General features: G+C 72.1%; 133 protein-coding genes and 4 tRNA genes (2 of these 137 only partly in view). 88 read left to right on the top strand and 49 right to left on the bottom strand.

Annotation, left to right across the window (positions count from 1 at the left end; translation table 11 throughout):
* From MRBLML1_RS12985 to thrS, 8 genes are all read right to left on the bottom strand, one after another.
* Positions 1-613, bottom strand: partial view of a hypothetical protein gene (locus MRBLML1_RS12985; protein WP_364516454.1) — the 5' portion only. It extends 68 nt beyond the left edge of the window; only the first 613 of its 681 coding nucleotides appear in the window; its start codon is at positions 611-613; its stop codon lies beyond the left edge, outside the window.
* A 7-nt stretch (positions 614-620) separates the two neighbouring features.
* A complete protein-coding gene (locus tag MRBLML1_RS12980; RefSeq protein WP_364516452.1) occupies positions 621-1,301 on the bottom strand; it encodes a hypothetical protein in 681 nt (226 codons plus the stop codon).
* Positions 1,302-1,344: 43 nt separating this feature from the next.
* On the bottom strand, positions 1,345-2,238 hold the full coding sequence (gene pdxS / locus MRBLML1_RS12975) for a pyridoxal 5'-phosphate synthase lyase subunit PdxS (RefSeq protein WP_364516450.1): 894 nt from the start codon (positions 2,236-2,238) through the stop codon (positions 1,345-1,347).
* Between the two features lie 31 nt (positions 2,239-2,269).
* Positions 2,270-2,932: a phosphatidylinositol phosphate synthase gene (gene pgsA, locus MRBLML1_RS12970; RefSeq protein WP_364516448.1), complete on the bottom strand. Its 663-nt coding sequence runs from the start codon at positions 2,930-2,932 to the stop codon at positions 2,270-2,272.
* A gap of 14 nt (positions 2,933-2,946) precedes the next feature.
* The gene (locus tag MRBLML1_RS12965) at positions 2,947-3,429 is read right to left on the bottom strand and encodes an HIT family protein (protein WP_364517299.1); all 483 of its coding nucleotides are present in this window, start codon (positions 3,427-3,429) and stop codon (positions 2,947-2,949) included.
* 62 nt (positions 3,430-3,491) lie between these two features.
* A complete protein-coding gene (locus MRBLML1_RS12960; protein ID WP_364516445.1) occupies positions 3,492-4,220 on the bottom strand; it encodes a TetR/AcrR family transcriptional regulator in 729 nt (242 codons plus the stop codon).
* 12 nt (positions 4,221-4,232) lie between these two features.
* Entirely contained in the window at positions 4,233-5,216 is a 984-nt protein-coding gene (locus MRBLML1_RS12955) for a hypothetical protein (RefSeq protein ID WP_364516443.1), read from the bottom strand.
* 3 nt (positions 5,217-5,219) lie between these two features.
* Complete coding sequence (thrS, locus tag MRBLML1_RS12950; RefSeq protein WP_414691245.1) at positions 5,220-7,202, bottom strand: threonine--tRNA ligase; 1,983 nt, start codon at positions 7,200-7,202, stop codon at positions 5,220-5,222.
* 104 nt (positions 7,203-7,306) lie between these two features.
* Here thrS and MRBLML1_RS12945 point away from each other — a divergent pair, with 104 nt between their 5' ends.
* Positions 7,307-7,858, top strand: a complete 552-nt coding sequence (locus MRBLML1_RS12945; RefSeq protein ID WP_364516441.1) for a Dps family protein — start codon at positions 7,307-7,309, stop codon at positions 7,856-7,858.
* A 66-nt stretch (positions 7,859-7,924) separates the two neighbouring features.
* Here MRBLML1_RS12945 and MRBLML1_RS12940 read toward each other — a convergent pair whose 3' ends face one another.
* From MRBLML1_RS12940 to MRBLML1_RS12930, 3 genes are all read right to left on the bottom strand, one after another.
* Positions 7,925-8,467, bottom strand: coding sequence for a hypothetical protein (locus MRBLML1_RS12940; RefSeq protein ID WP_364516439.1), 543 nt, complete (start codon positions 8,465-8,467; stop codon positions 7,925-7,927).
* A 138-nt stretch (positions 8,468-8,605) separates the two neighbouring features.
* Positions 8,606-8,677 (bottom strand) — tRNA-Val (locus tag MRBLML1_RS12935).
* Positions 8,678-8,757: 80 nt separating this feature from the next.
* Complete coding sequence (locus MRBLML1_RS12930; protein WP_364516437.1) at positions 8,758-10,614, bottom strand: NAD(P)/FAD-dependent oxidoreductase; 1,857 nt, start codon at positions 10,612-10,614, stop codon at positions 8,758-8,760.
* 92 nt (positions 10,615-10,706) lie between these two features.
* Between MRBLML1_RS12930 and MRBLML1_RS12925 the strand changes: the two genes are divergently transcribed.
* Positions 10,707-11,876, top strand: a complete 1,170-nt coding sequence (locus MRBLML1_RS12925) for a GAF domain-containing protein (RefSeq protein ID WP_364516435.1) — start codon at positions 10,707-10,709, stop codon at positions 11,874-11,876.
* On the opposite strand, the gene MRBLML1_RS12920 is transcribed toward MRBLML1_RS12925, so the two are convergent.
* Entirely contained in the window at positions 11,866-12,693 is an 828-nt protein-coding gene (locus MRBLML1_RS12920) for an aminotransferase class IV (protein WP_364516433.1), read from the bottom strand. The genes MRBLML1_RS12925 and MRBLML1_RS12920 overlap by 11 nt on opposite strands.
* Positions 12,694-12,838: 145 nt before the next feature.
* On the opposite strand from MRBLML1_RS12920, the gene MRBLML1_RS12915 reads away from it, so the two are divergent.
* The 3 genes from MRBLML1_RS12915 (at position 12,839) to MRBLML1_RS12905 (ending at position 13,137) form a co-directional block, all read left to right on the top strand.
* Positions 12,839-12,911: transfer RNA gene (locus tag MRBLML1_RS12915), tRNA-Gly, on the top strand.
* A gap of 64 nt (positions 12,912-12,975) precedes the next feature.
* Positions 12,976-13,049: transfer RNA gene (locus tag MRBLML1_RS12910), tRNA-Cys, on the top strand.
* Positions 13,050-13,062: 13 nt separating this feature from the next.
* Positions 13,063-13,137, top strand: a tRNA-Val gene (locus MRBLML1_RS12905).
* Positions 13,138-13,241: 104 nt separating this feature from the next.
* Here MRBLML1_RS12905 and MRBLML1_RS12900 read toward each other — a convergent pair.
* Genes MRBLML1_RS12900 through MRBLML1_RS12885 form a run of 4 tightly spaced genes read right to left on the bottom strand, consistent with a single transcriptional unit; the run spans position 13,242 to position 16,673 of the window.
* Positions 13,242-14,447: a tyrosine-type recombinase/integrase gene (locus MRBLML1_RS12900; protein WP_364516431.1), complete on the bottom strand. Its 1,206-nt coding sequence runs from the start codon at positions 14,445-14,447 to the stop codon at positions 13,242-13,244.
* Positions 14,448-14,449: 2 nt separating this feature from the next.
* Entirely contained in the window at positions 14,450-15,079 is a 630-nt protein-coding gene (locus MRBLML1_RS12895; RefSeq protein ID WP_364516429.1) for a hypothetical protein, read from the bottom strand.
* 42 nt (positions 15,080-15,121) lie between these two features.
* A complete protein-coding gene (locus MRBLML1_RS12890; protein WP_364516427.1) occupies positions 15,122-15,949 on the bottom strand; it encodes a hypothetical protein in 828 nt (275 codons plus the stop codon).
* 16 nt (positions 15,950-15,965) lie between these two features.
* Complete coding sequence (locus MRBLML1_RS12885; RefSeq protein WP_364516425.1) at positions 15,966-16,673, bottom strand: hypothetical protein; 708 nt, start codon at positions 16,671-16,673, stop codon at positions 15,966-15,968.
* Positions 16,674-16,871: 198 nt separating this feature from the next.
* Here MRBLML1_RS12885 and MRBLML1_RS12880 point away from each other — a divergent pair, with 198 nt between their 5' ends.
* From MRBLML1_RS12880 to terL, 40 genes are all read left to right on the top strand, one after another.
* Positions 16,872-17,189: a hypothetical protein gene (locus MRBLML1_RS12880; protein WP_364516423.1), complete on the top strand. Its 318-nt coding sequence runs from the start codon at positions 16,872-16,874 to the stop codon at positions 17,187-17,189.
* The gene (locus MRBLML1_RS12875; RefSeq protein ID WP_364516421.1) at positions 17,186-17,401 is read left to right on the top strand and encodes a helix-turn-helix domain-containing protein; all 216 of its coding nucleotides are present in this window, start codon (positions 17,186-17,188) and stop codon (positions 17,399-17,401) included. Before MRBLML1_RS12880 ends, MRBLML1_RS12875 begins: the two co-directional genes overlap by 4 nt.
* Before the next feature lie 86 nt (positions 17,402-17,487).
* Positions 17,488-17,856 (top strand): hypothetical protein, encoded by a 369-nt coding sequence (locus MRBLML1_RS12870; RefSeq protein ID WP_364516419.1) that lies wholly within the window; start codon positions 17,488-17,490, stop codon positions 17,854-17,856.
* Entirely contained in the window at positions 17,853-18,122 is a 270-nt protein-coding gene (locus tag MRBLML1_RS12865; protein ID WP_364516417.1) for a hypothetical protein, read from the top strand. The genes MRBLML1_RS12870 and MRBLML1_RS12865 overlap by 4 nt, the downstream gene beginning before the upstream one ends.
* Positions 18,122-18,535 carry a hypothetical protein gene (locus MRBLML1_RS12860; protein ID WP_364516415.1) on the top strand — a complete coding sequence of 138 codons (414 nt, stop codon included), beginning with the start codon at positions 18,122-18,124 and terminating at the stop codon, positions 18,533-18,535. Before MRBLML1_RS12865 ends, MRBLML1_RS12860 begins: the two co-directional genes overlap by 1 nt.
* Positions 18,532-18,729 (top strand): hypothetical protein, encoded by a 198-nt coding sequence (locus MRBLML1_RS12855; RefSeq protein ID WP_364516413.1) that lies wholly within the window; start codon positions 18,532-18,534, stop codon positions 18,727-18,729. Before MRBLML1_RS12860 ends, MRBLML1_RS12855 begins: the two co-directional genes overlap by 4 nt.
* Positions 18,726-19,754, top strand: a complete 1,029-nt coding sequence (locus MRBLML1_RS12850) for a hypothetical protein (RefSeq protein WP_364516411.1) — start codon at positions 18,726-18,728, stop codon at positions 19,752-19,754. Before MRBLML1_RS12855 ends, MRBLML1_RS12850 begins: the two co-directional genes overlap by 4 nt.
* The gene (locus tag MRBLML1_RS12845) at positions 19,754-19,906 is read left to right on the top strand and encodes a hypothetical protein (protein WP_364516410.1); all 153 of its coding nucleotides are present in this window, start codon (positions 19,754-19,756) and stop codon (positions 19,904-19,906) included. Before MRBLML1_RS12850 ends, MRBLML1_RS12845 begins: the two co-directional genes overlap by 1 nt.
* Positions 19,907-19,908: 2 nt before the next feature.
* A complete protein-coding gene (locus MRBLML1_RS12840) occupies positions 19,909-21,135 on the top strand; it encodes a hypothetical protein (protein ID WP_364516408.1) in 1,227 nt (408 codons plus the stop codon).
* Positions 21,132-22,334 (top strand): AAA family ATPase, encoded by a 1,203-nt coding sequence (locus MRBLML1_RS12835; protein ID WP_364516406.1) that lies wholly within the window; start codon positions 21,132-21,134, stop codon positions 22,332-22,334. Before MRBLML1_RS12840 ends, MRBLML1_RS12835 begins: the two co-directional genes overlap by 4 nt.
* Positions 22,331-22,654 carry a hypothetical protein gene (locus tag MRBLML1_RS12830; RefSeq protein ID WP_364516404.1) on the top strand — a complete coding sequence of 108 codons (324 nt, stop codon included), beginning with the start codon at positions 22,331-22,333 and terminating at the stop codon, positions 22,652-22,654. Before MRBLML1_RS12835 ends, MRBLML1_RS12830 begins: the two co-directional genes overlap by 4 nt.
* Positions 22,651-23,487: a hypothetical protein gene (locus tag MRBLML1_RS12825; RefSeq protein ID WP_364516402.1), complete on the top strand. Its 837-nt coding sequence runs from the start codon at positions 22,651-22,653 to the stop codon at positions 23,485-23,487. The genes MRBLML1_RS12830 and MRBLML1_RS12825 overlap by 4 nt, the downstream gene beginning before the upstream one ends.
* Positions 23,484-23,756 (top strand): hypothetical protein, encoded by a 273-nt coding sequence (locus MRBLML1_RS12820; RefSeq protein WP_364516400.1) that lies wholly within the window; start codon positions 23,484-23,486, stop codon positions 23,754-23,756. Before MRBLML1_RS12825 ends, MRBLML1_RS12820 begins: the two co-directional genes overlap by 4 nt.
* Positions 23,753-24,406 (top strand): hypothetical protein, encoded by a 654-nt coding sequence (locus tag MRBLML1_RS12815; RefSeq protein ID WP_364516398.1) that lies wholly within the window; start codon positions 23,753-23,755, stop codon positions 24,404-24,406. Before MRBLML1_RS12820 ends, MRBLML1_RS12815 begins: the two co-directional genes overlap by 4 nt.
* Entirely contained in the window at positions 24,403-24,663 is a 261-nt protein-coding gene (locus MRBLML1_RS12810) for a hypothetical protein (RefSeq protein WP_364516396.1), read from the top strand. The genes MRBLML1_RS12815 and MRBLML1_RS12810 overlap by 4 nt, the downstream gene beginning before the upstream one ends.
* Complete coding sequence (locus tag MRBLML1_RS12805; protein WP_364516394.1) at positions 24,660-25,130, top strand: hypothetical protein; 471 nt, start codon at positions 24,660-24,662, stop codon at positions 25,128-25,130. Before MRBLML1_RS12810 ends, MRBLML1_RS12805 begins: the two co-directional genes overlap by 4 nt.
* Positions 25,127-26,602: a DNA-methyltransferase gene (locus MRBLML1_RS12800; RefSeq protein WP_364516392.1), complete on the top strand. Its 1,476-nt coding sequence runs from the start codon at positions 25,127-25,129 to the stop codon at positions 26,600-26,602. Before MRBLML1_RS12805 ends, MRBLML1_RS12800 begins: the two co-directional genes overlap by 4 nt.
* On the top strand, positions 26,602-26,946 hold the full coding sequence (locus tag MRBLML1_RS12795; RefSeq protein ID WP_364516390.1) for a hypothetical protein: 345 nt from the start codon (positions 26,602-26,604) through the stop codon (positions 26,944-26,946). The genes MRBLML1_RS12800 and MRBLML1_RS12795 overlap by 1 nt, the downstream gene beginning before the upstream one ends.
* The gene (locus MRBLML1_RS12790) at positions 26,939-27,076 is read left to right on the top strand and encodes a hypothetical protein (protein ID WP_364516388.1); all 138 of its coding nucleotides are present in this window, start codon (positions 26,939-26,941) and stop codon (positions 27,074-27,076) included. Before MRBLML1_RS12795 ends, MRBLML1_RS12790 begins: the two co-directional genes overlap by 8 nt.
* A 97-nt stretch (positions 27,077-27,173) precedes the next feature.
* Positions 27,174-27,698, top strand: a complete 525-nt coding sequence (locus MRBLML1_RS12785) for a RusA family crossover junction endodeoxyribonuclease (RefSeq protein ID WP_364516386.1) — start codon at positions 27,174-27,176, stop codon at positions 27,696-27,698.
* Positions 27,698-28,855 (top strand): hypothetical protein, encoded by a 1,158-nt coding sequence (locus MRBLML1_RS12780; RefSeq protein WP_364516384.1) that lies wholly within the window; start codon positions 27,698-27,700, stop codon positions 28,853-28,855. Before MRBLML1_RS12785 ends, MRBLML1_RS12780 begins: the two co-directional genes overlap by 1 nt.
* A gap of 329 nt (positions 28,856-29,184) precedes the next feature.
* Positions 29,185-29,556 carry a hypothetical protein gene (locus MRBLML1_RS12775; protein WP_364516382.1) on the top strand — a complete coding sequence of 124 codons (372 nt, stop codon included), beginning with the start codon at positions 29,185-29,187 and terminating at the stop codon, positions 29,554-29,556.
* Positions 29,553-30,116: a hypothetical protein gene (locus MRBLML1_RS12770; protein ID WP_364516380.1), complete on the top strand. Its 564-nt coding sequence runs from the start codon at positions 29,553-29,555 to the stop codon at positions 30,114-30,116. Before MRBLML1_RS12775 ends, MRBLML1_RS12770 begins: the two co-directional genes overlap by 4 nt.
* Positions 30,113-30,388, top strand: coding sequence for a hypothetical protein (locus tag MRBLML1_RS12765; protein ID WP_364516378.1), 276 nt, complete (start codon positions 30,113-30,115; stop codon positions 30,386-30,388). The genes MRBLML1_RS12770 and MRBLML1_RS12765 overlap by 4 nt, the downstream gene beginning before the upstream one ends.
* Positions 30,389-30,552: 164 nt before the next feature.
* Complete coding sequence (locus tag MRBLML1_RS12760; RefSeq protein ID WP_364516376.1) at positions 30,553-32,163, top strand: DnaB-like helicase N-terminal domain-containing protein; 1,611 nt, start codon at positions 30,553-30,555, stop codon at positions 32,161-32,163.
* 283 nt (positions 32,164-32,446) lie between these two features.
* The gene (locus tag MRBLML1_RS12755; RefSeq protein ID WP_364516374.1) at positions 32,447-32,740 is read left to right on the top strand and encodes a hypothetical protein; all 294 of its coding nucleotides are present in this window, start codon (positions 32,447-32,449) and stop codon (positions 32,738-32,740) included.
* A 2-nt stretch (positions 32,741-32,742) separates the two neighbouring features.
* Positions 32,743-33,054, top strand: coding sequence for a hypothetical protein (locus MRBLML1_RS12750; protein WP_364516372.1), 312 nt, complete (start codon positions 32,743-32,745; stop codon positions 33,052-33,054).
* 31 nt (positions 33,055-33,085) lie between these two features.
* Complete coding sequence (locus MRBLML1_RS12745) at positions 33,086-33,502, top strand: hypothetical protein (RefSeq protein WP_364516370.1); 417 nt, start codon at positions 33,086-33,088, stop codon at positions 33,500-33,502.
* Positions 33,499-34,029: a hypothetical protein gene (locus MRBLML1_RS12740; RefSeq protein ID WP_364516368.1), complete on the top strand. Its 531-nt coding sequence runs from the start codon at positions 33,499-33,501 to the stop codon at positions 34,027-34,029. The genes MRBLML1_RS12745 and MRBLML1_RS12740 overlap by 4 nt, the downstream gene beginning before the upstream one ends.
* Positions 34,026-35,399 (top strand): hypothetical protein, encoded by a 1,374-nt coding sequence (locus MRBLML1_RS12735; RefSeq protein WP_364516366.1) that lies wholly within the window; start codon positions 34,026-34,028, stop codon positions 35,397-35,399. Before MRBLML1_RS12740 ends, MRBLML1_RS12735 begins: the two co-directional genes overlap by 4 nt.
* The gene (locus tag MRBLML1_RS12730; protein WP_364516364.1) at positions 35,389-35,625 is read left to right on the top strand and encodes a hypothetical protein; all 237 of its coding nucleotides are present in this window, start codon (positions 35,389-35,391) and stop codon (positions 35,623-35,625) included. Before MRBLML1_RS12735 ends, MRBLML1_RS12730 begins: the two co-directional genes overlap by 11 nt.
* On the top strand, positions 35,618-35,890 hold the full coding sequence (locus tag MRBLML1_RS12725) for a hypothetical protein (protein WP_364516362.1): 273 nt from the start codon (positions 35,618-35,620) through the stop codon (positions 35,888-35,890). The genes MRBLML1_RS12730 and MRBLML1_RS12725 overlap by 8 nt, the downstream gene beginning before the upstream one ends.
* Positions 35,887-36,204: a hypothetical protein gene (locus tag MRBLML1_RS12720; protein ID WP_364516360.1), complete on the top strand. Its 318-nt coding sequence runs from the start codon at positions 35,887-35,889 to the stop codon at positions 36,202-36,204. The genes MRBLML1_RS12725 and MRBLML1_RS12720 overlap by 4 nt, the downstream gene beginning before the upstream one ends.
* Entirely contained in the window at positions 36,194-36,445 is a 252-nt protein-coding gene (locus MRBLML1_RS12715) for a hypothetical protein (RefSeq protein WP_364516358.1), read from the top strand. The genes MRBLML1_RS12720 and MRBLML1_RS12715 overlap by 11 nt, the downstream gene beginning before the upstream one ends.
* Positions 36,442-37,086 carry a hypothetical protein gene (locus MRBLML1_RS12710; RefSeq protein ID WP_364516356.1) on the top strand — a complete coding sequence of 215 codons (645 nt, stop codon included), beginning with the start codon at positions 36,442-36,444 and terminating at the stop codon, positions 37,084-37,086. The genes MRBLML1_RS12715 and MRBLML1_RS12710 overlap by 4 nt, the downstream gene beginning before the upstream one ends.
* Positions 37,086-37,442 carry a hypothetical protein gene (locus MRBLML1_RS12705; protein WP_364516354.1) on the top strand — a complete coding sequence of 119 codons (357 nt, stop codon included), beginning with the start codon at positions 37,086-37,088 and terminating at the stop codon, positions 37,440-37,442. The genes MRBLML1_RS12710 and MRBLML1_RS12705 overlap by 1 nt, the downstream gene beginning before the upstream one ends.
* Before the next feature lie 13 nt (positions 37,443-37,455).
* Positions 37,456-38,235 (top strand): DUF7341 domain-containing protein, encoded by a 780-nt coding sequence (locus tag MRBLML1_RS12700; protein WP_364516352.1) that lies wholly within the window; start codon positions 37,456-37,458, stop codon positions 38,233-38,235.
* Entirely contained in the window at positions 38,232-38,540 is a 309-nt protein-coding gene (locus MRBLML1_RS12695) for a DUF6221 family protein (RefSeq protein WP_364516350.1), read from the top strand. Before MRBLML1_RS12700 ends, MRBLML1_RS12695 begins: the two co-directional genes overlap by 4 nt.
* A gap of 85 nt (positions 38,541-38,625) precedes the next feature.
* Complete coding sequence (locus tag MRBLML1_RS12690; RefSeq protein WP_364516348.1) at positions 38,626-39,300, top strand: hypothetical protein; 675 nt, start codon at positions 38,626-38,628, stop codon at positions 39,298-39,300.
* A gap of 47 nt (positions 39,301-39,347) precedes the next feature.
* Positions 39,348-40,820 carry a phage terminase large subunit gene (terL, locus tag MRBLML1_RS12685; RefSeq protein WP_364516346.1) on the top strand — a complete coding sequence of 491 codons (1,473 nt, stop codon included), beginning with the start codon at positions 39,348-39,350 and terminating at the stop codon, positions 40,818-40,820.
* Here the strand turns inward: terL and MRBLML1_RS12680 are convergent.
* A complete protein-coding gene (locus tag MRBLML1_RS12680; protein WP_364516344.1) occupies positions 40,814-41,002 on the bottom strand; it encodes a hypothetical protein in 189 nt (62 codons plus the stop codon). The genes terL and MRBLML1_RS12680 overlap by 7 nt on opposite strands.
* Positions 41,003-41,106: 104 nt before the next feature.
* Here MRBLML1_RS12680 and MRBLML1_RS12675 point away from each other — a divergent pair, with 104 nt between their 5' ends.
* From MRBLML1_RS12675 to MRBLML1_RS12665, 3 genes are read left to right on the top strand one after another with little or no spacing between them, the layout of a single operon-like run.
* Complete coding sequence (locus tag MRBLML1_RS12675) at positions 41,107-42,687, top strand: hypothetical protein (RefSeq protein ID WP_364516342.1); 1,581 nt, start codon at positions 41,107-41,109, stop codon at positions 42,685-42,687.
* Entirely contained in the window at positions 42,684-42,887 is a 204-nt protein-coding gene (locus MRBLML1_RS12670; RefSeq protein ID WP_364516340.1) for a hypothetical protein, read from the top strand. Before MRBLML1_RS12675 ends, MRBLML1_RS12670 begins: the two co-directional genes overlap by 4 nt.
* Before the next feature lies 1 nt (position 42,888).
* Positions 42,889-44,469 (top strand): phage minor head protein, encoded by a 1,581-nt coding sequence (locus MRBLML1_RS12665; protein ID WP_364516338.1) that lies wholly within the window; start codon positions 42,889-42,891, stop codon positions 44,467-44,469.
* A gap of 79 nt (positions 44,470-44,548) precedes the next feature.
* Here MRBLML1_RS12665 and MRBLML1_RS12660 read toward each other — a convergent pair whose 3' ends face one another.
* Positions 44,549-44,740 (bottom strand): hypothetical protein, encoded by a 192-nt coding sequence (locus MRBLML1_RS12660; RefSeq protein WP_364516336.1) that lies wholly within the window; start codon positions 44,738-44,740, stop codon positions 44,549-44,551.
* Positions 44,741-44,785: 45 nt separating this feature from the next.
* Between MRBLML1_RS12660 and MRBLML1_RS12655 the strand changes: the two genes are divergently transcribed.
* The 23 genes from MRBLML1_RS12655 (at position 44,786) to MRBLML1_RS12545 (ending at position 63,206) form a co-directional block, all read left to right on the top strand.
* Positions 44,786-45,718 (top strand): hypothetical protein, encoded by a 933-nt coding sequence (locus tag MRBLML1_RS12655; RefSeq protein WP_364516334.1) that lies wholly within the window; start codon positions 44,786-44,788, stop codon positions 45,716-45,718.
* Positions 45,625-46,068 carry a hypothetical protein gene (locus tag MRBLML1_RS12650; RefSeq protein ID WP_364516332.1) on the top strand — a complete coding sequence of 148 codons (444 nt, stop codon included), beginning with the start codon at positions 45,625-45,627 and terminating at the stop codon, positions 46,066-46,068. Before MRBLML1_RS12655 ends, MRBLML1_RS12650 begins: the two co-directional genes overlap by 94 nt.
* Before the next feature lie 2 nt (positions 46,069-46,070).
* The gene (locus MRBLML1_RS12645; RefSeq protein WP_364516330.1) at positions 46,071-46,478 is read left to right on the top strand and encodes a DUF2190 family protein; all 408 of its coding nucleotides are present in this window, start codon (positions 46,071-46,073) and stop codon (positions 46,476-46,478) included.
* A gap of 16 nt (positions 46,479-46,494) precedes the next feature.
* On the top strand, positions 46,495-47,646 hold the full coding sequence (locus MRBLML1_RS12640) for a hypothetical protein (protein WP_364516327.1): 1,152 nt from the start codon (positions 46,495-46,497) through the stop codon (positions 47,644-47,646).
* A gap of 81 nt (positions 47,647-47,727) precedes the next feature.
* Complete coding sequence (locus MRBLML1_RS12635) at positions 47,728-48,102, top strand: hypothetical protein (protein ID WP_364516325.1); 375 nt, start codon at positions 47,728-47,730, stop codon at positions 48,100-48,102.
* Between the two features lie 2 nt (positions 48,103-48,104).
* Positions 48,105-48,545: a DUF6093 family protein gene (locus MRBLML1_RS12630; RefSeq protein WP_364516323.1), complete on the top strand. Its 441-nt coding sequence runs from the start codon at positions 48,105-48,107 to the stop codon at positions 48,543-48,545.
* Between the two features lie 23 nt (positions 48,546-48,568).
* Complete coding sequence (locus MRBLML1_RS12625) at positions 48,569-48,973, top strand: HK97-gp10 family putative phage morphogenesis protein (protein ID WP_364516321.1); 405 nt, start codon at positions 48,569-48,571, stop codon at positions 48,971-48,973.
* Positions 48,970-49,449 (top strand): hypothetical protein, encoded by a 480-nt coding sequence (locus MRBLML1_RS12620; RefSeq protein WP_364516319.1) that lies wholly within the window; start codon positions 48,970-48,972, stop codon positions 49,447-49,449. The genes MRBLML1_RS12625 and MRBLML1_RS12620 overlap by 4 nt, the downstream gene beginning before the upstream one ends.
* A gap of 102 nt (positions 49,450-49,551) precedes the next feature.
* Complete coding sequence (locus MRBLML1_RS12615; RefSeq protein ID WP_364516317.1) at positions 49,552-49,932, top strand: hypothetical protein; 381 nt, start codon at positions 49,552-49,554, stop codon at positions 49,930-49,932.
* A gap of 4 nt (positions 49,933-49,936) precedes the next feature.
* Positions 49,937-50,452, top strand: coding sequence for a hypothetical protein (locus MRBLML1_RS12610; RefSeq protein ID WP_364516315.1), 516 nt, complete (start codon positions 49,937-49,939; stop codon positions 50,450-50,452).
* A gap of 115 nt (positions 50,453-50,567) precedes the next feature.
* Complete coding sequence (locus MRBLML1_RS12605; protein ID WP_364516313.1) at positions 50,568-51,188, top strand: hypothetical protein; 621 nt, start codon at positions 50,568-50,570, stop codon at positions 51,186-51,188.
* A 65-nt stretch (positions 51,189-51,253) separates the two neighbouring features.
* Entirely contained in the window at positions 51,254-51,595 is a 342-nt protein-coding gene (locus MRBLML1_RS12600; protein WP_364516311.1) for a hypothetical protein, read from the top strand.
* 78 nt (positions 51,596-51,673) lie between these two features.
* On the top strand, positions 51,674-55,126 hold the full coding sequence (locus MRBLML1_RS12595) for a hypothetical protein (protein WP_364516309.1): 3,453 nt from the start codon (positions 51,674-51,676) through the stop codon (positions 55,124-55,126).
* Complete coding sequence (locus MRBLML1_RS12590; RefSeq protein WP_364516307.1) at positions 55,123-56,994, top strand: hypothetical protein; 1,872 nt, start codon at positions 55,123-55,125, stop codon at positions 56,992-56,994. The genes MRBLML1_RS12595 and MRBLML1_RS12590 overlap by 4 nt, the downstream gene beginning before the upstream one ends.
* Positions 56,991-58,052 (top strand): hypothetical protein, encoded by a 1,062-nt coding sequence (locus MRBLML1_RS12585; RefSeq protein ID WP_364516305.1) that lies wholly within the window; start codon positions 56,991-56,993, stop codon positions 58,050-58,052. Before MRBLML1_RS12590 ends, MRBLML1_RS12585 begins: the two co-directional genes overlap by 4 nt.
* 8 nt (positions 58,053-58,060) lie before the next feature.
* Positions 58,061-58,480 carry a hypothetical protein gene (locus tag MRBLML1_RS12580; protein ID WP_364516303.1) on the top strand — a complete coding sequence of 140 codons (420 nt, stop codon included), beginning with the start codon at positions 58,061-58,063 and terminating at the stop codon, positions 58,478-58,480.
* A gap of 3 nt (positions 58,481-58,483) precedes the next feature.
* Positions 58,484-60,136 carry a hypothetical protein gene (locus MRBLML1_RS12575; RefSeq protein ID WP_364516301.1) on the top strand — a complete coding sequence of 551 codons (1,653 nt, stop codon included), beginning with the start codon at positions 58,484-58,486 and terminating at the stop codon, positions 60,134-60,136.
* Between the two features lie 5 nt (positions 60,137-60,141).
* On the top strand, positions 60,142-60,567 hold the full coding sequence (locus tag MRBLML1_RS12570; RefSeq protein WP_364516299.1) for a hypothetical protein: 426 nt from the start codon (positions 60,142-60,144) through the stop codon (positions 60,565-60,567).
* On the top strand, positions 60,557-60,931 hold the full coding sequence (locus MRBLML1_RS12565; protein ID WP_364516297.1) for a hypothetical protein: 375 nt from the start codon (positions 60,557-60,559) through the stop codon (positions 60,929-60,931). Before MRBLML1_RS12570 ends, MRBLML1_RS12565 begins: the two co-directional genes overlap by 11 nt.
* Positions 60,928-61,584, top strand: coding sequence for a hypothetical protein (locus MRBLML1_RS12560; protein ID WP_364516295.1), 657 nt, complete (start codon positions 60,928-60,930; stop codon positions 61,582-61,584). Before MRBLML1_RS12565 ends, MRBLML1_RS12560 begins: the two co-directional genes overlap by 4 nt.
* Positions 61,581-62,189: a hypothetical protein gene (locus MRBLML1_RS12555; protein WP_364516293.1), complete on the top strand. Its 609-nt coding sequence runs from the start codon at positions 61,581-61,583 to the stop codon at positions 62,187-62,189. Before MRBLML1_RS12560 ends, MRBLML1_RS12555 begins: the two co-directional genes overlap by 4 nt.
* The gene (locus MRBLML1_RS12550; protein ID WP_364516291.1) at positions 62,186-62,923 is read left to right on the top strand and encodes a hypothetical protein; all 738 of its coding nucleotides are present in this window, start codon (positions 62,186-62,188) and stop codon (positions 62,921-62,923) included. The genes MRBLML1_RS12555 and MRBLML1_RS12550 overlap by 4 nt, the downstream gene beginning before the upstream one ends.
* A gap of 10 nt (positions 62,924-62,933) precedes the next feature.
* The gene (locus tag MRBLML1_RS12545; RefSeq protein WP_364516289.1) at positions 62,934-63,206 is read left to right on the top strand and encodes a hypothetical protein; all 273 of its coding nucleotides are present in this window, start codon (positions 62,934-62,936) and stop codon (positions 63,204-63,206) included.
* A 95-nt stretch (positions 63,207-63,301) separates the two neighbouring features.
* Here MRBLML1_RS12545 and MRBLML1_RS12540 read toward each other — a convergent pair whose 3' ends face one another.
* The 3 genes from MRBLML1_RS12540 to MRBLML1_RS12530 form a co-directional block, all read right to left on the bottom strand.
* A complete protein-coding gene (locus MRBLML1_RS12540) occupies positions 63,302-63,532 on the bottom strand; it encodes a hypothetical protein (protein ID WP_364516287.1) in 231 nt (76 codons plus the stop codon).
* On the bottom strand, positions 63,529-63,789 hold the full coding sequence (locus MRBLML1_RS12535; protein ID WP_364516285.1) for a DUF3263 domain-containing protein: 261 nt from the start codon (positions 63,787-63,789) through the stop codon (positions 63,529-63,531). The genes MRBLML1_RS12540 and MRBLML1_RS12535 overlap by 4 nt, the downstream gene beginning before the upstream one ends.
* A 260-nt stretch (positions 63,790-64,049) precedes the next feature.
* Complete coding sequence (locus MRBLML1_RS12530; RefSeq protein WP_364516283.1) at positions 64,050-64,244, bottom strand: hypothetical protein; 195 nt, start codon at positions 64,242-64,244, stop codon at positions 64,050-64,052.
* 204 nt (positions 64,245-64,448) lie between these two features.
* On the opposite strand from MRBLML1_RS12530, the gene MRBLML1_RS12525 reads away from it, so the two are divergent.
* Positions 64,449-65,114, top strand: coding sequence for an HNH endonuclease family protein (locus tag MRBLML1_RS12525; protein ID WP_364516281.1), 666 nt, complete (start codon positions 64,449-64,451; stop codon positions 65,112-65,114).
* Positions 65,115-65,304: 190 nt separating this feature from the next.
* On the opposite strand, the gene MRBLML1_RS12520 is transcribed toward MRBLML1_RS12525, so the two are convergent.
* From MRBLML1_RS12520 to MRBLML1_RS12495, 6 genes are all read right to left on the bottom strand, one after another.
* The gene (locus tag MRBLML1_RS12520) at positions 65,305-65,514 is read right to left on the bottom strand and encodes a hypothetical protein (RefSeq protein WP_364516279.1); all 210 of its coding nucleotides are present in this window, start codon (positions 65,512-65,514) and stop codon (positions 65,305-65,307) included.
* A gap of 69 nt (positions 65,515-65,583) precedes the next feature.
* Positions 65,584-66,066, bottom strand: a complete 483-nt coding sequence (locus MRBLML1_RS12515; RefSeq protein WP_364516277.1) for a hypothetical protein — start codon at positions 66,064-66,066, stop codon at positions 65,584-65,586.
* A 95-nt stretch (positions 66,067-66,161) separates the two neighbouring features.
* Complete coding sequence (locus MRBLML1_RS12510; RefSeq protein ID WP_364516275.1) at positions 66,162-66,332, bottom strand: hypothetical protein; 171 nt, start codon at positions 66,330-66,332, stop codon at positions 66,162-66,164.
* A 124-nt stretch (positions 66,333-66,456) separates the two neighbouring features.
* Positions 66,457-67,572 (bottom strand): potassium channel family protein, encoded by a 1,116-nt coding sequence (locus tag MRBLML1_RS12505; protein WP_364516273.1) that lies wholly within the window; start codon positions 67,570-67,572, stop codon positions 66,457-66,459.
* Between the two features lie 10 nt (positions 67,573-67,582).
* Positions 67,583-68,539, bottom strand: coding sequence for a YihY/virulence factor BrkB family protein (locus MRBLML1_RS12500; RefSeq protein WP_364516271.1), 957 nt, complete (start codon positions 68,537-68,539; stop codon positions 67,583-67,585).
* Between the two features lie 181 nt (positions 68,540-68,720).
* Positions 68,721-70,076, bottom strand: a complete 1,356-nt coding sequence (locus MRBLML1_RS12495; RefSeq protein ID WP_364516269.1) for a cation:dicarboxylate symporter family transporter — start codon at positions 70,074-70,076, stop codon at positions 68,721-68,723.
* Between the two features lie 151 nt (positions 70,077-70,227).
* On the opposite strand from MRBLML1_RS12495, the gene MRBLML1_RS12490 reads away from it, so the two are divergent.
* A complete protein-coding gene (locus MRBLML1_RS12490; protein ID WP_364516267.1) occupies positions 70,228-71,814 on the top strand; it encodes a sensor histidine kinase in 1,587 nt (528 codons plus the stop codon).
* Positions 71,811-72,506, top strand: coding sequence for a response regulator (locus MRBLML1_RS12485; RefSeq protein ID WP_364516265.1), 696 nt, complete (start codon positions 71,811-71,813; stop codon positions 72,504-72,506). Before MRBLML1_RS12490 ends, MRBLML1_RS12485 begins: the two co-directional genes overlap by 4 nt.
* Position 72,507: 1 nt before the next feature.
* On the opposite strand, the gene MRBLML1_RS12480 is transcribed toward MRBLML1_RS12485, so the two are convergent.
* Positions 72,508-73,959 carry a glycine hydroxymethyltransferase gene (locus MRBLML1_RS12480; RefSeq protein ID WP_364516263.1) on the bottom strand — a complete coding sequence of 484 codons (1,452 nt, stop codon included), beginning with the start codon at positions 73,957-73,959 and terminating at the stop codon, positions 72,508-72,510.
* Positions 73,960-74,343: 384 nt separating this feature from the next.
* Here MRBLML1_RS12480 and MRBLML1_RS12475 point away from each other — a divergent pair, with 384 nt between their 5' ends.
* The 3 genes from MRBLML1_RS12475 to MRBLML1_RS12465 all read left to right on the top strand — a co-directional run bounded on the left by MRBLML1_RS12475 (position 74,344) and on the right by MRBLML1_RS12465 (position 77,780).
* A complete protein-coding gene (locus MRBLML1_RS12475; protein ID WP_364516261.1) occupies positions 74,344-76,062 on the top strand; it encodes a nitrite/sulfite reductase in 1,719 nt (572 codons plus the stop codon).
* Positions 76,063-76,240: 178 nt separating this feature from the next.
* A complete protein-coding gene (locus tag MRBLML1_RS12470; RefSeq protein WP_364516259.1) occupies positions 76,241-76,987 on the top strand; it encodes a phosphoadenylyl-sulfate reductase in 747 nt (248 codons plus the stop codon).
* 49 nt (positions 76,988-77,036) lie between these two features.
* Complete coding sequence (locus tag MRBLML1_RS12465; RefSeq protein WP_364516257.1) at positions 77,037-77,780, top strand: sirohydrochlorin chelatase; 744 nt, start codon at positions 77,037-77,039, stop codon at positions 77,778-77,780.
* A gap of 87 nt (positions 77,781-77,867) precedes the next feature.
* On the opposite strand, the gene MRBLML1_RS12460 is transcribed toward MRBLML1_RS12465, so the two are convergent.
* The 17 genes from MRBLML1_RS12460 to hutH all read right to left on the bottom strand — a co-directional run bounded on the left by MRBLML1_RS12460 (position 77,868) and on the right by hutH (position 94,020).
* The gene (locus tag MRBLML1_RS12460; protein WP_364516255.1) at positions 77,868-78,278 is read right to left on the bottom strand and encodes a DUF3037 domain-containing protein; all 411 of its coding nucleotides are present in this window, start codon (positions 78,276-78,278) and stop codon (positions 77,868-77,870) included.
* A complete protein-coding gene (locus MRBLML1_RS12455) occupies positions 78,275-79,054 on the bottom strand; it encodes a HipA family kinase (protein ID WP_364516253.1) in 780 nt (259 codons plus the stop codon). The genes MRBLML1_RS12460 and MRBLML1_RS12455 overlap by 4 nt, the downstream gene beginning before the upstream one ends.
* A gap of 7 nt (positions 79,055-79,061) precedes the next feature.
* A complete protein-coding gene (locus MRBLML1_RS12450) occupies positions 79,062-79,925 on the bottom strand; it encodes a polyphosphate kinase 2 family protein (protein ID WP_364516251.1) in 864 nt (287 codons plus the stop codon).
* A gap of 9 nt (positions 79,926-79,934) precedes the next feature.
* Positions 79,935-80,453 carry a phosphoribosyltransferase gene (locus MRBLML1_RS12445; protein ID WP_364516249.1) on the bottom strand — a complete coding sequence of 173 codons (519 nt, stop codon included), beginning with the start codon at positions 80,451-80,453 and terminating at the stop codon, positions 79,935-79,937.
* 31 nt (positions 80,454-80,484) lie between these two features.
* Positions 80,485-81,018 (bottom strand): regulatory protein RecX, encoded by a 534-nt coding sequence (locus MRBLML1_RS12440; RefSeq protein ID WP_364516247.1) that lies wholly within the window; start codon positions 81,016-81,018, stop codon positions 80,485-80,487.
* 823 nt (positions 81,019-81,841) lie between these two features.
* Complete coding sequence (gene recA, locus MRBLML1_RS12435) at positions 81,842-82,894, bottom strand: recombinase RecA (RefSeq protein ID WP_364516245.1); 1,053 nt, start codon at positions 82,892-82,894, stop codon at positions 81,842-81,844.
* A gap of 175 nt (positions 82,895-83,069) precedes the next feature.
* Entirely contained in the window at positions 83,070-84,329 is a 1,260-nt protein-coding gene (locus tag MRBLML1_RS12430; RefSeq protein ID WP_364516243.1) for an MFS transporter, read from the bottom strand.
* The gene (locus tag MRBLML1_RS12425; protein ID WP_364516241.1) at positions 84,326-84,520 is read right to left on the bottom strand and encodes a DUF3046 domain-containing protein; all 195 of its coding nucleotides are present in this window, start codon (positions 84,518-84,520) and stop codon (positions 84,326-84,328) included. Before MRBLML1_RS12425 ends, MRBLML1_RS12430 begins: the two co-directional genes overlap by 4 nt.
* Positions 84,517-85,062 carry a DinB family protein gene (locus tag MRBLML1_RS12420; RefSeq protein WP_364516239.1) on the bottom strand — a complete coding sequence of 182 codons (546 nt, stop codon included), beginning with the start codon at positions 85,060-85,062 and terminating at the stop codon, positions 84,517-84,519. Before MRBLML1_RS12420 ends, MRBLML1_RS12425 begins: the two co-directional genes overlap by 4 nt.
* Before the next feature lie 83 nt (positions 85,063-85,145).
* Positions 85,146-86,111 (bottom strand): DUF389 domain-containing protein, encoded by a 966-nt coding sequence (locus tag MRBLML1_RS12415; RefSeq protein WP_364516237.1) that lies wholly within the window; start codon positions 86,109-86,111, stop codon positions 85,146-85,148.
* Positions 86,112-86,114: 3 nt separating this feature from the next.
* On the bottom strand, positions 86,115-86,645 hold the full coding sequence (locus MRBLML1_RS12410) for a hypothetical protein (RefSeq protein WP_364516235.1): 531 nt from the start codon (positions 86,643-86,645) through the stop codon (positions 86,115-86,117).
* Between the two features lie 30 nt (positions 86,646-86,675).
* Positions 86,676-87,218, bottom strand: a complete 543-nt coding sequence (locus MRBLML1_RS12405) for a DM13 domain-containing protein (protein WP_364516233.1) — start codon at positions 87,216-87,218, stop codon at positions 86,676-86,678.
* Between the two features lie 9 nt (positions 87,219-87,227).
* On the bottom strand, positions 87,228-88,364 hold the full coding sequence (hutI, locus tag MRBLML1_RS12400; RefSeq protein WP_364516231.1) for an imidazolonepropionase: 1,137 nt from the start codon (positions 88,362-88,364) through the stop codon (positions 87,228-87,230).
* Complete coding sequence (locus MRBLML1_RS12395; protein WP_364516228.1) at positions 88,361-89,614, bottom strand: formimidoylglutamate deiminase; 1,254 nt, start codon at positions 89,612-89,614, stop codon at positions 88,361-88,363. Before MRBLML1_RS12395 ends, hutI begins: the two co-directional genes overlap by 4 nt.
* A complete protein-coding gene (locus MRBLML1_RS12390) occupies positions 89,611-90,780 on the bottom strand; it encodes an allantoate amidohydrolase (RefSeq protein WP_364516226.1) in 1,170 nt (389 codons plus the stop codon). Before MRBLML1_RS12390 ends, MRBLML1_RS12395 begins: the two co-directional genes overlap by 4 nt.
* Positions 90,773-92,461: a urocanate hydratase gene (gene hutU / locus MRBLML1_RS12385; RefSeq protein ID WP_364516224.1), complete on the bottom strand. Its 1,689-nt coding sequence runs from the start codon at positions 92,459-92,461 to the stop codon at positions 90,773-90,775. The genes MRBLML1_RS12390 and hutU overlap by 8 nt, the downstream gene beginning before the upstream one ends.
* Positions 92,458-94,020 carry a histidine ammonia-lyase gene (hutH, locus tag MRBLML1_RS12380; RefSeq protein WP_364516222.1) on the bottom strand — a complete coding sequence of 521 codons (1,563 nt, stop codon included), beginning with the start codon at positions 94,018-94,020 and terminating at the stop codon, positions 92,458-92,460. Before hutH ends, hutU begins: the two co-directional genes overlap by 4 nt.
* Before the next feature lie 84 nt (positions 94,021-94,104).
* Between hutH and MRBLML1_RS12375 the strand changes: the two genes are divergently transcribed.
* Together MRBLML1_RS12375 and MRBLML1_RS12370 are read left to right on the top strand one after the other, a co-directional pair.
* Positions 94,105-94,857: an IclR family transcriptional regulator gene (locus tag MRBLML1_RS12375; RefSeq protein ID WP_364516219.1), complete on the top strand. Its 753-nt coding sequence runs from the start codon at positions 94,105-94,107 to the stop codon at positions 94,855-94,857.
* Between the two features lie 112 nt (positions 94,858-94,969).
* Entirely contained in the window at positions 94,970-95,728 is a 759-nt protein-coding gene (locus tag MRBLML1_RS12370; RefSeq protein WP_364516217.1) for a hypothetical protein, read from the top strand.
* Positions 95,729-95,739: 11 nt separating this feature from the next.
* Here the strand turns inward: MRBLML1_RS12370 and MRBLML1_RS12365 are convergent, their stop codons facing one another.
* On the bottom strand, positions 95,740-97,164 hold the full coding sequence (locus MRBLML1_RS12365; protein WP_364516215.1) for an HsdM family class I SAM-dependent methyltransferase: 1,425 nt from the start codon (positions 97,162-97,164) through the stop codon (positions 95,740-95,742).
* A 59-nt stretch (positions 97,165-97,223) separates the two neighbouring features.
* Between MRBLML1_RS12365 and MRBLML1_RS12360 the strand changes: the two genes are divergently transcribed.
* The 6 genes from MRBLML1_RS12360 (at position 97,224) to MRBLML1_RS12335 (ending at position 101,405) form a co-directional block, all read left to right on the top strand.
* Entirely contained in the window at positions 97,224-98,528 is a 1,305-nt protein-coding gene (locus MRBLML1_RS12360; RefSeq protein ID WP_364516213.1) for a nicotinate phosphoribosyltransferase, read from the top strand.
* A complete protein-coding gene (locus MRBLML1_RS12355) occupies positions 98,525-99,115 on the top strand; it encodes an isochorismatase family protein (protein WP_364516211.1) in 591 nt (196 codons plus the stop codon). Before MRBLML1_RS12360 ends, MRBLML1_RS12355 begins: the two co-directional genes overlap by 4 nt.
* Positions 99,112-99,813 (top strand): NUDIX hydrolase, encoded by a 702-nt coding sequence (locus tag MRBLML1_RS12350; protein ID WP_364516209.1) that lies wholly within the window; start codon positions 99,112-99,114, stop codon positions 99,811-99,813. The genes MRBLML1_RS12355 and MRBLML1_RS12350 overlap by 4 nt, the downstream gene beginning before the upstream one ends.
* Before the next feature lie 148 nt (positions 99,814-99,961).
* The gene (locus MRBLML1_RS12345) at positions 99,962-100,345 is read left to right on the top strand and encodes an ArsR/SmtB family transcription factor (protein ID WP_364516207.1); all 384 of its coding nucleotides are present in this window, start codon (positions 99,962-99,964) and stop codon (positions 100,343-100,345) included.
* Positions 100,342-100,845: an SRPBCC family protein gene (locus MRBLML1_RS12340; protein WP_364516205.1), complete on the top strand. Its 504-nt coding sequence runs from the start codon at positions 100,342-100,344 to the stop codon at positions 100,843-100,845. Before MRBLML1_RS12345 ends, MRBLML1_RS12340 begins: the two co-directional genes overlap by 4 nt.
* Positions 100,842-101,405, top strand: coding sequence for a TIGR03086 family metal-binding protein (locus MRBLML1_RS12335; RefSeq protein ID WP_364516203.1), 564 nt, complete (start codon positions 100,842-100,844; stop codon positions 101,403-101,405). The genes MRBLML1_RS12340 and MRBLML1_RS12335 overlap by 4 nt, the downstream gene beginning before the upstream one ends.
* A 3-nt stretch (positions 101,406-101,408) precedes the next feature.
* Here MRBLML1_RS12335 and MRBLML1_RS12330 read toward each other — a convergent pair whose 3' ends face one another.
* The gene (locus MRBLML1_RS12330) at positions 101,409-102,389 is read right to left on the bottom strand and encodes a hypothetical protein (RefSeq protein ID WP_364516201.1); all 981 of its coding nucleotides are present in this window, start codon (positions 102,387-102,389) and stop codon (positions 101,409-101,411) included.
* A gap of 96 nt (positions 102,390-102,485) precedes the next feature.
* Here MRBLML1_RS12330 and MRBLML1_RS12325 point away from each other — a divergent pair, with 96 nt between their 5' ends.
* Both MRBLML1_RS12325 and MRBLML1_RS12320 read left to right on the top strand, forming a co-directional pair.
* Positions 102,486-102,833: a TfoX/Sxy family protein gene (locus tag MRBLML1_RS12325; RefSeq protein ID WP_364516199.1), complete on the top strand. Its 348-nt coding sequence runs from the start codon at positions 102,486-102,488 to the stop codon at positions 102,831-102,833.
* Positions 102,830-104,098, top strand: coding sequence for an MFS transporter (locus MRBLML1_RS12320; RefSeq protein WP_364516197.1), 1,269 nt, complete (start codon positions 102,830-102,832; stop codon positions 104,096-104,098). Before MRBLML1_RS12325 ends, MRBLML1_RS12320 begins: the two co-directional genes overlap by 4 nt.
* Here MRBLML1_RS12320 and MRBLML1_RS12315 read toward each other — a convergent pair.
* Complete coding sequence (locus tag MRBLML1_RS12315) at positions 104,095-104,643, bottom strand: hypothetical protein (protein WP_364516195.1); 549 nt, start codon at positions 104,641-104,643, stop codon at positions 104,095-104,097. The genes MRBLML1_RS12320 and MRBLML1_RS12315 overlap by 4 nt on opposite strands.
* Positions 104,644-104,672: 29 nt before the next feature.
* Positions 104,673-105,314 (bottom strand): class F sortase, encoded by a 642-nt coding sequence (locus tag MRBLML1_RS12310; protein ID WP_364516193.1) that lies wholly within the window; start codon positions 105,312-105,314, stop codon positions 104,673-104,675.
* Between the two features lie 58 nt (positions 105,315-105,372).
* Between MRBLML1_RS12310 and MRBLML1_RS12305 the strand changes: the two genes are divergently transcribed.
* On the top strand, positions 105,373-107,405 hold the 5' end (the start) of the coding sequence (locus MRBLML1_RS12305) for an ATP-dependent helicase (protein WP_364516187.1). 2,500 nt of this gene lie beyond the right edge of the window; the window shows 2,033 of its 4,533 coding nt (coding positions 1-2,033); it begins with the start codon at positions 105,373-105,375; its stop codon lies beyond the right edge, outside the window.

The following is a 107,405-nucleotide window of genomic DNA, read 5'->3' as shown; positions in this document are numbered from 1 at the left end:
CGTTGAGGGCGACGGTGAACCGGCAGGTCCACTGCGCGCCGGCGTTGAGCTCGCTGCCGGTGGCGGTGTGCGCCTTCGTCGCCGTCGGCGGCACGCCGGCCGCGTAGGCCAGGTCGCCCCACACCGAGCCCGCCGCGTACGACGCCCCGGGCGAGCAGCCCACGGCCACCGTGAGCTCGCCGGGGGCCGTGCAGAGGTTGGTCGCGGCCGGTGTCCCCGAGCCCGCGGTGGGGCTCTGCGAGCAGGCGCCCGGCGCGAGCGCGAAGGTCGCGCCGTTGGCCGCGCCCAGGTTGGTGAAGGTGACGTCGACGGTGCGGGAGCCGCCGGGCATCAGCGGGCTGGCGGTGCCGCCGTACTTGTTGATGGTGGCGCAGGTCGCGACGTTGCTGACCTGGTCGCTGGAGCGGCAGGTGCTGGTGCCGTCGGTCTCCGCGAGGACGACCGCCTTGCCGGTCGCGACGGTGTCGGTGTCGTTGCCGAGGACCGCGCTGGTCCACGAGGCGAGCGTGCCCGACGTACCGAGCACCAGGACGACGGCCGCGGCCGCGCCCGCCACGGCGAGGACGGTCCCGCTCCCCCGCTTCTCGCGCCCCGCGCGGTGCTGTCCGGCCATCGCGGGCTCACACGCTGATCTGCCAGGTCAGGTCCTGCTCGGCCGTCTGGCCGGAGAACCGCGCCCCACTGCCAGAGGCCAGGGCCACGGTGAACGTGCAGTCCACCGCGTCGCCGCTCGCCAGGCCGCCGGTGATCGACCGCGCCCCCGCGAACGACGCCAGCGCCACCGGGGCCACGGACAGCACGCTCGACGCGCCGGCGACGCACTCTGCGCCCACGGTGAGCTGGGTGCACAGGTCGTCAGCCGGCAGCGGCGCCTGGCCCTGCCGGAAGCCCGAGTGGTACGTCGCCGCGCACGCGCCGGGCGTCAGGGTGAACGTCGCCGCGTCCGAGGGCCCGGTGTTGGCCAGCGTCACCGTGGTGGACACGCTGTCGCCGGGCTGGAGCGCGGTGGCCCCGGTCGCGGCGGCCCCGTCGTCGCCGTACTTGTTGATGCTGGAGCAGGTCGCGGTGTTGGTCGCGCTGGACGCGGTCGTGCAGGTCACCCCGCCCGGCCCGGTCTCCTCCAGCACGACGGCGCCCGCGCTGTCCGCGGTGTTGTCGTCGTTGCCGATGATCGCCGAGGTCCACGACGACAGCGTCCCGGTGACGGCGAGCGTCAGCAGCACCGCGGCCAGGGCACCACTGAGCGCCAGCAAGCCGGCGCGGCGCCGGGTCGCGGATCGTTCCTCTGTGGTGCTCGTCACACCCCTCTCGTCGGCCCCGCGGGGGCCGACCTGAGGCCTTCGACTACCAGCCGCGCTCGGCGAGCCGGTGCGGCTGCGGCAGCTCGTCGACGTTGATGCCGACCATCGCCTCGCCCAGCCCGCGCGACACCTTGGCGACCACGTCCGGGTCGTCGAAGAAGGTGGTGGCCTTCACGATCGCCTCGGCGCGCTGCGCCGGGTTGCCGGACTTGAAGATGCCGGAGCCGACGAAGACGCCCTCGGCTCCGAGCTGCATCATCATCGCGGCGTCGGCCGGGGTGGCGATGCCGCCGGCGGTGAAGAGCACGACGGGCAGCTTGCCCGTGCGCGCCACCTCCGCCACCAGCTCGTACGGCGCCTGGAGCTCCTTGGCCGCGACGTACAGCTCGTCGTCGGACAGCACGGTGAGCCGGCGCAGCTCGGCGCGGATCGTGCGCATGTGGGTGACCGCGTTGGAGACGTCACCGGTGCCGGCCTCGCCCTTGGAGCGGATCATCGCCGCACCCTCGGTGATCCGGCGCAGCGCCTCACCGAGGTTGGTCGCACCGCACACGAACGGCACCGTGAAGGCCCACTTGTCGATGTGGTTGGCGTAGTCGGCCGGGGTGAGCACCTCGGACTCGTCGATGTAGTCGACACCGAGCGACTGGAGCACCTGGGCCTCGGCGAAGTGCCCGATCCGGGCCTTGGCCATCACCGGGATGGAGACCGCCTCGATGATCCCGTCGATCATGTCGGGGTCGCTCATCCGGGACACGCCGCCCTGGGCGCGGATGTCGGCGGGCACCCGCTCGAGCGCCATGACGGCCACCGCGCCGGCGTCCTCGGCGATCTTGGCCTGCTCGGGCGTGACGACGTCCATGATGACGCCACCCTTGAGCATCTCGGCCATGCCGCGCTTGACCCGGGTGGTGCCGTGCTCCTGCTGCTCGCTCATGGGGAAGATCCTACGACCTCATGAACGGTGTTCAGGACGGGGTGTCCGTGCCGGCCTCGGCGGCCGCGGCGGCATCGAGGGCGAGCGCCTGGCGGCGCACCTTCAGCACCCGGAAGACGACGGTGTAGGTGCTGGCGAAGGCCAGCGCCCAGAGGGTGACCTCCATCAGGATCGGCAGGTCGAAGAGGGCACCCAGCCCGGTCATCACGAGGATCGAGACGAGGCGGTCGGCCCGCTCGGCGATGCCGCCCTTGGCGTCCATGCCGAGCGACTCCGCCCGGGCCCGCGCGTACGACGTGACCGAGCCCATCACCAGGCACCACAGCGTCACGCAGAGGTAGAGGTAGCTGTCGCCCTGGTCCTTGCCGGTGCCGGCGAAGTAGAGCGCCAGGCCGCCGAAGATCGCGCCGTCGCCGATCCGGTCCAGGGTGGAGTCCCAGAACGCGCCGAACTTCGAGCTGCGGCCCAGCTCGCGCGCCATCCGCCCGTCGATGAGGTCGCTGAAGACGAAGGCGGTGATGAACAGCACCCCGATCAGCAGCTCCCCCTGCGGGAAGAAGATCAGCGCGCCGGCGGCGACGCCGAGCGTGCCGACGAGGGTCACCGCGTCCGGGCTGATGCCCAGCCGGATGAACAGCCGCACGAAGGGGTGCAGCACGGTCCCGGCCCAGAACTCCTTGAAGCGATCCAACACGGAGCGAGAACCTACTACCGCCAGGCGTCCGCGAGCAGATCCCGGGTGTCGCCGAGCAGCTGCGGAAGGGTCTTCGTGCCGCCGATCACGGTCATGAAGTTCGCGTCCCCCGACCAGCGCGGTACGACGTGCTGGTGCAGGTGGCCCGACAGGGAGCCGCCCGCCGCTCCCCCGAGGTTGAGCCCGACGTTGAACGCGTGCGGCTGCGAGACCGACCGGATCGTGCGCAGCGCCGACTTGGTCAGCGCGGTCACCTCGGCGGTCTCGTCGTCGTCGAGGTCGGTGTAGTCGGCGACGTGGCGGTAGGGCAGCACCATCAGGTGACCGGGGTTGTAGGGGTAGAGGTTGAGCACGGCGTACGCCGTCTCCCCCCGGACCACGACCAGGTCGTCGTCCGTCGAGGTCGCCGGGTCACGGGTGATCCGGCAGAACGGGCAGGACGGGCGCGGCTCGGCGTGTGCCGGCTCGGCGCCCTCCTCGCCACGGACGTAGGACATGCGGTGCGGCGTCCACAGCCGCTCCAGCCCGTCAGGGTCGGACACAGGTCTCCTCGCTCGTCTCAGTCGTCGTCGGCAGCCGCGGGACCGAGCGCCTGCAGCAGGTCGGAGATCGGCAGGTCGGGCAGGTTGAGGCCCCGCGACAGCGCCATCCCGTTGATCTGCAACCAGATCGACTCCGACAGGATCGCGATGAAGGCCTGCGTGGACGGCTCGCGGTCGGCCCGCTCCAGCCAGCGGCGAACGGCAGCGAAGACCGCGCCGATCAGGCCGAAGACCCAGGGGTCGAGCGCCGCGCGGTCGTCGTCGGTCAGCTCCACGCCGAGCGCCGCGACGACGATCGACATGATCCCCTCGATGCCCTCGGCGACCTGCTGCACCGCCTGGCCGAGCGGGCTGGGCTCCCAGCCGGCGAGGTCGCGCTCGGCGAACCAGTAGAGCGTGGGGTGCTCGGTCGACCAGGTGACGAAGCTGCTCACGATGCCGTGGATGATCTGGTCCGGCGTCCCGTCCAGGGACAGCGCGGGCAGCAGCTCGTTGCCGACGTTCTCGCAGATCTGGCGCTGCACGGCGCGGTCGAGGTCGGCCCGGTCCACGAAGTGGCGGTAGATCACCGTGCGGCTCATCTTCGCCTCGTCGGCGACCGCCTGCACCTGGAACTCCTCACCGGGCGCCTGGCGCTCCAGCACCGCGATGGTGGCGTCGATGATGACCTGACGCCGGACCTGGTTGTGCTCCTGCCACCGGCGACGGCGCCCGTCCTGAACGTCGCCGACGTCCTGCGTGGTCATTGCCGAACCCTCTCACGTGAACCGGTGGAACCACTGACCGAGGTCGACCGCGATCCCCGGACAGGTGACGTTGAGGTCGCGCTGCTGCTCGACCCACTGCCCCAGCACGGCCGTGCCGCCCTGGATCGACCAGTCCGCACCGCACCGGTTGAGAGCCTCGGCCCGCGAGGTCTGCCCCGCGGCGCGCCACTCCGGGACGCCGCCGAGGTCGAAGTCGCCCACGACCCGGGCGTAGAGGCTGGGCGTGGAGTAGACCCCGATCCGGAAGCCCGCGTCGACGTAGCCGCGGGCGACGCCCTCGATCACCGCGGCGTTGGCCTTGAGGTTGCCGCTCCACTCGAAGACCGGCACCGGCTCCACGTCGATCCAGATGATCGGGCTGAGCAGGCCGACCTCGGCCATCGTGCCGATGTTGAAGCGAGCCTGGGCGTAGCCGACGTTCTTGAGCTGGCCGAGCGTGGTGGAGGCGTCGTAGGGACCGTCGGCGCCGTGGTCCTTGACGGTGGCGGCGTCGGGATAGCTGGACACGGCGTAGACCGCGACCAGCTTGTCGTTGTCCTTGACCCACTTCACCTGCGAGGCCAGGCAGGGGTTGGGCGTGAAGCCGGGGCCGTTGGTGAGCCCGAGGACGACGTACTCCGCGCTGGGCAGCGGCATCGGCAGCCCTTGGCCCTGCTTCTGCGGGATGCCCATCCCCTTCGGGCACTGCGGCCAGCTGATGTCGCCGCCCAGGACGTCACCGTCACGCGGCGCGATGTCGCCGGTGGGCTGCTCGGTGGCCCGGGCGAGGTCCTCGGCCGCCTTGGCCAGGTCGCTGGCGTCGTCGCCGGGGTCGCCCGCGTCCCCGCCGGGCTTGCCCTCGTCGGTCGGGCTCGCCGTGCCCACGCTCGACGACGGGGGCCGGGCCGGCGCGCCGGAGGGGCCGTCGGAGCCGCCGCAGGCCGCCAGGGCAGGCAGCAGCAGCCCCAGCGCGACGCACCCGACCGCCCGGCGCACGGCTCAGACCTGCTCGTGCGCGGCGACCGCGGCCACCACCCGCTCGACGGCCTCCGCGACCGGTACGCCGTTGTCCTGGCGCCCGTCGCGGTAGCGGAAGCTGACCGCGCCCTTCTCCACGTCCTCGCCGCCGGCGATGAGCATGAACGGGACCTTCTGCAGCTGGGCGTTGCGGATCTTCTTCTGGAACCGGTCGTCGGACTCGTCGACCTCCACCCGGATGCCGCGCGCCTTGAGCTGCCGCGCGACGTCGTAGAGGTAGTCGGTGAAGGTGTCGGCCACCGGGATGCCGACGACCTGCACCGGCGCGAGCCACGGGGGGAAGGCCCCGGCGTAGTGCTCGACGAGGACACCGAGGAAGCGCTCGATCGAGCCGAACTTCGCGGAGTGGATCATCACCGGCCGCTGCTTGGTGCCGTCCGGCGCGGTGTACTCCAGGCCGAAGCCCGCCGGCTGGTTGAAGTCGTACTGCACGGTGCCCATCTGCCAGGTGCGGCCGATCGCGTCCTTGGCCTGGACCGAGATCTTGGGCCCGTAGAACGCCGCGCCGCCCGGGTCCGGGACCAGCTCGAGGCCGGTCTCCGCGGCGACGTCCTCCAGCACCTTGGTGGCGGTGGCCCAGTCCGCGTCGCTGCCCACGAACTTGTCCAACTTGTCGTCGTCGCGGGTCGACAGCTCCAGGTAGAAGTCGTCGAGGCCGAAGTCGCGCAGCACGCTGAGCATGAAGCCCAGCAGGTGCTTGACCTCCGCCGGCGCCTGCTCCGGGGTGCAGTAGGAGTGCGAGTCGTCCTGGGCGAAGCCGCGGACCCGGGTGAGGCCGTGGATGACGCCGGACTTCTCGTAGCGGTAGACGCTGCCGAACTCGAACAGCCGCAGCGGCAGCTCGCGGTAGGAGCGCCCGCGGCTGCTGAAGATCAGGTTGTGCATCGGGCAGTTCATCGCCTTCAGCTGGTAGTTCGCGCCCTCGAACTCCATCGGCGGGAACATCGTGTCGGCGTAGTACGGCAGGTGCCCCGAGGTGTGGAACAGCCCGTCCTTGGTGATGTGCGGCGTGCCGACGTAGGAGAAGCCCTCCTCGATGTGGCGCTGGCGGACGTAGTCCTCCATCTCCCGCTTGATCACGCCGCCCTTGGGGTGGAAGACCGGCAGGCCGGAGCCGATCTCGTCGGGGAACGAGAACAGGTCCAGCTCGCGGCCCAGCTTGCGGTGGTCGCGGCGCTCGGCCTCCTCCAGCCGGTGGAGGTGGTCGTCGAGCTCCTCCTTGCTCGGCCAGGCGGTGCCGTAGATGCGCTGGAGCTGCTTGTTCTTCTCGTCGCCGCGCCAGTACGCCGCCGCGCTGCGCATCAGCTTGAACGCCGGGATCCGCTTGGTGGTGGGCAGGTGCGGCCCGCGGCAGAGGTCCTTCCACGCCACCTCGCCCTTGCGGTTGAGGTTGTCGTAGATGGTCAGCTCGCCGGCGCCGACCTCGGCGCCGGCACCCTCGGCGGCGTCGGCGGCGTTGCCCTTGAGGCCGATCAGCTCGACCTTGTAGGGCTCGTCGGCGAGCTCGACCAGGGCGTCCTCGTCGGTGGTGACCCGGCGCTCGAAGCGCTGGTTCTCCTTGATGATCTTGCGCATCGCGGTCTCGAGCTTCGCCAGGTCCTCGGGCACGAAGGGCACCGGCACGTCGAAGTCGTAGTAGAAGCCGTCCTGGATCGGCGGGCCGATGCCGAGCTTGGCCTCCGGGTAGAGCTGCTGCACGGCCTGGGCGAGCACGTGCGCGGTCGAGTGCCGCAGGATGTCGAGGCCGTCGGGGCTGCCGATGGTCACGCCCTCGACCTCGTCGCCGTCGGCCAGCGGGTAGGACAGGTCCTTCAGCTCGCCACCGACCCGCGCGGCGATCACGTCGGCGTCGTCGCGGAACAGCTCCCAGGCCTTCGTGCCCTCCGTCACCGTCGACTCCTGACGAGCATCAGGGGTGAGTACGGCGACCTTGATGTCGGACACGGAAGAGCTCCCTCGGGCTGGACCAGTCGGTTGCGTGCACCGGACGGCGCACCGGGTGCCGATGCTACCGGTGTGAACCGCCGCCGAACGCGTACTACCTGAGCATGACTGCGAACCAGCCTCTGCACTTCACCGCGCCCGGACTCGACGAGGACGCTGCCCAGCGCATCGTCACCCTCCTCCAGAGCCGGCTCGACGCCTGCAACGACCTGCACCTGACCCTCAAGCACGTGCACTGGAACGTCGTGGGCCCGCACTTCATCGCCGTCCACGAGATGATCGACCCGCAGGTCGACGCCGTCCGTGGCTTCGCCGACGACCTCGCCGAGCGGATCGCCACCCTCGGCGGCTCCCCGCAGGGCACGCCGGGCTCCCTGGTCCAGCGCCGCTCCTGGGACGACTACTCGATCGGCCGGGCGACCACCCAGCAGCACCTGGCCGCGCTCGACCTCGTCTACCAGGGCGTCATCACGACGTACCGCGACGGGATCAAGGAGCTCGACGACCTCGACCTGGTCACCCAGGACATGTTCATCGCGCAGACCGAGCAGCTGGAGCTCTTCCACTGGTTCGTCCGCGCCCACCTGGAGGACACCGGCGGCAACCTGAAGACCGCGGGCGACACGTCCGAGAAGGCCGCCGCGGGCGACGCCTGAGGCATCTCACGATGACGAGGGCCGCACCCGATCGGGTGCGGCCCTCGTGACGTCCGAGAAGAAGGTCTACGGAGACATCGACGCGAGATTGGAGGTCGCACGCTCGATCGCAGTGCTTGCCGCTGCCCATTTCTTCTGAACTCGCTTGTTGACCTCACCTTCGCCGAAGGTGCAGGAGTAATCATCGATGCATTCGGCCCACAGGTCTTTGACCTCGCGGTATCGGTTGAGCGCGACCTCAAGCTTGGCGCCGACTCCGGTCAGGCACTCAGTTGGTGTCGCGAGAATCGCATCGATCGAGTCGTCGTAGGCAACCTGAACGTCGCCCACTCGCTCTCCGTAGTCCGCGAAGGACAGGCCGACACTCAGGCGGGAGTTCAACTGCTGGGCGGCCGCCAGAAGTGTGGCCGTGGCTTCGGTGCACTTGTTGAACTGCGCCTCAGCCACCGCCGACTGCGATGCTGCCACTGCTGCGGCGCTCGCCGCCGAGGCGCTTGCGGCGGCCGACGCCTTCTCTTCGGCGGTCGGACCTTTGTCCTCAGTCCCGCCGCACCCGCTCGCGCACAGCATGGTCAGGGCGGCACCTACGAACGCGACTCTGCTTGCCATGGCCGCAGCCTAGAAGGACACGGCGAGACAATTCTCGAATATGAGGAACTAAAAAGGCGTCCAACGCGGACTGCAACCACGCACTGGACAGCCGCGACCCCCATCCTGCTGTCTCGCAGGCCGGGGCCGACTTCCGGGTGGGCGATACTGGGTTCGAACCAGTGACCTCTTCGGTGTGAACGAAGCGCGCTACCACTGCGCCAATCGCCCGGAGCGGAACCCGAAGGAACCGCGGTCGGAGACTCTAACGCATCCTCCGACCGCGGCTCACATCGGCCCCGTCCCACCGGTCACGCGAGGTGGTGGACCTCCTGCAGGCCGCGCACCGGCGTGGGGATCCCGGCGTGGCGGGCCTTGAGCTGCAGCGCCAGGTAGAGCGAGTAGTGCCGCGACTGGTGCAGGTTGCCGCCGTGGAACCAGAGGTTCTCCTGCTGGGTGGGCTTCCACATGTTGCGCTGCTCGCCCTCCCACGGTCCCGGGTCCTTGGTCGTGTCGGAGCCCAGGCCCCACACCTTGCCGACCTTGTCGGCGACCTCCTGGCTGATCAGGTCGGCCGCCCAGCCGTTCATCGAGCCGTAGCCGGTGGCGTAGACGACGAGGTCGGCGGGCAGCACGCTCCCGTCGGCCAGTACGACGGCGTCCTCGGTCAGGCGGTCGACCTGACCCTTGGCGAGCTTCACCTCGCCGTCCGCGACCAGCTCGGCGGCGCCGACGTCGATGTAGTAGCCCGAGCCGCGGCGCAGGTACTTCAGGAACAGCCCCGACCCGTCGTCGCCCCAGTCGAGGTCGAAGCCGGCGGCCTCCAGCCGGTCGTAGAACTCCTGGTCACGCTCGCGCATCCGGTCGTAGAGCGGGATCTGGAACTCGTGCATGATCCGGTACGGCAGCGAGGCGAAGATCAGGTCGGCCTTCTCCGTGGTGACACCGGCGGCCAGCGCGCGCTCGGAGTAGAGGTCGCCGAGGCCGATGTCCATCAGGGTGTCGCTCTTGACGATGTGCGTGGAGGAGCGCTGCACCATCGTCACGTCGGCGCCGGTCTCCCACAGCGCGCCGCAGATGTCGAAGGCGGAGTTGTTGCTGCCGATCACGACGACCCGCTTGCCGGCGTACGCGTCCGGGCCGGGGTGCTGCGAGGAGTGGTGCTGCTCGCCGCGGAAGACGTCCTGGCCGGGCAGGTCCGGGACGTTCGGCTTGCCGGACATCCCGGTCGCCATGACGAGGTGTGTCGGCTCCAGCACCAGCGGCAGCCCCTCGCGCTCGACCTGGACGCTCCACCGGCCGGTCGCCTCGTCGTACGACGCGCCGGTGGCGATCGTGCTCGACCAGTACGGCACCTCCATCACCCGGGTGTAGAACTCCAGCCAGTCGCCGACCTTGTCCTTGGGCGCGAAGACCGGCCAGTTGTCGGGGAACTTGAGGTAGGGCAGGTGGTCGTACCAGACCGGGTCGTGCAGGCACAGCGACTTGTAGCGGTTGCGCCACTGGTCGCCGGGACGCGGGTGCTTGTCGATCACCAGCGCCGGTACGCCGAGCTGGCGCAGTCGCGCGCCGAGGGCGATCCCACCCTGCCCGCCGCCGACGACGAGCACGTAGGGCTGGGCGGTGACGCCCAGCGCCTCGTCCTCGGCGGCACGGCGCTCGGCCCAGGTCACCCGCTCCTTGGTGGCACCGTGCTCGGCACCCATCGGGCGCCGGGTGCCGCGCGGCTCCTCGTGCCCCTTCAGCTCGTGCAGCGTGGTGAGGAAGGTCCACGCCTTCGGGCCGTCCTCCTCGACCAGGCGGGCCAGGCCGCGCCCGCGGCCGACCGCGGTCTCGAACGCGAACCAGGCGGTCGTCACCCCGTCCTCGGTCGTGGCCGGCTCGGTGAGGTGGAAGCCGCGCGGGTCGACCTGGTCGAGGGTGTCGGCGAGCAGGGCGGCGACGCCGTCGGGGTCCTCGACGGTGGTGATGTTCCAGGTGAAGGCGATCAGGTCGCGCCAGAAGCTGGTGGCGGCGAAGAGGCCGGCGGCCCGGTCCACGTCGCGGGCGGCGAGGGCGTCCTCGAAGGCGGCGAGCCAGGCGCCGGCCGGATCGGTGGCGGTATCGGTCGCGGGATCGGTGGCGGGATCGGTGGCGGCCACAGCGGGCCGTTCGTCGAGCTGGGTCATGCCGAGCAGTCGACCGCCGGGGCCCGCCGGGCCGGAACCGTTGCACGATGTTGCATGTGGCCCCGGTCACATGTTCGTCCTACGGTGGGACCATGGCCCCGCACGACCTCGCCACGCGGGCCCGCGACCTGGTCCGGATCCACGACGCGGTGCTCGCCGGCAGCGCTCCCCCGCAGCGTCCGCGCGCCCTCGTCGCCCGTTCGTGGGCCCGGGTCATCGACCTCGGGATGGACCCCGACGCCCGGACCGGACGCGACCCGCTCGGCCCCGGCGACGTCGAGGAGCGGCGTCGTACGTCGCGACTGGCGCTGGTCGTCGACGAGATCCGCGAGCTGCTGCTCTCCGCCGCGGACGCCTCCAGCTATCTCGTCGTGATCACCGACGCCGACGGCATCGTGCTGTGGCGCAGCGGCTCGCCGCGGGTCCGCCGCCAGGCCGACGGCCTCGGGTTCGCCGAGGGTGCGCTGTGGACCGAGGGCGCGGTCGGCACCAACGCGATCGGCACCGCGCTCGAGGAGGGCGCGCCGGTGCAGCTGTTCTCCGCCGAGCACTTCGAGACCGCCCAGGTGCCCTGGTACTGCACGGCCTCCCCCATCCACGACCCGATCGACGGCTCCCTGCTCGGCATCGTCGACGTCAGCGGCCCCGCGCTCACCCTGCATCCGGCCATCGAGGCACTGGTGACGGCGTCGGTCCGGCTCGCCGAGGCGCGGCTGTGGCGCCACCACGAGGAGCGCCTGGAGCAGCTGCGCCGCTCGGCCGAGCCGCTGCTGTCCGGCGCCAACGGCCCGCTCCTCGTCGTCGACGACCACGGCTGGGTGGCCGCGCACCAGGGGGTCGCGGTCCGCGACCGGGTGGAGGCGCCGCGCGCGGACCGGGCGGTCGCCGTACCGGGGCTGGGGGTGTGCCTGCCCGAGCGGCTGCGCGGCGGCTGGCTGATCCGGCCCTCGTCCGGCGCGACGCTCCTGCGCGCGACCCTCGACCTGTCCAGCACGCCCGCGATGCTGGAGGTGCGCGGCGGCGAGGCGCCGTGGCGGGTCGCCCTCTCGCCACGCCATGCCGACGTGCTGGCGCTGCTCGCCGCCGCCGGCCGGGGCGGGCTGACCGCCGGGGTCCTCAGCCACCGGCTCTACGGCGACGGCGAGCACCAGGTGACGGTGCGTGCCGAGATCTCGCGGATGCGCCGCGCGCTCGGGGCGCTCCTCGCCACCAACCCCTACCGGCTCGGCGACGGCGTCGAGCTGAGCGTCGTCAGCGGTTGAAGCCCAACAGGGACGGCTCGTTGGCGGCCCACGCCTCCGCCGCCCGCTGGGTGACCGGGCCGGGCGCGGGCAGCGTCCGGTCGTCCCAGCGGTGCACGCCCTGGACGTCACGCGTCGTCGAGACCAGGAAGATCTCCTCGGCCCCCGCGGCCACCTCGATCGGCTCGTCGACCTCCGTCGCGCCGAACCACTCGATGAGCAGCGCCCGGGTCACCCCCGCCAGGCAGCCGCTCGCCAACGTGGGCGTGCGCACCTCGCCGTCGACCACGTAGAAGACGTTCGTGCCGGTGCCCTCGCACAGGTGGCCCGCCAGGTTGGCGAAGATCGCCTCGCTCGCACCGGCCTCCTGCGCCCGGGCGAGGGCCAGCACGTTCTCGCCGTACGACGTGGTCTTCAGCCCCGCCAGCGCTCCGCGCTCGTTGCGCGGCCACGGGACGGTGACCACCGCCGTCGTCTCCGCCGCGGGGTCCATCGGGCTCGCCACCACGATCACCGTCACCGGGTCGCTGCCTCGCCCACTGCCCAGCGGCGCGTTGCCGCCGGTCACGGTGATCCGCAGCCGGCCCAGCGGCATCGGCTCGCCCTCCAGCACGGCGTGCACGCCGCGTCGTACCTGCTCGGGGTCGAGGCCGACCAGGCCCAGGCCCGCCGCCGAGCGCTCCAGCCGGTCGAGGTGGCGCTGCAGCGCGAACGGCTGGCCGTCGACCACCTTGACCGCCTCGAAGACGGCGTCCCCGACGGTGAGGCCATGGTCGGTCACCGGCACCGCCGGCGCCGTCGGGTCGGACAGCAGGTTCCCGTTGATCCACACGCGCATGGGGCCAGCCTAGGAGGCTCCTGGAGAGGTCCGCCGAGCCCGTCGACATGCCGAGGGGGACCCCCCGTTTTGGCGCCGTTCACCGGATCGGCTAATGTTCTCAACCGCACCACAGAGCGGGTTTCGACCGGCGAAGCGGTGTGATGCGGACATAGCTCAGTTGGTAGAGCGCAACCTTGCCAAGGTTGAGGTCGCGAGTTCGAGTCTCGTTGTCCGCTCGGAGAGGTCAGGCCCACTGGCTGACCAGGTCAGTCCAGAGTCAGATTTTGGGAAGGCCTTCGCGGTGGGTTGGCCGAGAGGCGAGGCAACGGACTGCAAATCCGTGTACACGGGTTCAAATCCCGTACCCACCTCCACACAACTCCACAAGGGCGATTGGCGCAGCGGTAGCGCGCTTCCTTGACACGGAAGAGGTCACTGGTTCAAACCCAGTATCGCCCACCACCACAGAACTAGCCCCTGACCTGCGGAAACGCAGATCGGGGGCTTCTTCGTTTCCCGACAGTCCGACCGCCCGTGAGGACGTGGTGAGGACGGACCGTGCAGCGCTACTCGTCCCAGGCGTTCAGGATCTCGTCGAACGCCCCCGGCCGGAGGTGGGCGTAGCGCAGCGTCGTGGAGTACTTCTCGTGCCCCAGCAGCTCCTGGACTCGCTTCAGGTCGACGCCCCGCTGGACCAGGCGAGACGCCGCGGTGTGGCGCATGTCGTACGGCGTCCCGGCCCGCACGCCGGCCCGCTCGAGCGCTGGCGTGAAGACCCTCGTCGCGAAGTTCCGGTCGTTCCACACTCCCCCGCCCGGTGCCGGGAACACGAGGTCCCCAGGAACCAGGCCGGCGCAGTGCTCGGCGAACCGCTCGCGCAGCCGCCGCGGGATCGGGGCGGCACGGTGGGACTTCTGGCTCTTCGCGTAGGGCCGCCACCCGTTGCGGGTCGCGACACCGTGGACGTTGATCTGCCAGATGTTGAGGTCGACGTAGTCGATGAGGAGCCCGAACAGCTCACCGGGGCGCAGCCCGACGAGCATGTTGTAGTCCACGGCCAGCTGGTGGCCGTCCTGCAGTTCGTCGACGATCTTGTCGATCTCGGCGTCGTGCCAGAAGAAGGGCGGCTTCGGTCGGGCCGGTGGGAGGTCGAGCCGGACGGCGGGGTTGACCGGGATGAAGCCGTCGTCGACCGCGGCGGTCAGCAGGCCAGAGACGTGCGCGACGATCCCCTGGATCGTCCAGGCGCCGAGGCCGGCCTCGATCCCGCTGCCGGAGCACCGCCGGGTCGTCGGCTCGCCGGTGCGTTGGGCCTTGAGCAGCGCGGCGCCGGCGAGCTTCGTGGTGTGCGTGCGGAGCATCCCGTGGCGGTCGACGCCGGGCTTGCCGTAGCAGCGGCGGCACTGCTCGGTCGCCATGGTCTTCACCCACGCCTTGAGGTCCGGGCGGGTGATCAGGCCGAGGGGGTGGCCGGCCCAGACGGGCTCGATGTGGGTGCGCCAGTGCGAGTCGGTCTTGTCGATCGAGACGGCGTCGGCGATCTTCGTCTTCCGCCACCGCTCGCGGTACTCCCCCAGCGTGGTGTCGGCGTCGGTGGGGTCGATCCACGTGCCCGCGGCGATCGCCGCTTCCTGGCGGCGCGCCCACTCGGCGACGACGCTCTTGAGGGGGTCGGAGTTGGTGATGCGCTTGCGGCGGCCGCTGGGCAGCTTGATCGGGGTGACGACGGTCGCGCGCCATCGCCCGGAGGGTAGCTTGTCGAACTGGGCCATGGTCAGGGCACCTCCTCGTAGGGGTAGTCGTCGTGGGGCTGGTCGTCGTAGGGGTGGTCGTCGTACGGGGGCTCGTCGTCTGGGGGCTCTTGGATCGGCGGGTAGTCACCCGGAGCGAGGTCGGCCGCCGCCGCGTCGGCTGGCTCGGCTGGGTAGCCCTGCCAGTCGAAGCCAGCCTCCGACCACGCCACGTCGTCGTAGATCTCGTCGGGGAACCGGGCCTCGGCCTCATCGAGCCGGCGCTGCACCTCTCGGCCCTCGGCCTCGGTGAGGTCCTGCAGCCGGGTCACGAGGGTCGGCACGTCGACCCACAACACGCCGGCGAGCTCCTCGTTGTCGTAGGCCCACAGCATCCCCTCAACGAGGTCGTCGAGGGTGATCAGCCGGCGGGCGGCGATGCGGTCCACGATCCGCTCCTCCCACTCCTCCCAGCCGACCACGGTCGCGCCGCGCTCGATGTGCACGACCTCGTGAGCACCAGTGCAACGCTCCTGGGGGCCGTCCTGGTCGGGGTCGAGGTACGTCGTGCTGGACTCCCAGTGGGTCCAGCCGAGGCGGCCGGGCAGCCGGCGCCACCGGATCCGCCACCCGGCGAGCCGGTGCGCCTCGAGATCCACCCACGGGTCGTACATGCCACGGACCCTAGGTAGGGGGTCCGACGGAAAGCCGCTGGGCTACTTCAGGGGGATCCTGACCTCAGCTGACTGGGACCCGCCGGACTCTACGAAGAGCTGCAGGTTCAACTCTCCGCCCACCTCGGCCGCGGCGAAGGCCAGAGCAATGTGGGCCATCGAGTCAGCCTGGACCGAGGTCGGGCCGGATTGCCCGGCGAGCTGGACCTGCCGGCCTTCTGGGGTCCTGTAGGCGGTTCGGGACTCCACCGCGACCGCCGCCCCGGAGGTGGTGTTGCGGAGGTCGAGTGCAACATAGAGGTCACCGTTGACGCTCTGGTACGCCGTGACCAACCTGATCTCCGCGAGGTCCCCGGCCTTGAATCGCTTCTTGCCGCCGGCCAGCAGCCGATTCCGCAGGTCCTTGCCGTTGACGGTGAACGAGGAGATCTTGTCGCCGTCGGACTGGATATCGCCGTAGGTCGAGCAGCTCTTCTTCTCGTCCTTCTTGTCCGCGGTCGAGCAGCTCTCGAACCCATCACCCTTCTTCGTCAACCGCTCAGGGTCATAGGCCTCCGACCCGCCGTCGCGGAGCGCAACAGAGAGCGCCGTCTGGTGCTCGAGGTAGAGCGCTGCCACCGAGCCGGGGGCAGCCAGCGACCTCACGTCCTCCATCTGCGTCACGTCGCTTGAGGCCAGCGCCTCGAAGAAGGCCCGCACGTCTTCGCCACTGGGCCCGCTGGAGTCGCCTGTGGTCTCGCCATCGTCAGCCGACCCGGCTGTGCGCCCGTCGGCGCCACCTGGTGACGTGTCCGGATCGTCTGAGCACGCGGTCACGCCTGCGGTCACCGCAGCGAGCACAGTCGCTGTGGCGAGCAGCCTCTTCAGCATCGTCTTCTCCGTTCGCTCAGGCGCCGTGCTCGGGACCATCGGGGTCGGGGGCTTCCCCAGCGACGTCCTGGCCACCCCGAAGGCCGCGCAGCCGTGGCTCTCCCCGTCGGGCCGCCGCTGCGAGAACCACGGATTCCGACGCGCCCACGATCGCCTGCGCGTCGAGGAGTAGGTCGCAGACGAGCGGGTCGGTGTCCGGGTCGTCGAGCGCCATGTCGGCTGCCTGGCTCACGTCCCCGTCGGAGAAGGACAGGAACCGGTCGAGCTCGGGGCGCAGCTCGGTGATGCGAGCCCGCCGAGCTCGGATGAAGTCGAACTCGAACTCCGCGGCGTACCGTGTCACCGAGATCCCAAGGGCGGCTGCCTCGCCCTCGACGCGCGCTGTGAATAGCGAGCCGCCTTCGAGCGCGACCATAGATCGAATGACCTCGTCGACAGCCTTCCGCTGGCGGGCGTTCAGCCGGTCGGACTCCGGCGGTGGCTCGTAGGGGTCGCTCTCCCCCGCCGGGCTCCCTGCGAGCTCGCGCAGACGTTCGAGGGACAGGCTCGGGAAGACATCAGCGAAGGCCGACAGCACCTCGTCACCGGGCGTGGCTGCGTGGCGGCCGCGCATGAAGTTCGCGACGGTCGCGTGATGGATACGTCCGCCGGCTCGCCGGGAGATCTCTCTCGACGACCAGTCGTGCTCGTTGGCCTTGTTCAGGGCTTCTGACAGTGCGCTCACGGGCTGGACAGTTCTCCTGTAGTCACTCTCGCGCAACCCGGTGCGTAGTCACTGGCGGCGCGCTCTGGCTACAAACTACAGCGCAGTAACCCGTTCCTGCGCCTACATCGCCCCTTGCGCGTGTAGGCGGTCGGTGACTACATTGCGTGTCGCGTGTTGTTGACAGCACGCGACAGTGCCTACAAGATGGAGACCCACGTGAAGAAGCCCGACCCATGGAGGTTGATCGTGCGACTCAAGTCGCGACGCGTCCTCAACGAGTACATCGAGTTCCACAAGATCTCTGGCCGCGAGCTCGCTCGGCGGGCGAACCAGATCGCCAAGAAGGCCGACCCCAACGACAGCGTCGGCCCGGCGATCGTCAACCACCTGCGTTCCGGGTTCCGCGACACCTGCAACCTGGTCACCGCCCGGGCCATCGAGGAGGCACTTCAGTGCCCTCCCGGCTTTCTTTTCGAGCAGTCGGTGTCGCGTGTCGCCGACAGCACCCGCCAGACGCGCAAGGTGCCGGCATGACCGCCACCCGCCCCGAGAGCGAGCGGGCCCAGCTGCTCGCGGTCAGCAGTGCGGCCAGCCGTCTCGACTGCTCGCGCGGCCACGTCTACCACCTGATCGCGGCCGGGAAGCTCCGCGCCGTCGACATCAAGGCGACCGGCAGCCGGCCCAAGACCCGGGTCTACGAGAAGGACCTCGACGACTACATCGCGCAGAACACCCGCACGGCCTGAAGCACCCCATCCAAGCCGAGAACCCCCAGCGCTCGCCGTCGGAAGCCGCGCCAGGGGTCTCGAACTACTCGAAAGGCATCGTACCGATGAACCACCCCACCACCAGCGCCACGCCGGCCAGCTCCACGCTGAGCACGACGCAGCGCGCCGAGCTCGTCGCCCACGCGCTCCACGCGCTGGCCGATCACATCGACCGCTACCACCTCCCCGAGCCCGGCAGCATCGAGCTGGAGGAGCACCACCTCCAGTTCGCCATCCGGGGTGACGACGCCGCGGTCTGGCAGGCGTCGCTCCTCGACGGTGTCGACGAGGTCCGCAAGGTCGCCGCCCCCGACAGCGTGCTGGAGAGCTGCATCGTCACCGGCCGGCTGCCCGACACCGGCGTGCGGGTCGTCATCGAGTGGGTCCAGCTCAAGGACTCGGCCGTCGACTACCTCCAGGCGGTGACCCGATGAGCACCCCGGACCTCAGCAACGCCTTTCCGACGGACCAGACCTCCCTCGTGGTCGTCGGTCGGTACACGCCCAACGAGCCGGTGCGCGAACTCGGCCCGGTCACGCCGCCGCTTTCCGCTCTCCAGTGGGTCGAGTTCTACGAGGGCAAGCGGGCGATGTACCGCGACCAGCAGCCGATGAAGCCGGGGTACATCGACGTCCGGATCGCCCTGCGCACGTCGACCTGGGACGCCCCGCCGGCTCCGTCGCGATCGGGGGACGAGTGATGAGCACCGCCCAGCAGCCCGAGCGGGACGACCTCATGGCGATCGCCGACGCCGTCGGCATCACCCAGCCCACCCACCTCGACGGCCAGCACCCCGACTTCGCCGTCCGGTTCCTCCCACACCCCTCTCACGCGCGCGAGTTCACCAACCTCGCGCTGGAGGTCCTTATGGCCCGGTGGACCGTCGAGGCCGGCGACGCCCTGTGGGATGACCTCGCCGAGGTCCCGATCGCGCTGATCCCCACCGACCACGACGTCTGCCGCGGCTGCGCCGACATCCTGTGCGGCTGCGAGACCCAGTGCGGCGGGATCGACCGCGACGTCTGCTCCCACGACGGCAAGCCCTACTGCCCGACCTGCGCACCGCACCACTGCCGGTACTGCGCCGACGAGAAGGCCAGGTGGGACCGATGACCCGCCTGCTGTCCGTCGTGCCGGACGACGACCGCCCGACGCGCGGCGAGCTGACCGCCGGCGACGTCGACCTGTTCCGCCACGACCAGGCGAAGCCGGCCCACGACGCCGCGACGTGCACGGTCGCGGACTGCTGGTCGTGCGCGTGGGAGACCAAGCCGGCCCCGACCCGGCCGACGGGAGGTGCGGCATGAGCGACCCCAGCGACATCCCCGACGAGGGCCCGCTGCGGCTCGACTCCCCCGGCGTGCCGGAGGTCACCGGACGGCCGATGGACCACAAGGCTCAGCCGAGGCAGTCCAAGAAGGAGAAGATCCCCGCCCGGCAGGCGAACGGCTACTACGCCGACCACGTCACTGGCGACCGGCTCCGTTCGGTCACCACGATCCTCGGCGGTGGTGTGCCGAAGCCTGCGCTGATGTTCTGGTCGGCCAAGACGTGCACGGACTGTGCGATCGAGCACCTCCCCGCGCTGGTTGCGGCGTCGCGGCATCCCGAGCAGCTCGCCGAGCTCCGGTCGTGGATCCTGCGGGCGCACACCCGGAAGAAGGAGGAGCGGGCCGAGGTCGGGTCGCTGGTCCACCAGGTCATCGAGTCCCGTCTCCTCGGCACCCCGCTGCCGCAGACGATCACGGTCGGGGAGACCACGTGGGAGGTCGACGGGCCGGAGCTCGCGCCGTTCCTGGAGCACTTCCTGGCGTTCGAGCAGGAGTGGGCGCCGCGGTGGACGGCCTCGGAGATGGTCGTCGCGAACGCCGACGACGGGTGGGCCGGGACGCTGGACTACACGATCGGCGCGGACGGGCGGATCGGTGACGCTCTCCGCGCGGCCGGGTACGACGTCGACCCCGGCATCGACCTGATGGGCGACACCAAGACCGGTGGCGACTGGGACCGCATCACCTCGGCCGGCCACGTGCACGGGGTCTACCCGGAGGCCGGGTTGCAGATGTCGGCGTACCGGCGGGCGAAGGTCGCCTGGCTGCGCGACGGGTCCCGGGTTCCGATGCCGCCGACCGCTCAGGTCGGTGTCGTGCTGCACCTGCGTCCGGAGGGCTACCGGCTGTACCCGGTGCGGTGCGGTGACACGGAGTACCGGTACTTCCGGCACGCGCAGATGGTCGACGAGTGGTCGTCGCGGATCGCTTCGGCGCAGGCGTCGGACCCGGTGATCGGACGGCCGCTCGTCCCGGTCGCGCCTGCTGAGGCGGTGGCCTGATGCCCACCGATCTCACCTGCCCGCTCTGCCACTCCCCGGCCTACGTCTGCAACGCCGAGCACACCGACGGCCCCGGCCCGCGGCTGCACTGCCGGGCCGCCTCTCTCCACAACTTCCCGGTCCCCACGACCGACGACCAGAAGGACTCCTGATCATGCCCATCATCACCACCCAGCGCCGCATGGCCGAGCACGGCCGGATCCGCCTCGGCCAGAAGGTCACCGGCGTCTCCAAGGCCGGCCGCGAGTACACCCGGCCCGCCAAGCTCGACCGGTTCCGCTTCACATCCGCCTCCCAGCGTCAGATCGACGCGATCGCCGCCAAGTACGGCGGCGAGGCCCGCCCCTGGGACAACGCCGGCAAGGGCGAGTTCGAGGTCGTTACCGACGCGACCGCCATCCCCGTCATCGTCGTCAAGGGCGGCTTCTCCCAGTGGCACGAGCACTGGACCAAGGCCGGCCTCCAGCACCGCTGCGACGGCGAGAAGGACGTGGCCGGCACCTTCTGTGACCCGCAGGACCCTGACCACATCGCCGCGATCGAGAAGCCCACGACGCGGCTATCGGTGATGCTCTCCGAGATCGAGTCCCTCGGTGTCTGGCGGATGGAGACCAAGGGCTGGAACGCCGCGGCCGAGCTCCCCTCGGTGACCGAGCTCGCGATGCACGTGGGTGACCTCGTGCCCGCGACCCTCGGGCTCGCGGAGCGGTCGTCGATCATCCAGACCGACAAGGGCCCGCAGACCTCCCGATTCGTGGTCCCGTTCCTCGACCTGCACGTCACGAAGCAGCGGCTCGTCGAGATCGTCGGCGGTCCGGGCGGGGCGCCGGCGATCGGAGGAGCCGGCGACGCCGCCCCTGCCATCGGTCAGCAGCACGCGGCACTCCCCGCCGGCGAGCAGCGCGAGGAGCAGCAGGGCCAGGAGGACCTCTACGCGCCGTACGCCGACCGGATGGCCAACTGCGCCGACCTCGACGCGCTGCAGGCCGTCTGGACCGACATCGTCAACGCGCGGCTGGTCGGCACCCAGGCGCCCTCCAACCCACAGGCCGACCCCGCGAAGGTCGCGGAGATCACGGCAGCCTTCAAGGCCCGCGCCGACCAGATCAAGGCGAGCCAGGAGCAGGGCGCGTCGCCCGCGGCGGACGAGCCGGTCGAGGCCGAGCTCGTCCCCGAGGAGGCGACGCACACCGCCGACCCGGGCCTGGACGCCGACGCCATCTGGCAGCAGATCGTCACCGAGGCCGGCCGCCAGGGCATGACATCCGCGGACGTCCAGGACCACTTCGCCCAGGTGATGCAGGGCCTCACCGCGGACTCCGCGTCCGCCGCCGAGCTGGCCCACTACCTGACCCAGCTCCAGACGGGACACGCGGCATGAAGATCATCAAGCTCACCGCGGAGAACGTGAAGCGGCTCAAGGCCGTCGAGATAACCCCCGACGGGACCATGCAGGTCATCTCCGGGCGCAACGCCCAGGGCAAGACCTCGGTGCTCGACGCGATGTGGCTCGCCCTCGGCGGCGGCACCGCCGCCCGCACGACCCCGCGCCCGATCCGCGACGGTGAGGAACAGGCGTCGGTCACCCTCGACCTCGGCGACCTCACCGTCACCCGGGTCTGGAAGGCGGGGAAGAGCAGCGCGCTGACAGTGACCGCGGCCGACGGGGCGAAGTACTCCAGCCCGCAGGGTGTCCTCGACGCGCTGGTCGGGCAGCTGTCCTTCGATCCGCTGGCGTTCACGCGGCTCTCGGCCCGGGAGCAGCGCGACGCGCTGCTCGAGCTGGTCGACCTCGACGTCGACCTCGAGGACATCGCCGCTCAGCGTCGCCGCGTGTTCGATCACCGCACCGACGTCGGACGACAGCGCAAGGCGCTCGGGGAGATCCCGCCGGTCGACCCGGACCTGCCGTCGGAGGAGGTGTCGGCCTCCGACCTGATCGACCAGATCACCCACCTCAACGAGCAGGAGGCCCAGCAAGAGCGCGAGCGCGCCGAGGAGCAGGCCGCGGCCACGATGGTCGACCAGCTGGAGGAGCAGCTGGTGGCCGCCCGCCGTCGGCTCCAGGGTGCGCGGCAGGCCGTCGCGTTCCACCAGCCGGTCGCCGAGCGCATCGAGACGCTGCGTGCCGAGCTGGCCGACGTCGAGCAGACCAACGCCCGGATCCGGGACAACGCCACGCTCCGGCAGCGCGCTGCCGAGCGGGACGAGCTGACCGACGACTACGACGCGCTCACCCAGGAGCTCGCGCAGCTCGACCAGGTGAAGGCGGACGCGCTCGCGAAGGCGACGTTCCCCGTCGACGGGCTCGGGTTCGACGACGACGGCGTGACGTACCGCGGCGTGCCGTTCGCTCAGGCCTCGTCGGCCGAGCAGATCCGGGTGTCGCTGGCGATGGCGATGTCGCTGAACCCGCAGCTGCGGGTCATCCGGATCCTCGACGGGTCGCTGCTCGACGCGGAGTCGATGGGCCTGATCTACGAGATGGCGGCCGCCCGGGACTACCAGGTGTGGGTGGAGCGGGTGGCCGACGGCACGGGAGTCGGCGTGCTGATCGAAGACGGCGAGGTCGCGTCGTGAACGGCCCGGAGCACTACCGGCTCGCCGAAGACCTTGCGCACGACGCTCGCCTCATCCTGGAGCGCCAGACGCCGAGCACGGCGAATGAGGCCAACATCGGCGCGGCCGCGCTCGCAGCCGTGGCGCAGGTGCACGCGACGCTCGCGCTGGCCGCCGCCATGGCCCACACGGCGTGCGGCATGACCGCTGACGGCAATACCTCCGCCGCGTGGCGCACCGCGATCATCGATCGCACTCGCGGCCTCGACCGCTGCACGGACAGCACCGACTGCGCGTCGGACGTCCACATCATCGGCTGCCCCAGCAAGGCGAACCGATGAGCGCCGCGCCGAAGTGGCACCAGGCCCCGATGGTCGGACTCGACACCGAGACCACCGGCACCGACCCCCGCACCGAGCGCGTCGTCACCGCCGCGATCGTGCACACCGCGCCGGCGTCGCGCCCGATCACGATGCAGTGGCTCATCCACCCCGGCACCGAGATCCCCGACGAGGCCGCGGCCGTGCACGGTTGGACCCTCGACCGGCTCGAGCAGCGGCTCCGCGGCTTCGGCGCCCTGCGGATCGCGCACGGCGTCGAGACCCCGTTCTCCCGCGAGGTCGCGCTCCAGCAGATCGCCGGGCAGGTCGCGGCGACCATGAGGCGCGAGTGCGCGCTCGTGGTGTGCAACGCGTCGTACGACCTCACCCTCCTCGAGGCTGAGCTCGGCCGCGCCGACCTGCCGACCGTGACCGAGCAGACCGGCGGGATCACCGGTGTCGTCGACCCGATGGTGCTGGAGAAGGCATGGGACCCCTACCGCAAGGTCAAGGGTGGCTGCCGGGGCGGGAAGCACACGTGCGGCGGCTGTGGTGTCGAGGACAAGACCCTCGGCTCGCTGTGCCAGCACTACGGGATCTTCCACGCCGGTGCGCACGACGCGGCCGCGGACACCCTCGCCGCGATGCGGCTCGCCGTGCGGATCACCACCCTGTGGCCCGACGTCGCCCGGCTCAAGCTGTCGACCCTGTTCGAGAAGCAGGTCGGGTGGCGCCGGCAGCAGGCCGACGGGCTGCGGAAGTACTTCGACAGGCACGAGATCGAGCACGACGGTGTCGATCCCGGGTGGCCGCTGCACACCGACCTGACCAACGCCCAGGCGGTGCTGGCATGAGCACCCTGGCCCGGACCACCAGCACGCGGCGTCCGCTGGTCGTCGTGCCGGTCGACACGACCGAGACCGACGACCCGCACGTGCAGGTCGTCATCGATGCCCAGCGGGCCATCGGTTGCCGGACGGCCGTCGCCTTCCTGGTCGCCGGGAACCGCGGCAAGGCGCACATGGAGCTCGTCCGGTCCGTGCGCCGGCAGTGGCTCCTCGCCTTCGACGGCGAGATGCCGCTGGAGCCGTCCCGCCTGCCCCACGAGAGGAGCACTCGATGAAGTACACCGTCCGTCCGCTCTCGGACCGCACCTGGCTCCGGCCGGCCAGCGCCCGCCAGGCCACCCGCTTCTCGGCGAAGTGGGGTGACACGGAGTCGCTGCTGCTCACCGAGGTGCAGTACCTCCAGGGCCGCAACCTCGTGATCGAGGTCGACGTCCGCGAGCAGGACCTCCGCCTCGACGGCACGATCCGCGCGAACGCACGTGAGGCCACCACGCCGGCCGTCGTGGTCGCGTTCGACTCCAAGCACGGACCGATGCTGAGGCGCTGCGACACCTTCTACGCGCCGTACTCCGGGCAGGGCCCGGACTGGCAGCACAACGTCCGCGCGATCGCCATGACTCTCCAGGCGCTCCGGGCCGTCGACCGGTACGGCGCCTTCGAGACTGGCGAACAGTACGCCGGCTTCAAGGCGATCGGCGGCGGCACCCCGATGCCGGCGGGGTCGTCGAAGATGGGGCAGGACGAGGCGCTGCGGGTGATCCGCGAGCTGACCGGGTTCCGCCTCGAAGGCGACCCGAGGGCCGAGACCACGCAGAAGGCGTGGCGGCACGCGCGTGCCGCGGTGCACCCTGACCGGCACGACGGGGACCACACCTACTGGAACCTCGTCGAGCAGGCCGGCCGCGTGCTGGGGGTGACCCGATGAGGCCCGGGCAGTGGCTCGCCCGCCGCCGGGCCGAGCGCATCCAGCCCGACCTGGACCGCGCCGTGCCCGAGATCGAGGACCTGCATGTCACCGCGGTCGACCGACCGGCGTACCGGCAGGGCGCCGAGGACATGCGGACCGAGATCCTCCGGATCCTCACCCGCGAGCCCGAGGTCACCGCCGACGGCTGCCACCCGGTCTACCACGAGCTCGGCACCCACGCCCCGATCGGCAACGCCCGGACGGTGACCCCGTGACGCGCCTGATGTCGGTGGCGTACACCGAGCAGCAGGTCCGCGACCGGGTCAAGGACGTCACCCGTCGCCTCAACTGGTGGGAGGACCGCCGCGGCCGCCGGCTCCTCCGCCCGGGCGACCGGCTCACGCTGGTCCGGAAGGTGATGGGCCGCAAGGCCGGCGAGCCGATCGTGCACGTCGACGACGTCGTGGTGCTCGACGTGCGCCGCGAGCCGCTGTCCTGGCTCACCGACCCCGACCGGCCGGCGCTCGACCCGGTCACCGGCCGCTGGTCGACGTACGGGCGCGTCGAGGTCGCCCGCGAGGGCTTCCCTGGCATGGACCCGGCCGAGTTCGTCGACCGGTACTTCGTGCGCGCGCAGGGCATCCCTGTGGACGCGGTGGTGACGCGGATCCAGTGGCGGTACCTCGAGCCGACCGACGAGCAGCTCGCGCTGTACGTGGACCACCCGGCGGTGGCCGGATGACCGTCCACTTCGCCGACGACAGCATCACCCTCCACCACGGCGACTGCCTCGACGTGCTCCGCGAGCTCCCCGACGCGTCGGTCGACGCCGTAGTCACCGACCCGCCCTACGGCCTCGGCTTCATGGGCAAGGAGTGGGATTCGCTGCCGCCCGGCGAGGAGTGGGCGCGCGAGTGCCTGCGGGTCCTCAAGCCTGGCGGCCATCTGCTCGCGTTCGGCGGCTCCCGCACCTGGCACCGGCTCGCGGTGGCGATCGAGGTCGGCGGCTTCGAGATCCGCGACTCCATCGCTTGGCTCTACGGCTCCGGCTTCCCGAAGTCGCTCGACGTCTCCAAGGCGATCGACAAACGACCCGGGTTCCTGCGACACAAGGAGTTCGCCGAAGAGATGTACGGCCGCCGCTTGCTTCTCGGTCTGTCGCTGGCCGACGTGCAACGCGAGGTCGTGGGCAGTCAGACCGGAGCCGTCTGGAACTGGGAGCATCACCAGTTTCCGTCCGCCAAGTGGTGGCCGAAGCTCAAGGCCACCCTGCACATGGACGACAAGTGGGATGAGGTCATCGCCGAGGCCGAACGAGAGAAGGTCGGCGAGCGAACCACCGGACGCGGAGCGGGCAAGGGCTCAACCCCGATCGTCGGCGACAGCGAGAATCGGGACATCACAGCGCCGTCGACCGACGCTGCGCGGTCGTGGCAGGGCTGGGGCACCGCGCTCAAGCCCGCGTTCGAGCCGATCGTCGTCGCTCGCAAGCCCCTCGCCGGCACCGTCGCCGCCAACGTCCTCGCCCACGGCACCGGCGCGCTGAACATCGACGGCTGCCGGATCGAGACCACGGACGACCTGAACGGCGGCGCCTACGCCGAGGTCGGCGGGCGATCGGAGTCGGCGTCCCTGCGCGCCGGGTCGGGGATGAACGTCCCCGGCAAGACGGTCGGCAAGGACTTCACCCAGCCGTCCGGCCGCTGGCCGGCGAACGTCGTGCTCGACGAGCACCAGGCCGCCGAGCTCGACGAGCAGAGCGGGACGCTCACGTCGGGCTACATGCGCCCCGACGTCGACCGCACCACCCGCCAGGGCGACGCCTACGGCACGTTCTCCGCCCGCACCGCCACCGAGACCTACGGCGACACCGGCGGCGCGTCCCGCTTCTTCTACGTCGCCAAGGCCAGCTCCGAGGAGCGTCCCCGCGTGGACGGCGTCGCACACCCCACCGTGAAGCCGTTGGAGCTGATGCGCTGGCTCGTCCGGCTCATCACCCCGCCCGGCGGTGTCGTCCTCGAGCCGTTCGCCGGGTCGGGCACCACCGTGGAGGCCGCGGTCATCGAGGGGTTCCGCTGCGTCGCGATCGAGCGCGAGGCCGAGTACCTCCCACTCATCGAGGCTCGCATCGCGCGCCGTCGTGACCCTGTCCGCGCCGTGCAGCTCGCCGGAGACGACGCCGGCCTGTTCGGCCTGTTCGAGGCAGGTGCCTGATGCCCTACCTCGCCCCTGAGAAGCGCGCTGCCGGCACCTGGGCACCCCACCCCAACGACCTCCCGCCGCTCCCCCGCCCCGATCAGACCCGCTACGGCCCCAAGCCGGCCCCCGACTCGGAGACCACCGGCATCGCGACCACCCACGAAGGCGGCGGCACCGTCACCACCTGCCGCGTCTGCGGCTGGCTCCGGTTCCACGAGACCGACCAGGACGCCCAGCGGATCTCCGCCGAGCACACCTGCCGCCGCGGCGACCGCTGCCTCGCCTGCGGCCCTCCGTACCGCCTCGGCAAGGACGGCTGCCCCCACCTCACCCCCGCGAAGGAGCCTGCCGGTGTGTGACCACCACCTCGCCGACGACCCCACCGGTCTCCCTTGCCCCCGTCTCGACGACCACGCTCCCGGCCGCGGCTGCACCTACGTCTCCACCAGCGCGACCGACGACCGGCACACCGACGGCGGACACGGATGACCGCCCTTCTCCTCGCCGCCGGCTGCTTCCTCGCCGTCTTCGCCACCGCCCTGATCAACCGCCACCTCGACCGCACCACCAGAAAGGACCGCCGCTGATGCTCACGATCAACGTCACCGGGATCCCCGCCCCGCAAGGCTCCAAGCGCGGCTTCTACAACCCCGGCCTCGGCCGCGTCCAGATGGTCGAGTCCTCGAAGAAGGTCAAGCCCTGGCGCCAGGACGTCCAGGCCGGCGTCGCTGACACCCTCGCGCTCCTCGCCGACGGCACCATCACCAGCACCGCCAACATCCCGCTCACCGGGCCGCTCATCATCGCGATCACCTTCTACCTCCCCCGGCCCGGCTACCACTACGGGACCGGCAAGAACGCCGGCAACCTCAAGGCCAACGCCCCGTCGTACGTCGACAAGAAACCCGACGTCGACAAGCTCGTCCGCTCCACCCTCGACGGCCTCAAGGAGGCCGGCCTCTACCGCGACGACGCGCAGGTCGCGCAGATCACCGCCGTGAAGCGCTACGCCGACGCCGCGACCGGCGCACGCATCGCCGTCGCGCCCCTCACCGATGCCCCGGCGCCCGCTCCGTCCGCCGCCCCGGGCACCGAGGCGGTGCTCTTCTGATGGTCCAGGTCCTCGGCAACGCCACCACCGGCACCGTCTACAACGACGACACCACGAAGGTCGACCTCCCCCGTGACACCGCGACCACCCGACCGGCCCACCGCCGCTGGTGCGCCGACTGCAAGCGAACCGGCCGCGACCTCAACGACGACGACCGGTGCGAGCAGTGCGCTCGAGCCGCCATCACCCGCGCCGAGGGCGCTGCCCGCCGTGCCGCCGCCGAGCTGGCAGCCGCAGAGGCGAAGAAGGCCGCGAGGGCCACCACGAAGAAGCCGCCCGCGGAGGGTAACCAGGGCGAGCCCACGACGCGGAGTAGCGCACCGCGGGCGACATCGACCAGCAGCACCTCCCGCGGAGCACGGGATGCTGGTTCCTCCACACACCGGGAGAAGGACCTGCCGGCGGCACGGGAGACGCGCCCCGTCGCCGCCGGCAGCCCGCCCCGGCCTACCGCCGCGCAGAACCTCGACGCCCAGGTCGAGCACGCCGCCGGGCTCCTTCGCGCGACCGCCGACCACCCCCACCCCGGCGTCGGCGCAGCGCGGACGGTCGTGGTCGCCGCGCTCGAGGCGCTCCACCTCCTCAACGAGCTCACCCCGCGCGACCAGCCGGCAGCCGAGGCCCCGAAGCCTGCCCGCGCACCGCGAGCACCCAGGCGAGGTGGCGGCCCTCGCCGAATGGTGCTCCCCACGGACGACGTCATCGCCGCCTACCGCGCCGGGAAGACGCTGAGCGAGATCGCCGCCACCCACGGGTGCAGCTCCCCGACCATCGCCCGGCTGCTCGAGGAGCACGGCGTCGCCCGCCGCGGCGCCAAGGTCGCGCACACCACCGAGCTCATCGAGAAGGTGCGCCACCTCTACAACGACCAGCACTACACCCAGGTCGAGATCGCCACCCTCATCGGCCGATCGCCGAAGGTTGTGCAGAACCTGATGCAGAGCGCCGGCATCGAGCGTCGTGCGCCGAAGGCCCGGCAGGGCCGCGACAACGCGCTCGGCCTGAAGCAGCGCATCGCCGACCTCGGCGCCACACCCGCGGACGTCAAGCAGTGGGCCCTCACCGCCGGGCTCGTCGACCGGGTCCACCGCGGCCTTCCTGCCCGCGCGCTCGTCGAGCAGTACGCGGTCGCCCACCGGAAGGACGCCGTCGCGTGAGCCCCACCGACCCCCGACACGGCACCTACGCAGGTGGCCGAATCCACCGCGCCGACGACGAACCCGTCTGCACCCCCTGCCGCCGAGCAGAGGCACGCTACGAGCAGGAGCGACTCCTCGACGCCCTCGCGGGCCGGCCCCGTCGCCTCCACGCCATCGGCACCCAGCGACGCCTCCAGGCCCTCGTCGCCCTCGGGCACACCTTCACCCGCATCGCCGAAGCGCTCGACATGTCCCCCTCCGGGGCTCACCGGCTGGCTACCCGCCCCCGGTCCTACGTTCGCGCCACCACCGCCGCCAAGGTCGACGCGCTGTATGAGGCCTGGTCCATGTCTCTCCCCCCGAGCAACACCTCCACCGAGCGCAAGGCCGCGGCGTACGCCCGCGGCATCGCCCAGAAGCACTCGTGGCCGCCGCCGCTCGCGTGGGAGGGCATCGACATCGACGACCCCAACGCCGTCCCAGACCCCGGCGGCGTCGACGACGACATCGACCCCGTCGTCGTCCAGCGCATCCTCGCCGGCGACCCCACCCCCGCCCACGCTGCAACCCCCGCCGAACGACACCTCGTCGTCACCGCCTGGGAGACCACCGGCCGCCCCCTGCGCGCCCTCATCGACCTCACCGGCTGGAAGCCCGAGCGCTACCGCACACCCAGCAGCACCCACACCACCAACACCGAGGAGAACACAGCAGCATGACCACCACCGCCAAGATCGCCGCCAAGGGCACCAACAACACCGGCTTCACCGAGGACCTCGCCAAGCGCTGCCACGACTCCCTCGGCAAGAAGGTCCTCGCCGTCGTCGAGCTTGTCGCCGAGTCCCGCTCCGACAGCCGGAGCGGTGACGGAGGCGTCACCCTGTCCATCCTCACCCTCGAGCCCGCCCCCGACACCATGACCGAGAAGCACCTCCGCGAGCTCGCCCGCTCCTTCCACTACGAGCGCCAGCTCGCCAACGGCGAGCAGCCCACCCTGCCGCTCGCCGGCGAGAGCACCGAGCCCAACCTCGTCAACGTCCTCCGCGCCGGCGCCCAGCACGAGCCCCACCCGTTCATCTCCGCCGGCCTCGCCGTCAACGACAACCCGGTCTGCGACGTCTGCGGCAAGCACGAGGGCGCCGCCGTGCACGCCGACCGCACCGCGCTGAAGGACCCCTTCGCCGCGGCCGAGCCCGACGAGGACGAGCAGCACGACGAGGGCGACGACGAGGACCACGAGGCCGGGGACGACGAGCCGGACGAGGACGACGCAGCGTGAAGATCGAGATCCACCTCGAGCGCACCAACCCGGCCGCCGCGCGCGTCCACCTCGACGGCGTCGACATCACCAAGCACGTCCTCGCCGACGGCTTCGGCGTCACCCTCGCCCAGCCGGGCGACCAGGCCTGCGTCGCGATGAAGCTCCGGCCCAGCATCCTCGAGATCACCGAGCTGCTCCCCGACGGCGCTGAGTTCATCGTGCAGGCCCAGCCCGGCGACACGGCCCTGCCCCGGCCCGACGGCGACACCCCGCCGGCACCACCCGGCTGACAGACCACCTGGCCTGGGGTCAACGGGCGACACCGCGACCCGCGCCCGAAGGACGACCCACGACCCGGCGCCTTTCCCGGAGAGGCGTACCTGCCCCAGGCCAGGCACCACCCCCAGCACCACCCACCACGTCCACCCCGCAACCGGCAGGGAGCACCCAGCACGTGACCACCGACGGACCCACCCCCCGTCCGCCCCACCTCCACGCCGTCGCGCCCCACCAGCCCGACGAGCCGCCGTACGACCCTGCCTACGACAACCCCCGCGACACCCGCACCCCAGTCCAGAACAACGCCGCCGAACAAGCCCTCCTCGGCGCCCTCCTCACCGCCGGCACCCTCGCCCCCGACCTCCGCCCCCACCTCGCCGCCAACGACTTCTGGCGCCCCCACCACGGCACCATCTGGGACGCCATCCACACCGTCCACGACACCGGCACCACCCCCGACATGATCACCGTCGGCCAACACCTCCTCGCCACCGGCGAACTCCAGCGCATCGGCGGCCCCGGCTACCTCCAAGACCTCATGGCCGCCTGCCCCCACCCCGGCCAGGCCACCACCTACGCCGCCGCCGTCCGCAACGCCTCCCGACTCCGCGAAGTCCAGACCCTCGGCACCCGGTTCCACCAGCTCGCCACCACCGCCGCCGACGAGACCACCCTCACCCGCAACATCGAACAGGCCTACGAAGACCTCGAGCACGTCGTCACCCGCTGGGGACCCACCACCCCCGGCACCGCCACCGGCTTCGTCGACCTCACCTGGCTCAACGGCGGCACCCCACCCGTCATCGACCCACCCACCATCTGCCGCCACGCCGACGGCCACGGCCTCTTCTACCCCGGCAAGGTCAACGGCATCTTCGGCGACCCCGAGGGCGGCAAAACATGGCTCGCCCAAGCCGCGATCGTCGAACAGCTCGCCGCCGACGGGACCGCAGCCATCCTCGACGTCGACCACAACGGAGCCGACGCCACCGCCGCCCGCCTACTCCTCCTCGGCGCCCGCCTCGACGTCCTCGCGGACCCCACCCGATTCCGCTACTACCAACCCGACGACCCCGCCGAGCTCCGCGCCGCCATCGACGACATCGTCAGCCACACCCCCACCGTCGTACTCATCGACTCCATCGGCGAAGCGATCCCGATGTACGGCGCCAACACCAACGACGGCGACGAGATCACCAACGCCATGCGGTTCCTCTGCACCCGCCCCGCCGACGCCGGCTCCTGCGTCATCACCATCGACCACCTCCCCAAGTCCGCCGAGGCCCGCACCACCGGGTACGCCATCGGCTCCATCGCCAAGAAGCGGATGATCCGCGGCTCGTACCTCCGCGCCGAAGCCCGCGTCCAACCCGCCCCCGGACAGATCGGCTACGTCACCCTCCGCATCGAGAAAGACACCGCCGGCCAGCTCCGCCGCGCCGCCGGCGGCGGGTACGCCGGCACCCTCATCCTCGACTCCACCGAGTCCGAGACCCACGGCATCACCCGATGGGCCGTCGAGACCCAGCAGGCACCCAAGAACGACGACGGGACCTTCCGCCCCACCCGGCAGATGGAAGCGATCTCCCGCTACGTCGAGGACAACGACCAGTGCACCCAGCGCGACATCGAGACCGACGTCGCCGGCAAGTCCTCGATCATCCGGGCCGCGCTCAAGCTCCTCGTCCACGAGGGCTTCATCTCCACCCTCCCCGGGCCCCGCGGCGCCCGACTCCACCACTCCATCGCCCTGTACCGAGAGGCCGAAGATGACCACGCCCAGTAACCCCACCAACACCCCCGACAACACCACCCACGACTGCGTCCCCGACTGCGTCCCCGACTGCGTCCCGGACACCGCCAGGGCACCCGCGAGTCGAGTGCGTCCCCCGTCCCCCTCCACTACGTGGGGGGACGCACTCAGCGAGCCCTCCGCACTGCGTCCCCACGACCGCGTCCCCGACCCCGACACGTGGACCCTCGACGAGGTCCTCGAACCCCATGATCTGAGCGCCCTCGCTGAGACCCCATGGTCGGAGGTGATGGCGGCGATTCGTCGCCGTCATCAGGTGCTCCCGGGTCGTGGTGCGAGCGAGGACCTTGCCGCGTTGCTCGCGGCGTACGACGCCCTGGTCGAGCAGCTCGCTGAGGTGCAGGCGAACCGGGATCGGCTGGCGCACCAGGTTGTCCAGCAGCGCGCCGAGCTGGCGGACCTGCACAGCCGGATCGGGTGCGTGCTCGAGGCGACGTCCATGGACCGGCCGTACGACACCCGGCTCGCGGCGATCCGCCGGATGTGCGACCTCACGACGAACGGCTTCACGCCGGCCAGCACCACCTCACCCACCACCGAAGGAGCCTGACCATGTCCGAGTCCCCCGAGACCACCACCCCCGAGACCAGCACGGCCCCGGCCGGCCCGGTGCTGCCCGACCCGATCTGTGTCCTCGGGTACACCAGCGGGCAGGTCGAGCAGATCGTGACCGAGCAGCTGGGCCCCGACAAGATGCACCTGTTCCAGGACTGGATGCGGGGGCAGACCGGCGGGTTCTGCGACGGCAGCGTGCCGAGCGACCCGGACGCCCCGGAGACGTCGCCGCCGTGCGGGCCGCACGGTGTCGTGACCTACGAGCCCGACATGCGCCGGTTCGTCGAGAGCGGTGCCGGCCGTGGGTGACCCGACCGTCGTACCCAGGTTGCCCCGCCCCGTGCCCGGGCTCACCCAGCAGCAGGCCCAGACCAGCGCGGGCGGTGACCGGCTCGCCGGGATCCGGAGCCGGCACGAGGCCGGTCGTCGTGCCGGGCAGGGCCGGCGTGCTGAGCTCGGCCGGCGCTACGTCGACGACGTCGGGTTCCTCCTCGACGTGATCGACCAGGCCGCGGTGCTGGTGCGTCGTGTGGAGGGGGTGCGGGACTTCGCGCTCGCCGAGGCCGGGCAGGCCGCTGCCGCGGTCGACCAGCTGGAGCAGCAGCTCGCGGAGGCGGAGGCCAAGGTCGAGCGGCTGCGGGCGGGGCTCAGGCGGCTGATGCGCGCCGGATCGCTCGACTTTCACAACGGCGAGATCACGCTGGGTCTGAGTCTGCCCGAACTCCTCGCTCTGCTGGCGGGTGGTGAAGGCCGATGAGCGCCCCTGAGCCGACCGACCTGCTGGCCGCGTTGCAGCGCTCGGTCGACGCGGCCAAGGCCGACGCACGCCAGCGCGAGGAGCCCCAGGCGGCCGAGTGCGCGCCCACCACCCCGCCCACCGAAGGAGCAACGATGCATGAGACCACCACGCTGGCGACCAAGTACGGCCACGAGATCGAGCCGCACCCGTGCGAGGGCGAGACCGCCCCACTCGGCCGGCTCGTGCGCTACCACTACGCCCAGGCGATCGCGTGGCACCGCGCGTTCGCCGAGACCATCACGGGCGCCAGCCAAGCCGAGCGCGGGCAGATCGACTTCACGCTGGCCCAGTACCTCGGCCACGCCCAGCTCGCGTTCCTTCACGACGCGCTGCACCAGGGGCTCGCCAGCCAGGAGGCGGCCGACTGGGCGAGCGTGCGCAACCACTCCGAGTCGGCCGAGCTGGTCTGGGAGCGCGCCGTGCACTACGGCATCAACCCCGACGAGATCCGGGCCTACGAGACCCGACGCAAGGCCGACCGATGAGCAGCCTGCACGCCGCCCTGACCGCGCTGGCCGCCGAACATCGGGCTGGAGCGAATCCTGCGCCGTACACCTCCGAGCGTGCCCTGATCGAGCGCGTGGAGCACCTCCTGGCCGAGCACGCGCCCACCGACCTGCCCGAGGCCACCACAGCCGATGCGGGGGCGGAGGCACCGACTCCGCTCACCGGCAGCGAGTCGTACCCGGCCGACCGTTGCCCTGAGCACGGGCCCAAGTGCAGCGGGGAGACCTGTTGCTGCCTGGACAAGCACCGCGCCACCTCCGCCGCTGGGAGCAGCCCGGAGCACGCGCCCACCTCGGAGCCGACCCTGACCGAGGACGAGGTCCTCGACGTGGCGACGGCGATCTACGCCAACAACGACCGTGCGCCGTGGCTCGCGACCGTTGACGGGTCGGCGAACTCGGCCTCGTGGGACTACGCCGGGCGTGCCCAGCCGGTGATCGAGCGCATCGTCCGCGACCGGCTCGCCGCTGTGGAGGCCGAGCGGGACCGTGCTCGCCGGTTCCACTCGGAGGAGTACCAGAGCCGCTGCGATCTGCAAGACGGGGTCGCCGCCCTCCGGCAGCAGGTGGACGACCTCCAGCACCAGCTCACCACCGCCGCGGGTGGTGCCGCTGTCGGTGCGCTCCGGGAGGCCGAGAACGCTACGCTGCGGCAGCAGGTGGACGACCTGAGGGCGCGCCTCTCCCACGTGGGCCGCGTGGCTACCGAGCGCCTAGCCCGCGCCGAGGCCGCCGAGCAGACCGTGGCCGCACAGGCCCAGGTGATCAAGCGGGTTCGGGCGCTGCCCCAGCGGATCCTAATCGCGGTCGACCCGCTGGGCTCTGGCGCTGAGGTCCGCATGGCGTGCGTCGCTCTCCTCCGCGCCGCCCTCGACGCCGCTCCCACCCCGCCCGCCGATGCTCGGCGCTACGACTGCCCCGACTGCGACTGGAGTCATGTGGCGCACCCGGAGTACGGCTGGCAGGGCCACGACGACCGGGCTGTCGAGGTGCATCGACAGCGGTTCTGCCCCATGCCCCGCTACGGAACGTGCAACCACGAGTGCAACGGCTGCCCGACCTGCGACCCGGGGCTCGCTCCCACTCCGCCCGCCGAGACCGAGGCAATCGAGGACCTCGTCGAGCGGTCGTCTCTCGGCACTCCCGAAGCCACGGCGCTGCGAACCACGGTGACCGACGAGCGCGCTGCTCGCGTCGTGGCTCGGGCGAAGGAACTGGCCGCCGAGGCTGAGGGCATCACGGACGGCTACAAGGTCACGCTCGACCGCGCCACGGGGCGCATCGAGGTCACCCAGCACCCCGCCCCGCCCACCACCGACGCCGAGGAGGCGCGTACCGATGACCAGTGAGACCACGCCCTGGATCGTGCGGGCCGACGGAACGATCGCGGTGCGCGCGACCGGCGAGGACATCGGCCACGTCTACCGGACCGACTACGGCTGGGACGCTCGGCTCGACGCCGGCCAGCGCTCGTACATGCACGCGACCCGGGCGCAGGCGCTGGAGAGCATCTGGCTCCTCCTCCCCGCCGACCTGCCTGTCCCGACCACGGGCGAGGAGGAGCGCGATGCCTGAGCGACCGCCCCACGTCGACCTCGCCAACCTGCACGCCTACGTCGTGCCGGTCAGCCCGAAGATGCTCGGCGAGACGTTGGCCGTGGCCCAGTGGGCGCTCAACGAGTTGGAGCGCGAGCGTCCCGGCTACAACGCCGGCGGCACGATCGCCACCCACCAGGCGCGTGTCCAGCTGCTGCTCGACGAGATCGCCCGGATGCGTCCGACGGGGCCGGACGGAAAGCACGACGACCGACACACCGCCGTCTGTGGGTGCCGCCGATGACCACCGAGCACGATCCCGCCCTGGTCGACCTCGCTGCGGCAGCCGTGCACAGGTCGAGCACCGAGCACGGGTACGACGTCCGGGGAGCGTGCGTCTGCGGCTTCGTCTACCCGACCCCCAGCGCTCGGTTCTTGCACGAGTACGAGCAGGCCGCCCGCGCGGTGCTGGATGACGTCGCGCCCGTGGTCCGGGAGGCGGCTCTGAACGAGGCGGCCGGGACGTTCCCCGGGCTGAGCGCGCTGAACACGAGCGTGCCGACCTGGCTCCGAGACCTGGCCGAGCAGCAGCGAGAGGCGGCCGGCGATGGGCGCTGAGGAGACCTTCGTCCGGATCGACTTCCACACGTCGGCGTACACCGACAACCTCGTCCGCGCCGCGGCCGCGATCGAGGCGCTGGCCCCCCGCCTCCAGACCTTCTTCGACCGCCACCCCTCGCTGCTCCACCCCCACCGGCGCCACGCCATCGAGGACCCCTGGCGGTCGAAGATGCACGCCGCCTACGACCGCCGCCGCCGAGCACGCCGCCGTGCCAACCGCAGGAGCCGCCGCCGATGACCAAGAAGAAGCCCACCCCCGACCGCCCGCCGTGCGACCGCTGCGGCGAAGTCCACACCAAGTGCACCGCCCACAACCGCGCCAACAAGCCCTGCGGCCGGTACCCCGTCCCCGGCCTCACCGTCTGCTACCGCCACGGCGGCGGCAGCACCATGGCCCGCGAGGCCGGCGCCCGCAAGGAAGCCGACCGGAAGGCCCAGGAGCAGATCAACAAGCTCTGGCCCGGCCTCGCCCACCAGACCCCCATCACCGACCCCGTCGACCTCCTCGCCCGCACCGCCGCCGCGCTCGAGCAGATGACCGAGACCGTCGGGGACCGGATCAACCAGAACAAGACCTCGGTCGGGGCGGGGAAGGACATGACCCAGATGCGGGCCGAGGTCGTGCTCCTCGACCGGCTCCTCGACAAGCTACTGAAGGCGAGCGAGGGCATGGCCCGCCTCGGCATCGCGGAGCGGCACGTCGAGCTGGAGCGCGCCCGCGCCGAGCTGGTCACCTCGGCGTTCCGGGCAGCGCTCGTGGTGCTCTCGGAGCGGGTGACCCTGTTGCCGGCGGATCGGGACCTGGTGCTGCGGGAGTTCCTCGACCGGCTCAGCCCGGGCTCGGCGAGTACGACGGCTGCCGGCGAGGTGATGGCGTGATGCGCGGAGCCTGGTACGTCGACGAGACCCACCTCACCGTCCTGAGCCACCTGCCGGAGCGGGTCCGTCTCGCGCTGTGCGAGTGGATCGAGTTCCACGGCGGCAACCCAGCCGAGATCCCGATGTGCAGCACCATCCGCCGCCTCGTCGACCAGTGCGCCGTCGAGGTCACCGTGATGGTCCGCAACGACGACGGCCGGGTCGTGCTCGAGGACGGCGGGCCCGCCACCCGCACCGTGCTCCTGCAGGGCGAGACACCGCCGCTGCCCTGGCCAGCGATCCTCACCCCCGCCACCGTCCCGCCGCCACCCGCACGGCGCCCACCGCTGCCCGACCCCGTCGTCCCGACCACCTGACCGAGGAGCACCCGTGACCGACCCGCACCGCCAGGGCATGCAGCTGGTGGACTACATCCACGACCTCATCGACACCCACACCCACGTCGAGCTCTACACCGTCCGCGAGCACGGCGGCTGGGTCCCCCGACGCCACGCCACCAAGGCGCCCGCCCTCCTCGACCAGCTCTGGGCCGGCGACATCCCCTCCTCGACAGCCGAAGAAGGCCCCCGCGCCGGGTACTCCTCGAAGCCCGCCGCCCGGCTCGACGCCCTCGACACCGCCGTCCGCATCGACCTCGAGGTCGCCGCCTGGATCACCGACCTCGGCGAGACCCCACCGCTCGACGGCAAGGCTGCGCTCCGCCTCCTCCACAGCCTCGTCCCGTCAGCAGAGGCGCCGGCCCGGCGCGCGATCACCGCCGACGTACGACGCTGGTGGATCCGCGCCCGCGTCGTCACCGGCTGGGACTCCCCCGCCTGGGTCCCCGACAACACCTGCCCCCAGTGCGGCGAACGCGGCACCCTCCGCGTCCGGCTCGCCGACCACGTCGCGGCGTGCACCGACGACACCTGCCGCGCGACGTGGGACGAGTCGACGATCGGGCTGCTGGCCGACCACATCCGCTCCGAGTCGGAGGCCGAGAAGCAGCCAAAGGCCGGCCCGGGCCCGTGCTGGTGCCCGGTCCCGAAGCCCGTCGTACCGGACCTGTCGAGGTTGTGCCCGCGGTGCGGGTCGGCGCGGTGCCGGCACGCGCTCGGCGCCAGGTTGCTCGACACGATCCGGGCAGATCGGGAGAGGATGGGGGCATGACGCTCGTCGAGTTCTTGCTGGCCCAGATCGCGGAGGACGAGGAGGACCTCGAAGAGGAGGACGTGTCCGGCCACTGCGACTACCTCGTTGGCAGGCACTACGACAACGAGCGAGTCCGGGCTGAGTGCGAGGCCAAGCGGCGGATCGTCAATCGGCACCGCAACTGCGGCACCGGCTACGGGTACTGCGACGACGGCGGCCACGGCTGGGACGACGAAGACGGCCCCGGCTGCGGTGATCTCGCCGATCTCGCCTCGGTGTACGCCGACCGGCCGGGGTACGACCCGGCGTGGCGCACCGCTTGACACACGGGTCACACGTGCCTCAACATCAGCACTGGCGGGTGAAGTGTCTCCAGACACTCCCCGCCATCGGCATCCCAGGAGCGTAATGAAGGACTGGTCGACGAGGCGGCGCGCCGCCACGGTCAGCGCGCTGTCGCTCCTCGTAATGGCCTCTACCTCGCTGCTCGGCTGGTGGTGGGCGGGTTCACCACGGGCGGACCTGGCGCAGTGGTTCGCTGCTGCTGCGACCGCGGCGACGCTGGTTGCTGCGATCGTGGCCGCGATGTTCGCTGCGGGAGCCTTCTCACTGGAGACGGCCCGCGAAGAGCGATACAGGGAGGATCAACGACGGCATCAAGCCGAGCGGATCGCGAGCTGGGTGTCGCTCGGACCGCTGGAGTACGGCATGAAGCACGTGACCTCCACGGTCACGCTCCACGTGCGGAATGCGACTGACCTCCCGGTGTACGAAGTTCGCGTTGACATTCTGCTAGTCATCCGGATTGGCGGCACGGTGCTCACCCACGACGACTTCCGCATCTTCCCGGTCGTTCCCCCGGGGCCGGTCACCACGGAGAAGCGGCAGTCGATGAGTATCCGCATGCCAGATATCGTCTTGAATGCCTCGACCGATGAACGTCGCAGCTTGATCGAAGACTCGACTGACGAGGTCCTGGTATCGCTCTCGTTCCGCGACACCGGCAACCGATGGTGGCGCCGGACGCCGACGGGGGTTCTCGAGGGACCGTTCGGCACCAAGGAAGGGCTCGGCCCTAGGTAGCGACGGTTCGGATCGGGGGCGATCTTGTGTCTGGCGCTCCTGACCTGATGATCGAAATGATCCGCACCCAGCTCGCCCCCGAGCTCCGCCGCCGCCCCTGGGCCACCCCCGGCGAGATGGCCCAAGCCCTCGACCGCACCACCGTCCAGACCCCCGCACTCGACGTCATCGACGAGCACCTCGTCAAGGTCCGCGACGGCGAGTGCGAGCGGCTCATCATCAACATGCCCCCGCAGGAGGGGAAGTCCCAGCGCACGTCGCGACGGTTCCCGCTGTGGATGCTCCACGGCAACCCCAACCTCCGCATCGGCATCGTGTCCTACGGCCACGACGTCGCCCGCCGCTTCGGCCGCGCGATCCGCGACGACCTCCGCGAGCACCCCGAGCTCGGCCTCCAGCTCTCCCAGTCCTCCCAGCGCCAAGACGAGTTCGAGCTCCTCGGCTACACCGGCGGCGTCGTTTGCGTCGGCATCGGCGGGTCGCTGACCTCCCGGCCGATCGACCTGCTGATCATCGACGACCCGTACAAGGACGCCAAGCAGGCCGACTCGAAGGCCTGGAAGCAGACCGTCGAGGACTTCTGGCGCGAGGTCGCGCTCCCCCGCCTCGCCCCGGGCGCGCCCGTGGTGCTGATCCAGACCCGGTGGCGCGAGGACGACATCGCCGGCTGGCTGCAGCGCGAGTTCCCCGACGAGTGGACCGTCGTCAACCTCGGCGCGCTCGCCGACCACGACCCCGCGAAAGGCGAGACCGACGTCCTGGGTCGCGCGCCGGGCGAGTACATGGAGTCGGCCCGGCGTCGTACGACGCGGGACTGGGAGAAGAAGCAGCGCGAGGTCGGGTCCCGGGCGTGGAACGCGCTCTACCAGGGCCGGCCCGCGCCGGCCGAGGGCACGATCTTCAAGCGGACCTGGTGGCAGCGCTACGACCAGCCGCTGTGGATCGAGCGCGAGGACGGCTCCCGCATCGTCACCGGCTTCGATGACCTCCTCATCAGCTGGGACATGACCTTCAAGAAGACCGAGGGCACCGACTTCGTCTCCGGGCAGGTCTGGGGCCGCCGCGGCGCCGACGCCTACCTGCTCGACAGGGTCCACGGCCGGATGGACTTCGTCGAGACCCTCGCCGCGTTCCGGGCGCTCGCCGCCCGGTGGCCGCAGGCGGTGCTGAAGCTGGTCGAGGACAAGGCGAACGGGCCCGCCGCGATCGCGATGCTCGGCCGCACCGTGCCCGGGATCGTCCCGGTCGAGCCCGACGGCGGGAAGGAAGTCCGCGCCGCGGCGGTCTCGCCGCTGGTGGAGTCCCGGAACGTGTGGTTGCCGTCCAGCGAGCTCGCGCCGTGGTCGGACGCCGTGATCGAGGAGGCCGCGGGGTTCCCGACCGCCGCGCACGACGACGACGTCGACGCTCTCACCCAGGCCCTGAACCGGTTGGTGCTGCAGCCCATCTACGCCGGGCAGGTAGTGACCGGAGAAGACCTCGATCCCGAGCTCGAGGGCTACTCCATCACGCCCTACTGAGCCGTCTCGGCGTTCTCCACCGTCGCGGAGTGCCACTGCTTGGGGGCGTACACCGCGATGGTCCGCTTCTGGGCGTTGCGCACGTGCAGGTGCTCGTTGTGCACGTCGAAATTGGTGGCCTCCGCGTGGACCACCGACTGGGCTCCGCTGGACTGCGGCGGGATGTGGACCGTCACGCTCATGGAGCGTCTCCTTCCTGTTCGGCGCTGCCGATCAGCGCCATGTCTGGCGACCGTACAACTGCCCCCCGACTCAACTCCGTGATCGACCAGAGAGGCAGGTAGACATGCCTGACTGGCCCACGGGATCACGCTCGACCGACATCAGCTCTCAGGTCTCCGCCGTGCTCTCGGAGAACGCGCTCCTGCAGGAGCGGCTCGCCGACCTCGAGCTTGCCGCCGAGGACGCCGGCTGGGAGAACGCCGCGACCCGGCTCCAGCAGGAGTTCTCCCGCAAGGGCCTCGACAACGTCGTCCGCAACTGCCGCCTCATGGCCGTCGCGTCCCCGCTCATCAAGCGCGGCATCCAGCTCCGCACCGGCTACGTCTGGGGCCAGGGCGTCACCCTCCAGGCCCGCGCCGCCGGCGAGGACGTCAAGCAGGACGTCAACGCCGTCGTGCAGCAGTGGTGGGACGACGATTCCAACCAGACCGCCCTCACCGGCTCCCAGGCACAGGAGGAGCTCGAGCGGGCTCTCGGCACCGACGGGCAGATCTTCATCGCCTGCTTCACCGACCAGCTCACCGGCCGCGTGCAGCACCGCTCGACGCCGCTGGAGGAGATCCGCGACGTCGTGAACAACCCCGACGACCGTGACGACCCGTGGTTCTACCTGCGGGAGTACTCCGCGCAGGCCGAGAAGCCGTTCCGGTCCGCCGCCGGCGCGATGACGCTGCGGTTCCGCCCGGTCACTGTCCGGGTCGCGCACCCCGCGCTCGGCTACTGGCCCGCCAGCCGGCCGAAGAGCATCAACGTCGAGGGCACCCAGTACGAGGTCCGCTGGGACCAGCCGATCCTCCACGTCCCCGTGAACCGCCTCGACGGCTGGACCTGGGGCGTCCCCGACGTCTACGCCTCCCTGCCCTGGGCCCGCGCCTACGAGGGCTTCCTCACTGACTGGGCGCGCCTGGTGAAGGCCCTGTCGAAGTTCGCGTGGAAGCTCACAGGCGACCGGGCGACCAAGGTCCGCGGCGCTGCGGCCGCGCTCAATGCCGCGCTGCCCGCCGGCGTCCCGCCGCTTGGCGGTAGCGACGCCGGCCAGGTGGCCGCCATGGGGCCCGGGGCGAACCTCGAAGCGATCCCGAAGTCCGGCGCCACCATCGACAGCGAGTCGGGCCGCCCGCTCGCCGCGATGGTCGCCGCCGGCCTCGGCCTCCCGGTCACCGCGCTCCTGGCCGACCCCGGCACCACGGGAGCCCGCGCCGTCGCGGAGACCCTGGAGCAGCCGACGGTGCTGGAGATGGGGATGCGTCGCCAGCTCTGGGCGACGGTGCTGCTCCGGCTCGCGGCGTACGCCATCGACCAGGCGGTGAAGGCCCCACGCGGACCGCTGCGCGGCACCGTGCAGCAGGTCGGGAACCGGCAGGTCATCACGCTGGCCGACGAGGTCGAGCGCACCGTAGTCGCCGAGTTCCCCGACCTCAACGAGATGGACCCGGTGAAGCTCATCGAGGCCATCGTGAACGCCGACTCCACCGGCGTCCTTCCCGGTGAGGAGACCCTGCGGCTGCTGCTCGCCGCGCTGCGGGTGAAGGACGCCGACGAGGTCATCGCCGCGATGCTCGACGAGCAGGGCAACTTCGTCGACCCGCGCATCGCTGCCGCGGCCGCCGCGATCGCACGGCAGCGCAACCAGCCGGCGGCGTGACCATGGCTCGCCACGTCACCGTCCACGTCGTCGTCGAGCCGATCGAGACCACCGGCGGCCACTGGTGCACCCGCTGTCTCCTCCCGTCGGGGTGGCTGTCGTGGGTCACCCTGCGGTGCGCCGACCGGATGCACCTGCAGCTCCGCGCATGGTGCGACGAGTGCGGCGCCCGGGACACCGTCGTACCGAACGGCCGCTGACGTGACCACGGGGACCCCCGAGGCACCCGACCCGTACGCCGTCGAGATCGCCCTCGCCGCCGCGCTCGCCGAGATCACCGACGCCCAGGACGCCGAGATCACCCAGGCCTGGGCCACCGCCTGGGCAGAGGTCTCCGCCGACCTCCTCGACATCCTCACCGTGATCCTCACCGACGTCGGGCGGGTCAACGCCACCGCCGTCGTCCGCTACGAGCGCCTCGCCCGCGTCCTCGGTGGGATCGCCGACCGGCTCGACGACCTCGCCGGCCAGCTCCAGATCCGCGTCACCAACGACCTCGCCGACGTCCTCGACCACGCCCAGGTCGGCACCCGCGAGCTGATCGCCGCGCAGCGCCTCGCCCGCAACGTCCCCGGCCGGGAGGTCCCAACCCCGGCACTCGAGGCGATCGTGCGTCGTACGACGCAGCAGGTCACCTCGACCGCCCTCCCGCTGGCCGACGAGACCTACGCGACGATCCTCGGCGAGCTCACCCGCGGCGTCGCCGCCGGCGACAACCCCAAGGCCACCGCGACCCGGATGCTCCGCCGCGCCGAGGACCTCCACAACTTCGGCGCCGCCCGGGCGGTCAACATCGCCCGCACCGAGACCCTCGACGCCTACCGCGAGGGCTCCCGGGCCGCGCAGGACGTGCACGCCGACCTCCTCGCCGGGTGGGCCTGGGTCGCGCACCTCGGGTCCCGGACATGCCGGTCGTGCCTGGCGATGCACGGCCAGGTCTTCGGGCTCGAGGTCCCCGGCCCCGACGACCACCAGCAGGGCCGCTGCTCCCGGGTCCCGGTCGTCCGGGAGGCCGACGGCAGCGTCGACCTGTCCTGGATCCCCTCGGCGGCCGACCACTTCGACCAGCTGCCCGAGGCCGACCAGCGCGCCATCCTCGGCCGCCGCGGCTACGACGCCTGGGTCGCCGGGGACTTCCCGATCGAGGCGTGGACGAAGACCCGGCACACCGACGGGTGGCGCGACTCCCAGGTGCCCGCCTCCCCGGCCGACACCAGCGATGGCGGGAACGGCGGCGGTGCACCCGACGTGCCCGGCCAACTCGACGACGACCCGTCGTCGTACCGCGACGCCGCACTCGCCCGGTTCGGGCCCGCCCCGGCCGACGCCGAGCCGTGGGAGACCCGGGAGTACTGGGCGCGCCGGCAGGGTGCGCTGCCCGTCGACCTCGGCGGCGACGTGCTGAAGCCCCACGAGGTCGAGTTCGTCGAGCGGTTCCTCGACGCCGGCGAGCAGCTGGAGTGGATCCCGAAGGCGCCGTCCGCCCCGACCAACGACTTCCTGTGGTCCAGCCGCGACGGCCGGCCGGTCGAGCTGAAGAGCACGAAGCCCCGCGCCGCGACCATCCACGGCCGCCTGGTCGACGCGATGAGCCGCGCGGCCCGCCAGAACGTCGTGAAGGACCGGTTCATCATCGACCTCGGGTACGACGACCTGCCCGCCGGCGTGCTCGACCAGCTGGTCGCCGACCTGGCCGGGTTCAACGTCGACCGGCGCAAGTACCTGCTCGCCGGGCTGTGGCTGTTCGTCGGCAACGAGCTGCACGACGTACCGCTGGCCTGAGAACGGCCCGGAACGAACGTAGGGCCCCGTCCCCCCGTGGTACGGAGGCGGGCCCTACACGCTCCAGAATAGCACCGGATCAGCCCGACGGCGGTGTGCTCTTCCGGCCGCCCGGCCGGGCCACGTACCGCAGCGCCCCGCACCCCGGCCGCGCGCACTGCTCCTCCGTCTCCGCCCCGCGCTTCAGCGACAGGTGGATCCCCTTCGCCGCCCAGACGTGCTCCAGCCCAGCGGTGCACGGCTGGGCTTCGTCGTCTCCGGGCGAAGTCACCCGGCCACGCTACCCGCCGATCACCCCGCCCATGGAGGTCCCGCCATGCCCAAGCCGCTCCAGGAGCGCGCCCGCCTCATCGAGGACGCCACTACCCCGACCGGCCACCGCCTCGTGCAGCTCATCTCGCCCGGTTGGGGCTCGTCCGGCTACTACTCCGCCCAGGTCCTCGAGCAGGCCGTTGCCGACCAGCTCTTTCCCGCCGGTCTGCACATGTACGCCGACCACGACCCCGAGGCCGCGAGTGCCGGCCGGTCGGTGAAGGACCTCGTGTCGGTCACCGTCTCCGAGGGCCAGATCGCCACCGACGACCAGATCGCCGCGGGCGCCGACATCGGCGCCGTCGTCGCGGAGATCCGCGTCGCCGCACCGTACCGCGACCTCATCGACGACGTCGGCTCCGACATCGGAGTCTCGATCTGGGGCGACGCGACCGACATCGTGCTCGGCGAGGCCGAGGGCCGCCGCGGCAAGATCGTCGAGGGCCTCGCCCACGTCGAGTCGGTCGACTGGGTCACCCGCGCCGGCCGCGGCGGGAAGGTCCTCTCCCTGCTGGAGTCCGCCCGCGCCGAGCACCGCGCGAAGGGCCGCGGTCTCACCGAGGCCACCGTCAACGACACCCGCGACGGCCTCAACGTCGCGCTGAAGGACGCCTACGCGGACGACAAGACCTGGGTCTGGGTCCGCGACTTCGACGACACCACCGTCTGGTTCGACATCGACACCGACGGCGAGGGCAACGGCGTCTTCGCGCAGGGCTACACCCAGAGCTCCGACGGCCTCGTCGAGCTCACTGGCGACCGCACCGAGGTGCGGGTCGTCACCAATACGTCCCGGCCACCCGGCCGGACGGCAAGGAAACCGAGGAGTCCGAGGAGGACACCATGCCCAAGATCCAGATCGAGGAGTCGGCCCACACCGACCTCGTCGAGAAGGCCGGCCGGGTGGACGCTCTCGTCAGCGAGAACGCCAGCCTGAAGGCCGAGAACGACACCCTCAAGGAGGCCGACGCCGCCCGCGCGCGCACCGACCGCGCGCGCGAGCTCGTCGCCGAGCGCGCCCAGGCCGCCGGCGACGTGGCCTTCGACGCGCTGCAGGTCCGCGGACTCATCGCGGACCTGCCCGTCGCGGAGTCCGGCGACCTCGACGAGACGGCGTTCAGCGCGTCGGTCGACGCGCAGATCACCGCCATCAAGGAGGCCCGGGCCGCCGGCAACACCGGCCAGGTCGTCGGCTTCGGCGGCACGCCCGGCACCGGCGTCACGGAGTCGCAGCCCCGCACCACCAGCCCGTGGGGCCGCAGCCTCACCGAGAGCAAGGGAGCCTGATCATGGCCACCAACGAGATCTTCCGCAGCGGCACGAAGCTGTCGCTGCCCGTCCCGTCCGGGCGCAAGTCCGGCGACCCGGTGCGGATCGGCGGCCTGAACGGCGTCCTGCAGACGAACCGGGCCAAGACCGACGTCGTGAACTACAACGACGACGGCACCGTCAACGCGTCGTACGACTTCGGCGGCGGCAACCCGAACGGCTACGCCTCGGTGTGGCTCGAGGGCGTGCACGACCTCCCCGTCACCACGACCACGACCCGGGCGATCGGCGACCCGATCTACATCATCACCGCCACCAACGTCCTCACCACGACCGACAACTCCGGGGCCAACCCGCTGTTCGGGCACGCGGTCGAGGCGAAGACCAGCACCGACGGCGACGTGATCCGCATCCGGATCACCAACTGAGAACGAGGACACCGACATGACCAACGACATCCAGGTCCTCCACGGCAACGCCGCCGTCGAGGCTGCCTCCGACGCCGACTTCCCCGGCTCCACGAACCCGCGCAACTACCGCGTGTCCGAGGCGCTGATGGACAAGGCGATGACCCTGCTCGACAACGCCTTCCGCGGCAAGTGGGGCGCGGACAAGGCGCTCGCCGAGGCGTTCTCGACCAGCGACTTCACCCTCGCCGCGTTCGCCGCCATCGACACCGAGATGCAGCGCCAGTTCGACGACCTGCCCTCGACGTGGCGGCAGTACACCGACACCACCACCGTCAGCGACTTCCGCCCCAAGCGGTTGCTCGACAAGTGGCGGAACACGATCGGGTTCGAGCAGGTCCCCGAGCTGACCGAGTACCCGGCCGAGGACGCCCGTGGCAAGGACGTCAACGAGATCGCCGTGGCCAAGTTCGGTCGTCGCTACGCCATCTCGTGGGAGGCGTGGATCAACAGCGAGGCCATCCAGGAGTTCGAGGACCTCCCGGGCGTCATCGCCCGCCAGGCCAACGAGACCGAGGCCATCAACGCCGTGTCGAACCTGATCGCTGCCAACCGCAGCGGCGTCAACACCAACTTCTTCAAGGCCGGCAACAACAACGCCCCCACGGCGCTGCCGCTGACCCTGGACAACCTCGACTCGGTGCTCGACATCATGGCCGCCCGGAAGTCGGCCATCTCTGGCCGGATGGTCGCCGCTCCCCCGCTGCAGGTCGTCGTGCCGCAGACGCTGAAGCGGACCATCGAGCGGATCCTCGCGGTCCGCACGATCAAGAAGACCGAGACGTCGGGCGGTAGCTCCACCGAGTTCGAGTTCGACAACTACGTCGGCGTCGACTACGTCGTCGACCCGATGCTCGACTACTGGAACACCGGCTCGAAGGCGGCGACGACCTGGTTCGTGCTCCCGAAGCCGAAGACCACGCGCCCCGCCGTGTGGGCGGCGTTCCTCCGCGGTCACGAGCAGCCCGACATCCGGGTCAAGAGCGCCGGCAGCCAGCGGGTCGGCGGCGGGGACATCTCCCCGCTCGCGGGCTCCTTCGAGATCGACGACATCCAGTACCGCGGGCGTCACATCGTCGGTCACCAGACCGGCGACCCGACGTTCACGTACGCCTCCAACGGTTCCTGACCGGACGTCGTACCCGCCGCGGGCGGCCGGGCCCACCACAGCCTGGCCGCTCGCGGTTCCACCAACCGAGAGGGGCCCAGGATGACGATCAACTTCTCCACCCCGGTCGGGCAGGTCCGGCTCCTGATCAACGACGTCGACGAGGGCGCCCAGGTGTTCTCCGACGACGAGCTGAACGCCTTCCTCTCGCTCGAGCGGGGCAATGCCAAGCGCGCCGCCGCGCAGGCCATCGACGCCCAGGCCACCAACGAGGCGCTCGCGCTGAAGGTGCTGAAGGACCACCAGGTCACCACCGACGGCGCGAAGCTCGCGGACGCCATGCGCCGCCACGCCGACTCGCTCCGCAAGCAGGCCCGCGAGGACGAAGACGACGCGGACGACGGCTTCTACTTCGGCGTCGTCGACATCGTCGGTGGCAACCGCCGCCGCCCCGAGCTGACTGAGGGCGGTTGGTAGCGGTGCCCCGCCCCGTCGGCCGCGGCCGCCCCGGCACTCCGGTGTTCCCGCCCAGCTGGGCCGGGACCGTCGCCGCCGTGCTCGACGGCACCCACGACTCCACCGTCACCATCGCGCCGTCCGGCGGTGCGCCGGCCTGGTCCGAGGTCGACGGGCGGATGGTCACCCCGACCGCCGACCCGGTGTACGACGGGCCCGCCACGATTCGCCCGGGCAGCGAGACCGACGGCGCCACCGAGCGCGACGCCGGCGAGGAGCAGGTCTCCGTCGCCGTGTACGAGGTCGCGCTCCCCCACGCCACCGTCGGGATCGTCGCTGGCCACGTCGTCACGGTCACCACCTCTCCTGACGCCCGGCTCACCACCCGCACCCTGACCGTGCTCCACGTCGAGGGCGGGGACCGGCACGCCACCCGGCTCATCCGGGCCGCCCTGAACGACTGACCCCACGGAAGGGGGCGAGCACCGTGATCACCATCGACCTCACGCAGGTCCGCCACCTCGCCGCCGACCTCCGCGCGGTCGAGCACCGCGTCGTGCCGGCCGTCGAGGCCGAGGTCGCCCGTGGCGCCCACCGCGTCGAGGGCCTCGCCAAGGTCAACGCCCCGGTCGAGTTCGGGAACCTGCGCAACTCCATCAGCACCGACATCGACGGCCTGTCGTACGAGGTCGGCCCTGAGGCCAACTACGGCGGCTTCGTCGAGCAGGGCACGAGCGGGCCCTACCCCATCGACAATGCGTTCGGGTGGGGCATCACCGTCTGGCACCCCGGGAACAGCCCCCAGCCGTACATGGGCCCGGCGTTCGACCGGGACCTCCCCCGCACCGAGCGTGGGATCCTCCGTGCAGCCGCAGACCGGACCCTCGGATGAGCAAGATCCGCCGCCTGGTGCTGTTCCTGGCCGCTGCCGACGCGCTCGGCGCGCTGCCCGGCACCGGGCCCACCGTGACGATCTACCGCGGCGAGATCCCCGACCCGACCACGGTCCCCCTCTTGCCCGGCCCGGGCGGCGCCCCGGACCCGTCCGGGCGGATCGCGCCGTACCTCGTGCTGGACGGCGGCGTGGGCAACCCCTTCGTCGAGCCCGACGTCGCCGACACCGCCGACGAGCTGGACTGGACCCTCCACGCCCTCTGCGTGGCCGGGCATGTCGAGGACTGTTACCACCTCGTCGACCGGGTCCACGCGCGGCTGTTCCGCGCCGAGCTGACCCACGACGACGTCGTGGTCGGCCGCCTCGCACCACCACCGGGGTACGACCCCGGCCCGCCGCGGCGCATCGACACCGTGAAGCCCGTCCGGTTCGAGGTCCCGCTGCAGTACCGCCTCGTCGCGACCGCCGACTGACGTCGGCCCTTCTCTCCCGACCCGCCGCCGGCTCGTCGGGCGTTCCGTGCCGCCGGCGCGGGCACAACGACCGACCGTCCACCTGCCCCTGAGGAGGCCGTCATGACCGACGGATTCGTCGAGGTCTACGCCAAGTCCACCGGCGCCAAGCAGTCCGTGCCCGAGCACTGGCTGTCGCACCCGGTCCTCGGCCGCGACTTCTCCAAGACCCCGCTGACCAAGGCCATCGAGACCCGCGCCGCCGGCACCGTCACTCCCGGCCGCGGGGAGCCCAGCGACGCCTGGACCCGCGAGCAGCTCGACCTGCACGCCGCCGGGCTCAACGTCGACAGCACCGACCTGCCGAACAAGGCCGCGGTGCTCGACGCGATCACGGAGGCCACCGAGGCCGCCGCCCAGGCCGCCCTCGCGGGCGACCCCACCGACCCGGACACCACCGCGGCGTCCGGCCAGACCCCGGCCGCCGGGGAGAACAAGGAGTAACACGATGCCCCGTTCGCTCGCCGACGGCCACGAGAAGATCGCCGTCCTCACCACCAAGCCGGACGACCCGGCCAACCCCACCATCGAGGAGCTGACCGCGGGCATCGACGCCGCGTGCGCGATCCTCGCGAGCGGCTGGACCTTCAGCCCGAACGACTCCGAGTCCTTCTCGGAGCCCGCGGTCTGCGAGGAGCTCGGCGCCGAGGCCTTCGGTCGCTCCAACGGCCAGTTCTCGGCCACGGTGTTCCGCTACTTCGCCAGCGCGACCCCCGGCCAGGCCGACGCCACCGCCGACACCCTCTTCGCCGCGCTCAAGGCCAAGGGCACCACGGTGTGGGTCTACGCCCGCGAGACCGCCAAGAAGTCGACCGAGCCGTGGGCCGAGGACGACGAGATCCGGTACGGCGCCGAGGTCCTGACCGACCGCCCGCAGAAGGCCGACGCCGGCGGGTTCATCAAGCGCGTGATCCCCGGCAAGGTCCAGCGGGACTGGACCGACATCGCCGTCGCCGCGGCCTGAGCTGGAACCAGCCCTCCCGATCGGGGTGGCGGGCGTCGCGAGGGTCGCCCGCCACCCCACCCAGCAGCACCACGCCCTCGCACCCCTCGCACACCCTCGCACCCAGGAGACCACCATGAGCACCACCCCCGAAGAGATCGCCGCCGGCTTCACCGCGGAGTCCGTCATCAACGAGATGCTCGACCTCGACGACCTACTCGCCAGCGAGGTACGCCGCGCCGAGAAGCTGTTCCCGCTCTACACCAAGCCGCACCTCGAGGCCGAGATCGACGTGCTGCAGGTGGAGCTGGAGAGCGTCACTGACGGCTCCGCCGCAGTGCCCGCCGACGACGAGGCCGCGGTTGGCGACGACACCCCCCACGACGGCCGCAGCGCCGAGGTCATCGCCCGGGAGATCCAGGCCAAGCGGCAGGAGTACGCCGCCTCCCGCAGGATGATCAGGCTCCGCCAACTCACCTCGGAGGACTGGCTGGCCTTCGAGCAGGACTGGAAGAAGACGCTCGACAAGGGCGCCCCGTACCCGCCGGAGATGTGGGACGCCGTCATCGCCGCCTCGGCGGTGGCGCCGGAGATGCCCGTCGACAAGGTCAGGGCCCTCCGGAAGAAGCTGGGCAACCCGCCGCTCTACGAGCTCGCCATGGAGGCATGGAAGCTCAACACCGAGGGTGGCATCAGCGTCCCTTTCTCGCGACTCTCCTCGCACGTCCTTCGGCCCAAGCCGCACGCCGGGAGCTAGCGCTCGCACTCGACCTGGGTGTCTCGCCGTCGGCTCTGCGTGGCCGACCTGCGACCACGGTCCTGGTGTACGGCGACGTCGACGGTGTCCAGCGCGTCGTACGCCAGGTCACCGAGTCGCCCTGGACCGAGGAGGACCGGGCGCTGCTGCTCGCCTACCAGCTCTACCTCGACTCGTTGTGCTCTGGGTGCGGTGAACCGAGGCACCTTGCTCACCACCCCGACAACGACGGGTGGTACGGGACGGACGCTGACCCAGTCGTGTGTCACGGGTGCACCGCGTTAGCGAAGGCCGATGCCAAGGAGCCGGACAAGGTCGAGCCGGTGAAGATGCACCGGGTCGTGCACGACCGGGACTACGGCGAGCACCCGCTCCCGATACTCACGCTCGACGACGTCACCGCCTAGCCGGCCCGCGCCACCCAGCCCCGGCCGGTTGTCGTACGACGCAGGACAGCCACGCCGACCCCTCAGGAGGTGCCGTCGATGACTGCCCAGGTCCGCTCCGTCGTCGTCCGTCTCGAGGCGATGGTCGCGAAGTACATCCGCGACGTGAACCGCGCCGGCGACGCGACCGAGAAGTCGTTCGACCGCGTGCACGCCTCCACCTCGAAGGCCCGGGAGGAGTTCGTCGCCGCCGATCGGGCGGCCGCCAAGCTGGAGCAGACCACCTCGCGTCTCGGCACGAGCACCAAGGTCACGTCGTCGTCGCAGCGCGCTCTCGCACGCGACGTTGACAGCGTCTCCGCTGCCGCCGGCCGTGGTGCCCGATCGATCGACCAGTACTCGGGTCGGCTCCGTGTCGTCGCCGAGCTCATCGCGACCCTCGGGCCCGGGCTCCTCCCGCTCGGCGCCGGCGGGCTGGCCGCTGTCGGTGCGCTCGCCGGTCTCTTCGGTGGCGCCGCTGTCGGCGCGCTCGGCCTCCTCGGTGCCGTGCAGGGTGTCGGCGACGCGCTCAAGGCCGTGGAGAAGGCCCGGCTCGACCCGACGGTGGAGAACCTCAAGGCCGCCCGCGACGCCATGGCCCAGCTCTCCCCCGAGGCCCGCCGGTTCGTGCGCCACCTCGAGAAGATGCGCCCGGTCCTCCTCGCCCTGCGCGACGCCGGCGCCGAAGAGTTCTTCCCCGGCCTCACCGACGCCCTTGACTCCCTCGACCGGCTCGCCCCGATCCTGAGCCAGCTCATGGCCGCCAGCGGGCGCGCCGGCGGCGACGCGATCGCCAACGCCGCGGAGTCGCTCACCACCGACCGGTGGGCGCCCTTCCTCGACTTCCTCGTCGACGAGATCCCCGAGGCCATCGACAACACCACCCAGCTGCTCGGCTCGCTCTCTCACGCCGGCGCCGAGATGTGGATGACCTTCGACCCCACGAACGACAAGTTCATCGACTGGCTCACCGACGTCGCCGACCGCTTCGACGACTGGACCGGCTCAGTCGAGGGCCAGAACGAGATCCGAGACTTCCTCGACTACGTCGAGGAGACCGGGCCCGACGTGGCCGACTTCGTCGTCGGGGTCGCCGACGCGTTCACCCAGGTCGCCCAGGCCGCCGCACCTCTGTCCGGACCGGTCCTGCAGACCCTCACGGCCGTTGCGAACGTCGTAGCGGACGTCGCCGACAGCGACCTCGGCACGCCCCTCCTGTCCGGCGTAGCCGCGCTGACGCTGTACTCCCGGGGGCTGCAGGTCGCGGTCGGACTACAGTCGAAGCTCTACGGCACCAACGCGAGCTCCCGCCTACAGTCGCAGGGCACCCTCGGCTTCACCCGCGGGCTCGCGAAGGACGTCAAGTCGTCGCTCCCGTCGCTGCAGGAGTTCGGGCGAGTCGCGGCGTACATGGGGCAGTCGTCCAAGAGCGCCTCGAAGGAGACCCTCGCCGCCCGGGCCTCCGTGCGGTCCTTCGCTGGCCAGGCCGCCCGCAGCGCGGCGCCGCTCGCCGGGCTGGCGGTCGCGTCCACCGGGCTCGCCGACGGCGTCGGGCTGAGCAACACGGCCTCCCTGGCGCTGGCCGGCAGCTTCGCGGGGCCCGTGGGCGCCGCCCTTGGCGGCGCCGCGGGGCTCTTCATCGACGTCGCCTCGGCCAGCAGCGATTCGTCGAAATCGATCGAGCACATGCAGGACGCGCTCGACTCCCTCGACTTCGACCGGATCAACGCCGCGGCCGAGGAGTTCGAGCAGAAGTTCGCGAAGTACCTCGACGACGACACGTGGGGCGACAACATCACCGGCCCGCTGAAGACCCTGCTCTCGGGCGGCGGCTTCTCCGAGGAGTTCCACCGGGGCCAGGAGCTCATCGCGACCCGCGACAGGATGGTCAAGGAGGCTGCGGACGCGCAGACCGCCTACAACTCGGTCGTCGCCGACGGCGGGCGCGCAGCCTTCGAGGCGAAGTACGGGCTCGACGCGCTGCTCGACGCGATGAAGAAGCAGCAGGCGGTCGCCCGCTCCGCGCTCGACAACCAGTACGCCTGGGGCCAGGCCGTGCTGAACATCCGCGGTCTGCTGAAGGACGGGTCGCGGGGTTTCAACGAGTTCACCGAGGCCGGGCAGAACAACTACGCGGCGATCTCCTCGGCCGCCGACGCGCTGAACAAGATGGTCGAGGCCGGCGAGCTCACCAACGGCGAGTACGTGAAGCTGCGTGACCAGTTCATCGCGTTCGCCCGCCAGCTCGGGGCCGGGCGGGCGGAGGCCGAGGCCTTCGCGAACGAGATGCTCGACATCCCCGACTCTCTCGCTCCGGAGATCGCGGTCCAGTTCGACAAGCAGCAGCTCGTCGAGGCGAAGGACGCCTTCGACTCGCTGCCGCCCGAGGTCCGCACCGACATCCGCGCTGACGGCATCCCGCAGACCGAGGGCGCCATCGACGCCCTCGTGGCGAAGTACAAGCTGTCCGAGAAGGACCGCCGTGCCCTGATCACCCTCAAGGACATGGCGTCACCGCGGATCCAGGCGATCCTCGCGCAGCTGCGCGAGGTCAAGGGCCGCACGGTGACCATCACGACCCAGTGGCAGAACGTCTATCTGCCGTCGAAGGGCGACCCGAGCCGCACCAAGCCCGGGCTCGGTCTCCTCGCTCCCGGAGCCGTCCGCCAGGCTGACGGCGGCACCGTCCAGGGCCCGCGGTACCCCTACGGCGACAAGGTGCTGACCTACCTCGCGCCGGGCGAGGAGGTCATCACCAACCGCCGTGGCGAGGCCGACCGGTTCCGGGCCGACCGTGCCGCCGGTCGGATCCCGGCGTACGCCGACGGCGGCACTGTCCAGGGCCTCGCCGGCGGCGGGACCGTGCGGGTGCGCTCCCACAGCGACCGCGAGGCCGACCACGTCGCCCGCGGCCTGAAGAAGATGCGCCAGGAGCTCGCATCCGCAACGAAGGCTCTCGAGAAGGAGACCAAGGCCCGCGACACCCTCGTCGACCGCCGCAACAACCTCCGCGAGGGCATCCGCGGCGGCCTCGACCGCGGGATCTGGCGCCCCGGCGGCGACGAGGACGTGTGGACCAGCAGCGGCGACCCCGTCGCAGGGCTCTACGCCCAGCTCGCCGACATCAACCGCTTCGACGCCCTCTCGGGCCGGCTCAAGAAGAAGGTCAGCACGGCCGCGTTCGAGGAGATCATCAAGGACGGCAACATCGACGACCTGCAGGCGTACGCCACGCTCCCGACCGCACAGCTCGCGACGTTCTCGAAGCTCTACGGGGTCGTGCAGTCCAGGCTCACCGCGTCCTCCAACCGGGCTTCGGACGCGGTGTACGCCGCGCCGATCGCGAAGGCCAACGCGCAGCTCGCCGAGCAAACCCGTGAGGTCAAGGGGCTCCGCCGCGACGTGCAGCACGCCGCGAAGAACGCCGACAAGCAGCAGGCCCGGAACCGGGCCGCGGCCAAGAAGGGCGCCTCGGCGGCCGCCACCCGGCAGCACAGGGGGTACGTGAAGTGACCACGGTTCTCGACCAGGCCCACGAGCTCACCTGGGGCGGGGTGGTGTTCGCCTCCGACACGGAGCCGGACACGCCGTACCGATTCGAGGCCCTCGTCGGCACGGCGTACGGCAACCCCGTGACGCTGACCGAGGTCGTGCGGTCCTACCTCACCGACGGCGAGCTGATCAAGCGCACCGGGTGGGGCAACCGCGAGGAGGTCCCGGTCTACGTGCGCGTCAGCGCGCCGGACGGACAGGCCCTCGCGCTCGGTGAAGCCGCGCTGGCCCAGGAGTACATGGCCGACGCCCCGGCCCCGCTGAGGTGGGTGCCGCCGACTCTCGGGGCATGGCCGATGGCGTTCGACGTCGTCCACGTCGACATGGAGCGGGACTGGAAGGTCGACCTGGGCGACAGCTGGGACTACCGCGAGCGGTTCGACCACACGATCGTCTACAAACTGGCCTTCACCACGCTCCCGTTCACCCGGGACTGGGACACCACGATCATCCCCGCGCTGGAGGTCCCCGCGGACCCCGACGAGCCGGTGCTCATCGGCATCGACTCGTGCGACTCGACCACCGGGTGGGAGAAGTACGCATCCCCCTCCACCGGGTGGAACGCCCTGACCGGGCCGGTCGCGGTCGACGGGTCGGTCCGGGTGAGCGCTGGTGTCCCGAGCACTGGGTCCTGGCCGTGGGTGTCGAGCCTCAGCCTGGAGCGCACCGGGACGGTGTCGATGGACGACACCCCCTACCTCCGGCTGGTCGTCTTCGTCGCCGACGACGGCACCACCCCGCTGAAGCCGAACGTCTCGGTGCAGTACAGCGGGAGCGGGCAGAACGTCTACCCGGTCGCCGTCCAGCGCAACGGCGGGTCCGCCCACAGCTTCACGATGTGGTTCTCCGCCCCCTCATCGTTCAACCGGCTCCGGATCAACGCCCGCTTCACCACCACCTCCGAGCCCTTCAAGTACCTGTACGTCTACGACGTCTCCCGGACCGACCGAGTCGGGATCGACGGCACCAACGGCCTCCAGGTCGCGCGGACCGCGGTGATCGGCGGCACCGCCCCGACCCAGGCCGCGATCCGCCTCGCCTCCAACGACACCGGCCCGCTCGTCGGCTCGACGGCCCTGTTCTACACCGGCACCTCGCCCGTCGTGTCGCTGCGCACGCGCTGCTCGAACAGCGACGCGCTGGGCAACCGGACCGTCGACCCGACAAAGATGTCCGGCGCGACGAACGACCTCTCCGTCGCGATGAAGTTCTGGATCCCCGTCCCGATGCTCACCCGGGCGAAGTACAGCTTCCTCGCCCGCATGGCCTTCACCGGCACCAAGACGGTCAGCTGGTCCGCGAAGCTCGTCGACGCCACTGGCGCGGACATCCCTGGCTCCGACCTCGTCACCTCCGGCGTCGCGCTACTGCGGAACCCGACGACCGACCCGTGGCGAATCCACCACATCGCCACCCAAACCCTCCCCCCGCTCACCACCTCCGGCGTCGACACCGACCAGGTGCAGATCACCCTCACCGCGGCCCCCGGCACCGGCGACACCATCACCTTCGACGAGGGCTGGCTCGCCAACACCGACGACGGCGCCATCACCCTCATCCACGAGCCGTCGTCCCACGACCTCACCGCCGTCGAGCTCCGCTCCGCCCAGCTCGACGCGCCGTTCCCGTCGGTCTACGGCACCTGGTCGTCCGGCCGGACCCAGGACATCACCCGCCTCACCCGGATCGGGTCCCACAAGTTCAAGCCCGGGCTGCTGCACATCTTCACCGCCACCGACATGGCCCGCTACGCCGGCTGCGAGCTGGAGTACTTCCGCCGCTACTTCCTCCTCGCCGGCCCCGACCTGCCCACCGAGGTCCCTGCGTGAGCACCACCTCGGACCTGCACCTCTACGTCGGCGGAGTCCCCCTCGAAGCGGTCGCAGCGTGGGGCGACCCGGAGATCACGTGGGGCCGCCACGGGCCGCTGGAGATGTCGTGGGAGATGGCGCTCGGCCGCAACGAGCGCCCCGACCCGCTGGCCCGCAACGCGTTCGTCGAGCTCTGCGACGGCATCGAGGTCGTCTGGTCAGGGGTCCTGTCACAGCCCGACTGGGACAGCCTGCAGTTCCAGGCGCTCGGGATCGCCCGGCTCGCCGAAGGAGCCGAGTGCCTCGCCGCCGACGGCACGATCACCTCCCGCCCCGACCCGGTCCTCGACCAAGGCATCGCCCGCGGCGTGCTGAAGCGCTGGTACCGCGCGTTCGACTTCGGCAGCTCCCCGATCTCCGGGCCCGACGGCGCCGCCGGCGTCGACAACCCGCAGCCCGGCAAGGTCGACGAGATGCTCAACGACTGGTCGCTGGAGGACCCGACCAGCCGGCAGTGGTACGTCCACCCCTCCGGCCTCCTCACCGTCAACGGTGAGGACGAGACGAAGCCCCAGTGGTACATCGCACCGGGGATCGCGCAGATCGGGGTCGCCGACGACGACGTCACCGACCGGGTCTTCGTCCGCTACTTCGATTCCTCCGCTGGCCGGTACCGCGACGCCTCCTACCCATCCACCACCCCCGACGGGGGTGTCGAGAAGCGCGCCGACATCACCCACCGCGGCGCGATGACCGCCGCCCGTGCGACCACCATCGCACAGGGCATCTACAACGCCGCGGGCGCTGGCCGGGTCGGGTTCACCAACGGCGTCGAGGTCTCCGGCGAGCAGCTGCGCGACGCCGGCAACCACCGCGCGAACTACGCCCACGTGTGGGGCGGACACGTCGTGCAGGCCATGGAGACCACCGACCCCCGCGGGGGCGACGTCGACTTCACCTTCGTGCTGGAGGAGACCCGGTGGCGCCCGGCCGACGACACCACCCAGCTCAACCCGGTCGGGCTCGTCGCGCGCACCTGGGAGCAGGTCCTAGAAGAAGCAGACGCGAGAGGTTGACCCCCCCCATGCCGTTCCCCGCCTACGAAGGCCTGCAGTTCTTCTTCAAGATCGTGATCGGGATGGCCTGGCGCCAGGAGTTCGCGTTCATCGACCGCAACACCGGTGAGGCCGCGGTCTGGGAGCCCGGCTGGAAGGGCCTCTTCGTGATCCGCGACGACGGCGGCCGGCAGGTCGCGCGCCTCGACCAGGACGGCACCGCCGGCGGCGCGGACGGGCTCGTGACGTTCGCCGACGGGATGGTCGCGCTCGACCTCCCCGCTGCCTTCACCGCCGGCCTCGCGGCGACCACGACCTACGTGCGGGTCACGAACAAGCCGTTCCTGTTCGGCGACCTCACCCTCACCGACCCCACGGCGCCGACCGAGCCCTACCTCGCCGCGTCCGGCAAGGGGATCAGCTACCTGCCCACCACGATCGGAGCCTGACCCATGGGAACGTCCAACCTCATGCCCCGCATGCTGGCCACCACCTCCCTCGTCGGCCCCCGTGGGCCCGCCGGCGCGCCCGGCGTCGACAGCGTGCCCGCCGAGGAAGCCGTGACCGCGTACGTCGAGAACGACACCTCCTCCGTCGCCGCGGCCGTCGACGCCCGCATCGGGGCCGCCACGGGCACCGTGGTCGCCGACCTCGCCACCGAGACCAACCGCGCGACCGCCGCCGAGGAAGCCCTGCATGCGATCCTCGACGAGCAGGTCGTCGACGTCCTCCCCAACGGCATCATCGAGGGCCGGTCGGTCTTCACCTACGGTCCGTCCCGCGGCGTCGGCGTGACCGCGCAGCGCATCCACTTCGACCGGATCTGGTCCCGCATCGGGTCCGGGTTCCACTACAACGGCTGCACCGGCGGGTACTTCGCCGCCGACGCCGCCGCCGTGGCGTACGGCGCGATCTCCCACGTCTCCGAGCACGGCGCCGCGGACGCCTGGACCACGAGCTCCGCGGTCTCGACCTGGATCAACCGCGCGCTCTGGGGCGGCCTGGTGTTCATCTGGCCCTTCGGCGCCGACGCCCGCGACGACGGGCTCAGCACCCGCAACAGCACGACCGCGAAGGCCCGCGCCGGCGCCGCGACCGCGCTGCACGCCTTCATCGCGCTCGTCCGGGCCCAGAACCGCGTCGAGGCCAACCGCAGCGCGACGTACTCCATCACCAACGGCTCCCCGACCGTCGTCGGGCTCGCCGACCCGATGTACCGCGGAATGCTCATCACCGCGACCGGCGTGCCGGCCAACACCTACGTCGGGGAGATGATCAACGGAGGCCTCGGCGGGTTCAAGCTCTCCTCGTCCCGCACCACCCAGGTCGACATCAACGCCACCGCGACCAACGCGTCCGCGTCGCTGACCTTCTCCCCGGTCTACACCGGCACCATCGGGGCCATCGCGCACACCGGCCTGTCCGGCGGCCTCGGGATCCGACTCAGTTCCGACGGCGCGACCTCGACGTACGTCATCCACCTCACCGAGCCCCGGCGCGTGCAGTGGGTCACCGCCGCGATCGACGACGCCGAGTACGTCGCGACCGCCGGCGCCCCGTTCGGCGGCAACGGCGGCGCCGGGTACTCCATCACCGTCAACGGCGGCGCGCCGATCACCGGCACCACGAGCAACAAGCACCGGTTCGGAGCGCTCAACCTGTGCTGGGGCAACATGGCCGTCGACCTCGGCGTGCTGCCCGCCGGCGCGAACACCATCGCGATCACCGCATCCGGGACGAGCAAGGTCCTCGTCGACGACACCCTGCTCATCGAGTCGCTGACCCCGCCCACCGTGATGGTGATGAAGGAGGTCCAGCTCCCTGCCGCCTACTACGCCCTGTTCGCCGACCGCAACGCGTCCTGGGCGAAGACGCAGATCTACAACGGGATCATCGACAGCGAGATCGCCGTGTGGCCCAACGACCAGTCCGTCATCGCCCACGACATCACCGCCGACATCCCCGGGTACGACCCCAACGTCTACATCTCCTCGCGCGACGGGGCCTACGCCCACTTCAACGACCCCCTCGAGCGCCGAGCCGCAAACTCGATCCTGAAGCGCGCCAACCAGCTGCCCGCCCGGCCCGGGCTGATCTGGACCTGAGCACGATGACCCGGCTCGCGCGCTACCAGCCCCCGTCGATCCCGCCACAGGTCCTCGTCGCGCTGGTGGTGGTCTTCGCGGCGCTCTCGTTCACCCGTGGCCTCGACTACGCGGTCAGCGGCGACGTCGCGCAGTCCCTCGTCGTGCTCAACGCGCTCGGCAACCTGCACCTGTGGGGGGTGATGATCATGCTCGCTGCCACCGCGGTCATCACCGCCTACGCGCTGCGCCGCCACTTCCTGATCTGGCTCGCCCACGTGCTCATGGCCGGCCTCCAGCTCGGCATCGCCGTCACGGTCGCCCAGGCCGTCTACGAGCTCGGTGTCGGCGGCTGGGCGTCCTTCGTCGCCCCGGCCGGTGCGTTCCTCTGGCACCTCGCCCTGGCCGCCCTGACCCGCCCCTTCCCCCGCGGGGCCGGGCATGGCACCTGACCCCAGCGTCCTCGGCTCCAACCTCGTCCTCGGCCCGCTCGCCCTCATCGGCTTCATCGTGGCCGCGCTGGGCTACGCCGCGAAGGAATACCGCAAGGCACGCGAGCAGCGCGTCGAGGACGCCGTCGCGCAACGGGACCAGGAGCGCGAGGACCACTCCACCGAGCGCCGGCGCCTCGAGCAGGAGCGCGACGACGCCCGTGCTGACGCCGTGGCGATCGACCAGAAGCTCGACGAAGCCAACGACCAGATCCGTGACCTCAAGGAGAACGAGATGCGCAAGAGCGACGCGATGTTCGCCCGCCTCGTGCGGGCCCGGGAGATGCTCGTCGAGCGCGGCGTGCTGCCCGAGGACCTGCCGTGACGACCGCCAGCCAGCACAGCCGTCGCGTGGGGTACGGCGTCGGGATCGCGGTCGTCGGCGCGGTCGTCGGGCTCATCATCGGGTGGCTCGTCGCGCTCCAGCTGCAGGGCGAGCGCGACGCCGCGCAGCGCAACGCCCAGGAGCAGAAGGTCACCGCCGACTCCGCGCTGAACTACATGCGCTCGGCGTGCTCGGGCGGCGACCAGGTCGCGTGCAACTTCGTCGAGCGGATCACCGCGCTGCCGGACGCCCCGCCGCCAGCTGCCACGGGGCCGACGGGACCGATCGGCCCTCCCGGCGTGCCGGGCCCTCCGGGCGTGCCGGGCCCCCCGGGGCAGCCGGGAAGTCCAGGACAGCCGGGGCGCCCCGGCCAAGCGGGCACCACCGGACCCTCGGGGGTAGCCGGCTCCCAGGGACCGGCCGGCGATGCGGGACCCGCCGGAGAGACCGGTCCCGTGGGCCCTCAGGGGGCGGCAGGACCACAGGGGCCTCAGGGGCCAGCCGGTCCTCCGGGCCCAGCCGGCACCGCCCAGCCGGGCACCTACGCGTGCCCCGGTAGCCAGGCCATCACCGCCATCACCATCACCGACACGGGCGCCGTGACGCTCGACTGCAGCCCGGCAACGCCGGGAGATCTCGGAGGCACCCCGTGAGCACGACCAAGGTCCACGGCCTGCCCGCCTGCTCCTGCCTCGCCGCCTGGATCCCCGTCTTCGAGCGCCGGATCGGACGCACCCTGCGTTGGTTCCAGCTCATCGGTGACGCGAAGGCCAGCGCCGGCTTCCACCGCGGCGGCGGATCGGGTGACAGCGAGCCGCTGAGCAACGACGAGCTGCGCATCGCCCGCAACATGGGCGGCGCCGCCTGGAACCGCTGGTGGGAGAACAACCACCACTGCCACATCCGACTCAACGGCTGCCCGCACAACACCCTCGCGCAGCCCCAGGTCAACGACCTCAACGAGCGCCGGGACGGCACCGGCCCGCTCTACGACAACGCCGGCGTGCCCGACAACGGCCCGCGCGACGGCGTCCACTGGCCCCTGCGCACCTGGCGCCAGGGCATCGACTGGGCCACCAAGCAGGAGGACGACATGCCCTACACCGAGAAGCAGCTCACCGACATCATCCGAGCCGCCGTGCAGGCCGAGCTCAAGGCGACCGGCCTCGCCGACCTGCCCCGACTCGAGCAGACCCGCTTCCAGAACTTCCGTACCAAGGTCAACGCGATCGCGGCCAAGCTGGGCGTGAAGCTGTGACCCGCCCCGTCGTACGCCGCTGGGAGTACGACCGGCTCGCGTTCAACCTCCAGGCCGGCAACGACTCCGACGACGTCGAGCGCAACCTGCGCGCGCTCATCGCCGCGGCCGCCGCGATCCTCGGGCACCACCCGCACATCATTGTCCTGAGCGAGGCGCGCCCGTACGCCGGCCTGATCGCCCGCGTGGCGCGGGACCTCGGGTACGAGCGCTTCCAGGCCCGCCCGCGCCAGCTCTCGGCCCGACAGCGGAGGCGGAAGGTACAGGAGGAGGACGCGAACCTCGCGACCCTCGTGCGGCTCGACGTCGGCACCGTGACCGCCCGCCGGTGGCGGATGCGGCGCACCTGGCGCGGACCGATCAACGGGTGGCCCCACCTCCCTCGCCTCTACTGGCAGATCGTCCTCGCGATCCCGGGCGCCGGGGTCTGGCGCGACGCTGCGATGCACGCCCCCACGCCGAAGCCCGTTGGGAACGCGCGCGCCGTCAACGAGTCCATCAGCAAGCTGGGCCGCTACCTCCGCGCCGGCAAGGCGACCCCGTCCGTGGCCGGCGGCGACCTCAACGCCGGCGCGGCCGAGCTGCGCGAGCGGCTTCCCGACCTGCGGGTGGTGGCCGGCCACGGCGCGGACAACGTCGTCACGAACCAGCTCGTCGAGTCCGAGGTACACGTGCTCGGCAAGTACGGCAGCAACCACCACGCGGTGCTCACCCGGCACCGTCGTACCGACTAGGAGGAGCAGCATGAGCATCGTCCCCGCCCGCACCAGGACCGCCGCGAAGCGCGGCTTCATCCGCACCACCGCGCAGGCCTACGCCGCCACCCTCACCACCGGGCTGTCCGCCTCGGTCGTGGTCGGCATTGCGACCGGCGAGGTGCAGTTCATCCCCACGCTCGTCACCGTCGGCGTCTCGCTGGCCTCGCCGCTGCTCGCCGGCGGCGCGTCGTACCTCTCGATCCTCTCGTCCGGCATCCCCGACGACTACCAGCCCAGCAACGCCGACGAGCAGGAGTAGCCCCCCGGCCCCGCTCGGCGAGCCACACGGCCCCGTCCACCCCCTTGGGTGGGCGGGGCCTCTTCGTCATGCCCGGCAGGCGGCCGCGGTGCTGGTCAGCCGTACGCCGAGCCGATGAACGGCGCGGTGTCGATCGGCCGGACCCGGTCGGGCGGCACCTCGACCCGCACCTCCTCGCCAGTCTGCGGATTGAGGTAGATGACCCGAGCGGCCCACTTGCCGTCGTCGAGCTTGTGCCACGCCACCACGAAGCCCTGGTACTCCGTCGGCAGGTGCGGCGGCCGGACGTACACGTGGGAGTTCCTCGGCCGGAACAGCTGGCTCACGGCTCGGCGTACCCGAGTCGCCGCGCGGACCGCTGGTGCTGGCGCCGGTCGCGGAGCCGACGCAGCCGGCGCACGAGGAGCGGGTTGTGCTCGAGGGCCTCGGGACGGTCGAGGAGCCCGTTGAGCACCTGGTAGTAGCGGACGGCAGAGAGGCCGAGCTGCTCGCGCACGGCGGTCTCCTTCGCGCCGGGGTACTTCCACCAGGCGCCGCCCTCGAAGTCGAGGAGGGCCTTCTCTTCGGTGGTCAGCTCGTTCATGATGGGCACGCTACGACGGGGGTCCGACACAACCCGTCGGGTGAGGATTTCGTGAGGCCAGAGCGCCGATCACGCCTGGCACTTCGGACACCGTGGACACACGTTTCCGCAGGTCACCGGCGGTGCAGGGCTCTGACCTGGGCGATCAGCACCATTGACACGGAAGAGGTCACTGGTTCAAACCCAGTATCGCCCACCACCGAGAACCGCAGGCGTGCCTGCGGTTCTCTGCATTTGCGGCTCGCCTCGTCCGCGACGGGTCAGCCGCGCCGGAACAACCGCGCGAGCAGGCCCTTCTTCTCCGGATCACGCGGCTCCGGCTTCGGCAGCCGGTAGTCACCGACCTGGATGCCGTCCTTGCCGTTCGCCTTGACGGGTGCCTCGATCTTGCCGCCGGTGACGCGGACCTTCTTGGCCTGGCTCCAGATCGAGCTGCCGGGTCCCGAGTTCGACATGACGGCCTCCTGTGGCGATGGAGCATCATCATCATCACCCCCGCCCGGCGATCGCGCCAGAGGGAGCGAGGCGCGCGCGGGCGATGACGAACGCGTGAACTCTGTGCTGCCCGGCGCCGGGCTCCTGGACGCCCGGCCCGCGAGCGCCTAGACATGGAGGTTGACGCCGGTGCGCTCGGCCCGGCCCGCCCGCAGGAGACCCCCATGCTGCGCTCTCGGAACGTCCTGACCCACCTTCTCCTCACCCTCGGCGTCGTGCTGACGGTGCTGCTCGCCGTACCGGCCGCGCCGGCCCACGCGGCGACCTTCTCCGGCTCCCTCGCGCAGGGGGTGGCCGCGATCCCCACGGCGGCGGAGAACAACGCCGGCTACGACCGCGCGCTCTTCCCGCACTGGGTCGACGCCAACGGCGACTGCCAGAACACCCGCGCGGAGGTGCTCATCGCGGAGGCCGACGCCGCGGTGACCTACACCAGCTCGAGCAAGTGCACGGTGGCGACCGGCAAGTGGTTCTCCTACTACGACCGGGCAACCTGGACGAACGCGGCGGACATCGACATCGACCACATGGTGCCGCTCGCGGAGGCCTGGGGCTCGGGCGCGAAGGGCTGGACGACGGCCCGGCGGCAGGCCTACGCCAACGACCTCGGCGACTCCCGGACGCTGGTCGGGGTGACCGACAACGTCAACCAGGCCAAGAGCGACCAGGACCCCGCGACGTGGCTGCCGACCTACGACAAGTGCCGCTACGTCGCCGAGTGGGTCGCGGTGAAGATCCGCTGGGGCCTGACCGCGGACAGCGCGGAGAAGAGCGTCCTCAACAGCTACGCGTCGAGCTGCTCGAACACGATCACCGTCACCACCGCCTGAGCACGCCTGGCCCCCACCGGAACGCCCCGTCCTGCGAGCAGGACGGGGCGCCCTCGCGTCCGGCGTATGTGGGGTGCGCCGGACACATGTGGTTGGGGAACCGTCTCCGACGCTAGTGGTCAGCTCGCCGGCGTGGGAACGGAATCGGTGACTTACCCGCGAAATAGATAGGGATCCGATAACGCCGGCCTCAGCCGTAGGCCGATCCGGTCTGCGGGGCGCTGACCACGGGGCGCAGGTTGGCCGCCGGGAGCCACTCGGTGACGATCCGGCCGTCGCGGTCGGCGTACGACACCAGGCCCTCCCAGCCCTTCTCCCCCGACCTCCAGTCGAGCACGAGGCCGGGCAGCTCGGACGGCACGAACGCCGGCCGGACCCAGACATGCCGAACCCCCGCCATAACGACCACAATAGAACATGTGTTCGAGTGACGGGGGCCCGATCCCGGAGTCCGAGGTGGGTCGAGGCGTCAGCCCCGCGGCGGCTCGGCGGCCGGGTCGGCCAGCGGGTCGCCGGCCGCGGCGGCGGGCTCGTCCACCGGGCGCGGGTACGACGGGGTCGCGCTCGCCGTACCGGGGGCGCCAGCGGACCCGGAGTGGGAGCCTCCGCCGCCCTGGGAGCGGCGCAGCGCGGAGAACACCGCGCCGCCGACGGCCAGCAGGCCGGCGAGGAGCAGCAGCTTGCGACCGCGGTGGCTCTTCTCGACGGGCAGCCGGTCGGTGACCCGGTCGGGCAGCCGGTCGACGACGGAGTCGGGCACCCGGTCCGCGGCGGCCTGCACCACCTCGGGTGCACGCTCGGCGGCGGCGTGGACGGCGGCTGAGCCGCGCTCGGCGGCCGCGCGTGCGGCCGAGGTCACCCGCGGTGCCACGACGGTCTCGACGAGCTCCTTGAGGTCGTCGGCGACGTCGCGAAGGTCGTGGGCGAGGTCGGAAGTGGCGTTCTTGGCCATGGGATCTGCCTCCTGGTGGGTTCAGGTTCCTTCCAGCAGTACCCCACGCCCCCAAGTCAACCCTGTCCCGAGCCGCCGACTTCAGCCCGCGACGGTCAGCTCGCGGCGGTGCGCACCTCGCCGGAGCACTCGTTGCAGCGGACCCGCCGCTCGTCCCGGTCGCGCGGCTGGCCGAGCAGCCGGCGGTACCAGCTGGTCTGCTCGGTGCGGCGGGAGCAGCGAGGGCACCAGTCGTGCCTGACCCACGGTCCGTAGTCCTTCCCCATGGCGCCCAGCATGGCGGCTCCACACCCCGCTGTCCCGCCCCGGACGGTCCCGATCACCCGTGTCGGAGCAGGTCTGCACGATCGTCACCGCACGGAGTAGTCCCGGCGGACCATGGACCCGGGATCAGTCCTCGTCCGCGGCGAAGTCCTCGTTGTGGGTGCCCGGGCGCGGGGCCCACGGCAGCTCCTTGGCCGGCCGTACGACGACCAGCCGGTCCCCGCGCGCGAGCAGGGTCACGACCGGGTCGAAGTAGCGGTAGACCCGCTCGTCGCGGACCACCGCGATCACCTGGTCCGGCAGCGACTGAGGCGGCATGCCGACCTCGTTGACCAGCAGCTCGCGCTCGGCGACCTCCAGGCCCTCGCCGTAGGTGAGCAGGTCCTCCATCACCGAGCCCAGGGTCGGCGAGAGCGTGGAGAGACCGAGCAGACGGCCCACCGCGTCGGAGGAGGTGATCACCGAGTCCGCGCCCGACTGGCGCATCAGCGGCGCGTTCTCCTGCTCGCTCACCGAGGCGACGATCCACGCGTCCGGGTTGAGCTGGCGCACGGTGAGCGCGGCGAGCACGTTGGAATCGTCCCGGCCGGTGGTGATGATGACCTGGTCGGCGTTGGCGACCCCGGCACGCTGGAGCACCCCGCGCCGGGTGGCGTCACCGGTGATCACGGCGAGCTGGTCGGCGTGCGCGTCGGCCATCGCGATCGGGCTCGGGTCGACGACGACCACGTGCTCCCGGTCGAGGCCGTTGTTGACCAGGGTCTCGACCGCGCTGCGGCCCTTGGTCCCGTAGCCGATCACCACGACGTGGTGTCCCATCTGCTTCCTCCATCGGGCGATGCGGAAAAGTTCGCGGCCGCGCTGCGCCAGCACCTCGAGCGTCGTACCGATCAACAGGACGAGGAAGCCGATGCGGGCCGGGGTGATGATGAACGCGTTGACCAGCCGGGCGCCGTCGCTGACCGGCGCGATGTCGCCGTAGCCGGTCGTGCTGAGCGTGACGGTCGTGTAGTAGATCGAGTCGATCAGCGAGATGTTGCCGTAGGGATCGGCCGCGGTGGCGTCGCCGGCGTCGCGGTAGCCCTCGCGGTCGAGGTAGACCAGCAGCACCGTGCCGACGAGGATGCCCAGCGCGAGCAGCAGCCGGCGGCCCAGCTCCCACCACGGGGAGCGGGTGCGCTCGGGCAGCGCGACCCGGCCCACCGAGGGGCTGTGCGACGCCGTTCCCTGATGGTCACCCACGGCCCGGAACCTACTCCACCGGCTCGGGGTTGCGGCGCAGGAGGCGCGCCATGAGCTCCCGGCGCGCCCGCTGGGTGGTCTCCTGCGGGAACACCTCGTCGAACGCGGCATTGACCCCGGCGCCGATCAGCACGGCCAGGGCGGCGATGTAGAGCCAGATCAGGATCGCGATCGGCGCCGCCAGCGGGCCGTAGATCGAGTGCGAGTCCTGGGCGGTCACGGTGAGCACCCAGCGCAGCAGGTAGGAGCCGCCGATCCAGCTCACCAGCGAGAAGGTCGCACCCGGCAGGTTGAAGCTCCAGCCGGTCCGCACCGGCACCGAGACGTGGTAGAGCGTGGCGAGGAAGCAGATGCAGATCACCACGACCAGCGGCCAGTAGAAGGTCATCAGGAAGTCCGCCCGGTTGGGCAGCCACGAGCGCACCAGCCGGGGCCCGGCCACCACCAGCGGCAGCGTGATCGCGCCGGTGATGACGGCGAGGATGTAGAGCACGAAGGACAGCGCGCGGGTCTTGACGATCCCCCGGTGCCCACCGAGCCCGTGCATGATCGTGATGGTGTCGACGAAGACGTTGAGCGCCCGCGAGCCCGACCACAGCGCGAGCACGAACCCCAGCGAGATCACGTCGAAGCGACCGCCCTCGAGCACGTCGTCGAGGGTCGGCACGATCACCCGGTGCACGGCGGTGTCGGTGAGGAACGTCGAGAAGAGGTCGACGATCGCGCGTCGTACCTCGTCGACCTGGGCGGCGGTGAAGTGCTCGGTGACGTAGCCGACGCCACCGGCGAGGGCGAAGACCAGCGGCGGCACGGACAGCACCGCGAAGAAGGCGCCCTCGGCGGCCAGCCCGGTCACGCGGTAGCGCAGGCACGAGCTGACGGTGGTGACGACCAGCCGCCAGAACAGCCGTACGACGCGTCGTACCGGGACGGGGAGGCGGTCCAGCACGCCCCGCTCGTCCGCCATGGCCCTCACGCTATCTGTCCGGAGCAGGAGACCCGGGCATCCCGACCGGCCCAGCACCGGGTGATCTGCATCGCCTCGCGCCCGGAGGTCGCCGGCCTGCTCGACGTCCCGCCGCAGGAAGCACGACGGGCGACGGCGACCACCAGGTCGCCATCGCCCGCCAGGTGCTGGACCTCGTGGATCAGACCGGCTGAGGCTCCCGCGAGGCGCGGTCCACCGGGTTCTCCGGCTCGCTCGCCTCGGCCTCCCCGACCATCGTGGTCTCGTCGAACGGGTCGTCACCGGCGAGCACCCGGTCGAGCTTGGCCCGGTCGATGCTGCCGGTCCAGTGGCCGACCAGGACGGTGCCGACGGCGTTGCCGGCGAAGTTGGTCAGCGCCCGGGCCTCGGACATGAAGCGGTCGATGCCGACGATGAGGCCGACGCCGTCGACCAGCTCGGGCCGGTGCGACTGCAGGCCGCCGGCGAGGACCGCCATGCCCGAGCCGGTGACGCCGGCCGCGCCCTTGGCCGCGATCATCATGAACAGCAGCAGCGAGATCTGCTCGCCGATCGCCAGCGGGCTGCCGATCGCCTCGGCGATGAAGATCGAGGCCATGGTCAGGTAGATCGCGGTGCCGTCGAGGTTGAAGGAGTAGCCGGTCGGGACCACCACGCCGACGGTGGTCTTGTCGACACCCGCGTGCTCCAGCTTGGCGATCGCCCGCGGCAGCGCGGACTCCGAGGAGGAGGTCGCCAGGATCAGCAGGAACTCCCGGCCGAGGTAGCGCAGCAGCACGAAGATGTTGATCCCGGTGGTCACCTTCAGCAGCAGGCCGAGCACGACGAAGACGAAGAGCAGGCAGGTGATGTAGAAGCCGATCATCAGCACCGCGAGGCTCTTCAGGGCGTCCACGCCACCCTGGCCGGTGACCGCCGCCATCGCGCCGAAGGCACCGACCGGAGCGGCCCACATGATCATGCCGAGCAGGCGGAAGACCAGGCGCTGCAGGTGACCGACCACGGTGAGGATCGGCGCGGCGCTCGTGCCCATCTTCTGCAGCGCGAAGCCGACGAGCAGGGCGACGAAGAGGGTCTGCAGCACGCTGCCGCTGGTGAACGCGCTGAACAGGGAGGTCGGGATGATGCCGAGCAGGAACGCCGTGGTGTCGGCGTGGCCCTCGGCCGCCTTCTCCTGCGCGGTGGCCGCGGCGTCGGCCGTGATGTGCAGGCCGTCGCCGGGGTGCAGCAGGTTGCCGACGACCATGCCGATGGTGAGCGCGACCGTCGACATCGCCAGGAAGTAGACGAGCGCGAGGCCGCCCACCCGGCCGACCTTGGCGGCGCTGGCCACCGAACCGACACCGAGCACGATCGTGCAGAAGATGATCGGCTGGATCATCATCTTGATCAGGTTGACGAAGCCCTCACCGAGCGGCTTGAGCTCGACGGCGAAGTCCGGGAAGAGCAGTCCCGTGCCGATGCCGAGCAGGACCGCGCCGATCACCGCGAGGTAGAGGTAGTGCGTCGCGCGGGAGCGCGTGCTGGTGGTGCTCATGGATCCTCCAGTCAGGGAGCCGGGCCCCGGCCGGGGTCCTCGGCAACTGTGCTGCCGGAGGTGAGCGTCGTCACCGTTGTGTTCGTTGTGTTCGTGACGCACGCCACAGTCGACGGCGCCTTCCGTCGGGCCGCTGCGCGAGAATGGCGTCGTGCCGCACCTGCCCCGCCTGCTCCGCGACCGCTCGGTCGCGCGCCGGGTGCTGCTCCTGCAGGTGGCCACCGTGCTGCTGCTCGTCGTGGTCGGCATCCTGATGGCCTCCTACGACGCCCGCCGCGACTCGCGCAGCCGGGCCACCCAGCGCGCGGTGGCCGTCGCCCAGACCGTCGCCGACTCCCCCACCGTCCGCGCGGCGCTGCGCGGCAGCGACCCGACCGCGGTGCTCCAGCCGTGGACCGAGGCGGTCCGCCGCGACACCAACACCGACTTCGTGGTGGTGATGGCGCTCGACCGCACCCGCTACACCCACCCCGACCCGGCCGAGATCGGGCGGAAGTTCATCGGCGACCTGGGCGGCGCGCCCCGGGGCCTGGTCTTCACCGAGCAGTCGACCGGGACGCTGGGGCCCTCGGTGCGCTCCGTCGTACCGGTGCGGGACGGGGGGCGGGTGGTCGCGCTGGTCTCGGTCGGGATCACCGTCAGCGACATCAACCGGGGGCTGCGCCGCGACGTGACCGTCGTGGTGCTGTGCGGAGGGTTGGTGCTCCTGGTCGGCCTGCTCGGCGCCGGCCTGCTCGCCCGCCGGCTGCACCGGGTCACCCACGGGTTGGGTGAGCAGGAGCTCGCCCGGATGTACGAGTACTACTCCGCCGTCCTGCACTCGGTGCGCGAGGGACTGCTGCTGCTCGACGGCCAGGGCCGGGTCCAGCTCGTCAACGACGAGGCCCGGCGGCTGCTCGCCCTGCCCGACGACGTCGTGGGCCGGCCGGTCGAGGACCTCGGCCTCGCGCCCGGGCTGGTCGCCGCCGCGCGCGGGCGCACCGCGGAGTCCGACGACCTCTACCTCGCCGGCGAGCGGATCCTGGTCGTCTCCACCGCGCCGGCACGCTGGGACGGGCGCGACGTCGGCTCGGTCGTGACCCTGCGCGACCACACCGAGCTGCGCTCGGTGACCGGCGAGCTCGAGGTGGTCCGCCGGCTCACCGAGTCGCTGCGCTCGCAGAACCACGAGTCCGCCAACCGGCTGCACACCGTGGTGTCCCTCATCGAGATGGGCCGCCCCCAGGAGGCCGTCGACTTCGCCACCGAGGAGCTCCAGGTCGCCCAGCTGCTCACCGACGAGGTCGTCGGCGCCGTCGACGACCCGGTCGTCGCCGCGCTCCTGCTCGGCAAGTCGGCCGAGGCGGCCGAGCAGGGCGTCGAGCTGCGGATCACCGGCGCGCTGCCGGCCCAGGCGGGGGTCCCACCCCGCGACCTGGTCACCGTGCTCGGCAACCTGGTCGACAACGCCTTCGACGCGCTGGCGGACGCCGAGACCCGGCGCGTCGACGTCCGGCTCTCCGGCGCCGGCGACCTTGTCCGGGTGCAGGTCGATGACAGTGGGCCGGGGCTCGGCGAGGCCGACGCCTCGCGCGTGCTCGACCGCGGCTGGACCACCAAGGCCGAGCCGGGCACCGGGCGCGGCCTCGGCCTGGCCCTGGTCGTGCAGGTCGCCCGTCGTCACGGCGGCGACGTCGAGCTCGGGCGCTCCGAGCTGGGCGGCGCCCGGTTCACGGTCACGATGGGGGCGCCCGGATGAGCGTGCGAGTGCTGGTCGTGGAGGACGAGGCGTTGGCGGCGGAGGCGCACGCGTCGTACGTCGAGCGGGTGCCGGGCTTCACCCTGGCCGGGGTCGCCCGCTCGGCCCGCGACGCGGTCCGAGCGCTGGAGGCGGCACAGGCCGCCGGCGAGCCGGTCGACCTGGTCCTGCTCGACATGCACCTGCCCGACGGGCACGGTCTCGGCCTGCTCACCGCGCTGCGCGGGGCGGGCCACCTGTGCGACGTGATCGCCGTGACCGCCGCGCGCGACACCAAGGTGGTGCGCCAGGCAGTGGTGCAGGGAGTGGTGCTCTACCTGCTCAAGCCGTTCACGTTCGCGACCTTCCGCGCCAAGCTGGAGCAGTACGCCGAGTTCCGGGCCCGCCTCGACGCCGCGCCCGCCGAGGTGGTCCAGGACGAGGTCGACCAGCTCCTCGGCTCGCTGCGGCCGGCCGGCAGCGCCCCGCTGCCCAAGGGGATGAGCGCGGAGACCCTGCGCGCGGTGACGGCCGCGCTGCGCGAGGCCACCGAGGAGCTCTCGGCGACCGAGGTCGCGGGCGTGGTCGGGGCGTCCCGGGTGACGGCGCGGCGCTACCTCGAGCACCTCGCCGACCAGGGGCTGGCCGTGCGTGGGGTGCGCTACGGCACCGGCGGCGGCCGGCCCGAGGTCAGCTACGCGTGGCGGAGGTGAGTCAGGAGAGGTCCAGGCCCGGGTAGAGCGGGTGCTTGTCGAGCAGCTCCGCCGACGCCGCGCGGACCTTGTCGGCCACACCCTCGCCGAGCACGTAGGACGCCTTGGACGGCGCGCCCGCGGACGTCGTACCGGCCTCGGTGTTCTGCAGGACGTGCACGATGAGGTCGGCGACCGCGTCGAACTCGTCCGCACCGAAGCCGCGGCTGGTGAGCGCGGGGGTGCCGATCCGGATGCCGGAGGTGTACCAGGCGCCGTTCGGGTCGGCGGGGACCGAGTTGCGGTTGGTGACGACGCCGGCGTCGAGCAGCGCGGACTCGGCCTGGCGACCGGTCAGCCCGAAGGACGACACGTCGAGCAGCACGATGTGGTTGTCGGTGCCGTCGGTGACGAGCTTGGTGCCGCGGCGCTGCAGCCCCTCGGCGAGGGTCTTGGCGTTGTCGGCGACCGCCTGGGCGTAGCTGCGGAACTCCGGGGTGCGCGCCTCGGCGAAGGCGACGGCCTTGGCGGCCATCACGTGCGAGAGCGGGCCGCCGAGGACCATCGGGCAGCCGCGGTCGACGGAGGGGGCGTACTCCTCGGTGGCGAGGATGAAGCCACCGCGCGGGCCGCGCAGCGACTTGTGCGAGGTGCTGGTGACGACGTGCGCGTGCGGGATCGGGTCCTCGTCGCCGGTGAACACCTTGCCGGCCACCAGGCCCGCGAAGTGCGCCATGTCGACCATGAGCGTGGCGCCGACCTCGTCGGCGATCTCGCGCATCTTGGCGAAGTCCACCCGGCGCGGGTACGCCGAGTAGCCCGCGACCAGGATGAGCGGCTTGAACTCCTTCGCCTTGGCGCGCAGGGCGGCGTAGTCGATCAGCCCGGTCTCCGGGTCGGTGCCGTACTGCTGCTGGTGGAACATCTTGCCGCTGATGTTCGGCCGGAAGCCGTGGGTGAGGTGGCCGCCGGTGTCGAGGCTCATCCCGAGCAGGCGCTGGTTGCCGAGCTCGTGGCGCAGCTTCTCCCAGTCGGCGTCGGAGAGGTCGTTCATGTTCTTCACGCCCGCGTCCTGGAGCCACGGCCCCTCGACGCGGTGGGCGAGGATCGCCCAGTACGCCGTGAGGTTGGCGTCGATGCCGGAGTGCGGCTGGACGTAGGCGTACTGCGCGCCGAACAGCTCGCGGGCGTGCTCGGCGGCGAGCGACTCGACCGTGTCGACGTTCTGGCAGCCGGCGTAGAAGCGGTGCCCGACGGTGCCCTCGGCGTACTTGTCGCTGAACCAGGTGCCCATGGTCAGCAGCACGGCCGGCGAGGCGTAGTTCTCGCTGGCGATGAGCTTGAGCGAGGCGCGCTGGTCGGCGAGCTCCTGGCGGGTCGCGTCCGCGATCCGGGGCTCGACGGTGGAGATGACCTCGAGCGCCTGGCGGTAGGCGCTGCTGACGAGTTCGCCGTTGAGGGAGTTGTCGCTCATGGGCACCAGCGTAGTGGTGCGCCCGGGGGTGTCTCGCGCCCGCCGGTGCACTGCCTCCGCTGGTGGGGTGACAGGCCCCGCCTCGTGTGACGTGCATCGCAGCGCCCGCCTGATCACGGGGAGATCACGGCCACCCGTTCCGAAAGATGAGACTGACGTCCACATCATGAGATTCAGATTTGATGGTGGCGCGTCCGAAGGATGAGACTTCTTGACATGGTCACTGCTGCCACCCATGCGCACCTCGTGGTTCGACGCCACGTGGACTTCGGGCGCACGCGCAGCATGATGTGTTGGCCCCGCTGACGTTGCCGCCGCATCCACCCGAGCCGCGCGCCTGACTGACTCCCCAGCGCGCCCATCAGCGAAGGACCTCCTCTCCGCATGCCCGACCTGCGCTTCAAGCCCGAACCGGCCAAGTTCACCGAGATCCCGCGGCCCCGCCGCGCGGAAGGCCAGTGGGCGCTCGGCTACACCGAGCCGCTGAACAAGAACGAGCAGTCCAAGAAGGACGACGACCCGCTCAACGTGCGGGACCGCATCCTCTACACCTACTCCAAGCGCGGCTTCGACTCCATCGATCCCGCCGACCTGCGCGGCCGGTTCCGGTGGATGGGCCTTTACACCCAGCGCCGGCCCGGCATCGACGGCGGCCGCACCGGCTCGATGGAGGAGGAGGAGCTGGACGACCGCTACTTCATGCTGCGGGTCCGCTCCGACGGCAAGCTGCTCTCCCCCGCCGCCGTCCGCGCGCTCGGTGAGATCGGCGTCGACTTCGCCCGCGACACCGCGGACGTGACCGACCGGCAGAACATCCAGTACCACTGGATCGAGATCGAGAACGTCCCGGAGATCTGGGAGCGCCTCGACGCGGTCGGGCTGCACTCGACCGAGGCCTGCGGCGACTCGCCGCGCCCCTTCCTCGGCTCGCCGGTCGCCGGCGTCGCCAAGGACGAGATCATCGACGGCACGCCCGCGCTGCAGGAGATCGAGCGCCGCTTCATCGGCAACAAGGACTTCTCGAACTTCCCCCGCAAGTTCAAGACCGCCGTCACCGGCCACCCCAGCCACGACGTGTCGCCGGAGACCAACGACGTCTCCTTCGTCGGCACCGTCCACCCCGAGCACGGCCCGGGGTTCGACGTCTGGGTCGGCGGCGGCCTGTCGACCAACCCGATGCTCGCGCAGAAGCTCGGCGTGTGGATCCCGCTCGACGAGGTCCCCGACGTGTGGGCCGGTGTCGCGGGGATCTTCCGCGACTACGGCTACCGCCGGCTGCGCTCGCGTGCCCGGCTGAAGTTCCTCGTCGCCGACTGGGGGACCGACAAGTTCCGCGAGGTCCTGGAGAACGAGTACCTCGGCAAGAAGCTGGAGACCCTCGCCTCCCCCGAGTCGCCCGTCGGTCACCGCGACCACGTCGGCGTGCACGAGCAGAAGGACGGCAAGCTGTACGTCGGCGTCGCCCCCTCCGCGGGACGGATCTCCGGCACCGCGCTGGTCCGGCTCGCCGCGCTGATGGACGAGCACGGCGTCGCCGGGGCCCGCCTCACGGCGTACCAGAAGATCGTGCTGATCGGCGTCGAGCCGGCCGTCCTCGACGCGCTCCTCGACGGCCTGGACGAGATCGGCCTGACGGCCCGCCCGTCGGCCTGGCGCCGCAACACGATGGCCTGCACCGGCATCGAGTTCTGCAAGCTGGCGATCGTCGACACCAAGGAGCGCGCACGCAACCTGGTGACCGAGCTGGAGAAGCGCTTCCCCGACCTGGACACGCCGATCACGGTCAACGTCAATGGCTGCCCCAATGCCTGCGCCCGCACCCAGGTCGCCGACTTCGGCCTCAAGGGCCAGCTCGTCGTCGACGAGAACGGCGACCAGGTCGAGGGCTTCCAGGTGCACCTGGGCGGCGCGACCGGCCTGCGCTCGAACTTCGGCCGCAAGCTGCGCGCCCACAAGGTCACCAGCAAGGGACTGGACGACTACATCTCCACGGTGGTGACCAACTACCTCGCCGACCGCACCGAGGGTGAGGCCTTCGACGCGTGGGTGCACCGCGCCGACGAGGCCCTGCTGCGCGGCGAGAAGGCGCTGGAGTCCGTCTGATGTCGGAGGAGTCGGTGTCGTCGCGGGCAGTGCCCTACCACTGCCCGTACTGCGGCGAGACCGACCTGTGGCCGCACGAGCCGGCCGGATGGGAATGCCGAGGGTGTCGCCGGGCCTTCAAGGTCGAGCTGCTCGGCCTCACCCCTGACACCCGAACCGAACGAGAAGGAGGTGCCTGATGACTGCCCCCGCCACCGCGCGTGCCCGGAGCTTCCGTGGCACCCACACCGAAGGCCGCTCCCCCGAGGAGCTGCGTGAGCTGGTCTCCCACTGGGGCGCCGAGCTGGAGCTCGCCCCCGCCGAGGTCATCATCGAGTGGGCCGCGGCCACCTTCGGCGACCGTTTCTGCATCACCTCCTCCATGGGCGACGCCGTCCTCGCGCACCTCGCGCAGAAGGTCGTGCCCGGCGTCGACGTGGTCTTCCTCGACACCGGCTACCACTTCGTCGAGACCATCGGCACCCGCGACGCGGTCGAGGCCACGATGAACGTCAACCTGATCTCGATCACGCCCGTGCAGACGGTCGCCGAGCAGGACGCGGCGTACGGCCCCGAGCTCTACAAGCGCGACCCCGACCTGTGCTGCGCGCTGCGCAAGGTGAAGCCGCTGGCCGACTCGCTGTCGCAGTACGACGCCTGGGCCACCGGCCTGCGCCGCGCCGAGACGCACAACCGGGTGATCGCCCCCGTGATCGGCTGGGACGCCAAGAAGCAGAAGGTCAAGGTCTCCCCCATCGCCCGCTGGAGCGACGAGCAGGTCGAGACCTACATCGCCGAGAACGGTGTCCTCGTCAACCCGCTGACCTACGACGGCTACCCGTCCATCGGCTGCGCGCCGTGCACCCGCCGGGTCGCCCCCGGCGAGGACCCGCGCAGCGGCCGCTGGGCAGGCACCAACAAGACCGAATGCGGCATCCACTCGTGACAGCGACGTCACCGGATGACCGCATCAGGGATGGAAGGGGTAACTCCTGATGGCTGCTCCCGCACTCATCGCCCTGGCCCACGGCAGTCGCGACCCGCGCTCTGCCGCCACGGTGTCCGCTCTGGTCGACGCGACCAAGGCGCTGCGCCCGGACCTGCGCATCGAGAAGGCGTTCCTCGACCTCTCGAAGCCCGGCTTCCAGACGGTCGTCGACCGGCTGGCCAAGGCCGGCTTCGACGAGATCGTCGTCGTGCCGCTGCTGCTGGTCGAGGCCTTCCACGCGAAGGTCGACGTACCGGAGCTGATCGCCGAGGCCACCACCCGCCACCCCGGTCTGCAGATCCGCGCGACCGAGGTGCTCGGCCTGGAGGCGCGCTTCCTGGAGGTGCTCGACGAGCGCCTGCGCGAGGCGCTGCGCGACGCCCGGGTCCGTGAGCTGGACGCGCTCGTGCTGGCCGCCGCCGGCACGACCGACCCGCTCGCCAACCAAGCCGTCGCCCGGCTCGCCCGGCTCTGGGGCGCGCACCACCGCCTGCCCGTGACCGCGGCGTACGCCACCTCCGCCCCGCCGGCCACCGGCGAGGCCGTGCGCGCCTTCCGCGCCGAGGGCCGCCGGCACATCGCCGTCGCCTCGCTCTTCCTCGCCCCCGGCAGCCTGGTCGACCGCGCCGCCGAGCTCGCGGTCGAGGCCGGTGCCGTCGCCGTCTCCGAGCCGCTCGGCGCGCACCCGGAGATCGCCCGGACCATCCTGGCCCGGTACGCCGTCGGCGCGGTCGAGCTCGTGCCGGTCTGATCAGGTTTCACCACCTAGGTGGTGAAACCTGATCCGGGCACACGGAATTCGGTGTGCCCGGACCATGTTTCCTGTGCCAGGTGCGCCTCAGAGCACCAGCGTCTCGAGCAGCCGCTCCAGCGTGCCGGCCGGGTCCGCGGTGACGCCACCGTGGACCGGGCCGGGCTGGAGGACCGTGCTGCGCGGCGCCTTGAGGAAGCCGAACCGGGTGCTGGCGTCGTCCTTCGCCTCCCGGGAGCCGTACGCCGTCGCGCGCACCCCCACGCCGAAGCCGGTGTGCGCCTCACCGCTGCACACCCGCTCGACCGCGACCAACGCCGCCTCCACCCGCGCGATGTCCGCCTCGGCGTGCAGCGCCCGGATGCGGTCCGGGTCGACCGCGGAGCGCACCCCGAGGAAGTCCGCGTCGGGGCAGTGGAGCACCACGCCGACGTTGACGAACTCCTCGCGCTCCACGCGCGGGACGCAGCGCAGGACGACGTACTGGTAGGGGCTCACGCGTCGGCCCCCGCCGGCGGAAGCCACGGGCGGCCGCCGTCGCGCCGTGCCGCGAGGAAGGCGACATACCGCTCCCGGAGGGCGTCGGGGGTCTCCGCGCCTGGCGCCGGCTCGAACCAGTCGTCGCACACGTCGGCCAGCACCGCGGTGAGCGCGGCGTCGTCCAGCCGCGCGGCGAGCTGCTCGTCCTGGGCGCGGGCGCTGTCGGCGTAGGCGCGCAGCACGTGCTCGCTCACGTCGTACGGCTGCCGGGCGAAGCGCTCCGGGTCGCCCGGCCCGCCGGGCCAGGAGTGGTGGAAGTAGAGCGAGGCGCCGTGGTCGATCGCCTGCAAGGTGTCGCGCCACACCAGCAGGTTGGGGTTGCGCCAGCTCCGGTCGACGTTCGCGGTGAACGCGTCGAGCCACAGCACACGCCCCGCCAGCGCGGGATCGGGCTCGGTCGTCGGGTCGTAGCCGAACGAGCCGGGCAGGAAGTCGATGCCCAGGTTGAGGCCCGCACTGGCGTTGAGCAGGTCCTGGACCTCCTCGTCCGCCTCGTAGCGGGCGATCTGCGGGTCCAGGTCGAGCACCACCTGGTCCGGCGTCGGGATGTCGAGGAGTCGAGCCAGGCCGGCGACGATCACCTCCGCGACGAGGACCCGCGGCCCCTGGCCGGCACCGCGGAACTTGCACACGTAGGTCCCCAGGTCGTCGGCCTCGACGATGCCGGGCAGGCTGCCGCCCTCGCGCAGCGGCGTGACGTACCGGGTGACCCGGACCTGCTCCAGTCCGCTCATCGCGCGATCACAGCGGCTTCTCGTCGAGCAGGCGCTGCTTCTCGTGCTCGACGTCGAAGTCCGCCTCCGGCCAGGACAGGTCGAAGGAGCGCAGCGCGTCGAGCAGCAGGCTGCCGATCGCGAGGTTGCGGAACCACTTCTTGTCCGCGGGGACCACGTGCCACGGCGCCACCTTCGTGTTGGTGCGCTCGATGGCGATCCGGTACGCCTCCTGGTACGCCGGCCACTGCTCCCGCTCGTCCACGTCGCCGGGGTTGTACTTCCAGAACTTGGTCGGGTCGTCGAGCCGCGCCAGCAGACGCTTCTTCTGCTCGGCGGCGGAGATGTGCAGCATGCACTTGATGACGGTCACCCCGGAGTCGGCCAGCTCCGCCTCCCAGGCATTGATGGCGTCGTAGCGGCGCTCGATCTCCTCAGGCGGCGCCAGCGCACGCACACGAGCGATCAGCACGTCCTCGTAGTGAGAGCGGTCGAAGACCCCGATCAGTCCCACGGGAGGCAGCGCCTTGGTGATCCGCCAGAGGAAGTCGTGCTTGCGCTCCTCCTCCGTCGGCGCCTTGAACGAGGTGATCCGCACCCCCTGCGGGTCCACCAGACCGACCGTCGAGCGCAGCGTCCCACCCTTGCCGGAGGTGTCCATGCCCTGCAGCACCAGCAGGATCGACCGACGCCCGTCGGCCTTGCCCTGCGCGAACAGCCGCTCCTGCAGCTCCTCCAGCTCCGGCGCCAGCGCCAGCAGCGCCTTCTCGCCGGCGGCCTTGTTGCCGTCGAAGCCCGGCGCGGCGTCGGTCTCGATCGCCGCGAGGTCGACCGGGCTGCCCGGCTCGATCCGCAGGCCGGCCGTCAGGTCCGAGAGGGGGAACGCGCTCATGCCGCGAGACTAGTGGGCCAGGCCGCCCCGGCGGTCCACCAGTGGCGGCTGCGAGGACCACGGGAAGTCGATCCACGCATCTGTACGACGCCACACGTACTCCGGCTTGATCACCGTCCACGGCTTCTCGTAGATCACCGCCGTCCGCGCCTCCGCCACGTGGTCGGCGAAGAAGTCGCGCACCACCTCGAGCGTCTTGCCCGTGTCGGCCACGTCGTCGGCGATCAGCACCTTCATCCCGGTCAGGTCGATCGCCGCCGGCGTCGGCGGCAGCATCATCGGCACGTCGAGGCGCTGGTCGACACCGGTGTAGAACTCCACGTTGACCGCCGACAGGTTCTTCACGTCCAGCGCGTAGCCCAGGCCCATCGCCAGTCCCAGCCCACCGCGGGCGATCGCGAGCACGATGTCGGGCTCGAAGCCGTCGTCGACCACCTGCCGCGCGAGGTCGCGCACCGCGGTGCCGAAGAGGTCGTAGGTGAGGATCTCGCGCTCGGGAGCTGCGGCGGGGGTGGCGTCCGTGGTCACGCGGACATTGTGCGCCACTCCCCCGCGTCGGTCAGCAGTCGGCGTCCGGGTCGTCCTGCAGCGCCAGCTCCTGGCGGACGACGGCGTAGGCCAGCCCGGCGCCGTACCCCTTGCGGGCCAGCATGCCGACCAGCCGGCGCACGGCGACCTGCTCGTCGAGCCCGCGCATGCTGCGCAGCTTCTTGCGGACCAGGACCCGGGCCGCCGCCTTCTCCTCGTCCGGGTCGACCTCGGCGAGCACCGTGCGCGCGGTCTCGTCGGCGATGCCCTTGCGGCGCAGCTCGACCGCCAGCGCGGTCCGCGCGAGGCCGCGGGTGCGCTGCCGGCTGTCGACCCACGAGCGTGCGAACGCCTCGTCGTCGACCAGGCCGACCTCCTCGAACCGGTCGAGCAGGCGGGTCGCCACCTCCTCGGGCACGTCCTTGCGGGCCAGCCGCTCCTCCAGCTCGCGGCGGCTGCGGGCCGTCATGCTCAGCTGGTCGAGCAGGATCTTGCGGGCCACCGACTCGGGGTCGGCCTCGTCACCGGGGGCATCGGCGGGTGGCTCTGCTGCGCGTCGGGGCATCGCTGGTCTCCTTCTCGCTCAGGGCTGGCTGGTCGTGGCGGCTGATCCGGCGCCGTCGGCGCCTGTCGGGGTGCTCCACGCTCGGGACTCCGGGCGTCGCCGCCGCCTGCCGAGGCGCTGCTCGGCGGCTTCGACGGGGACCCCGCCGTCGGCCCCGGCCCTGCTCGGGACGGGCAACTCGTTCGCGTGCCGACGGCACCCCGAGGCGCCGGCGAGCAGCACCCCGTCCGCCGCCGTCGACGTACGGCCCCCGCAGCACTCGACCGCGCGGGGGTCGGCGCTCCAGGCTCGGGTCCGGGCGTCGCCGCCGCCTGCCGAGGCGCTGCTCGGCGGCTTCGGCGGGGACCCCGCCGTCGGCCCCGGCCCTGCTCGGGACGGGCAACTCGTTCGCGTGCCGACGGCACCCCGAGGCGCCGGCGAGCAGCACCCCGTCCGCCGCCGTCGACGTACGGCCCCCGCAGCACTCGACCGCGCGGGGGTCGGCGCTCCAGGCTCGGGTCCGGGCGTCGCCGCCGCCTGCCGCCGTGCTGCTCGGCGGCTTCGACGGGGACCCCGCCGTCGGCCCTGGTCTGCGTTCGTGACGGACACCTGTCGCACGAGCCGACGGCACCCCGAGGCGCCGGCGAGCAGCACCCCGTCCGGCGTCGGCGCAGCCCCGATCCCTTCCGGACAGCACCTACTCCGAGAGCCGCCCGACGCGGGGACGCCGAGGAATCGGCGTCCCCGCGTGGCGGCAGGCTTGCCGCCGCGCGGACGCGACTCCTCGCCAGCCAACCGCGCGGCCGGCAGCGTGATGCGAGGAACGAGCGACACGCTCGGCCCGTCAGAAGCTATCGACGCCGATGGGCTCGTCGGAGAGGTCGTCGACGTCGCCGTCGACGGTGGGGGTGACGCCGAGCTTCTCGAGGATCTTCTTCTCCAGCTCGTTGGCCAGGTCCGGATTGTCCTTGAGGAAGCCACGGGCGTTCTCCTTGCCCTGGCCGAGCTGGTCGCCCTCGTAGGTGTACCAGGCACCGGCCTTGCGGACGAGGCCCGCCTCGACACCCACGTCGATGAGTCCACCCTCGCGGGAGATGCCCTTGCCGTACATGATGTCGAACTCGGCCTGCTTGAACGGCGGGGCCACCTTGTTCTTCACGACCTTGACCCGGGTCCGGTTGCCGACCATGTCGGTGCCGTCCTTGAGGGTCTCGATGCGTCGTACGTCGAGGCGCACGGAGGAGTAGAACTTCAGCGCCCGGCCACCGGTGGTGGTCTCCGGGGAGCCGAACATGACGCCGATCTTCTCGCGGAGCTGGTTGATGAAGATCGCCGTCGTCTTGGACTGGTTGAGGGCACCGGTCATCTTGCGCAGCGCCTGGCTCATCAGGCGCGCCTGGAGGCCGACGTGGCTGTCGCCCATCTCGCCCTCGATCTCGGCCCGGGGCACCAGCGCCGCGACGGAGTCGATGACGATCAGGTCGAGGGCGCCGGAGCGGATCAGCATGTCCGCGATCTCCAGCGCCTGCTCACCAGAGTCGGGCTGGGAGACCAGGAGGGCGTCGGTGTCGACGCCGAGGGCCTTCGCGTAGTCCGGGTCGAGCGCGTGCTCGGCGTCGATGAACGCAACGATGCCGCCGGCGGCCTGGGCGGAGGCGACCGCGTGCAGGGCGACCGTGGTCTTGCCGCTCGACTCGGGACCGTAGATCTCCACGACCCGGCCGCGCGGCAGCCCGCCGATGCCGAGGGCGACGTCGAGGGCGATCGCTCCGGTCGGGATCACGTCGAGAGGGGCGCGCGAGTCGTCGCCGAGGCGCATGACCGAACCCTTGCCGTACTGCTTCTCGATGCCGAGCAGCGCCGTCTCCAGCGCCTTCTGCCGGTCGTCTCCAGCCATGTGCCTTGTCCTTTGTGAGTGGTGAGCCAGGTACGTCGGCGACGCTATGACGGGGGTCCGACACAAAGCCTGGTCAGCCGTGCCTGTTGTGGAGAACCCGTGCGAGCGTCGTACCTGTGGACGGTGGGTGGACCGTCGTGGGGCTCACGTTAACGAACAGGTGTTCGAAAGCCGGTCAGGCGGTACGGCGTGTCGCCGCGCCCACCGCGCCGGCCGCCCGCAGCGCCGTGCCCAGCACCCCTACGACGAGCACGAGGCTGGCCAGGGCGAGGGCGGGGTAGTCGGCCGCGCCGACGATCACGCCGGCGAGCGCGCCGGCCACCGCGGCCGTGACGCCCATGACGAGGTCGGAGGCGCCCTGGACGTCCGTGCGCGCCTCCAGCGGGGCGTGCTCGGCGACCATCGTGGAGGCCGACACCATCGCGAGCGACCAGCCGAGGCCGAGCAGGAACAGGCCGGCGGTGACCTGCCAGGACATCCCCGTGGGCGCGGAGGCGCACAGCAGCAGCGCGACCAGGAGGACCGCTCCCCCGGCGCCGAGCACCGGCGGCCGGCCGAACCGGTCGGCGAGCAGGCCCACGACCGGCGAGAAGGCGAACATGCCGAGCACGTGCACGCTGATGACGATCCCGATGACCTCCAGGCCCGAGCCGCCGTGCTCCATGTGCAGCGGCGTCATCACCATCACGCCGATCATCGTGGCGTGGGTCAGGGCGAGCCCGCCGATGGCGTGGCCGAGCACCGGCCGCTCGCGGACGGCCGCGATCGCCCGCGACCACGACGACCCGGTCACCGGTACGACGGCCCGGAGCCCCGCCTCCGTGTCGGCCGCAGCGCGCTCCTGGGCCAGCAGGAGCGGGTCGGGCCGGAGCAGCACGGCCACCACGACCGCCGCGAGCAGCATCCCCATCGCCCCGAGCGCGAACGGCCCGGTCAGCTCGGGGATCCCGACCGTGTCGGCGAAGGCGCCCGCGGGACCGGTGAGGTTGGGCCCGGCAACGGCCCCGATCGTGGTCGCCCACACGACCAGGGACAGCGAGCGGGCACGGGTCTCGTCGGTGGCGAGGTCGGTGGCGGCGTACCGCGCGGCGCTGTTGGCCGCCGTCGCGGCCCCCAGCAGGACCGCCCCCACGAGCAGCAGCGCCATCGAGCCGACCGCCCCGGCGAGGACCGCGAGCAGGCCGCCGGTGGCGCCCACGACGTACCCGGTCATCAGCCCGGCCCGCCGCCCGCGCCGGGCCATCAACGGAGCGAGCAGGAAGGAGATCACCGCGGCACCGAGGACCTGCGCGGTCTGGGCGAGCCCCGACAGCGTCTCGGAGCCGGACAGGTCGCGGGCCAGCAACGAGGCCGTCGCGACGCCGATGGTGATGCCGACGGCACCGAACGCCTGGGTGACCGCCAGCACCCGGACGGTACGACGCTGGATGCTCACCGCTCGCTGTCCGGCAGGTCGAGCGCGGTCCACACCGCCCGCCACACCTGCTTGGGCGCGACGCCGGCGTCGAGCGCCTCCTGCGGGGTCCGGCCGTCGAGCTCGGACATCACCTGCTGCGCGGCCCACGACCGCGCGTAGGAGGCGCCCAGGTGCTGCTCCATCCGCGCCCAGAACTCCGTGTGCCTCACCCGGCCATGATCCACCGGACGTCCCAGCGGTGGTGCACCAGGTCGTGCAGGTGGTAGCGGCCCAGCGTCTCGACGGTGAAGAGGCTGCCGTTGCTGCGGCGTCCGGGCCGCTCCCACTGGTCGTCGTCGACGCGGTCGTACCAGCCCGCGACGGCCTCGGCGGCGGCGACGAGATCGGGACGGACGCCGGCCGCGCGCTGCAGGTCGTAGCGCTCGGCGACGGCGGTCTCGTCCTGGTCCCAGTTGTCGAAGAGCGGGTCGTCCTCGGTGAGCAGCCGCTCGACCCGGCCGGCGAAGACGCGGTGCACGTCGCGGACGTGGCAGGCGTACTCCGTCGGCGACCAGACCGCCGGCGCCGGGCGGCTGCCGGCACGCGGGTCGTCGAGCACACGGGTCCAGAAGTCGGCGTCCTCGCGGATCGCCGCGCCGAGCGTGGCGCGGTCGACGGCGCCCGGCTCGAAGCCGCAGTCGGGGCAGCTCGTCTCCAGCACCCAGGTCCAGTCCTTGGTGTCGGGCTCGATCGTGGCGCGCTCGGTGGTCATGGCGGACATCCTCGCGGAGCGCCAGCTGGGTGGACCAGGGAGATCCGGACAGTCGCCGTCGAGGGACTGCCAACCTGCGGTGGTCAGGTCCCCCGGTGCCGCAACCGGGCGACGAGCCGGGCCCGGCGTTCGGAGGCCCGCCGCCAGACCGCCTGCTGGAAGGCGAGGGTCAGCCAGCCGGCGACCGCCATCCCGGCGATGTTCAACAGCAGCTGCAGGGCGCTGCCCCGCACCTCGTCGCCGAGCCCGAACGCCAGTCCCAAAGCGACGTTCCCGGCCGCGGGGATGGTGGTGACCGAGATGAAGACTCCCGACAGCCCGCCGACCTTGGCCGAGGTGAGCGAGAGGACGCCGGCAGCGGCCGCCACCACGGCGACGACGAACGACCACTTGTCGGGGGTGTAGATGAAGGCGGTGGCCGGCCGTGGCGCGGTCACGTCGTCGGCGCTCACCCAGCCCAGCCCGCGGGCGACGAGGGCGGCGAGGGTCACCGCGACGATGGCGACCACGAAGCCGACCACCAGCGCGCGGACGGCATGGCGCAGCAGGGCCGGGCGGCGCCGTACGAGCGCGAGGCCGAGGGCCGCGACCGGCACGAACTCCGGGCCGAGCACCATCGCGCCGATCACCAGGACCTGGGAGTCCAGGACGATCGCGATGCTGGCGATGAGGGTGGCCAGCGTCATGAACGTCAGGTAGGTCCAGTTCAGCTCGGACTCGTCGAAGGCGCGTTGGGTCACCTCGGCCCACACGACCGCGTCGGCGGAGGAGCCCGGGGTCTCCCGCTCGGCGTCGTGGGCGGGCTGGGAGGTCCAGGTCGCCACCGGTACGACGTGCACGGAGCCCTCGCGGTGCACGCCGATCGCCCGCAGCCCGTCCACGACCTCGTTGACCGCCTCGCGGGGCAGGTCCGCCTCCACCAGGTCGCCCTCCGGGCGCAGTGCGGCACCGTGGACGCAGGTGAGGCCGGTGACCGCCGGGTCCGCGCGCAGCAGGTCGAGGACGGCCGGGGTGAGGGCGCCCGGCGAGGTGATCCGCAGGTGCTGCACCGCTCAGTCCTCGCCGGCCAGCAGCTGCGTGCGCCGCTGCACCGCCGGCCTGGTCAGCCCGAGCAGGTTGAAGCGCGCCAGGCGGCCGAGCACCTGCACCGGATCGGTGTCGAGCAGGGCGGCGACCGCATCGACCGCCTCGTCGGTGCTCTCGGCCGCACGGACCAGTGCGAGCACCTCCTCGGCCTGCTCGCCGACCGCCGCCGCGAACCGCAGCCGGTCGAGCGCGGCGGCCCGCTCGACCTCCGGGTCCTGGGGGTCGGGCGACCGGCGGACGACCGTCTCGGCGTACTCCTCGCCGTCGACCGCCCACTGGGCGTCGGTCTTCTCGGCGACCGCCTGCAGCAGGGCGCACAGCAGCGGCACCTGGTCGGTGCGGACGACGAGCTCCTCGAGGTCGGAGGCGCGCAGCCGCAGGTGCGGGCCCGGCGTGCCGGCGTCGGCGTGGCTGGCGAACCAGCCGTCGACCACGATCGACCGGCCGCGGCGCGCGCTCGGCATGGACCCCTGGGCAGCGTCGTCGGACAGCTCCATGCGGGCACGCTAGCCCGAACTGCGGCCGGATCAGGCGAGCGGCGCGGTTCCGAACGCCACGTCGAACCGGTCGCACCAGATGACCACCGGCCGCATCCGGGCGAGATCGGCGCCCTTCGGCACCGGATAGCTCTGGTCGCCCTGGTTGCCCTTGAGCTCGCCGAGCCGGACGTGGGCACCGTCGTCGTAGCTGCCCCAGGCGCCGCCGCTGGGCCGGTCGGTGAGCCACACGTGCAGGTCCGGGCCGTTCGAGGTGTCGAGGCCGGTGATGCGCAGGAAGCGGGTGCCGTCGCTGCGGCGGAAGATCGTCGCGCGTCCGGTCGTGCCGTGCTCGGCGTCGACGAAGTCGCCCGCGGCCAGGACGACGCGGGTCGGACCGCTCGCCCCGGCCGTGGGGACAGCGGTGTCGCTGAGCCCGCCACTGGCCGTGCCGACCACGGCGCTGGCGTCATCGGCCTCGTCGACGCGTTGGTCGACGAAGAGCAACCAGGGCTGGAAGACGAGGCCGCCCACGACGGCGACGACGAGGAGCGCCCCGCCGACGGCGAGCAGGATCCCGCGCCGCCGGCTCATGGACGGAGGCTAGGAGCCCCAGGTCCGCACGACGAGCGGTACGCCGGGCCGGTAGGCCAGGTGCACGTGGCTCGGCGCGTCCAGCAGCACCAGGTCGGCGCGCTTGCCCGGCGCCAGGGTGCCGATGTCGTCGCGGCCCAGCGCGGCCGCTCCCCCGGCGGTCGCCGACCAGACCGCCTCGAGCGGCGTCATCCCCATCTCCCGCACGGCGAGGGCGATGCAGAACGGCAGCGAGCTGGTGTAGCAGGAGCCCGGGTTGCAGTCGCTGGCGATCGCGACGGTGACGCCGGCGTCGATCAGGCGGCGTCCGGACGGGTAGGGCTGGCGGGTGCTGAACTCCACGCCCGGCAGCAGGGTCGCCACCGTGCCGGCGTCGCGCAGGGCGTGCACGTCGTCGTCGGTGAGGTAGGTGCAGTGGTCGACCGCGGTCAGCCCGAGCTCGGCCGCCAGCGCGACGCCCGGGCCGGGACCGAGCTGGTTGGCGTGCAGCCGGCCCCCCAGACCGGCTGCCTCGCCCGCGCGCAGGATCGTGCGCGCCTGGTCGGCGTCGAAGGCGCCGGTCTCGCAGAACACGTCGATCCACCGGGCGTACGGCGCCGCGGCGGCCAGCATCGGACCGGTGACCAGGTCGACGTACCCGGCGGGGTCGTCGGTGTGCTCGGGCGGCACCACGTGCGCGCCGAGGAAGGTGGTCTCGTCGGTGAACCCACGGGCGACCCGCAGCGAGCGCGCCTCGTCGTCGACCGAGAGCCCGTAGCCGGACTTGATCTCCACGGTCGTGGTGCCCTGGCGGCGCATCTCCGCGACGTGGCGGGCCACTCCCGCGGCGAGCGTCTCGTCGGAGGCGGCCCGGGTGGCGGCGACGGTGGTGCGGATGCCCCCGGCGGCGTACGGCTCGCCGGCCATGCGTGCGCGGAACTCCTGCGACCGGTCGCCCGCGAAGACCAGGTGGCTGTGGCTGTCGACGAAGCCCGGCAGCACGGCCCGACCCGCGGCGTCGACGACCTCGTCGGCGGCGGGCGCGTCGGCGGCGTCGCCCACCCAGGCGATCCGTCCGTCCTCGACGACCACGGCGGCGTCGGTGCGGACCGGACGGGCCGGGTCGTTGGTGACGAGCTCGCCGATGGCGGTGATGAGGGTGCTCACGCCCACAGCCTCTCGATCGCGGTGCCGAGCGCGCGGCCGACGCGCCCGTGGTCGCCGTCGAAGACGACCCGGCCACCCGCGACCACCTGGGTGACGTCGGCGGCGCCGGCCGCGAAGACCGCGGTGTGCTCGTCCGCGCCCGTGCCGGCGGTGCGCGGCGAGTGCAGGTCGACGGTCACCAGGTCGGCGGGCTCGCCGACGGCGATCCGCCCGGTGGCACGGGACAGCAGGTCGGCCGCACCGAAACGTCCACGCTCGATGGAGGCCAGCCGCTCGTCCATCTCGACGGCACGCAGCTCCTCGAAGGGATCGACGACCGCCTGGCTGTCGCTGCCGATGCTCAGCCGCACCCCCGCGTCGGCCAGCGCGCGCGCCGGACCGATCCCGTCGCCGAGGTCGCGTTCGGTCGTCGGGCAGAGACTGACCTCGCAGTCACTGCCGGCCAGCAGCGCGATGTCGGCGGGCGTCAGGTGCGTGGCGTGCACGGCCGTGGTGTCCGGCCCGAGCGCGCCGGCGTCGGCGAGCAGCGCGACCGGGGTGAGCCCGTACGCCGCCACGCAGGCCTCGTTCTCGGCCGGCTGCTCGGACACGTGCACGTGCAGCGGGCGGCCCTCGGTCGCGGCCACCACCGTGGGCATCTGCTCGCGCGGGACCGCTCGCACCGAGTGGATCGCGCCGCCGACCCGGTCGTGCCGGATCGCGGCCACCCGCTCGGCCCAGCGGTCCGCGTCGACGTCGCCGAAGCGGCGCTGCGCGGCACCCAACGGCTCGCCGATCCCGCCGGCGAGGTAGCAGGTGTCGACCAGCGTCAGCCGGATGCCCGTGGCCTCCGCGGCGGCCACGAGCGCATGGCCCAGCGCGTTCGGGTCGTCGTACGGCGTGCCGTCGGGCTGGTGGTGGACGTAGTGGAACTCGCTCACCGAGGTGTAGCCCGCGGAGAGCATCTCGGCGTACGTCGCCCGGGCGAGCTCGAAGTAGGAGTCCGGGTCGAGCCGGGCCGCGACGGCGTACATCTGCTCGCGCCAGGTCCAGAAGGTGCCGCTCCCCCGCTGCGTGCGCCCGCGCAGGGCCCGGTGGAAGGCGTGGCTGTGCGTGTTGGCGAAACCGGGCAGGGTCAGCCCACGCAGCGGGGTGGCCGTGCGGGTGGCGTCGGGCTCGACGGCGGTGAAGACACCGTCCTCGACCTCGACGCGCACCGAGTCGCGGACCGCGCCGTCGACCCAGGCTCGCTGCAGCAGCCAGGCGGTCATGCGACCAGCCCGGCGAGGGCGTCGGCCAGCGCCTCGACACCGGCGAGGCAGTCGTCCATGGCAGCGGTCTCGGCGGGCGAGTGCGAGACCCCGCTGGGGTTGCGGACGAAGAGCATCGCGCTCGGGATGCCCGCCGCCTGCAGGATCCCCGCGTCGTGGCCGGCCTGGGTGGGCAGCACCGGCAGGCCGGCGCCGACCCGCTCACGCAGGGCGGTGTCGAAGGAGACCTCGCCACTCACCGACTCGGGAGTCACCTCGACGGTGGTGCCGTCGCGGCCGGCCCGGTCGGAGGCCTGCTTCTCGATCGCGGCGACCAGGCTGGCCAGGGCCTCGTCGGACTCCGCCCGGGCGTCCAGCCAGGCGGTGACGTGGGAGGGCACCGCGTTGGTGCCGTTGGGGCGGACGTCGATCCGGCCGAAGGTCGCCCGCTGGCCCGAGAGGCGGGCCTGCTTGTTGGCGGCCAGCGCGGTCATCGCGTAGGTGAGCATCGGGTCGGCGCGGTCCTCCATCCGGGTGGTGCCCGCGTGGTCGGCCCGGCCGGCGATGTCGTAGCGGTAGCGCCCGTGCGGCCAGATCCCGCTGTGCACGCCGACGGGAGCGTCACGGTCGACGAGGCCCCGGCCCTGCTCGACGTGCAGCTCGACGTACGCCTCCACGCCGTCGAGCAGCGTGGACGTGCCGCCCTCGACGACGTCACCGAGGCGTACGCCGTCGCGGTCGGTCAGCTCGCGCGCCTCGGCCCAGGACGTGGCGCCCACGGCGAGCCGGGAGCCGAGGCAGGCCCGGCCGAAGCGGGAGCCCTCCTCCTCGACGAAGGCCGCGACACCCAGCCGCCGCGCGGGGGTGACGCCCCGGGCGACCAGCAGGTCGAGGGCGGCGAAGGACGAGACGACACCGAGCGGGCCGTCGTAGGCACCCCCGTCGAGGACGGAGTCGAGGTGTGAGCCGGTCAGCAGGCGCCCGGGCAGGCCCTCGGGCCCCCACCAGGCGACCAGGTTGCCGAGCGGGTCCTCCTCGACCTCCAGGCCGCGGTCGGCCGCCGCCGAGCGGAACCAGGCGCGCAGCTCCAGCTCCGCCGCCAGCCAGGGCTGGCGGAAGTAGCCGCCGGAGGCCGACGAGCGCCCGATCGGCGCGAGGTCGGCCCACATCCGCTCGAAGTCAGCCATGCACCGGGTCCTGCTGCATCGGGATGGTGACGCCGCGCTCGGCGGCGACCTCGGTCGCGCGGTCGTAGCCCGCGTCGACGTGACGGATGACGCCCATGCCCGGGTCGTTGGTCAGCACACGCTCGATCTTCGCAGCCGCCAGGTCCGTGCCGTCGGCGACGCACACCTGGCCGGCGTGGATCGAGCGGCCCATGCCGACGCCACCACCGTGGTGGATGGAGACCCACGAGGCACCGGAGGCGGTGTTGACCAGAGCGTTGAGCAGCGCCCAGTCGGCGATCGCGTCGGACCCGTCGAGCATCGCCTCGGTCTCCCGGTAGGGCGAGGCGACCGAGCCGCAGTCGAGGTGGTCGCGCCCGATCACGACCGGTGCCTTCAGCTCGCCGTTGGCGACCATCTCGTTGAACTTGAGCCCGGCGAGGTGGCGCTCGCCGTAGCCCAGCCAGCAGATCCGGGCCGGCAGGCCCTGGAAGTGCACCCGCTCCTGGGCCATGGTGATCCACTTGCGCAGCCGCTCGTTCTCCGGGAACAGCTCGAGGATCGCCTTGTCGGTGGCGGCGATGTCGGCCGGGTCGCCCGACAGCGCGGCCCAGCGGAACGGGCCCTTGCCCTCGCAGAAGAGCGGGCGGATGTAGGCCGGGACGAATCCGGGGAACTCGAACGCCCGGTCGTAGCCGCCCTTGCGCGCCTCGTCGCGGATCGAGTTGCCGTAGTCGAAGACCTCGGCACCGGCGTCCTGGAGCTCCACCATCGCCCGCACGTGCGCGGCCATCGAGGCCTGCGCCTCCTTGGTGAACCCGGCGGGGTCGGCCTCCGCGCGCTGGTGCCACTCCTCGAACGGGACGCCGACGGGCAGGTAGGACAGCGGGTCGTGGGCGGAGGTCTGGTCGGTGACGACGTCGATCGGCGCCTTCATCTCCAGCAGCCGCGGGAAGACCTCGGCGGCGTTCCCGAGCAGGCCGATGGAGAGCGCGCGACGCTCGTCGCGGGCGGCGACCGCCAGCTCCAGCGCGTGCTCCAGGGAGTCGGCCCGGACGTCGAGGTAGCGGTGCTCGATGCGGCGCTGGATGCGCGAGGCGTCCACGTCGACGCAGATCGCGACGCCGTCGTTCATGGTGACGGCGAGCGGCTGCGCACCACCCATGCCACCCAGGCCGGCGGTCAGCGTGATCGTGCCGGCCAGCGTGCCGCCGAAGCGCTTGTCGGCGACCGCGGCGAACGTCTCGAAGGTGCCCTGCAGGATGCCCTGGGTGCCGATGTAGATCCACGAGCCGGCCGTCATCTGGCCGTACATCGTCAGTCCCAGGTCCTCCAGGCGGCGGAACTCCTCCCAGTTGGCCCAGTCGCCGACGAGGTTGGAGTTCGCGATCAGCACCCGCGGCGCCCACGCGTTCGTCCGCATGACGCCGACCGGCTTGCCGCTCTGCACGAGCATCGTCTCGTCGTCCTCGAGGTCGCGCAGGGTGCGCACCAGGGCGTCGTAGGCCTCCCAGCTGCGAGCGGCCTTGCCCGTGCCGCCGTAGACGACGAGGTCCTCGGGGCGCTCGGCGTTCTCCGGGTCGAGGTTGTTCATCAGCATCCGCAGCGGGGCCTCGGTCTGCCAGCTCTTGGCGGTCAGCTCGGTGCCGGTGGCGGCGTGGATGGGCAGCCTCTCGTTGGTCGAGCCTGTCGAGACGTTCATGCGAGTCCTCCGATCGCGTTCGTGACGGCGTTGGTGACCGCACGGCTGGTGACGAGCTGGTGGGCGGTGTCGATCTCGGGCGCGAGGAACCGGTCGGTGCCGGGACCGCCGACGCCGGCGTCGCGGAGCAGGTCCACGACCGCGCCGGTGCCCGGTCCGGGGGCGGTGCCGGCGGTCGAGCCGGTCGAGACCCGCAGGTTGAGCGCACGGGCCGCCGTCATGAGCTCGATGGCGAGCACGCGGCTCAGGCCGTCGACGGCCTTGCGCAGCTTGCGCGCGGACGACCAGCCCATCGAGACGTGGTCCTCCTGCATCGCGCTCGACGGGATCGAGTCGACGCTGGCCGGGTTGGCCAGGCGCTTGAGCTCGGAGACGATCGCCGCCTGGGTGTACTGCGCGATCATCAGGCCGGAGTCGACACCCGGGTCGTCGGCGAGGAACGGCGGCAGGCCGTGGTTGCGGGACTTGTCGAGGAAGCGGTCGGTACGACGTTCCGCGATCGAGGCCACGTCGGCCGCGACGATCGCGAGGAAGTCGAGCACGTAGGCGACCGGCGCGCCGTGGAAGTTGCCGTTGGACTCCACGCGGCCCTCGTCGGCGAGGACGACCGGGTTGTCGACGGCGGCGGCGAGCTCGCGCGACGCGACGGTGGCCGCGTGGGCGACCGTGTCGCGGGCGGCACCGTGCACCTGCGGCGAGCAGCGCAGCGAGTAGGCGTCCTGGACCCGGTTGCAGTCGGGCCCACGGTGCGAGGCGACGACACCGGAGTCGCGCAGCAGCGCGGTGAGGTTGGCGGCGGACAGCGCCTGGCCGGGGTGCGGCCGGATCGCCTGCAGCTCGGGGGCGAAGACCCGGTCGGTGCCGAGCTGGCCCTCCACCGACATCGCCGCGGAGACGTCGGCGACCCGGAGCAGGTCGGTGAGGTCGTGGATCGCCAGCACCAGCATGCCGAGCATGCCGTCGGTCCCGTTGATCAGCGCCAGGCCCTCCTTCTCCTGCAGCTGCACCGGCGTCAGCCCGGCCGCCGCCAGGGCGGTCGCGGCGTCGGTCAGCTCGCCGTCGGCCGTGCGGACCGGGCCCTCGCCCATCAGTGCCAGCGCGCAGTGCGCGAGCGGGGCCAGGTCGCCGGAGCACCCGAGCGAGCCGTACTCGTGCACCACCGGGGTGATCCCGGCGGTGAGCAGCCCGGCGAGGAGCTCGGCCGTCTCCCGTCGTACGCCGGTGTGGCCGGTCGCGAGCGTCGAGAGCCGCAGCAGCATGAGCGCCCGCACGACCTCACGCTCGACCTCGGGCCCGCTGCCCGCGGCGTGCGAGCGCACCAGCGAGCGCTGCAGCTGCGCGCGCAGCTCGGGCGCGATGTGCCGGGTGGCCAGCGCACCGAAGCCGGTCGAGACGCCGTAGTGCGGTGTCGGCGAGGCCGCGAGGTCCTCGATCACCGCCCGGGCCTTGTCGATCGCGGCCAGGGCGTCCTCGCCCAGCACCACTCCGGCGCCCTCACGGGCCACCGCCACCACGTCCTCGAAGGACACCGCACCGGTGCCGACCGTCACCTTCTCCATGCCTCGATTTCATCTGTGAGGGGTGGCGCGCGCCAGACCTGTCCGCGATCATCAGTCTCGGATTCGAGACGATCGGGGGAATGGATGGCACAGGTCCCGGCGGCGACCCGGACGCTGCGGGTGCTGCGCTTCCTGGCGGGCCAGCCCGAGCCGGTGGCGGTGGAGCGGATCGCGCGGGAGCTGGGGATCCCACGCTCCACGACGTACCACCTGCTGCAGGCGATGGCCGAGGAGGGATTCGTGGTGCACCTCGCCGACGACCGGCGCTTCGGGCTGGGGGTCGCGGCGTTCGAGGTCGGCAGCGGCTACTCCCGGCAGGCGCCGCTGCAACGGATCGCCCGCCGTCCGCTGGCCGCGCTCGCCGACCGCACCGGGCACAGCGCGCACCTGGCGGTGCCGCACGGGCGCGACGTGCTCTACGTCGTCGAGGAGCGCGCGCCCGGCCGTCCGCCCCTGGTGACCGACGTCGGCGTACGGCTGCCCTCGCACCTGACCGCGAGCGGGCGGGCGATCCTCGCGCACCTGCCGGCCAACCAGGTCCGCGCCCTCTACCCCGACCGCGCGGCCTTCGTCGACCGCACCGGCGTGGGCCCCGGCTCCCCCACCGCGCTGCGCAACGTGCTCGCCGCGACGCGGCGCCGCGGGCACGCGACCGAGGACGGCGAGGTGACCGCGGGCATGGCGAGCGTGGCAGCGGCGGTGCTCGACCACAACGGCCTGCCCGTGGCCGGGGTCGCGGTGACCTATCCGGTCGACGAGCGACCGCCGGCGACGGCGCTCGCCGAGGCCGTCGTCGACACCGCCACGGTGCTGAGCCGCCGCCTCCACGGCCGGTGACGTTGCCGGTTCCGAGAACCGAGCCCTGGCGAACCGGGCCAGTCTCCGGCGCACGGGCTATCGTCGCCGGCGGCTGTGTGGGCAGCCGGGTGCGGATCTCGAGGGACGTGCGGTGGCAGGCTACGAGCGGTACGACGAGGACGTCGCCGCGTTCTGGGACCGCGTCGGCGACGCCGGCTCCGGCCGGCTCCGCTTCGCCGCGCGCCACCCCGCCGCCACCTGGAAGGGCCTGCGCCAGGTCCGTCGGCTGCCGCGGCTGCGCTACGAGCCCGGCACCGGCGCCGGCGCCCACGCCCTGCTGACCACCTTGCGGCGGCGACGGCTGACCCGCCACGACTTCGCGCTCTTCGGCGCGGCGGTGCTCACGGTCCCCGACGACCCGGCCACCCTGCTGGAGGGCCGCCGCCAGCAGACGATGCGGCGGATGCTGCGCAAGGCCGAGCAGGCCGGCCTCACCTGTCGTGCCGTGCAGCCGCACGAGCGGGTCGCGCTGCTGAAGCGCGCCAACGCCATGGAGCAGCGGCACCGGCTCGACACCTACCGCGTCGCGCAGCCCGACAACGACGACCTCCTCGACCACCCGCTGTGGCGGGTCTGCGAGCTGCACGGCCGACCGGTCCTGCTCTCCGTGACGCCGGTGGACGGCGCCTGGTCGTGCCTGCGCTACTTCCGCACCCTGGGGGCGAGCGAGCACCACACGTTGGCGCGGTGGCTCTCGACGTACGACCTGGTGACGGAGCTGTCCGCGCGCGGGGTGCGCCACCTGCTCGACACCGAGGCGCCGGCCGTGCAGACCAACGGGGTCCGCCACTTCCAGCGGATGCTCGGCTTCCGGTACGTCGTCGTGACTCGCCCGATGGCCCGCCGCTGACGCCTCCGCCCTCAGTCGCGCGAGACCCGCTCTCCCCACCAGTCGAGCGCGGCGCCTGAGCCTCCGTAGGCCGCGTCCATCACCCGCGCGGTCGCCTGCAGCAAGCCCGCCTTCTCCGGGTGGCCGGCCTGCTGTGCCTGCCGCGCGAGGTCGGCGCCCTCGGCCCACGCGTGCTCGTCGGCGGGCAGCGGCAGCGCGGCGAGCTGGCGCGCGCTGACCTTGACCGAGCCGGGCGTGAGCCCCGTCCCCAGGTAGCGCGCGGCCGCGTGCGCGACGACCGGCGGAGCCAGGGTCACCGCCAGCAGGCGCCACAGGTCGGCAGGATCGTCCGGTACGACGCTGAGCACCGGCACCGACGGCAACCACTCCCCCCTCGCGTCGACGACCGCTTCGATCACCCGCCCCTGGGCGGCGACGAGGAGCTTGGGCACCAGCCGCGCGTCGGCCCACGTGGCGAGCCGGCCGTCCGCGCGGAGGGCGTCGAGGTCGACCGCCGGGGCGTCGTACCGCTGCCGGGCGAAGCGGGTGGGCACGCTGCCCCACCGGCACTCGGCCGGCTCGATCAGGCCGGTGGTGACCAGTGGCGTGCCGCCCGGGTCGTCGCGGACGAAGGGCACCAAGCCGTAGAACTGGTCGCGGAAGTCCGCCGTGCAGGTGGCGATCTCGCCGAGGACGCGCCCGTCCGGCAGCACGACCTCGGGGATGCCGAAGGACGTCGCGGCGAGGCCGCCCCAGTCGTCCGGGTCGGTCGCCGGGCCCGCGCCGACGCGGACGACCGGGACGCAGGTGAGCACCGGCGTGCCCTCGAAGACCGGGGTCGGCGAGCACCAGAAGTCGGTGATCGCGCCGCGCTCGGCGACCGCCCGGCGCACCGGACCGGCGTCGCGGGTCGCGAGCACCGACAGCGGCTGCACGAGCGCCACGACACCCCCGTCCTCGACGAGGTCGAGGGCGCGGTGCAGGAAGACCGCGCTGGTGTCGGTGTAGGCGCCCAGCCCGCGGCGGCTGCCCTCCGACTGCCCGGCGGTACGACGCCGCAGCTGCCCCAGGAACGGCGGATTCCCCACCACGGCGGCGAACCGGCGCCCGGTCCAGGCGGTGAGCCCGTCGGCGACCACGACCTGCGCGGCGATCCGCTCCGCGGGGACGCCCGGGTCGAGCGCGGCGAGCCGCTCGCGGGCGATCCGGACCGCGTCGGCGTCGAGGTCGGAGCCGTGCACCGCCGCGACGCCGACGCGCTGGGCCGCGGCGACGAGGAAGTGCCCGGTGCCGCAGGCCGGATCGAGGACGGGCGCACCCGGAACGAGCCCGGAACGGTCGAGCATCCAGGAGACCAGCTCCGGAGGGGTGTAGAACGCTCCCCGGCGGCGACGCTCGTCACGACGCGCGGCGAGCCCGCGCTCGTGGGCCTCGGCAGCCTCGTCCGCGCCCGACATGATGGAAACCGTAGGCCACGGGTGTTATAGTCATTTTGACTACAACTGGAGGAGTCGCGATGGACCGCACCGGACTGCTGACCGACCGCTACGAGCTGACCATGCTCGACTCCTTCGTCCGCGACGGCAGCGTCGACCGCCCGGCGGTCTTCGAGGCGTTCGCCCGCCGGCTCCCCGAGGGCCGCCGCTACGGGATGCTCGGCGGACTCGGCCGCCTGCTCGCCGCGATCGAGGCGTTCACCTTCGATGCCGACGAGGTCGCCTGGTTGCAGGAGGAGGGCGTCGTGGGCGAGCAGACCGCCGCTTGGCTGCGCGAGTTCCACTTCACCGGCGACGTCGACGGCTACCGCGAGGGCGACCTCTACTTCCCCGGCAGCCCGGTCCTCACCGTCACCGGCACGCTCGGCGAGTGCCTGCTGCTGGAGACGATCGTGCTGAGCATCCTCAACCACGACACCGCGATCGCCAGCGCGGCCGCGCGGATGGTCGACGCCGCCCAGGGCCGGCCCATCATCGAGATGGGCGGGCGTCGCACGCACGAGCAGGCGGCGGTCGCCACGGCCCGGGCGGCGTACGTCGCCGGCTTCGCGACCTCCTCCAACCTCGCCGCCGGCCGGCACTTCGGCGTCCCCACAGCCGGCACCGCGGCGCACGCGTTCACCCTCGCGCACGCCACCGAGGCCGATGCCTTCCGCAGCCAGGTGGAGGCCCTGGGGGTGGGTACCACCCTGCTCGTGGACACCTACGACATCGCGCAGGGCATCCGAACGGCGGTCGAGGTGGCCGGCCCCGGGCTGGGCGCGATCCGCCTCGACTCCGGCGACCTGGCCGAGGAGTCGCACAAGGCGAGGGCGCTGCTCGACTCCCTCGGCGCCACCGGCACCCGGATCGTGGTGACCAGCGACCTGGACGAGTTCGTCATCGCCGCGCTCGCCGACGCCCCCATCGACGGCTACGGCGTCGGCACCCGCGTCGCCACCGGCTCGGGACACCCCACCGCGAGCATGGTCTACAAGCTGGTCGCGATCGCCGACGGCGAGGGCGCCCCGTTGCGACCGGTCGCGAAGAAGTCCCAGGACAAGGCCTCGGTCGGTGGCCGCAAGCGGCCCTACCGGACCTACGACGCCGACGGCCTGCTCACCGCGGAGTTCTTCACCGCGCACGACGCCTCTCCCCCGGACCCGGAGGCGCGGCCGGTGCAGGTGCCGCTGGTCCGGGCCGGCGAGGTCGTGCACCGTCCGGCGCTGACCGAGGTCCGCGACTTCGCCGCCACCACCCTGACCACCCTCCCGGCCGACGCGCGCAGCGTGGCCGCGGGGGCGTCGTACCTGACCGCCAGCCTGCGAGAGGACAGCACCCCATGACCAGTGAAGCCACCCGCGCCCTGATCGTCGTCGACGTGCAGAACGACTTCGTCGAGGGCGGTTCGCTCGGTGTCACCGGAGGCCGCGAGGTCGCCGCCCGGATCAGCGCGCACCTGACCGCGCACGCCGGGGAGTACGCCGTCGTCGCCGCCTCCCGCGACTGGCACCACGCCGGCGACAGCAACGGCGGGCACTTCCACGCCCCCGGCGAGGATCCCGACTACGTGACCACCTGGCCCGTGCACTGCGTGCAGGGCCAGCCCGGCTCGGACTACGCCCCCGAGCTCGACACCGCTGCCGTCACGCACCACGTGGTCAAGGGCATGGGCATGCCGGCGTACTCCGCCTTCGAGGGGGTCACCGACGCCGGCGAGCGGCTGGCTGACGTGCTGCACGCCGCCGGCGTCACCGAGGTCGACGTCTCCGGGATCGCCACCGACTACTGCGTCCGGGCCACCGCGCTGGACGCGCGCAAGGCCGGCCTCGCGGTCCGGCTGCTGCCAGGCCTGCACGCCGGCGTCGCGCCGGAGTCGTCGCAGGCGGCGCTCGCCGAGCTGGCCGGCGCGGGCGTGGAGGTGACGGCATGACGTCCACCCACCCGCCGTTCGCGGTCGCCGTGGACCTGGCGATCTTCACCATCCGCGACGGCGCCCTGGCGGTGCTCCTCGTCGAGCGCGGCGAGGACCCGTACGCCGGCTCGTGGGCGCTCCCCGGCGGCTTCGTCGAGCCGGACGAGGACGCCGAGCAGGCGGCCTGGCGCGAGCTGCGCGAGGAGACCGGCGTCGAGCGCTTCCCGGGCCACCTGGAGCAGCTCCGGACCTACTCCGCCCCCGACCGTGACCCGCGGATGCGCGTGGTCTCGGTCGCCCACGTCGCTCTCGCGCCCGACCTCCCCGAGCCCCAGGCCGGCACCGACGCCGCCGACGCGCGCTGGTGGGTGGTCGACGACCTGCTGGAGGACGAGCACGGGCCGACACTGGCCTTCGACCACCACCAGATCCTCGTCGACGCGCGGGAGCGGGTGCGCGCCAAGCTGGAGTACACGACCCTGGCCACCGAGTTCGTCGCCGAGCCGTTCACCCTCCCCGAGCTCCGGCGCGTGTACGCCGCCGTGTGGGGCTCCCCGCCCGACCTCGGCAACTTCCGCCGCAAGGTCCTCGGCACGGAGGGTTTCGTCGTCCCGACCGACGACCGGGGCGAGGCGACCGGCACCGGCGGCCGGCCCGCACTGCTCTACCGCCGGGGTCCGGCCCGCGCCGTCCAGCCGCCGATGGTGCGCGGCTGAGCGCGGCGCCGCACTTGTAACTACGTGTTCTTGCCTCTACCAGGGTGGTCGACCACCCGGGTAGAGGCCACAACACCCGGGTAGATGACCCGCAGCTTCCTCAACCAGATGGTTGACAATCAGCCGCTTCAGGTGTTTGCTCAACCACATGGTTGACAACGACGACCGGCTCTCCCGGGTCTTCGGCGCCCTCGCCGACCCCACCCGGCGCGACATGGTGGCCCGGCTGGCCGCCGGTGACGCGACCGTCGGCGAGCTGGCGGCGCCGTACGACGTCTCGCTCCAGGCCGTCTCCAAGCACCTGAAGGTGCTGGAGGAGGCCGGCCTGGTGCGGCGCAGCAAGGACGCGCAGCGGCGGCCGGTGCACCTGGACGCGGAGGTGTTCGACCTGATGACGAAGTGGATCGAGAAGTACCAGCAGCGGGCCGAGGAGCGCTATCGCCGCCTCGACCAGGTCCTCGCCCGGATGCAGGGCCAGGACTCCCCCGCCACCGACACTCAGCAGCAGCGAGCCGAAGGAGCAGCAGGATGACCACGCACACCACCCCCGAGACCCTCATCGAGGCCGACCCCGACGTCCCCACCGTGCGGATGGTCCGCGAGTTCGACGCACCACGCGAGCTGGTGTTCCGCGCGCACGTGGAGCCGGACCTGGTGAAGCAGTGGATGGGACCGGACTCGATCGGCATGGACATCGACGTGTGGGACATCCGCACGGGCGGTGGGTACCGCTACACCGCGACCCGCGAGGGCGAGGCCGTCGCCCACTTCTACGGCGCGGTGCACCGGGTGGACGAGAACGAGAAGATCGTGCAGACCTTCGGCTTCGAGGAGATGCCGGACGCCGTCAGCCTCGACACCCTGGTCTTCGTCGAGCTGCCCGGCGGGCGCACCCGGCTGGAGGCGCTGTCCGTCGTCTACGACTTCGAGTCCCGCGCCGGCATGCTGGCGAGCGGGATGGAGGTGGGCGTCAACGAGGGGTACGCCGCGCTGGACCGCGTGCTCGCCGGTCTCGCCGAGGAGCGGGCGTGACCCCCGCCGAGGAGCACCGCGCGGTCGCCGGCACCTTCACCGACCGGGTCCGCGGGGTGGGCGACTGGGACGCCCCGACACCGGTGCCGGACTGGCGGGCCCGCGACGTCGTACGACACCTGGTGGAGTGGTTCCCGGCGTTCCTCGCCGACGGCTCGGCCCTGCGCCTGCCGGCGGTCCCCTCGGCCGACGACGACCCGGTCGCGGCGTGGGAGCAGCACACCGCGGCCGTGCAGGCGGTGCTCGACGACCCCGCCAGCGCCGAGGTCACCTTCGCGCACCCGCGCCTGCCGCAGCTGCCGCTCCCCCAGGCGGTCGCGCAGTTCTACACCGGCGACGTGTTCCTGCACACCTGGGACCTCGCCCGCGCGACCGGTCAGGACGACCGGCTCGACGCGGAGCGCTGCCGGACGATGCTCGAGGGCATGCAGCCGCTCGACGAGATACTGCGTCAGAGCGGTCAGTACGGACCGAAGGTCCCGGTCGCGGACGACGCCGACGTCCAGGACCGGCTCGTCGGCTTCATCGGCCGCGACCCGGCCTGGCAGCCGTCGTCGTAGGGCTCAGCGACCCCCGCGCCAACCGGCCAGGGCGCCCCGCACGGCGGCCTTGCCGCGCGCCTTGAGGCCCTGCGGCGGGGGCGGCGGAGCCGGAGCGGCCTTCTTCTTCGGCGGCGCCTTCTTCGCGGCGGCCTTGGAGGCGGGCGGCGTCCAGCCGGGGTACGGGTAGGGCTGCCACTGCGCGTCGAGACCGGCGCGCGGGTCGTCCATCACCTCGGCCGGCATGTCCCGCAGGCTCAGCCCGGCGGCCTTCGCGGCGGCGCGCGACTCGTCGTCGTAGGGGCGCAGGCGCCACGCGTTGACCATGTAGGTGCGGGTCTTGAGGTAGTCGGCGTAGCGACGGCCGTGCTTGTCGTCGGCGCCCAGGTGCGCGAACACCGCGATCCGGTCACCGTCGGCCGGCGTCACCAGCTCGGGGTCGATGTCCTTCTGCTCCGAGGGGTCCGGGTACGCCGCCTCGGGGTCCTTGAGCAGCATGCCGTTGCCGGAGTGGGTGATCCGCATGCTCCAGACGGCCAGGTCGCCCGGCTGCGTCTTGACGTAGAGCGTCTCCCCGTCGGTCAGGTTGGGGATGTCGTGGCTGCCGATCTTCAGGTTCAGCCCACCGGTGTGGTGGACGTGGTCCTGGCAGTAGATGCCGAACCGGAGCTGGGTGTAGCGGTCGTCCCAGTCCGGCGCCTTCGGGTCGAGCCGGTCGGTGTTGTCCTTGTGCCAACCGCGCTGCGTGCCGTTGATCGTGAAGGAGCTGTCGCCGGCGTAGAGGATGTCGTCGGTGCCGAGCAGGCGCTTGGCGACCTCGGTCATCCGGCCGTCGGTGAGCAGGTGGCGCAGCCGCGGGTTGGCGAGCAGGTCACCGCCCTGGCCCTCGGAGGCGTAGACCGCATCCCGGATCTCGGCGATCTCCTCCGGCGAGTAGACGCCCGGCAGGACGACATAGCCCTTCGTCCAGAAGTCGTCGACGTCCAACGAGCTCTCCCAGCCCATTCCAGCTCCCCAAGGTCGTGTGCGTAGTGGCGCCGCGATGCTAGCAGGGCAGCCTGTCCTCTCTCCGATGTCGGCAGGCGCGCCTAACCTGCTCCCATGGCGTACGACGAAGGGCTGGCCCAGCGGCTGCGTGACCTCCTCGTGGACGAGCCCGCGGTGGCCGGGCACGAGGTGCGCGAGAAGAAGATGTTCGGCGGGCTGGCGTTCCTGGTCGGCGGCAACATGGCCGTCGCCGCGAGCGGGCAGGGCGGGCTGATGGTGCGCATCGACCCGGCCGACGGCGAGGAGCTGGTGGCCACCACGGCGGCCTACCCGATGGAGATGCGCGGGCGCTCGATGGGCGGCTGGCTGCGCGTCGACCTCCCCGACCTCGCCGAGGACACGGCCCTGGCCACGTGGGTCCGGCGCGGGGCGTCGTACGCCGCGAGCCTGCCGGCGAAGTGAGGTCGTTCTGGGCCCAGCTGCCCACCGAGGGCCGTTGGCTGCTGTCCACCGTCGCGATCCAGACCCTCGGGCGCGGCCTCACCCTGCCGTTCACGCTGATCTACCTGCACGAGGTGCGCGGCTTCGACCTCGGTCTCTCCGGCACGCTGATGGCGCTGATCGCGATCACCGGCCTGGTGGTGACCGGACCCGGTGGCGCCCTGACGGACCGCTACGGCGCCCGCGCGATCCTGCTCGCCGGGATCTCCGCGATGGTGGTCGGCAACGTGGTCCTCGCCTTCGCCACCACTCCCCTGGTCGCGGCGCTCGGGCTGGTGCTGATCGGCTTCAACTTCGGGGTCTCCTGGCCGGCGTTCAACGCGCTGATCGCGGCGGTTGTCTCCGGCGACCTGCGCCAGCAGTACTTCGGCATCAACTTCGCCCTGGTCAACCTCGGCATCGGTGTCGGTGGCATCGTCGGGGGTCTCTTCGCCGACGTCGGCCGGCCGAGCACCTTCACCGGCATCTTCCTGGTCGACGCGCTCACCGGGCTGGTCCCGATGGCCCTGCTGCTCGGCCCGCTGCGCCACGTCCACGGCCGCGCGCAGGCGCCGGGCGAGGGCACCGACAGCGAGGTGGGCTACCTGGCGATCCTGCGCCGCCCTGCCGTGCGCTGGCTGACCGCGCTCACCTTCGTCGCGATGTTCCTCGGCTACGGCCAGCTGGAGGCGGGCTTCCCCGGCTTCGCGCGACAGGCCGGCGAGGTCTCCACCCGCACGGTCGGCATCGCCTTCGCGGTCAACACCGCGGTCATCGTGCTGCTCCAGTTCGCGGTGCTGTCGCGGATCAAGGGCCGGTTGCGGACCCGGGTGATGATCGTGATGGCGGCGATCTGGGCGGTCGCCTGGAGCCTGCTCGGCCTCGCCGGCACCACACCCGGCAGCAGCCTCGCCATCGGCTCGGTGCTCGCCTTCATGGCGGTCTTCGCTTTCGGCGAGACCCTCCTGCAACCGACCGTGCCGGCGATGAGCAACGACCTCGCCGCCGACCACACCCGCGGCCGCTACAACGCGATCAACGCCGCCGCCTTCCAGGGCGGCGCGATCGCCGGTCCGGTCGTGGCGGGCCTGCTGCTCGACCACGACCTGGCCTCGGTCTACATCGGCGTGATGGTCGCCGGCTGCGCCGCGCTTGCCGCGATGGCGCTGGTGCTGGAGCGGCACGTGCCGGAGACCGCCAACGGGCGGTTGCCCGCCGACGCCCCCGTGAGCGCCACGGACGGCTAGGCGCAGCGCGGGATCGCGTTGAGGAGCTCGGTGTTGAAGCGTCCCTCCGCGGCGCTGACCTGGCCGCGGTTGCGGATGCGGACGATGCCGCGGTGGGCCGCGGCGACGTAGCGGGTGAAGCGCTTCATCGGCACCCCGCGCTTCGACGACGACGGCGCCACCCGCTCGACGTACTGCACGGGACCGGAGCCGTCGCGCTCGCGCACCACGAGCACCGAGACCGCGTCCAGGCGCACCCGGCGGCGGTTGACCACACGGGGCGTGAACGACGTGGCGTTGCCGCACACCTGGACGACGACCTTCCCGTCGCCCGACCGGTAGATGGTCTTCCAGCCGGTGGCGGCGCTCGACGGCGCGGCGGCGCCGAGGATCGCGACGAGGGCGACGACGAGCGCGGCGCAGGTCAGGGCGGCGGTGGTGCGGGCGGTGGTGCGGGCGGTGGTGCGGGCGGTGGTGCGGGCGGTGGTGCGGGCGGTGGTGCGGGCGGTGGTGCGGGCGGTGGTGCGGGCGGTGGTGCGGGCGGTGGTGCGGGCGGTGGTGCGCATGGCGCCCTCCTCTCCCCCGGCGGGCCCGCTCAAACCTGGCCGGGCGAGACCGGCACCGGGTCCGCGAACCACAGCGTCCGGTGCGTCCAGCGGCCCGGGCCGAGCCGCTGTCCCGAGCAGACCACGATGACGACCTGGGACGGACCCTCGGTGGCGCTCCAGCCCGGGTAGCCGTCCTCGGCGCGCACCTCCACCCGCTTGCTCACCCGGTAGCACGCGACCTTCCCCGGCCGGGCCAGCCGCAGCTCGCCACCGACCCGGAGCCGGTCGAGCAGGGTGTTGCCCATCGCCGAGCCGTCCGGCCAGGTGTGGGTGTTGAGCAGGACGTGGCCCTGGCGCGAGCCGGGCTCGACGCCACCGCGGTCCCACGCGAAGACGCGCTTGTCCGCGACCGGCGGCACGCCGACCACGCCCGCGGCGTCCCGGGGCACGGCGAGCACCTCCGCCCGTCGTACGACGCCGGGCAGGGTGATGCTCGTCGGCACGAAGCCGGTACGGGCCTGGCCGGCGCACGGGCTGGGGGCCGGGGTGGGGTCCGGGGTGGGCGTCGGCGTGAGGGCCGGGGCGGGGGCCGCGGCCGGCGGGTCCTCGTCGCGACCCAGCCACCAGGCGAGCAGGGCGAGGAGCACCAGCGCCACCACGCCCGCTGCCACTGCCCTCCGCCTGTTCACGCACCCATTGTGGGGCCAACGCCGAAGCGGTGTCGGAGGTCTGCGCGAGGATGTCCAGGTGACCGACGACCCGCTTGCCGCGTTCAGCGAGCCGACCCGGACCTGGTTCCGGGCCGCGTTCGCCGAGCCGACCCCTGCCCAGGCCGGCGCCTGGGACGCGATCGGGCACGGCCGGCACACCCTGGTGGTCGCGCCGACCGGCTCCGGCAAGACGCTGAGCGCGTTCCTGGCGGGCATCGACCGGCTGCTGACGACCCCGCCCCCGGCCGACAAGCTGCACCGCACCCGGGTGCTCTACGTCTCCCCGCTCAAGGCGCTCGCGGTCGACGTGGAGCGCAACCTGAGGGCCCCGCTGACCGGCATCCGGCAGACCGCGGAGCGGCTCGGCGCCACCGGCCTGCCCGAGGTCACCGTCGGCATCCGCTCCGGTGACACGGCCGCCGGCGACCGCCGCAAGCTGGCGACCAAGCCGCCGGACGTGCTGATCACGACACCGGAGTCGCTCTTCCTGATCCTCACCAGCCAGGCGAGGGAGACGCTGCGCGGCATCGAGACGGTGATCGTCGACGAGGTGCACGCCGTGGCCGGCACCAAGCGCGGCGCGCACCTCGCGGTCAGCCTGGAGCGGCTCGACGCGCTGCTTGCCCGGCCCGCGCAGCGGATCGGGCTGTCCGCGACGGTCCGGCCCACCGAGGAGGTCGCCCGCTTCCTCGGCGGCTCCGCGCCGGTCGAGATCGTCGCACCGCCGGCGCACAAGGAGTGGGACCTGCGGGTCGAGGTCCCGGTCGAGGACATGACCGAGCTCGGCCAGGTCGTCGAGGACGACGACCCGACCGCGCCACCGGCGCGGGCGAGCATCTGGCCGCACGTCGAGCAACGGGTCGCGGAGCTGATCGAGGAGCACCGCTCGACGATCGTGTTCACCAACGGCCGGCGTACGGCGGAGCGGCTCACGGCCCGGCTCAACGAGATCGCCGCGGAGGTCTCCGCCGACGGCGTGGAGCCGCCCGCCCAGGTGATGGCCCAGTCCGGGGCGGCGGCCGGCGCGCCACCGGTGCTGGCCCGGACCCACCACGGCTCGGTGTCCAAGGAGCAGCGCGCCATCGTCGAGGACGACCTCAAGGCCGGCCGGCTGCCTGCCGTGGTCGCCACCAGCAGCCTCGAGCTCGGCATCGACATGGGCGCGGTCGACCTGGTCCTGCAGATCGCCTCCCCGCCGAGCGTCGCCAGCGCCCTGCAACGCGTCGGCCGGGCCGGGCACCAGGTGGGCGAGACCTCCCGCGGGATCTTCTTCCCGCAGCACCGCGGCGACCTCGCCCCGGCCGCCGTCGCGGTGGCCCGCATGCGCACCGGCGGCATCGAGGAGCTGCGGGTCCCGGCCAACCCGCTCGACGTGCTCGCCCAGCAGGTCGTCGCCGCCACCGCCGTCGAGGAGTGGGACGTCGACGAGCTCTACGACGTCGTGCGCCGGGCCGCGCCCTACGCCCACCTGCCCCGCTCGGCGTACGACGCGGTGCTCGACCTGCTCGCCGGGCGCTACCCGAGCGACGAGTTCGCCGAGCTGCGCCCGCGCGTGACCTGGGACCGGGTGACGGGCCGGGTCAGCGGCCGTCCGGGCGCCCAGCGGCTCGCCGTCACGAGCGGTGGCACCATCCCCGACCGCGGTCTCTACGGCGTGTTCCTCGCCGGTTCCGGCGACGGGCGCCGGGTGGGCGAGCTCGACGAGGAGATGGTCCACGAGAGCCGGGTGGGCGACGTGTTCGCGCTCGGCGCCACGAGCTGGCGGATCGAGGACATCACCCGGGACCAGGTGATCGTCACCCCCGCCCCGGGCGTCCCCGGGCGGCTGCCGTTCTGGAAGGGTGACACGGCCGGGCGGCCCACCGAGCTCGGCGAGGCGATCGGCGCGTTCACCCGCGAGCTCGCGGCGCTGCCCGACAAGAAGGCCGAGGCCCGGGCCCGCGAGATCGGCCTCGACACCAACGCCGCGAGCAACCTGGTGACCTACTTGCGCGAGCAGGTGGAGTCCACCCGGGTCCTGCCGAGCGACAGCACCGTCCTCGTCGAGCGCTTCCGCGACGAGCTCGGCGA

Source organism: Nocardioides sp. LML1-1-1.1, assembly GCF_040676175.1.
Lineage (GTDB): Bacteria > Actinomycetota > Actinomycetes > Propionibacteriales > Nocardioidaceae > Nocardioides.
The sequence above is the reverse complement of the archived record's forward strand: the minus strand, read 5'-3'. Positions and strand labels throughout refer to the sequence as shown.

Excerpts from the sequence above, each read along its gene's own strand:
- pdxS (WP_364516450.1), bottom strand. The coding sequence starts at position 2,238 with ATGAGCGAGCAGCAGGAGCACGGCACCACCCGGGTCAAGCGCGGCATG.
- MRBLML1_RS12965 (WP_364517299.1), bottom strand. The coding sequence starts at position 3,429 with ATGTCCTACGTCCGTGGCGAGGAGGGCGCCGAGCCGGCACACGCCGAG.
- MRBLML1_RS12960 (WP_364516445.1), bottom strand. The coding sequence starts at position 4,220 with ATGACCACGCAGGACGTCGGCGACGTTCAGGACGGGCGCCGTCGCCGG.
- MRBLML1_RS12945 (WP_364516441.1), top strand. The coding sequence starts at position 7,307 with ATGACTGCGAACCAGCCTCTGCACTTCACCGCGCCCGGACTCGACGAG.
- MRBLML1_RS12940 (WP_364516439.1), bottom strand. The coding sequence starts at position 8,467 with ATGGCAAGCAGAGTCGCGTTCGTAGGTGCCGCCCTGACCATGCTGTGC.
- MRBLML1_RS12930 (WP_364516437.1), bottom strand. The coding sequence starts at position 10,614 with ATGACCCAGCTCGACGAACGGCCCGCTGTGGCCGCCACCGATCCCGCC.
- MRBLML1_RS12925 (WP_364516435.1), top strand. The coding sequence starts at position 10,707 with ATGGCCCCGCACGACCTCGCCACGCGGGCCCGCGACCTGGTCCGGATC.
- MRBLML1_RS12920 (WP_364516433.1), bottom strand. The coding sequence starts at position 12,693 with ATGCGCGTGTGGATCAACGGGAACCTGCTGTCCGACCCGACGGCGCCG.
- MRBLML1_RS12900 (WP_364516431.1), bottom strand. The coding sequence starts at position 14,447 with ATGGCCCAGTTCGACAAGCTACCCTCCGGGCGATGGCGCGCGACCGTC.
- MRBLML1_RS12895 (WP_364516429.1), bottom strand. The coding sequence starts at position 15,079 with ATGTACGACCCGTGGGTGGATCTCGAGGCGCACCGGCTCGCCGGGTGG.
- MRBLML1_RS12890 (WP_364516427.1), bottom strand. The coding sequence starts at position 15,949 with ATGCTGAAGAGGCTGCTCGCCACAGCGACTGTGCTCGCTGCGGTGACC.
- MRBLML1_RS12875 (WP_364516421.1), top strand. The coding sequence starts at position 17,186 with ATGACCGCCACCCGCCCCGAGAGCGAGCGGGCCCAGCTGCTCGCGGTC.
- MRBLML1_RS12870 (WP_364516419.1), top strand. The coding sequence starts at position 17,488 with ATGAACCACCCCACCACCAGCGCCACGCCGGCCAGCTCCACGCTGAGC.
- MRBLML1_RS12865 (WP_364516417.1), top strand. The coding sequence starts at position 17,853 with ATGAGCACCCCGGACCTCAGCAACGCCTTTCCGACGGACCAGACCTCC.
- MRBLML1_RS12860 (WP_364516415.1), top strand. The coding sequence starts at position 18,122 with ATGAGCACCGCCCAGCAGCCCGAGCGGGACGACCTCATGGCGATCGCC.
- MRBLML1_RS12855 (WP_364516413.1), top strand. The coding sequence starts at position 18,532 with ATGACCCGCCTGCTGTCCGTCGTGCCGGACGACGACCGCCCGACGCGC.
- MRBLML1_RS12850 (WP_364516411.1), top strand. The coding sequence starts at position 18,726 with ATGAGCGACCCCAGCGACATCCCCGACGAGGGCCCGCTGCGGCTCGAC.
- MRBLML1_RS12845 (WP_364516410.1), top strand. The coding sequence starts at position 19,754 with ATGCCCACCGATCTCACCTGCCCGCTCTGCCACTCCCCGGCCTACGTC.
- MRBLML1_RS12840 (WP_364516408.1), top strand. The coding sequence starts at position 19,909 with ATGCCCATCATCACCACCCAGCGCCGCATGGCCGAGCACGGCCGGATC.
- MRBLML1_RS12835 (WP_364516406.1), top strand. The coding sequence starts at position 21,132 with ATGAAGATCATCAAGCTCACCGCGGAGAACGTGAAGCGGCTCAAGGCC.
- MRBLML1_RS12825 (WP_364516402.1), top strand. The coding sequence starts at position 22,651 with ATGAGCGCCGCGCCGAAGTGGCACCAGGCCCCGATGGTCGGACTCGAC.
- MRBLML1_RS12820 (WP_364516400.1), top strand. The coding sequence starts at position 23,484 with ATGAGCACCCTGGCCCGGACCACCAGCACGCGGCGTCCGCTGGTCGTC.
- MRBLML1_RS12815 (WP_364516398.1), top strand. The coding sequence starts at position 23,753 with ATGAAGTACACCGTCCGTCCGCTCTCGGACCGCACCTGGCTCCGGCCG.
- MRBLML1_RS12810 (WP_364516396.1), top strand. The coding sequence starts at position 24,403 with ATGAGGCCCGGGCAGTGGCTCGCCCGCCGCCGGGCCGAGCGCATCCAG.
- MRBLML1_RS12800 (WP_364516392.1), top strand. The coding sequence starts at position 25,127 with ATGACCGTCCACTTCGCCGACGACAGCATCACCCTCCACCACGGCGAC.
- MRBLML1_RS12795 (WP_364516390.1), top strand. The coding sequence starts at position 26,602 with ATGCCCTACCTCGCCCCTGAGAAGCGCGCTGCCGGCACCTGGGCACCC.
- MRBLML1_RS12785 (WP_364516386.1), top strand. The coding sequence starts at position 27,174 with ATGCTCACGATCAACGTCACCGGGATCCCCGCCCCGCAAGGCTCCAAG.
- MRBLML1_RS12780 (WP_364516384.1), top strand. The coding sequence starts at position 27,698 with ATGGTCCAGGTCCTCGGCAACGCCACCACCGGCACCGTCTACAACGAC.
- MRBLML1_RS12775 (WP_364516382.1), top strand. The coding sequence starts at position 29,185 with ATGTCTCTCCCCCCGAGCAACACCTCCACCGAGCGCAAGGCCGCGGCG.
- MRBLML1_RS12770 (WP_364516380.1), top strand. The coding sequence starts at position 29,553 with ATGACCACCACCGCCAAGATCGCCGCCAAGGGCACCAACAACACCGGC.
- MRBLML1_RS12750 (WP_364516372.1), top strand. The coding sequence starts at position 32,743 with ATGTCCGAGTCCCCCGAGACCACCACCCCCGAGACCAGCACGGCCCCG.
- MRBLML1_RS12740 (WP_364516368.1), top strand. The coding sequence starts at position 33,499 with ATGAGCGCCCCTGAGCCGACCGACCTGCTGGCCGCGTTGCAGCGCTCG.
- MRBLML1_RS12735 (WP_364516366.1), top strand. The coding sequence starts at position 34,026 with ATGAGCAGCCTGCACGCCGCCCTGACCGCGCTGGCCGCCGAACATCGG.
- MRBLML1_RS12730 (WP_364516364.1), top strand. The coding sequence starts at position 35,389 with ATGACCAGTGAGACCACGCCCTGGATCGTGCGGGCCGACGGAACGATC.
- MRBLML1_RS12725 (WP_364516362.1), top strand. The coding sequence starts at position 35,618 with ATGCCTGAGCGACCGCCCCACGTCGACCTCGCCAACCTGCACGCCTAC.
- MRBLML1_RS12720 (WP_364516360.1), top strand. The coding sequence starts at position 35,887 with ATGACCACCGAGCACGATCCCGCCCTGGTCGACCTCGCTGCGGCAGCC.
- MRBLML1_RS12715 (WP_364516358.1), top strand. The coding sequence starts at position 36,194 with ATGGGCGCTGAGGAGACCTTCGTCCGGATCGACTTCCACACGTCGGCG.
- MRBLML1_RS12710 (WP_364516356.1), top strand. The coding sequence starts at position 36,442 with ATGACCAAGAAGAAGCCCACCCCCGACCGCCCGCCGTGCGACCGCTGC.
- MRBLML1_RS12705 (WP_364516354.1), top strand. The coding sequence starts at position 37,086 with ATGCGCGGAGCCTGGTACGTCGACGAGACCCACCTCACCGTCCTGAGC.
- MRBLML1_RS12695 (WP_364516350.1), top strand. The coding sequence starts at position 38,232 with ATGACGCTCGTCGAGTTCTTGCTGGCCCAGATCGCGGAGGACGAGGAG.
- MRBLML1_RS12690 (WP_364516348.1), top strand. The coding sequence starts at position 38,626 with ATGAAGGACTGGTCGACGAGGCGGCGCGCCGCCACGGTCAGCGCGCTG.
- terL (WP_364516346.1), top strand. The coding sequence starts at position 39,348 with ATGATCGAAATGATCCGCACCCAGCTCGCCCCCGAGCTCCGCCGCCGC.
- MRBLML1_RS12680 (WP_364516344.1), bottom strand. The coding sequence starts at position 41,002 with ATGAGCGTGACGGTCCACATCCCGCCGCAGTCCAGCGGAGCCCAGTCG.
- MRBLML1_RS12675 (WP_364516342.1), top strand. The coding sequence starts at position 41,107 with ATGCCTGACTGGCCCACGGGATCACGCTCGACCGACATCAGCTCTCAG.
- MRBLML1_RS12655 (WP_364516334.1), top strand. The coding sequence starts at position 44,786 with ATGCCCAAGCCGCTCCAGGAGCGCGCCCGCCTCATCGAGGACGCCACT.
- MRBLML1_RS12650 (WP_364516332.1), top strand. The coding sequence starts at position 45,625 with ATGCCCAAGATCCAGATCGAGGAGTCGGCCCACACCGACCTCGTCGAG.
- MRBLML1_RS12645 (WP_364516330.1), top strand. The coding sequence starts at position 46,071 with ATGGCCACCAACGAGATCTTCCGCAGCGGCACGAAGCTGTCGCTGCCC.
- MRBLML1_RS12640 (WP_364516327.1), top strand. The coding sequence starts at position 46,495 with ATGACCAACGACATCCAGGTCCTCCACGGCAACGCCGCCGTCGAGGCT.
- MRBLML1_RS12635 (WP_364516325.1), top strand. The coding sequence starts at position 47,728 with ATGACGATCAACTTCTCCACCCCGGTCGGGCAGGTCCGGCTCCTGATC.
- MRBLML1_RS12620 (WP_364516319.1), top strand. The coding sequence starts at position 48,970 with ATGAGCAAGATCCGCCGCCTGGTGCTGTTCCTGGCCGCTGCCGACGCG.
- MRBLML1_RS12615 (WP_364516317.1), top strand. The coding sequence starts at position 49,552 with ATGACCGACGGATTCGTCGAGGTCTACGCCAAGTCCACCGGCGCCAAG.
- MRBLML1_RS12610 (WP_364516315.1), top strand. The coding sequence starts at position 49,937 with ATGCCCCGTTCGCTCGCCGACGGCCACGAGAAGATCGCCGTCCTCACC.
- MRBLML1_RS12605 (WP_364516313.1), top strand. The coding sequence starts at position 50,568 with ATGAGCACCACCCCCGAAGAGATCGCCGCCGGCTTCACCGCGGAGTCC.
- MRBLML1_RS12595 (WP_364516309.1), top strand. The coding sequence starts at position 51,674 with ATGACTGCCCAGGTCCGCTCCGTCGTCGTCCGTCTCGAGGCGATGGTC.
- MRBLML1_RS12580 (WP_364516303.1), top strand. The coding sequence starts at position 58,061 with ATGCCGTTCCCCGCCTACGAAGGCCTGCAGTTCTTCTTCAAGATCGTG.
- MRBLML1_RS12575 (WP_364516301.1), top strand. The coding sequence starts at position 58,484 with ATGGGAACGTCCAACCTCATGCCCCGCATGCTGGCCACCACCTCCCTC.
- MRBLML1_RS12570 (WP_364516299.1), top strand. The coding sequence starts at position 60,142 with ATGACCCGGCTCGCGCGCTACCAGCCCCCGTCGATCCCGCCACAGGTC.
- MRBLML1_RS12565 (WP_364516297.1), top strand. The coding sequence starts at position 60,557 with ATGGCACCTGACCCCAGCGTCCTCGGCTCCAACCTCGTCCTCGGCCCG.
- MRBLML1_RS12545 (WP_364516289.1), top strand. The coding sequence starts at position 62,934 with ATGAGCATCGTCCCCGCCCGCACCAGGACCGCCGCGAAGCGCGGCTTC.
- MRBLML1_RS12535 (WP_364516285.1), bottom strand. The coding sequence starts at position 63,789 with ATGAACGAGCTGACCACCGAAGAGAAGGCCCTCCTCGACTTCGAGGGC.
- MRBLML1_RS12530 (WP_364516283.1), bottom strand. The coding sequence starts at position 64,244 with ATGTCGAACTCGGGACCCGGCAGCTCGATCTGGAGCCAGGCCAAGAAG.
- MRBLML1_RS12525 (WP_364516281.1), top strand. The coding sequence starts at position 64,449 with ATGCTGCGCTCTCGGAACGTCCTGACCCACCTTCTCCTCACCCTCGGC.
- MRBLML1_RS12520 (WP_364516279.1), bottom strand. The coding sequence starts at position 65,514 with ATGGCGGGGGTTCGGCATGTCTGGGTCCGGCCGGCGTTCGTGCCGTCC.
- MRBLML1_RS12515 (WP_364516277.1), bottom strand. The coding sequence starts at position 66,066 with ATGGCCAAGAACGCCACTTCCGACCTCGCCCACGACCTTCGCGACGTC.
- MRBLML1_RS12510 (WP_364516275.1), bottom strand. The coding sequence starts at position 66,332 with ATGGGGAAGGACTACGGACCGTGGGTCAGGCACGACTGGTGCCCTCGC.
- MRBLML1_RS12500 (WP_364516271.1), bottom strand. The coding sequence starts at position 68,539 with ATGGCGGACGAGCGGGGCGTGCTGGACCGCCTCCCCGTCCCGGTACGA.
- MRBLML1_RS12495 (WP_364516269.1), bottom strand. The coding sequence starts at position 70,076 with ATGAGCACCACCAGCACGCGCTCCCGCGCGACGCACTACCTCTACCTC.
- MRBLML1_RS12485 (WP_364516265.1), top strand. The coding sequence starts at position 71,811 with ATGAGCGTGCGAGTGCTGGTCGTGGAGGACGAGGCGTTGGCGGCGGAG.
- MRBLML1_RS12480 (WP_364516263.1), bottom strand. The coding sequence starts at position 73,959 with ATGAGCGACAACTCCCTCAACGGCGAACTCGTCAGCAGCGCCTACCGC.
- MRBLML1_RS12475 (WP_364516261.1), top strand. The coding sequence starts at position 74,344 with ATGCCCGACCTGCGCTTCAAGCCCGAACCGGCCAAGTTCACCGAGATC.
- MRBLML1_RS12470 (WP_364516259.1), top strand. The coding sequence starts at position 76,241 with ATGACTGCCCCCGCCACCGCGCGTGCCCGGAGCTTCCGTGGCACCCAC.
- MRBLML1_RS12465 (WP_364516257.1), top strand. The coding sequence starts at position 77,037 with ATGGCTGCTCCCGCACTCATCGCCCTGGCCCACGGCAGTCGCGACCCG.
- MRBLML1_RS12455 (WP_364516253.1), bottom strand. The coding sequence starts at position 79,054 with ATGAGCGGACTGGAGCAGGTCCGGGTCACCCGGTACGTCACGCCGCTG.
- MRBLML1_RS12450 (WP_364516251.1), bottom strand. The coding sequence starts at position 79,925 with ATGAGCGCGTTCCCCCTCTCGGACCTGACGGCCGGCCTGCGGATCGAG.
- MRBLML1_RS12440 (WP_364516247.1), bottom strand. The coding sequence starts at position 81,018 with ATGCCCCGACGCGCAGCAGAGCCACCCGCCGATGCCCCCGGTGACGAG.
- recA (WP_364516245.1), bottom strand. The coding sequence starts at position 82,894 with ATGGCTGGAGACGACCGGCAGAAGGCGCTGGAGACGGCGCTGCTCGGC.
- MRBLML1_RS12420 (WP_364516239.1), bottom strand. The coding sequence starts at position 85,062 with ATGACCACCGAGCGCGCCACGATCGAGCCCGACACCAAGGACTGGACC.
- MRBLML1_RS12410 (WP_364516235.1), bottom strand. The coding sequence starts at position 86,645 with ATGGAGCTGTCCGACGACGCTGCCCAGGGGTCCATGCCGAGCGCGCGC.
- MRBLML1_RS12405 (WP_364516233.1), bottom strand. The coding sequence starts at position 87,218 with ATGAGCCGGCGGCGCGGGATCCTGCTCGCCGTCGGCGGGGCGCTCCTC.
- MRBLML1_RS12395 (WP_364516228.1), bottom strand. The coding sequence starts at position 89,614 with ATGACCGCCTGGCTGCTGCAGCGAGCCTGGGTCGACGGCGCGGTCCGC.
- MRBLML1_RS12390 (WP_364516226.1), bottom strand. The coding sequence starts at position 90,780 with ATGGCTGACTTCGAGCGGATGTGGGCCGACCTCGCGCCGATCGGGCGC.
- hutU (WP_364516224.1), bottom strand. The coding sequence starts at position 92,461 with ATGAACGTCTCGACAGGCTCGACCAACGAGAGGCTGCCCATCCACGCC.
- hutH (WP_364516222.1), bottom strand. The coding sequence starts at position 94,020 with ATGGAGAAGGTGACGGTCGGCACCGGTGCGGTGTCCTTCGAGGACGTG.
- MRBLML1_RS12375 (WP_364516219.1), top strand. The coding sequence starts at position 94,105 with ATGGCACAGGTCCCGGCGGCGACCCGGACGCTGCGGGTGCTGCGCTTC.
- MRBLML1_RS12365 (WP_364516215.1), bottom strand. The coding sequence starts at position 97,164 with ATGTCGGGCGCGGACGAGGCTGCCGAGGCCCACGAGCGCGGGCTCGCC.
- MRBLML1_RS12360 (WP_364516213.1), top strand. The coding sequence starts at position 97,224 with ATGGACCGCACCGGACTGCTGACCGACCGCTACGAGCTGACCATGCTC.
- MRBLML1_RS12355 (WP_364516211.1), top strand. The coding sequence starts at position 98,525 with ATGACCAGTGAAGCCACCCGCGCCCTGATCGTCGTCGACGTGCAGAAC.
- MRBLML1_RS12350 (WP_364516209.1), top strand. The coding sequence starts at position 99,112 with ATGACGTCCACCCACCCGCCGTTCGCGGTCGCCGTGGACCTGGCGATC.
- MRBLML1_RS12345 (WP_364516207.1), top strand. The coding sequence starts at position 99,962 with ATGGTTGACAACGACGACCGGCTCTCCCGGGTCTTCGGCGCCCTCGCC.
- MRBLML1_RS12340 (WP_364516205.1), top strand. The coding sequence starts at position 100,342 with ATGACCACGCACACCACCCCCGAGACCCTCATCGAGGCCGACCCCGAC.
- MRBLML1_RS12330 (WP_364516201.1), bottom strand. The coding sequence starts at position 102,389 with ATGGGCTGGGAGAGCTCGTTGGACGTCGACGACTTCTGGACGAAGGGC.
- MRBLML1_RS12325 (WP_364516199.1), top strand. The coding sequence starts at position 102,486 with ATGGCGTACGACGAAGGGCTGGCCCAGCGGCTGCGTGACCTCCTCGTG.
- MRBLML1_RS12315 (WP_364516195.1), bottom strand. The coding sequence starts at position 104,643 with ATGCGCACCACCGCCCGCACCACCGCCCGCACCACCGCCCGCACCACC.